Below are 115,343 nucleotides of genomic sequence, written 5' to 3'. Positions count from 1 at the left end.
AGCCAATGAGTATCGTAAGCAGAATGAAGATAGTCAAGTAGTTTAAAGGCTTATTCATACGGTGCTGGAGCAGCAGCAGAATAATCAGGTCAAAGCTGCCCCCCACAACAATCGTCCCGCCTCCAAGCTGGGCAGGCAGGCCTTCCGCCATCAATGGTTGCAAAATGCCGTAGTCTTTGCTGTTCATCGTCATCCAGGAGACTCCCATCCCAAGCAGCCATACAATAGGCAAAAGCAAGGCGGACAGGTAGATTAGGGTCCGTAAACCTGTTCGGGCAGCGCTAAAGGCAATGAACATAAAGCAGGCAATCACGACGATGCTAGGCGTACTGGGCAAAAAATAAATGCTGACGTTTTTGGTTGTGTCGTAAATAATCATCATGCCAGCAATGAGGAAATAAAGCAGCATGCTTCCGCCGATCAGCGCATATCCGAACTTGCCAATCTTCATTTTCAGCCAATCCGAGAACGAATCTTGCCGCATTGACTTCAATATACGGTACAGCATCACACTCCACACGATCAGCACCCCGTAGCCTATCGCAATGCTGACCCATGCGTCGCGCCCCGCCGTCTGAACCAGCTTCGGAATAATGAGAACATGGTTAGAAATGCCGACTGTCAATATCATCAAAAAAACAATCTGCGTTCTTGAGAAGGAAAAGTCCATTACACATACCTCCGGCCATCATGAGTCGCACCTGGTATATTTTCCTAATCAAGTCTTCCTTATGCAGATACTGGAATCAGTCTTCCTTCCTCACATCCCGCCAGCGCTCTGACCAGCGCTCCATCTCCTTCAACGCATTCTGAAAGTCCCGCCCCTTCCCGCGCGCGCTCGCGCTGCAAGCCGAGTTTCTCGGCTTGCAGCTCTACTTTCCGCTTGCGCACACTCTGCAAACCGAGTTTCTCGGCTTGCAGCCCCTCTTTCCGCACGCGCACACTCTCCAAGCCGAGTTTCTCGGCTTGCAGCTCCACTTCCCGCACGCGCACACTCTCCAAGCCGAGTTTCTCGGCTTGCAGCTCTACTTTCCGCTTGCGCACACTCTGCAAGCCGAGTTTCTCGGCTTGCAGCCCCTCTTTCCGCACGCGCACACTCTCCAAGCCGAGCTTCTCAGCTTGCAGCTCCACTTCCCGCGCGTGCTCGCTCTCCAAGCCGAGTTTCGCGGCTTAGAAATGTCGGCGCTATGGGCTGGTGCCCATTCCATCCCTGCACGATCCGCCTAACCCACTCTATAACCTATTAATTGTCATTTCATACATAATTAATAATTTAAGACAAATAAGTACCATTTATGTGTGAATATTTAGTTTTCGTGCACATTTGTGACGGTTCCTTGCATTTTGGGTTCAAGCTTTTGACTTATTTATTCAAATGGCCCTCATATTCTTTAAAATTCCTCAATAGAATGATTCAGACGAAAGGAGGCCCTATGATAAAGTAAGATGCCCACCCATCTAAAGGAGGTAGTTCGATTGGTCAAAACTTTAAGATTGAACAGCTTCACATTAAAAGCACTGATTTTGGCTGGCGGCATGATGCTGGCAGCGGTATTAAGCTTTCTCCTGTTCTCCCAGCAAGTATCCGCACACGGGTATATCGACGGACCCGCAAGCCGCGGATATCTTTGCAAAACCGGACAGAACACGGACTGCGGCGCAATTGTCTACGAGCCGCAAAGCCTTGAAGCGCCAAAGGGCTTCCCGGCAGCCGGACCTGCAGACGGCAAAATAGCCAGTGCAGGCGGAGCTTTCCCTAAGCTTGATGAGCAGTCTGCCACTCGCTGGTCGAAGGTCAACATGAACTCCGGCTCCGTCACCTTCCACTGGACGCTGACTGCGCCTCACTCCACTAGCAGCTGGAAATATTATATTACGAAAACAAACTGGAACCCGAACTCGCCCCTGACTCGCGCTCAGTTCGATCTCACTCCGTTCTGTTCCGTTCCGTACAGCGGCCAGCCTCCGTATTCGTACTCCAACACATGTAACGTACCGGCTCGCTCAGGCTACCATGTCATCCTGGCCGTATGGGAAGTTGCCGACACGGGCAATGCCTTCTACAACGTCATTGACGCCAACTTCGGCGGCAACCCAGGCGACACTCAAGCGCCTACTGCACCAGCCAACCTGGCTTCTCCATCGAAAACGGCAACAAGCGTATCCCTCTCATGGAGCGCATCCACCGATAATGTCGGCGTTACAGGCTACCGCATCTATCGCGGCTCCACGCTGGCCGGATCTGTCTCGGGCTCAACCTTAAGCTACACCGCCACCGGCTTGACGGCCAATACGGCGTATACCTTCACCGTTAAGGCAGTGGATGCCGCAGGCAATGAATCGGCTGCCAGCAATGTCGTCGCCGTGACGACCAACACGAATACGGGTCCCGATACGCAGGCGCCGACAGCGCCGTCCGGGCTGCATGTCATGGGCAGCGCGACTTCCACGACCGTGCCTCTGATGTGGAACGCCTCCAGCGATAATGTCGGCGTAACGGGCTATCAAATCTTCCGCGGCTCGACGCTGGTGACGACGGTGTCCGGCTCGACGTTAGCCTACACAGTAACAGGCCTAAACGCCAATACGGCGTATACCTTTACGGTCAAAGCCATCGATGCGGCGGGCAATGTCTCGGCTGCCAGCAATGCCGTATCCGTCACAACGCCAGCCGCTCCAACCACGTATCCGGCATGGAGCTCGACAACCGTCTACTGGGGCGGGGACAAAGTGACGCATAACGGCGTCAACTACGAAGCCAAGTGGTGGACACTAGGCCAAACGCCTAGCGCAACTTCGGATGTCTGGAAGATCATCCCTTAACAAGCGATCATCACCCTAGATCTTAAATCAAGTGAAGCCCACACGGGCAACCCAAACAAAGACCAGCAGGGTGCTGCTTGCCCCTGCTGGTCTTTTCGGCTTGCTATCAAGTCCCGTATCGATAAACGTCGCCCGGCCACCATGAATCTACTGCATAATCACCCTTGTCCGTGAATTTGCATTCTGGCTAGGTTAGCCCTCCCCTTCATACGCACGCTTCAGATCTTCAATTATTATCCGGTTCATGCCAAGCATGGCATTCATCACTCGCTGCGCTCTAGCCGCATCTCCGCCGCCATGCATCAGCTCGCCCAGCGCCTTCGGAATGATCTGCCACGATAATCCGAAACGGTCCTTCAGCCAGCCGCAGCGGGATTCCTCGCCGCCCTCAACCAGCTTCTCCCAGAGCTCGTCAACCTCCTCCTGAGATTCACAGCTGACGAATAACGAGATGGCCGGCGTGAAGGTATAATGCGGACCTCCGTTCAGTGCCATGAACGTTTGGCCTTCCAGCTGGAAAGTGCCGGAGACGACCCTGTCCCCATTGCGCACCAGAGACAGAATGCCAGAATTAGCGAATACCGACGTGTAGAAATTCATCGCTTCCTCCGCCTCTTGGTTGAACCATAGAAACGTCGTGATCTTTTGCATTTGAATCCCTCCCTATGAACAACTTTCATGCTTTACATCCAAGTCTAGCACATGGGATGTTCAATGATTTCTTCTGTATTGCGAATTTCGCGAATATGTTATGACATATTTACCCAGATGGTTGCGCACGGATCATATAGAGCATGCTTAGCCAATGCCTCTCGATATGTACGATCTGTAAACCCGCCCCCTCCACCAGTTCCTCCATATTGCGTGTAAAATGACAGCCGTTCATCCGGTACAACAGCGGATTCAACGTTTTCTGGAGCGCCGAGAGAATGACGTTGTTGCTGATGCCATGCTCCATGAGCAGAATTTGTCCGTCCGGCTTGCACCAGCGCATCATATTTTGAACGACTTGATGAGGCTTGTCGTAGCTGCACAACGAAAGCGTGGAAATAATCGTATCGAAGGCATGCTCTGGAAATTGAAGGCTCTCGATATCCGCTTGCAGGAAGGAAGCATCGACGCGGTAGCGTGCTGCCGCCACCTTGGCCTTCTCCAACATCTTGCCGCTGAAGTCGGCAGCCGTCACCCGCACTTGCGGAGGATAATAAGGAAAGTTCGCTCCCGCTCCGACCGCAAGCTCCAGCACGTCACCCTTCGCATGGCGGAGCAGCCCGCGCCTGAATTGCTCCTGGCTCGCGTCCCCTCTTCTTCTGTCATACATCTCCGCCTGCTTGTCGAATATCCGAACGCGACTCTCCTTGTCCATCCCTCGTCATCCCCGCCTTTTCGGTGCTCTTATAGCTCTTCCATACGTTCATAGCTCTTCTATACGTTCCGTCTCCAAGAAAGTGTCCGCCATCCACTCTGCAAAGCGCTCTTTCTCTTCGAATTGCGGATAATGGGCCGAATGTTCGAATACGATAAATTCTTTCTTCGGGGCATCAAGAAGCTCGAAGTACGACTGAGCCGCCTTCACGGAAGTCATATAATCATGCACTCCCATCACAAAGTAACAAGGGATGGCAAGCTCCCGCACGACATCCGGCAAAGGATGCGCCGACTCTTCCTCCAGCAAGCCGGACTGCGTCTCTGCAATGCCTCTTAGATAACGAAGCACATCAAGCCCGTTATACTCCGGGTTCAACAGAAAACCCTCGTAATAGTCCCTGTTGTCGTCGATTAGCCTTGCCGCTCCGCCGTACTTTCGGATCAGACTTCGCGGCGTCATTTTCTCTCCACCCTCAATTTGCGGCCGGAGCTGCTCCAGCTTGTCAATATCGGTCTCAGCATCAGCAGCCCTTGCCTGTTCAAGCACATAGGCGAAGCTGTCCAGCTCGCTGGCATGATGATCGCCGACCTGGCCGATCCCGATGTAGGCGGCGAAGGACTCCGGCGATTTTGCAGCCGCCTTCATCCCGATATAGGTGCCGAAGGAATGTCCCGCCAAAATAACCTTTTCTTGCTTCAGCCGCTCCTTCACCTGCTCCGTCAGCGCCAGCAAATCGTCCACGAGCAGATCAGTCGTCAGCTTGGTATAATCCTCAAAAAAACGATAGGACTTGCCGCTTCCCCGCTGATCGTAATGGACAATGGTAAACTGCTGCTCCAGCAGGTCCTGATATTTTCGGACATACGGAATCTCCGAGCTGCCCGGACCGCCATGCACAAACAGCAGTATGGGATTGTCTCTATTTTCTCCGCGGATCATAACCGTATGCTCAGCTCCATTGACGATCATGCTCTCCAATATGCTAATGCTGTTTTCACTTTTCAATGAAGGCGTCCATGTGGGATGGAACAGAACGGCCGCAACGATAAAGATGGAAATTGCCGCCCAAGCCCAGCGTTTCTTTAGTCTCTTTCTCTTTCCTGTCATCAACAATTGCTCTCCTGGTCCTTGGTTTCAAGTGATTATTGCTCTATAAGACTCACGATATACCAAGGAATACAGTGCGTCAATGCAGGTCATTCTAGCGGTTTATCGCTGCATTTACGATTTCGCTCCGTTGCCCGAACTTGTCGTTATCGCTTGAAGCTTGCGGTTTGAGCCAAATTGAGCCAAGTAGAAGACGAGTACACCGACATGAAGCAAGGCCAACACCAGGTAGAGGTTGCTGAATACCGCGCTTCCGCTATCCTGATGGATAGGGTTGACGGATGTCTCCGCCGTCCATTCCGCAATGATGCCGTACAGCCCGGAAGCCATGCCATGCGTAATGAAGCCGCACATGGAGAACAAGCCCATGCCAACCCCAGCCTGCTCCTTCGGCAGCGTTTGAGACACAGTGTTCGACATGGTAATCATCATAAAAGACTGTCCAACATTGCCTAGAATGAGAATAACGGCAATCCACCAGCCCGGAGCTGCTGCGAAGGACGACAACAAGACGAAGCCGATAATGATGGAAGCGGAAGCTATCGTATATAGAAACGCATTGCCCTTCCGGTCAGCCAGCTTTCCTGCCTTCCTGCCCAGAATAGCGGAGACGATAGCCGCAGGCACCATCACCATGCCGATCCAATAGGGAGGCAGCGCCTGAACACGGGATAGCAGCACCGGCGTCAGGAAGTAGAACGATACGCCAATACCATTCACCACCACGGCCACGAGAATCATGAATGAATATTTGCGATTGCGAAATAGTTCCGGTCGGACGAACGGCTCTGCCGCGCTGCGGATGCGCCAGACGAACAGCGCGAGGAAGATTAGCCCTAGCCCAAGAGAGAGCCAAGATACATTCGTGAAACCGAATAATACAAGTCCGGCAGCCGCGCCGAGCAGGATGCCGCCAAGCCAGTCGAATATGGACTTCGCGCCAGTATCATCCGGCAGATAGGAGCGATAGAACGGGATAAGGGCGAGCAGCGCGATCGGGAAGCTGAACAGCCATCTCCAATCGGCAAAGCTCGTCAGCAGCGCCGACAATACCGGGCCAAACGCGCTGCCCAGAGCCAGTCCGGCAGCTGCCATACCTAAAGCAGCGCCTCTTCTCTCCTGCGCGATATAGCGGATCGGAATCAGCATCGACACTGCCGGAATAGACGCCGCCCCGACGGATTGCAGGCATCTGGCCAGCAGGGCCATGCCGAAGCTTTGAGACAACAGACCGATTATGGAGCCAGCCGCAAACACGAGAAGACCGAATGTGACGATATTTTTCAGCTTGAACCGATCCGCAAGCTTGCCGTACGTGACAGTGCCCACCGCATAGATCAGCGAATAAGCGGCTGACATCCAGCTAACTTGCGCCAGACTCAGGTTGAACTCCAGACTTAATTCAGGCAGCACGATGTTGAACATCATCGCACTCATGGACGACAGCATAAGCGTAACGAGCATGACTCGAAGCAGCTTAGCCGTATGTGCGGGATTGATTGCAGAACTCATTGTATATCTCCCCTTAATCGAATTATGATTGTACAGCAAAGTCGATAATATGAATGCAAGTGCTTGCTTGCATAACTTTCATAAAAAAACTAGGGAGTTAACGCCCTAGTAAAGGTATTGACACTTTCATCGATAAATTCATCCACCGATGACAAGCCTAGCGAGGAGCTGTCCCCTTGCAGCAAACTCATAAAAGCTCCGTGATTCATCCACATGAACGCTTTGGCCTGCAGCTCGGAATTGCAATCGGCAAGCTTGCCTCGGCGCTTCATTTCATTGAAATAGTCAATTAGCAGCTCCTGCAGCTTCTGCGGGTGCTTATGCGTCGATTCCCGAAATTGCTGGATGATCGGCTTCTCTTTGAAGGCAATCTGCATCACCTTCCGGTTGCGGTTCATCAGCTCGTGATATCTGCTGCTGATCGTCAGCAAATCATCGCGCAGGCTGTACGCCAGCTTCTGCTGGAACAGCTTCTCCATCGCTTCCGCATAGTGATAATGATGGAACGCCTTCTCGAGCAAGTTCAGCTTGCTGCCGAAGTGGCGGAACAGCGTTACTTCGTTCACGCCGGCGCTTGCTGCGATTTCCTTGGTCGATACGCCGTTATAGCCTTGCTCCGCCACAAGATCGATAATCGCCTTCATCAGCTTCTCTGCGGTGCTTAATTTGCCGTTAGCGATAAGAACCCTCCTTCCTTCAGGAGTGAAATGTAAGTGATCACTTTCATTTATCGTTATTCTACTTCTATCTCCGTTCATTTGCAAGCCCAAAAAAATCATCTGTCCACAATCCCGACATAAAGCCGTCATAGCCTTTGCTACCTACTGTCTGTATGGCAGTACAGGTCATTCTCGGCTCTGCCGCCAGCTTGTCAAAAAACTGCCGTGTGCCGATAACCCGTGTATCCTCGTTATGTCCGTCAATCACATCGCCGTTACGAATCACATTGTCACCTAGGATGACCGTACCTGGACGGGAAAAACGAAGCGCCCAATCCAGATTTCGTATTCCAGCGTAACCAGCTTGCCTCCTGCCGGCAGCGCTCCGGCCAGCCAGATCGTGATGTACCCGCCAAGCGTTCCGATCTCCAGAATCCGGCTTGCTCTGTTCATTCTCGCCAGCACTTGCAGCAGCTTCCCCTGCGCCGGCGATGCATCGATTGCCGGCAATCCCGCTTCACGATTGGCGGCGGCTTTACGTCACTCCTCAGCCGCTATCGCAAGACTGCATGAAGCACATCCCTGCCATTCCGCCACATTTCCGCCTCCCGCCGCTCATAGAATGATAAAAACTGCGGGAGGTACGGACATTGAATGATCTGCGCAAAAAGGTCGATCAAGGCATCACCCAGCTTGTCGATTGGCTAGTCAAAGAACAGAAGGAGGATGGCTCCTGGCGCTTTTGCTTTGAGAACGGCATTATCATCGATGCTTATGCCCTGATCCTCTTTCGGCTGCTGGAGCATGAGAACGAGGAGCTGCTGCGCAAGCTGCATAACCGGATCGCCGCAAGCCAGCAGCCGGACGGCTGCTGGCGATTGTACCCTGATGAAGAAGAAGGCAGCTTGTCCGCTTCAATCGAAGCCTATTATGCCTTGCTCATATCCGGGTATAGCCAAGCCGATGACGAGCATATGCAGCGGGCCAAGGCCTATATCCTATCACGCGGCGGCATCGGCATGGTTCGCAGCACCTTGACCAAAACCATCCTTGCGGCAACGGGACAACGGGATTGGCCGCGATCGATCTCCACCATTCCGATGGAGATCCTTCTTGTGCCAAGCGAGCTGCCGCTCAGCCTGTTCTCCTTCTCCGGCTATGCCCGCGTCCATCTCGTGCCCATGCTCGTTATGGGCTCGCGCAAGTTCTCGCTTCGCACCGAACGGACGCCCGATCTGTCGTCGCTATACGCAAACCGCGACACCGGAGATGAAGCAAGCTTGCCTTCCCATATGGCTATGAGAGTACAAATCCAGACTGGCATGGAAAGGCTGATCGGATCGCCCCGTTCACTGCGCGATGCCGCCGCCGATAAGGCGGAGGCGTTCATGCTGGAGCGGATCGAAGGCGACGGCACCCTCTACAGCTACGCCACAAGCACAATCATGATGATCTTTGCCCTGCTGGCGCTTGATTACGGTAAGAATCATCCCGTTATTCAGAAGGCCTGCCAAGGACTGGCCGATATGCGCTTCGATACAGAGGGCATCACGACCATCCAGAACTCCCCCTCCGACATATGGGATACCGCTCTGATCAGCTACGCGCTTCAAGAAGCTGGCGTCTCACACCGTCACGAAGCCATCCTGAACGCCAGCGCTTTCCTGCTGTCGAGGCAGCATACGCGCAAAGGAGATTGGAGCAAAAATAATCCGAACACGCCTCCCGGCGGTTGGGGCTTCTCTGAGACGAATACGATGAATCCCGATGTGGACGACACGACGGCTGCGCTTCGAGCCATTCACCGGCTAGCGGTGGACGAACCCGTATATGCCGAAGCATGGCATCGCGGCTTGAATTGGGTCACCTCTATGCAGAACAGGGATGGAGGCTGGCCGGCCTTCGAGAAGGAAACCAACAACCAGATGCTGACCTGGCTTGCCATCGAAGGAGCCAAGTCGGCAGCCATTGATCCGTCCGAACCGGATTTGACCGGGCGCGCTTTGGAATATTTGGGGAAATTTGCACAGCTTCACACGAATGAACGGTTTGTCAAAAGAGGTGTTGACTGGCTCCTTCGGAACCAGGAGAGAAACGGCTCGTGGTACGGCAGATGGGGTGTTTGCTATCTATACGGCACTTGGGCAGCGCTAACGGGTCTGGCGGCTGCCGGTGTGCCATCCAGCCATGAGGCCATAAAAAAAGGAGCCGAATGGCTCCTCCGCATGCAGCAGTCCGATGGCGGCTGGGGCGAATCCTGCCGCAGTGACTCCAAGTCGCATTATGTCTCCATCGGCGCCAGTACGCCGTCCCAGACCGCCTGGGCCCTGGATGCGCTAATCGCCGTTTCGTCGGAAGCGACTCCCGCCATTAAGCGCGGCATCAAGCGGCTGATCGGCTTTTTGCATGAAAACAACTGGAAGACCGACTACCCGACCGGCGCCGCCCTGCCTGGCTACTTCTATGTCCGATACCACAGCTACCGGTATATCTGGCCGCTTGCCGCCCTGGCACATTACCGGGAAAAATTCGGCTAATGGCGATGCGCCAGCACATTGACAAGCTTTCCGAAGGGATCGCGCACATAGAATCTTCTGACGCCCCAAGGCTCGTCGGCCGGACCGTACTCAATCCCGTGTCCAGCCTGGACGCACCGGGCATAAGCTTCGTCTACATCGTCCACTTCGATGGACAGATCGGGAACCGGCGTACCGCTTCCACCTTCGGAGGCTGTGCTAATCTGAACCTGCATCATCTGACCTTCTGTTCCATAGGTGACGATCCACCCGTGGTCCATCAGCAGATCTAGACCTAACACTTCCCGATAGAAGCGCTGTCCGGCTACCATATCCGTCGTCGCTATATTCGCTACAATTCGTTTTACCTTCACCTTGATCACCCCATTATTAGCAGATTTCGCACGGCTCTCCGCTTAACCTTGCGGCTCCGCAGCCCCGGAAGAGAATTTCTCCCGGAACATTCGGGGCAAATGCTGGATTTTATAATCAAGCGTATTCAGACTGCGCTGCATCTCCTTCAGCTGGACTTCTACCTTGCGCCGATGCTGAACCAGGATGTCTACACCCTTCTCCAGCACAGCGTCGTTGTCCATGCAATGCTGGATGAGGGTGCGGATATCCTTGATCGGCATGCCTGTATTTTTCAGGCAGCAGAGCAGATCAAGCCAATCAATATCTTGTTCGTGGAATACTCGCGTGCCGTTCTGGCGATCCACGAAGGGCAGCAAGCCCTCCTTGTCATAGTATCGTATCGTGTGGATCGACAGACTCGTTTTCTGTGCGACTTGCGAGATGGTATAATTCATATCCATCTTCTCCGTTTCATTTTTTCTAATTGATGACATAATTGCTGCAGCCACACGGTTTCTCCTTCTCCCTTTGAGGCATCCTAATCGAAGACTGTTGACATAGAGTCCACTCTAGCGTTTATCGTAGTGATGTACCCTATTATACTCAACTTCGGGAGGAATCAAGGCATGAAATACATAGACATCGCCGGAACGGATCTTCGCGTATCCAACATTATTATGGGCAACATGCGTCTGAAGCAGCTTTCTGTAACAGAAGCGGAGAAGCTGATCCGCACAGCCATGGAGCAAGGCATCAACCTGTTCGACCATGCCGACATCTACGGTGCAGGCTCCTGCGAGGAGCACTTCTCCGAAGCGATCGGCATGAACGCATCCTTGCGCGAAGGAATGGTGCTGCAGAGCAAATGCGGCATCCGCAAAGGCTTCTTCGACTTCTCCAAGGAGCATATCATTGCTTCGACCGACGGCATCTTGAAACGGCTGAATACCGATTATCTGGACATTCTGCTGCTGCATCGCCCCGATACGCTGGTTGAGCCTGAGGAAGTGGCAGAGGCATTCAATGAGCTTCACGCCAGCGGCAAGGTGCGCTACTTCGGCGTCTCCAACCATACGCCAATGCAGATTGAGCTGTTGCAGAAGCATATGTCTCATAAGCTCATTGTGAACCAGATGCAGCTAAGCGCCACTCACACGCCGATGATCGACTCCGGCATCGCACTGAATATGAACATCGACCAATCGGTCAACCGCGACAGCGGCGTGCTCGATTATTGCCGCCTGAACGATATTACGATCCAGGCATGGTCCCCTTTCCAGAAAGCCTTCTTCGACGGCCCGTTCCTGGGCGACCTTGAGAACTATCCGGAACTGAACAAGTTGATTGACAGCCTGGCGGCCAAATACGGCGTATCCAGCACCGCGATCGCCGTTGCTTGGATCACCAGACATCCGGCCAATATCCAAGTTGTCTTAGGCACTACGAATGTTGGCCGCCTGAAGGACGGCTGCCAAGGCTCCGACATTAAGCTGACCCGCGAGGAATGGTACGGCATCTATACAGCAGCTGGTCATATCCTGCCTTAAACGATTGTCGAATTAAGGGCTATTCCCAGGCGGGATTCCATACCACTTCCCACAGATGGCCGTCCAGGTCCATGAAATGACCGGAGTAGCCGCCCCAGAAGGCATCATGAGCCGGGTCCGTAATAACGGCCCCGGCTTTCTCTGCTTGCTCCATAATACGATCAACCTCTTCTCTGCTGCCCACATTATGTCCGATCGTAAGCTCGGATGAGCTTGGCGGTTTCAACTCGACCTTTGCTTCATGGGCCAACGACTTCCTCTCCCATATCGCAAGCCTCAGCCCGCCCTCCAATTCGAAAAACGCAACAGCGCCATGCTCAAACTCTGTTCCTATTATGCCTTCTGTCGGAAAGCCGAGCCCGTCTCTGTAGAAGTGAAGCGCGCGCTCCAGGTCATCTACGCCTAATGTCAACACAGTAATCTTTGGCTTCATTCCTTACACCTCTCCTTCGGAACTTCTCTGCATGCTTAAGATTTAGCCTTCATAAATTCCATCATCATCTCTTTCACCAGCAGAAGCTGCTGCTCCGGCTCGACATCCGATGGCAGCATTAATACGTTCTTCTGATAAGCCAGCTTGCTCGCGAACAGACCGAACGCATTCACCAGCGTAATCAGCATCTCTTCAGGAGGCAGGTCGGTACGGAGCGATCCGTCCTTCTCCCCCTCCTCGATCATCGCGGTAAAAATCGCAAAAATTTTCCTGCCCGCAATTCCGTGCTCGCTGACATCGCCATACAAGCCTCTCGCATGCGCTACGTTCAGATGCAGATCCTCCAAAAACTTGATAAAGGAGCTCCTTCTCTCCTCCAATAGCGAGATAAAGTAGTCGAATAAGAGACCGATCTTCTCCAGGCACGTCACATCTTGCTCAGCTATGTCAGCAAAGGTAATCCGAATCTCTTCCATAATGCCGTCCGCCAGCACGGTCACCAGCTGCTCTTTCGCCGGGAAATACCGAAACACTGTAGCGACGCCGATACCCGCTTCCTTGGCGATATCGTTCATCGTAGCTCCTTCGATGCCTTTTCGAAAAAACACCGACTCCGCCGCTTGTACGATTTGCTGATAACGGGCTTTCTTGCTTTCGTCCCGTTCTTGTTTGTAACGATCCTGAGGCTTCATTGCTTGTATGATCCCTTCTAACCTTGTATGTCAAAATTATAACCTTTGCTAGCCCGCAATCACAAGGAATGCAACTAGCGCCATCGGGGAATTGTATAATGAAATAGAAGGTGATATAATCGATATGGTGGTGATAGTTCATACTATCATCATTAATCAAACCTTTCGAACCACCATAGAGGAGGCAAACATAAAATGACTCGAATGAATGGAAAAGTAGCCATTGTTACCGGAGCCGGAAGCGGAATGGGACTGGAAGAAGCGCGCTTGCTCGCTCAAGAAGGCGCAAAGGTGGTCTTGACAGACATTAACTTTGAAGCGGTACAAGCCGTAGCCAAAGGCATTCAAGAGGACGGCGGCGATGCGATCGCCATCAAGCATGACGTAGCGTCGGAAGACAACTGGGTCGAGGTCGTCGCTGAGGCAATCAGCAAATACGGCAAAATCGATGTACTGGTAAACAACGCCGGTATCTCCATGGCCATCGGCCTGCTGGATACCTCCATGGATCAATGGAACAGAGTCATGAATATTAATGTGACCAGCGTATTTCTCGGCATGAAGCATGTCATTCCTCATATGATTTCGGCCGGAGGCGGCTCCATTATCAACATTTCCTCCATCGCAGGCTTGACTGGCAGCAGCGGCGCAGGCGCCTATACGGCTTCCAAAGGCGCGGTGCGTATGCTGAGCAAAGCAGCGGCGGTCGATTACGGCAGCCAGAACATTCGCGTCAACTCGGTGCACCCTGGCTTTATTGCTACACCAATGAGCAACCAATTCGTCGAGGATCCGCAAATGCTGCAATTTTTCTTGTCGCAGACAGCCCTGCCTCGTGTCGGTGAAGCTTCGGAAGTGGCGCGCGCCGTTCTCTTCCTTGCATCAGACGACGCTTCCTATGTGACGGGCGTAGAATTGCCTGTAGACGGCGGCGTAACGGCAAAGTAATTTGAGCAGACTGCCAGGTTTTTGGCCCTTGTTCTTTCTAATCATTACAACTTGACGGCGATAGTCTGGCTCGCAACAACATAATCGCCCTCTTCTCGCATCATGCGAAAAGAGGGCAATTGTGCTGTCACGTTTATTATGCCTATGGGTGCCCAGAACGCTGGGCGCAAGCTGGGCATTTTTTTGACGCGATGTTCCTTTATAAAATGGTCATCGCGTTTAATGGGCAGGCCTCGCCTGATCGATCCGTCTGAGATGCTTCCGATTCAGCCTGATAAACAACACAGACAGCAGCACGAATCCGGCGCCAACGAAAAACGGAAGGTGGACGTTGAAATGCTCCGCCAGCTTATTAGCCATGAAGGGCGAAATCGCCGCCCCGATAAAACGCAGGAAGCTGTATGCAGCCGATGATGTCGAGCGGGCTACGGGAGCCGCATCCATTACCGCTGTTGTAATCAAGGTATTGCTATTGCCCAGTACGGCTCCCGCAAAGATGACAGCCGCAATGACGACTTCCTTCGTTGAAGTAAAGAGTCCCATGACGGTAAGATCCAGAACAAACAGCAGCAGCATCAGGCTCATTGCCTTTAACGTGCCTAGCCGCTTCTGCAGCTTGGGCGCCATGAATACGGATGTCAGGGCCAGCAGCACGCCCCAGCCCAAGAACACAAATCCCATCTCCTGCGGCTTCAACCCCATTACGAACGGCGCGTATGCCATAATCGTGAAAAAGCCAACATTATAAAGAGCCGCCACAATGCCGAGCACAAGCAGCGAACGATGCTTCATCGCACGGAACGGCTCTAGCAGTGAAGCAGGCGCTGTCGGCGCTCCCGACGCAAGCGGCTTCGGCTTTGGCATCGAAACCGTCAGCACAACAAAGCCAAGCACCATAAGGATGGAGACACCGAAGAACGGTCCTCTCCAGGAAATGGACCCCAGCGTCCCGCCCAGCAGCGGACCGACCGACATGCCTATACCCACTGCCGCCTCGTACAGGATGATCGCTTTGGCTGTTCCGTTGCTGGACAAGGACACCATTGCCGACAGCGCGGTAGCGACAAACAGCGCATTGCCAAGCCCCCAACCTGCGCGCAATCCGACCAGCGTCCAAATATCGCCAGCGAATCCGCCCAGCACCGAGACCAAAGCGATGATCCCAATTCCCGCCAGCAGCGTCCGCTTCATGCCGAATCGTGTGGAAACCACCCCGGTAATGAGCATGGCCAAAGCCATGACTGCATTGTAGCTGGTATACAGCAAGCTGACTTCGCTTGGAGAAGCCATCAGCTTCTCCGACAGCTCGCGCAGGATCGGATTAACAAGGCCCATACCCATAAACGCAATAATGCTCGTAAAAAAAACAGCCCATACCCCAATCGGCTGACCGAGAAAACCGCTCTTCTCCAGCGTCGCGTTCAGCTCTGCCGGGGCTGCGGATGACTTCGCTAATGATGACATATATCTATCTCCTTTTACCATGTGATTGCCATAAACTTGTATGATACAACTATTTGATTGTATAATACAATTATATAGCTGTCAATGAACGTATGTATCGATTGTCCCTGTTGACAATCCTCCCGTATCCATTATGATGTTCATGAACAGCAGGAAAAGAAGGAGGCGATTAATGGTGAGCAACCGCTCATTAGAGACGATTGAATTCGAGCTCGCGGTGCTGATCCGCCGGGTCATGTCGATTAACGCAAACAAAAAAGGAGCCAAGCTCGACAGGGCCGCCTACTTGCTTCTGCATCAAATCTCGGTGCAAGGCTCAGCCGGCGTAAAGGTTCTGGGCGAGGAGCTGCAGCTGGATATATCCACCGTCAGCCGACAAGCCGCCGTGCTTGAACAAAAGGGATATGTACGGAAAGTACCCGATGCACAGGACGGGCGAGCGTACTTCTATCAAATTACGGAGCTCGGCGAAGCGGATCTGCATGAATACAAGCAGTCACGACTGGCTAGCATTAATCGGCTGGTCGAGAGCTGGGACGAAGAAGAACGCGACCAATTCGGCCAGCTGCTCATGAAATTCAATCAGTCGCTTAAGCATCGTACGCGGCCCGACAACAAAGCATAATAGCGGCAAAGGCTTCCGAATCCGATTCGGAAGCCTTTTATTGAAGGATTAACGGAATAATGGCGTTGTTTCCCTTTCCCATTATTCGCGAATCGCAGCTCCATCCGGCACGGCAAGCTCGACAGCTTCCTCTGCTCCCTGGATGGCCGATACGACAGCCGCCGTATCGGATTGCTCTTGCTCCAAGTACTGTCCCAGCTGCTCCACATGGTTTTGCTTATCCGCAAGGTTGAGTTCAATGGGGAAATCGGAACGATTGTATTCAAGCAGCGGCTCATAGTCGGATGGAATAAGCTCATCCGGCGCTACCGTGCTGCGGTAAGCGAAAGTCAGACGGTCTACATTGCCGATCATCGCGAACAATACAATGGCATTGTTCCGGCTTTGCTCCACAAATTCCCCGTCACGCAATGAATCAGGGACCTCCCCATACCCAGCCGAGTCTAGCGGTTCATAGAACAGCGTTAATCCGTAAGGCTGCTCCGAGCTTGCGATTGCCATATATCGTTGCATGAAGCGGGGATCGGGAGACGGCAGCCCGCTTACAATTCGGGATACCTTGGAGTTGTCACCGACGAACGGCGTCATATCCTCGGCGATTCGCTCCAGGTCATACCCCGCATAGAGCACGGTAGACTCTTCAACCTGCACCGGCGATTTGCCCAGCGGCTCGGCAGCCCATACGAACAGCGCCCCCCATAGAAGCGCAGCCGCGCCTCCGAAGGCTGCGATCATTAAGATTTTTTTAAGCGCATTGTGTTTATTTGCCATCATAAGTCCTTGTCCTCCGCATTTGCTGCATGACCATTTTTCAATTCATGATCGTACATTCTATCCTATCCATGATATAGTAAAATCGCATCTACTTCAAAAGTCAGGTTATGACATAGGAGGAGTTCCATGGACTACATACGAGATTATGCCATGTACGCATCCATCTTCGGCATGTTCAGCTTTGTCTGGTTCGGCTGGGCGCAGGAGCGACCGCGCAGCAGCTGGCGTCCCTATCTCGGGATTGCGTCCGGCATTGCGCTGCTGGTCTGCTTGTTTGGCGTATATTTGAGCATCACCAACTGGGGCGAAGCATCCGCCCTGAATGACGACTCTACGTTCACGACGTACCTGATCACCGTCTACATCGAGTTTTTCCTCGCGGGGCTTGGAGCCTTTCTGCTCATCCGCAAAAAACAAAGCGACTTTGTCGCGCCATGGATCGCCTTTATCGTCGGCATTCATTTCATCGGCCTCGTCGGCGTATTCGATGACCCCGCCTTATATGGATTGGCAGCACTGCTCGTTGCCGTATCGATCATCGCGGTGTATCTTGCTCCGAAGCTGCAGGTAGCCAGAAGCGCCGTTACCGGCATCGGCTCCGGCACGGTTCTGTTCGGCTTTGCGATTCTTGGCCTTATTCGATTCTTCTCTGTTTCGTAAGCTTCAAGCAGCCTGCACCTCATGCGATTCACGTCACCAAAGGAGACCTGGTCTCCTTTTTTTGTTGGATATGCATTGACAAGAAATCGGAAATCATTTATTTTTTTGAGTAGACACTCAAAAAGGATGAAAGGGGACGGCTCATTGGCCAAACGAGAAAGCAAAGAGTCCAAAAAAGAACGAATCCTGCAAGCTGCACTCCATCTGTTCTCCAGCCAAGGCTTTCACGCGACAACTACCAAGGAGATTGCCGCTGCATGCCATGTAGCGGAAGGCTTGATCTTTTATTACTTCGGAGACAAACGGGCGCTGTTGCTTGCGATTGTAAGAAATTTTACGTTCCTGATGCGGCTTGAAGGCGACGGTCTGTCATTTGCCAAGCTGCCAATGGATGAGGCCCTCTATCGATACGGACTCTCCTACTTGTCCTTCCTGAAGGACAACATCGCGTATATCAGGCTTATTTGGTCTCCTGAGCTGCTGCAGGATGATGAAGTTTCCAAAGAAGTCATGACTTTGATCGGTCGAATCGGATCGGCGGGAGGGGACTTGCTGGATACTGGCACTGTTCATAGCGGCCAACCGGACAAGGACCTGCAAGAGATTGCCATGACCATGATGACCTCTACTCTTCTCGTCCACTTCCTGCTGCAATCCCGCTCCGGGCAAGACACAGCCCCCGGCGAAGAAGAGGCTTATATCCGCAAGGTCGTTCATTTGCTGCTTCACGGGTTGCTGAATGAACGTCTCACGTAACCTTAGCGGTAATTTCACCGAAAACCAGACTGAAGGATGACATGCATACGACATGTCGGATAACAGTCATTTTTTTACTCTAGTTTTGAGTGAATACTCAATAAATTTGCGAATCGATGAATTTGTTTATGATCCTATATTTTGAGAGGAGTTTTAGCTTATGTTGTCGGACACCATTATTCATCTTGAATTCCTGATGTGGCTTTTCCTTGTGGTCTTCTTCCTTCATGATGGAGAAGAGATCGTGACAATGGAGCGATGGGTGAGAAAACATCACAAACAAGCGAAGCTCGCATTGGATCTTCGCTTGATCGATCTGAACAAAAACCTGACTGTGCAATTCACAGCAGGCGTGCTGACAATCGGCGTCGCACTTGCACTTGTGACATACGTGGCGGTACCGCTTGCGGGCAGCAAGCATGCCCTCTACGCCCTGTTCACCGGACTTGTAGCTGTCTTCCTGCTGGACGGACTGAAGCATATCGGCATATCGCTCCTGCTGAAGACCTATACGCCCGGTGTAGTGACAGCCGCTGTTCTTGAAGTTCCGTACGGCGCTTATGCGTTATACCGTCTGTTTGATGAAGGCATGCTAAATGCTATTATCTTGCTAAAGGGCACCGTAATGGCATTGCCGCTAGTTCTGATGCTGGGAGCATCGGGTCTCCTGCTAGGAGGCCGGATTGCTCCCCGCCGATCTCGAAGCTGAAGGATACGCGCGTCCGCCATCCGCATTCGCTTGGTCGGGATTCGCCCGGTATTGACCGGGCGTCATTCCCGTCCACTTCTTGAATGCACTCTGGAACGCGCTTGGCTCGGAGAAGTGAAGGGCGTAGGCAATATCGCCGACGGAAGCGTTCCGATTGCGCAAATACCCCATGGCCAGCTCCTTGCGAACCTGCACGGATAAATCATTAAAGGTGGTGCTCTCAGACTTCAGCTTATGCTGGAGCGTCCTAACGCTCATGCCGAAATGCTCCGCCGCCTGCTGCAAGTTGGGATAGCGGGTTGGCAGCGTCTTTTTCATCCAACGCATCATTTGCTCCTGCAGCCCGGCGGATTCCGTCATGCCATCCTTTGTTTCCTGGGCGATGGTCTCGAAGAGAGACAGCAGCCTGGGATCAGAGTAAATGACGGGGTAATCCAGCGTCTCTTTATTCATCCGCAGGCTGTTGGTCTCGCAGCCAAAGGAAGGCGTCCGGCCGAATACAGACAGATACGGCTCCAGATCGGAAGGCGCCTCATGCGAAAAATGCAGATCATGCAGCGGAATGCTCCGGTTGCTCAGCTTGCCGATCATGCGGTAGAGCGAGCTGGCCATGTCCTCCATGCAGTGGCGGGAATCCCCGCTGCCCTCCTGCAGCCTCATCGTCAGCAGGAAATCGTCGCCTTCCGTCTCCCATGCCAGAGTAAATCCGCTGCACAGGATCACATTGTACCGCTCGTACGCGGCTAGGGCATCGCCAATGGTACGGGAATGCATCATGACATAGCCGAGCAAGCCCATATCGGCGAATTCCATAATCAATCCTTGATGCAGTCCAAAATGCTCATCGCCTGTATAAGCCGCCGCCTCTATCATAATCCGCTTAAGCTCCGAGCCCGGAATACGCGCCTCCACATCCTGCAGCAAAGCAGAATCGAAGGACGCATACCGGCAGAAGTCCTCCGCATCGTATCCTTTATGCACAATCGTCTTCATGACGGGAAATACCATCGAGATGGCTACGCTTGGGTCGCTCATATCCTTTACCTCCACCTGCGCAAATCAGCAATCCCGATTGCGCATTCGATCATAGTGTTGCACCTGGATTCCTTATATTCTTGTAATAGTCCTACACCACTATCATATAGGAGGAACATTCCCATGAAAACGAATATTCTGGTCATTAACGGCCATCCCGATCCAAAAAGCTTCTGCTCCGCGTTGTCTGAAGCTTATATAGCAGGCGCTGAAGGAAACGGGGCGCAGGTCCGTTATCTCGATTTGAGCAAGCTCAGCTTCAATCCGATACTCCAATACGGTTATCGCCAAAGAACGGAGCTGGAGCCGGAGCTCGTCGAAGCGCAAGAGCTGATCCGCTGGGCGCATCATCTTGTATACGTCTATCCGACTTGGTGGGGCGCCATGCCAGCCCTGCTCAAAGGATTTATCGACCGTGTCTTCCTGCCCGGGTTCGCCTTCAAATACCGCCAAAACTCCCAGCTATGGGATAAGCTGCTGTCCGGACGCACGGCGCATCTGATTGTCACGATGGACACTCCGTCCTGGTACAACCGGTGGATCTACCGTCATGCCGGCCATAACGTCATGAAGCGCAACATTTTGGAGTTTTGCGGCATTAAGCCTGTGCGCATCACCGAGATAACGCCAATCAAGCCGTCCACTCCCGAACAGCGGGTCAAATGGCTGGATCAGGCGCACCGGCTAGGAGCGAAGCGAGCATAATAGGCATGGGCAGCATCATCCGGTGCAAGACCGTTCAAATGCCTGGGCTTTACCTCCAGTGAATGATGCGCACTAGGCTGCACTCTGTTCTAAGAGAGCGCAGCGGCTTCCATCTCGCTGCCCAGCGTAATCAGCTTATTGATCGTGTTCCAGTTCCGCACGGTAGACGGCACGCCCAGCTTCTCCACATGGGCGGACAGCTTGGAGTTGCGGACGCTAAGGCTGTACAGCAGGTACAGGTTGTTCCCGTCCAGCACGTACCGGTCATCTCCGGTGTCGATGCTCGCAAGCTTCGCGAGCTTCTCCGGCTGCGGCTGCTCCAGCAGCATCGACACGTACAGCACTTCACCTTCCGAAGAAGCCTTGGCTTGTGCAACTTGCTCCTCGGTGAATGGCAAATTCCGATGAATGCTTCTCAGTTCGTCAAGCGTCCGCATGACGACTTTGATCGCCAGTCCAAAGTCGGCTTCAATCTGCCGCTCGATGCGCTCCCGAAGCGGCAGCTCCTCTTCCGCAGATTCGAACAGGATGTTGCCGCTCTGGATATAGGTTTGCACACGCTGCAAGCCGATTGAGCCAAGCGACTCCCGCAGCTCCGCCATCTTGATTTTATTTTTCCCGCCTACGTTAATGCCGCGAAGCAAAGCGATATAGATGGACATCTTGATCGATCACCGCTTTCAATAGAATAGTCTATTGCTATAGTAGCACATTCCGTTTAACTGGGAAGCTCCATCCACGCCTCCATCAGGTCTGACAGCTTCGCCTCCAGCCTTTCACGCTCTCTCCAGTCCTGCTCCAGCTGCTCCGTATCACCGCTTTCTGACCGTTCCATCAGCTTGCCGTCGATCGCCTTCAACTGCTGCTCCAGAACGGCAATCTCGCTCTCCAGCTGTATCCGCAGCTGCTCGAAGCTCTTGGTCGATCCATCTTGACCGGCTTGCTTCGGCTGACGACGTTCCGCTGTCTCCGGCTCTTGCGGACCGCCTTTCTTGCCGATTGAGTCCATCTCTCTTCCCTTGCTCCCAGACGACGGCTCCAGCACTGTCCGTTCGATCCGCTTCTCCTTATAGCGATTGTAATCGCCTAGATAAGAGACGACCCGGCCTTGGTCCATCTCCCAGATTCGCTTGGCGAGCCGGTTCATAAAGTAGCGGTCATGAGAGATAGCCAGAATGGTGCCGGGGAATTCCTCCAGCGCCTCCTCCAATGCTTCGCGTGAATCGATATCGAGATGATTGGTCGGTTCGTCCAGCAGAAGAAGATTGGGCTTGCGCCTTACGAGCAGTGCGAGTCTCAGCCGGGACCACTCCCCTCCCGACAGCGATCCCAGGGGCTTGAAGACATCATTCCCATAGAACAAGTAATGGGCCAGCACATTACGGGCCTCCCCTTCCTCCAACCCATCCTCAATGCGGAAGTAGTCCAGCACCGTCTGCTTCGGATTCTCAACCGCCTCCTGCTGGGCGAGATAGCCGATTTCCACACGGGAACCGATTGCCACTTCCCCCGCATCCAGATTCTCTGTGCCAAGCAGAAGCTTTAGAAGTGTCGTCTTCCCCGTTCCATTGTCGCCCAGCAGCGCCACCTTTTCTCCGTAGAGCAGATTGCCCTCGGCCTCTCTTAAAATGACCCGGTCGCCGTATTGCTTGCGCACACCGGAGAACTCCAGCACTCTTCGTGCGGAACGATCCAGCGGAGTGAGCTCGAACTCGGCCGCCTTCCGCTCCAGCGCCGGACGCTTGATCTTCTCCATGCGCTCCAGCGCCCTGCGCATCGAGGCGGCCCGCTTGAAGAACTTCTCATTATCTCCGTTTCTGCCCCACTCCTCGAGTTGGCGAATCGTTTCCTTCATCTTTTTGATGACCTTCTGCTGCTCCTGATACTGGGCGAACTGCTGAAGCAGCCGGGCCTCCTTCTCTTTCACGTACCCGCTGTAGGAGGCCCCATACAATTGGGCTTCGCCATCCTCCACCTCGATCGTTTCGGTCGTAACGGCATCCAGGAAGTACCGGTCATGCGAGACAATCACGTACGCCCCTTCATACCGATTAAGAAATTGCTCCAGCCACTCGATTCCTTTGAGGTCCAGATGATTCGTCGGCTCATCGAGCAGCAGCAGATCCGGTCGCACGACCAGCTGTGAGGCCAGCACAATCCGCGTCTTCTCTCCGCCTGACAAGCTGCAGAAGGAGCGGCCATCCTGGCTCCGGTCGATCTGCAACCCGGCCGCGACTTGATCGATGTTCGTCTCCATCTCATAGCCGCCGCCCTGCTCGAATTTCTCCTGAAGCTTCGCATAAGCCTCCAGCAGCCGCTCCAGCTTCCCGGGCTGCGCTGCCTCGGGCGAGGACATCGCGTTCTCCAGCTCCGCCATCTCTCCCCGGATGGCCTGCAGCTCCCTGTAGCCGAAAGCCAGCACTTCATAAACCGTCAACTGCTCGAACTCCGCCGGAATTTGCGGCAGATAGCCGATCCGCAGTCCCCTCTTAATCGTTAGTACGCCTTCATCAACCCGGTCATGTCCCGCGATGAGACGAAGCAGCGTCGATTTGCCGCTGCCGTTGCGGCCGATCAGAGCGGTTTTGCCGCCTTCTTTGAGTTGAAAGGTTATATTCTCCAGCACCAGATTGGCGGCATGGTATTTCTTCACGTTCTGTATTTGTACAATAATCATGTTAAGATCCTCCTATAGTTGAAGACCCTGACCCGCGCACACAAAAAAAAGAGGGCCGCGGCAAGAAGCCCGCGACCCTCCGGATGGTCTAGCTATCCGTAGCGGTTAAGGTAGGCGTCTTCTCGCGAATGGTATAATCGTATAGTTGAAATTGGACAGACTGCTCCCGTCAACGGTTACAGCATGAACAATGCCAGACATTGCCACAGGCAGCTGGCTAATACGATTGTTCACCATCTCGAGATTCACCTACCTCACCTCCTTCGTCATAATGAAATCAATATACCATAATCGCTCTTGCATTGGCAATTGCGATCCGCTAACTTCCCTGCTTCCGCATAACCGGAATCCATATCTCGCTCCTGTATGCGGGAGATGAGGTGTCCTTCGATTCGTTCCACAGCAGCTCTGGGCCTTCGGCAATCTCGTAGCCGGAAGACGGGAACCATTCGGCATATATTCTGCCCCATACCTCCTGCAGCGCCGTCGGAAAAACGCCAACCGCCTCGAATACCGCCCATGTCCCCGCCGGGACCTCCAGCTTCGCCAATTCCTCAGGTGCAGGCTCAGTTGTGGCAACGCCGATATAATGATCCAGCGTTCCCCGCTCCTCCATTCTGCCCTCCGAGAAATGCGTTGAAGCACTGATCATGCCTCTTGGCTCGATATTTGACAGGCTCTTAAGCAAAGCGATCTTGTCTCCATCGAGACTCTTCCACATGTCGGCGATCTCCGGGTTGACCCCTTCAAACTGAATGCTGACGGTTTTCATCAGCCCGACAATGCGGAACGCTTCTTTTTCAATGATTCGAAAGTTCATTTCCATGCCTCCTTGAATGGTTAGTCGGAAGGCCATGCGCGGATAGGCTTTCAACTGCTGGCCCGGAAGCCTCGCTTCCGAAGGCGTCACGCCATGAAGCTGCTGGAATGCTCTCGTGAAGGCATCCGGGGAGCCGTAGCCATATTTTAATGCGATATCGATCACGCGCTCATCCGTGCTCTGCAGCTCCATCGCTGCCAGCGTCAGCCGCCTGCGACGGACATACTCCGATAGGGACACCCCTGCAAGAAACGAAAACATGCGCTTGAAGTGATGCTCCGAGCATAAAGCAATCCGGGCAATCTCCTTCATGTCCAGCTCCTCGTCCAAATGCTCCTCCATATAAGCTATTGCGCGGTTCAGATGCTCCAGCATATCCGCTCACCGCCTCCTTTCATTCTCAGATTAGCATGCGCCGCTTCTGCCGGCCCGACGTTTCAGGGTCAGGTTCGGCAGGGTAGCTTCTCACCGTATTTGTCTTTCCTTTATATTGGCCGGCTATCCTTATAACTCCTGCCTATGTCAGCCAACTTTCGCTTACAGGCGCGAGCCTCCAGATGCTGGGCCAGCATAGGAGCTAATGTATTGACCGCCCCCTTGGACACGCTGTAGCCCGGCACATTTAACTATCTTTTGACAAGAAACGGATGCCCGGCTATGCTATTGATTAGCCGGCTAACTAATTGAACGGAGGCGCTGGATATGACCTCTCCCCATCGCAACAAACCGATTACACGGATGATGTCCCATATCGTCAGGAGACATCACCACCACGTTCACCTGGAGCTGAACGAGCATGAGGTATATCCCGGGCAGCCTCCGCTCATGCTGGCGCTGGCCCGGGAAGGCGGACAAAGCCAGAACGAGCTTGCGCGCAAGCTCGAGATCAAGCCCGCAACGCTAACCGTCATGCTGAACCGCATGGTGAAAAACGGCTTGGTCCGGCGTGAAGCAGACCCCTCCGACCTGCGGGTATCCCGTATTTATTTGACCGAAAAGGGCTTTGAGACGGTATCGCTCGTACGGGAGACGCTCGACAGGCTGGAGCATCAGGCGCTGCAGCAGTTTACCAATGAGGAAGAAGCGTTATTCCGCAGCTTTCTGATGCGGGTGAGGGACAATATTGCCTACTTGCCGCAGGGTGCTCCGTCGAAATTAACAGATAAAGAAGATTGACAGAGGTGTCACCATGATTAAGTTATTTTCTTATTTGCGCGCGCACTGGATCTACGTCCTGCTGGCGCCGCTGCTGATGCTGCTTGAGGTATGTATGGACCTTCTGCAGCCGTTCCTGATGGCAAGCATTGTCGATAAAGGCGTGATGCAAGGCGATCTGAACCATATTCGCGATACCGGCCTCATTATGCTTGGCGCCGCTTTGGTCGGCCTCATCGGAGGCTTTGGCTGCACCGTATTCTCCTCGATTGCCGCGCAACGATTTGGTGCGGATCTTCGGCAGGATGTGTTCCGCAAGGTACAGACCTACTCCTTCCGCAATCTGGACGAGATTGGAACCGGATCGCTCGTTACAAGGCTGACCGGGGATATCGTGCAGCTGCAGACGATGGTTCAGATGCTGCTGCGCATCTTCGTGCGCTCTCCGCTGCTGGCGATAGGCAGTATCGTAATGGCTGTCATGATCAGCCCTAAGCTGGCCATTATATTGGCGATTGCCGTACCGCTTCTGTTCATCGTCATGTTCCTGCTGATCCGCGCGACGCTGCCGCTCTTCTCTAAGGTCCAGCGGATGATGGACAAGCTCAATACGGTGCTGCAAGAGAACTTTGCCGGTATTCGGGTGTCGAAGGCTTTTGTCCGTAAGGATTACGAGAACAAGCGCTTTGACCGGGCGAATGAGGATTACACGCAAGTCGGCATGAAAGCGCAACGGCTCGTTGCAGTCAATATGCCGGTCCTGACTATGATTCTGAACGTATCTATCGTTGCCGTACTCATGCTTGGCGGGAAGGATGCGATCAACGGATCATTCGAGGTCGGCCAGCTTGTGGCGTTTATCAACTATGTCACCCAAGTGCTGTTCGCCGTCTCCTCCGTTGCAATGATGCTCGTCCGGTTCTCCAGCGCCAAAGTATCCGCCGATCGGATTCGAGAGGTTATGGCGACGGAATCGGATATCCGAAGCGCAGATCATCCCAAGGAAGTCCGCAGCTCGCGAGGCGAGGTCTCCTTCGATTGCGTCACTTTTGCTTATGGGCAGGTATCCGGACAAGAGGTCCTACGTGATATAAGCTTCACGGTCCAACCGGGACAGAAAATCGCCATCATTGGCGCGACCGGCGCGGGCAAGTCATCGCTCGTCAACCTGATCCCTCGCCTGTACGATGCGACGCAAGGACGCGTGCTGGTCGATGGCACCGATGTGAGGGATTACGAGCTTGGTTCGCTCCGCCAGCGCATCGGCATTGTTCTACAGGAATCTATTCTGTTCACAGGCACGATTCGGGACAATATCCGCTTCGGCAAGCCGGACGCCTCGGACGAAGAAGTAATAGCTGCGGCTAAGGCTGCCCAGGCGCATGAATTTATCGCCGCGATGAAGGGTGGCTACGATACGCCGCTGGGCCAGCGCGGCATTAATCTGTCCGGCGGCCAGAAGCAGCGGCTGTCCATCGCTCGTGCCCTCATCCAGCAGCCGGGCATCCTCATCCTCGATGACAGTACCAGCGCCATTGATATGGGAACGGAATCGCGCCTTCAAGCGGCTTTGTCACAGCTAATGCAAGGACGCACGACAATGATGATCGCTCAGCGGATCTCCTCCGTCATCGATGCCGACAACATCCTTGTGATGGATGAAGGAAGACTGATCGCCCAAGGCACCCACGAACAACTGTTGGCGAACTGCGAGCTCTATCAGGATATTTACCGGTCGCAGCATGGAAAGGAGGGGCATGTCTATGGCTAACCCCAATGGCAGCGGCAAATCCACGAACGTAGAAGCGCCCGATCTCTCCATGCGCAGCGGCGGCGCGCGCGGCGGCATGCCTGCTCCGAAAGCAAAGCCGAAGCATGCCAGGGAGACGATTCGCCGCATTTGGACTTATATCCGTGTCTATCGGCGCGGCCTTATCGCCGTACTGCTGCTCACATTCATCACAACACTATTATCGCTAATCGCGCCTTACATGCTAGGACATGCCGTCGACGCTTATATCATTCCCGGCCGCTATGACGGACTGCTCCGTCTTGGGGCTGTGCTGCTGGCCATCTATGCTGGAGCTGTATTATCCTCCTGGCTGCAGCAGCATGTGATGGTGAAAGTATCACAACAGTCGATCCAAGCGATGCGGCGTGATCTGTTCGCGAGACTCCAGCTTCTGCCGCTCCGATTCTTCGACGGGAAAACGCACGGCGAGCTGATGAGCCGGACGACCAATGATATCGAGAACGTATCCGGCACCTTGAACCAAAGCGTCACGCAGCTGATTGCAAGCGTCCTGTCCCTGGCCGGATCGCTTGCCATCATGCTATACCTGAATGTGTGGCTGACGCTGCTCAGTATGGTCACGATTCCGCTTGTGATTCTATTTACGAAAACAGTCGCTTCCCGCACAAGGAAGCACTTCAGCAAGCAGCAGGCCAGTTTGGGCGAGTTGAACGGCTTCATCGAAGAGACAGTCTCCGGTCAAAAAGTCATCCAGATCTATCGCCGGGAACCATATGCCGAATCGCAATTCGGAGCGATCAACCGCAAGCTGACAGCGGCCAGCATACGGGCTCAGATCTATTCCGGTACAGTAGGTCCGGTCATGAACATGCTGAATAATACCAGCTTTGCGCTAATTGCGGCGGTAGGCGGCTGGATGGCCTTCCGCGACTGGACGTCAGTCGGCGTCGTCGTGGCATTCTTGAACTATTCCAAGCAATTCCAGCGTCCGCTCAGCGATCTGGCCAACCAGTTCAATCTCGTCCAGTCGGCCGTAGCCGGTGCCGAACGCGTCTTCGAGACAATCGACACTGCCACCGAATATGAAGGAACGCCATCAACGAAGTTATTGGGCGAGCTGAAAGGCGAGGTCGAGTTCCATAACGTTGCGTTCAGCTACAAGGCAGACTCCCAGATATTGAACAATGTCTCTTTGACAGCAAAACCGGGCGAGATGATTGCGCTAGTCGGTCCTACGGGCGCCGGAAAAACAACCATCATCAACCTGTTGACCCGCTTCTATGACATCGATTCGGGCCGCATCACGATTGACGGTATAGCTATTAATGAGCTTGACAAGGACGATCTGCGCAGCAAGCTCGGCATTGTCCTGCAGGATGCCTATGTATTCTCCGATACGATTCGGGAGAATCTCCGCTACGGCAGGCTGGATGCGACCGATGCGGAGATTGAAGCGGCTGCCAGGCTGGCCAATGCCCATAGCTTCATCCGAAAGCTGCCGCAAGGCTATGATACGGTGCTGGCCTCCGGGGGGGGCAATCTCAGCCAGGGACAGCGCCAGCTGCTTACGATCGCCCGCGCCGTGCTTGCCGATCCCACCATCCTCATTCTGGATGAAGCGACGAGCAGCATCGATACGCGCACGGAGATGCATATTCAATCTGCAATGCGCAAGCTGATGGAGGGCCGAACCAGCTTTGTCATTGCGCACCGGCTCAGCACGATCCGTGAAGCCGACCGGATTCTCGTCATCCGTGACGGCGGCATTGCCGAGCAGGGCTCGCATGACGAGCTGCTGGAGCGCCAAGGCTATTACTATGAGCTATACAACAGCCAGTTCAAACGCTCCGGCTAACGGCTACATACAAAAAACACGCCCATCGGGCGTGTTTTTTGTATGTTCGGGAAGAACGCTGGCAGGCTATACTTAGAATGAAAGCGTATGATTCTATCGAAAGGAGCTATATGATCATGTCCGTCAATTCCAAACCTGAAAGCGAACTGCCTAATATCAGCAAGCCCGCTAATCAAGCCCTTGATCTGGCCGGGTATTATAAGCTGGAGCAATTTACCGAGGTGACCGAAGCAGAATTATTGAAGCTGCACGGCATGGGCCCTAAAGGCATTCGAATGCTGAGAGAAGCGCTCCAAGAAAGAGGACTGTCTTTTGCCAAAAAATCATAAGCAAGTATAAAAAAGGAGCACTCCATATGACAACGCCATCCAAGCTATTGTTAATCGGAGATAATGTCCACAGCACTTGGCATCCGCTGGAGCCTGCGCGCCAGCAGCTTCAAGCCATTGCATCAGACGGATTCGAGCTGGTCACAACGGAGGATTACGATAAGTTGAAGACTCTGGAGCAGGATGGATACGCGGCTGTTGTCTCCTATACGGATTGCTGGAAGAGGACGCTTGATGCCGGACAAGTTGCGGGGCTGCTCCGATTCGTTGCGGGCGGCGGCGGGCTGCTCGTCATCCATAACGGCATCTCGCTTCAGGCCAGCCATGAGCTCGCGGGGCTGATCGGAGCGCACTTCACAGGCCATCCTCCTTATCAGCCGCTAACCTACCTGCCCGTGCAAGAGGATCATCCTTTGCTTGATGGCGTCCGCTGCTTCACGGTGGATGAGGAACCCTATATGTTCGAGTTCGATGCGTCCTCTCCCCGAAATGTATTTCTGGAATATGAATTTGAAGGCAGCCGTTATCCCGCTGGCTGGGAGCATCGCTACGGCTTGGGCAAGCTGGTCTATTTGCAGCCGGGACATTGCGCGCCATCTTTCTTGCCAGACCCGTACCGGCAATTAATGCTGAACAGCATGCGCTGGGTGGCTGATGCGAGTCTGCTGTCATAAGAAAACGCGGCAGCTCTCCGGCTGCCGCGTAAGTCATCTATTTGGCGCATATACCACCATTTCCCCTAACATGGCGTCTTGCTGCTTTCCATCCATATCAGCTCTGCCTAAAAGCCTAATCCCGCAAGCCAGCTGGACAGCCTTTCTTCTCTCGCCTTTATATCATCTTGCTCCTTGCGGTATTTCCCTAGCTCTTTCTCCGCTACCAAGCTGCCGTCCATCATGAATAAGATGCGGTCCGTCTTGGCCGCGATCTTCACATCATGTGTCACCAGCAGAATCGTCGTGCCTGAGCGGTTAATATCCGCGAGCAGCTCCATAATTTCTCCTGCCGACTTCGAGTTAAGCGCACCCGTTGGCTCGTCGCCGAAAATCATGTCGGGCTGATTAATGAGCGCCCTGCAGATCGCGACGCGCTGCAGCTGTCCTCCCGACGCCTGGGTAATATCATGACCCGCCAGCTGGTCGATGCCGGACTTCTTCATTAACGACATCGCTCTGTCGTTCAGCTGCTTTCTGCCCTGTCTCTTTGCCATATAAGCGGTCAATATAATGTTGTCCAGTATGGTCAAATTTTTGAGCAAATGAATCTGTTGAAAGATAAACCCCATACGGGTGAGACGGAGATCGGACAGCTCTTGCTCAGACATGCCCGTTAATTCCTTGCCGCCGAACGTAACGCTCCCTCCGCTCGCTTGGTCCATCCCGCTAATATTGTACAGGAGTGTAGACTTGCCCGATCCCGACGGTCCCATTACCGCCACGAATTCGCCTTTCCGAATTTGCAGATCGATATCCTTGAGCACTTGATGCTCCTGCGCATTCCCCGATGTGAAGATTTTGCTAAGCGCTCTGGATTCCAATAAGACTTCCACGCAGATTCTCCCCTCTCTATCCCGCATTCCATTCCGTTATATTCGTCTTTTTAATAGAGGCGATGCTTAGCAGCGTCGTAATTGCTACAACCGCCATTAGAATCATCGGAAAGCCGGCATAGGCTTGCACTGGATTGATGACAAACTGAATACTCGAAGCTCCCATAAAGGACAGTATCAAGCTTGCCAGGCTTTGCCCCGCCGTATTGGAGACGATCGTGCCGAGTACAATACCGATACCGAGTACGAGCAGCGCTCTCGTCAAGTATTGGATGCGAATGGCTGGCAGCGAGAAGCCGATGCTCCGCATAATAGCGATCTGAGCGGCGTCCTTGGCGACCGCCATATGGAGGAACAGCGCTGTAATCAAGATAGCAATTAGCAGCGAGATGACGACGGCAACAGCCGTCAGCAGCCCCAGTTGATCAATGGTATTGCCCAGCGTCTGAGACAGGTAACCCGCCAGATCGGTTACTTTCGCCGGGTAGAAGGACTTGGCGTATTGCTCCTGCTTGTCGCGGACAGGGACGCCATCCTTCAGGTCTACGCTCACCTCGTAGCGGATCACATCCTTCGGCAAGAACGGTAGCGCTGCCTTCGCCGTACGTCCGCCGTTGGTTACATCCTGGTAGATGCCGCTGACGGTCATCTCTCTTTCTATTCCGTCCACGAATAAGTGAATGCGGTCCCCGACTTTTTTGCCTAGATCTTTGCCGTTCAAATAAGATAGCGCAATCTCGTTCTCTCTTACCGGTGCGGCACCTTGCGCATATTCCAGCGGGAAGATGGAGAAATCGCCGGTCTCGACCATCATTTCCTCCAGTACGCCATCGCTGTTGACATAGTGGAACGCGCTTACGAAGATCGGGGAGAATCGCGCCACATCAGCATCTTCTTTCAGAGCGTTCGATACCCGTCCGAACTCTTCAGCAATCCCGTCCGAATATTGCATGTCGATGCGCAGATCGCTGCGTTCGATGCCCATATACGTATTGAAGCTTGGCGACTTGAACGTATTAAGCAGATTGACCGGAATAATCATGATGCATGTGCTGATGATGAAGACGGCGAGCAGCAACCGATACATCTTGAAGCGCGACAGCACATCCCTCATACCGAGAAAGATCGGCACAGATAGCCATCTGTTGCGATGGAGCACCGGCGCCTTCCTGTGATGGCGCGTTTCTCCGAGTGTCCCTGCTCTGAGCGCCTCTACAGCGCTAATCCGGTCAAAGGATCTCAGCGTTAGCTTGCAGCAGCCGATGACGATGGCGCAGATCAGCGCAGATGAGGCGAGCGGAACGGCATACAGCAGCAGTGTCTTCGGCGCTGAACCAAGATATAGCGTAATATTAGAGGTAAAGACTGCATTTACTCCCCATGATGCAACATAGCCGACTATCGTTGCCAAGACAGCCATTACGGCATATTTCAGCATATACATCCTTTTAATGGTGCGAGTACGGATTCCGATTGCCTTCATAATGCCGATCTCCCGGTAGTCCTCCTCCATCGCCGCAAGAAGGGTATATCGGAGACATAAGATCGCGACCAAGCTGAGCAGCAGGCTTACTAAAATAATGACCGCCGCCAAGATGCCGTCCGTTAGCGCGTTCAGCGTCTTGAACAGCGAATCATCCACGCTTGGACCTTTGCTTGGCATCATAGCGGCTTGATAATCCTGGCGGAACTGCTGCAGCATCCCCTGGTCCTTCAGTCGGAACTCGATCAAATATTCCATCTCCCCCGTACGCTGTCTAAGCGCATCCCAATCCGACGGGTGGAGGACAAAACGTTTGGAATGGACGATCGATGCATTCATTTGCGCATCACGGACAAAACCGGCAACGGTCCATTCCGTCTCATATCCGCCATCGGACAGTTTGATTTTGTCGCCGATGTTGACGTCCTTAAGCTGCTTATAATACACGGGCACGGCAATTTCGCCTTTTGCCACCTGAATTGGCTCGTTGTTGACATTCAGCAGCAGGTCGAACGACTGGTTCTGCTTGACGAAATAATGGTCCATGACGCTATTTTCTTCCGAGCTCCCGCCATGATCGATGTAGAGATGGCTGCCGTCGACGTTCACCATTGCCGCAATCTGATGCTCCTCGACGAGGTCATGAGCCGATGCAAAGCGATGAACCTCGGCTTCATCCAGGCTGCCCGCATGCATCTGGACAAAATGCGGAGCCTTCGATTGCTTGAATAGAGCGTTCAGCGATTGTGTCAATTCCATGAGCATATTGGAGCCGCTGGCGACCAGCAATGCGGAGATGGAGATAAAAATAAATAGTGCGATGGAAATACTCTTTTTCCTGCGAAAATCTCTCCGCAGCATCTGGATCAGCATTGTATAGGTATAGCTCCTTTCGTTAGGACTGGCGCTCCGTTAACTTATTGCTGAAATACGTCCTTCTGCATGGCAGAACGGTTCATAGCAGAGAAGTCCACTCTGACAAATGCAGCGGCCGACAGCAGGACGCATACGATTCCGAAAGCGGCTAGAATGACAAGGCCGGTCACAGGCGTAATCAGCACATCATGAAATCGGAACGCAAGCTGTTCAGCGACCAGTTCATCGGCCGGCAGTGAAAGCTTCTCCAGGCTAAGCGCCCGGAAGAAGGCTGCGGCATACGTCATCGGATTAAGCAAGGCGGCGATCTGCAAGCCTTCCGGCAGCAGGCTAAGCGGTACATATACGCCGCACAGGAACGTAATCGGCGTCGTGACCGCTACCGATACGATCTGGAACGTTTGCGAGTTTTTCACCGAAGCCGCCAGCCATAATCCGAAGGAAGAGAAGACGAGGCCGACTAGCACAATAAACCCAATGATCGCAATCGGTGTCACAATGGTCGTATAAGTCAATCCAAGCGCATAACCGACAGCGAGAATCATACACGCCTGGAAGACGGCAACGGTCGTCGAGGACAAGATCTGTCCGATAACAATCGCTATGCGGCGTACAGGGCTTACGAGCACTTCCTTCATATAGCCGGATACGATATCCTCAATGGTCGACGTAGCGATATTCAGCGAGGTCTGGAAAACAACGATAATAACAATCCCTGCGAGCACATACGGAATCGGCTGGCTGACGGAGGTGCTTTCAAAAATCGCGCTTAACAGATAGAGATAAAAAAACGGCATAATGAATAACAACAAAAGCTGAACGCGGTTCCGGGCAAATAATCGTACATTGCGTAGCCATAGCGCTCCAATTACGCGCATCGCCTTACCCCCTTATGTCCTTGCCGGTTATTTCGAGGTACACGTCGTTCAGTGTCCCCCTGCTCACTTCCATCCGTTGGATCGAGGTCCGATGCTCGCTAATCAGCTCCATGAGGCTGGAGGCATCCGCTACTTGAATGAGGTAATCCTCCCCTGCTGGCGTATAATTCATCCCATGCCGCTCCAGCAGCTTCTCCAGCGCATCAGGATTACGGCTGGCAATTCTAGCTTTGTCCGTCACGTAACGTTTTTTGAGCGAAGCCGGGCTGTCTATCGCAACAATCTTGCCCTTATCGATGATGGCAACCCGGTTGCATATCTCAGCCTCATCCATATAGTGGGTAGTTAGAAATACGGTAATCCCCCGCTCCCGCCGCAGCTTGTCGATGTATGCCCACATGCCCGCCCTGGTTCGCGGGTCAAGGCCGGTAGTCGGCTCATCCAGAAAGAGGACCTGCGGCATATGCAGCAAGCTTCTGGCAATCTCCACCCGCCGCTTCATTCCGCCAGACAGGCCGCCGGCCATCGCCTTCCTCCAATCGCTCATATCCACAAGCTCCAGAACAAACCGAGTCCGCTCGCGAATCAGGTGCTTGGGCATGCCGTAAAAGCAGCCGTGCATATACAAGTTTTCCTCTACCGTCATCTTGGGATCGAGTGTGCATTCCTGGAACACGACGCCAATACGGCTACGGGCTCCATTCTGATCCCTGCCCACGTCTATGCCGTCGATAGACAATGCGCCTGACGTAAAGCCGCTTATCGTGCAAAGCGCATGAATAGTCGAGCTTTTGCCCGCTCCGTTCGGTCCCAGAAAGCCGAAGATGCTGCCGCGCTCCACTTCGAACGAGACATGGTCCACCGCTGTAAAGGTTCCGTACCGCTTCACCAAATCTTTGACGACAATAATGGGATCATTGACCCCGGCCTCCCCGTTCCATTCACTCTTCATGCAGATTCCTCCGCTTCTTCATCGGTTCAAGATCCTTGACCAATCACGCCAAGAATGTAGCTGAAGCTTCCTTCCTCAGCTCCCAGCGTCTTCTCCATAATGGAGGTGAACGCAGCCGCCTTCCGCATCAGTTCATGAGGCTCCCATTCAAAGATGCCCTCGTCGAACAGAAATTGGGAGGAAACAAGCAGAAACTCGATCGTCTCTCTTGGGTATGCCGTATGGAATACCCCCTCCTCGATCCCCTGCTCGATCACTTCCGTCAGCACGGGCGTGAGCTGAAGGATCGTCTCAACCAGGCTCTTCTGGTGCATCTCGGCATTGTTGATCTGGTGCAGCTGGTCGATCATCTGCTCCTTGCGGTCTGTATCGGGCTTCTGCGACATCAGAATGCCGAGCAGCTTCTCATGCGCCGTAAGCCCCAGAGCGGATACAACAGCCTTGGCGGCTTCCACTCCAGCCTCGATATAGCGGCCGACAATCGCGTCCATCACTTCCTCTTTCGATTGAAAGTAGTAATAGAACGTTCCCTTGGCAATGCCTACTTCATTCAAAATGTCATTAATCGTCGTCTTGGCATACCCCTTGGTGCCAAAGAACATCTCGGCTGCGTCCAATATTTCATTTTTTCGTTCATCCGGTTTTTTTGAGATTCTCATTTCGGTTACCCTCCACTTTATTCGACCGACGGTCGGTCGATGTATGCATTGTAGCATCTTACCAATTGCACCGTCAACAGCCAAACGTTTGGACACAACAAAAAAAACGCTTGGATATCCAAGCGTTGAATTCGGCGGCTTTTGCCGCTCCCAGGAATGAAGCTTCCGCAGGCTATTGGCAAATCATCAGCACATTGCCGTCCGGGTCTTTAATATTGAACCAATGCCCGTTTTCGATATTCGTCAGGAGCTCCACATTGTGCTCTTTCATATAGGCATAAGAGGCTACAATATCCGCTGTCACAAGCTGAATGAACGGTATCTGAATCACTTTTTCCGGTGAATAAATCTTGCTGTCCAGTACGATATTGGAAGGGCCTTGCATCGGTAAAATATACAAATGTCCATAAAAGATATCGCCGTCAGTCGGCAAATCCAACAACTTGCAATACCAATCCCTTGCCTTCTCCAAGTCGCTCACCGGAATAAAAACACAACCTAGTTTGTTCTGAACCGGATTTGTCATATTTGCACGCTCCTATTTCTAAAAAGGGTTCTCAATCACAATGCTGATCACGCTTTGAACGACTGCACTACTCACGACAATCAAAGTCGTTTTGGATACAAAGCTTTCATCATCTTCCCGACTTGAATTTTCCGTGATTAATTTCTTGTAGTTCACCACATTGGCTATGGGAAAGAGAATCAGATTAATAAGTATCATAACTCCGCACATAAACATGTGACCTATTCCAGCCAATAATCCTTTAGATTCTTGGTAGTAATCGAAGAAGATGAATTGAAATATATAATAAACGGCTATAGGTACCGCTACAGCGCCCAATAGAGAGAACAGAATGACTAATTTCACTTTCCCGCTTCTCAATTCCATACGATCACTCTCTTCATTAACATCAACCCTATGATAGATAGTGAAGCTTCTCTTCATTCCGCTTCCATCTGCTCATGGCAAACGTCAGGCCTAATAATAGATAACCTGCGAACCAAATGATACATCTCATCCAAAAGTCGGACCCACGCCCGGCATAGAAGGCTTGTTGATAATCAGACATGCTATATTCAATCCATGTTATGAAGAGCCAATACCAAATAGAAGAACGGTATATCCAAGCCCTCTAGTCGCAATGTATTTGGTTTCCCCATTTGCCGGGTAACCGTCCACTTGTTTAGGAATGCTTCTTCCTTTGCCGACCTTCTCCCTTGTTGATCGAACGTCATCACTCCTTTCTGGTAATTTTATTAATTAGGAATAGACGACTGCTGTGATGCCTCAACCTGATTCCTATCTTTCTTACGAAGAATATCGTCCAGAAAGCATCCCCACAATAACAAACATGCACCAGCTGCCATCATAATGACCGCATATATTAATGGCATCGTTCCGCCTGTTTCGCTTAAAGCGGTTCCTAGACGTCCTGGAGGTGTTGACCACCCGCCTAAGGTGGAAGATATTTTGGATGCCGGAATATAGATACCCAAATAGAGAATAACTCCACAAAACAAAAAAATACCTCCGGCTATTACTTTTTTCATCTGCCCAACCCTTTCTATGAGAAATATTCGCCTATTCATTGATAGATTGGCGCAGCTTATTCATTTCGTAGCGCAAATAAGAGACCTCATCAATAAGCAGCCCCATCAGTTTGACCAGCTCCTTAGCGTTTCGAACATGTCGTCACTCCCTAAATGCGACCAATCCTTGTATCCGTTTCTATTTTACCCCAACTCGCTTATTCATTGAAGGCCTGAAATGCCATTCTGAATTAAAAAAGGCGGCAATCAGGACTGCTTCGTCCTGCATTGCCTCCAACCTTGGAATCTAGTAAATCCTTTTGGATAATGATGCCCACATTCAATCTAGCACGATTTCAAATACAGAATCGATAATAACCGGCAAATGATCGCGAAGCGATGAGGCTCCCAACACCGATCGCGCATGCAAGCCATGCTCCCCGAATACATCCAGCATCAGATCGGAGCAACCGTTCAATACTTTATGATGCTCTTCGAAATCCGGGCTGGCATTGACGAAGCCTTGAATCTTTACAACTCTCCTTACCCGGTTCAGCGAGCCCAGCGCTTCTGCCAACACAGCCAGCACTTCCAACCCGGCCAGACGAGCATACCGGTACCCCTCCTCCGTCGTATAATCGATGCCCAGCTTGCCTTTGGGCTTACCGGATGGACCTTTCCCCGAGATGAACAACAGATCGCCAGCGAGGGCATAGTTGGTATATCGGGCTGCCGGCTCGCTCGCTGCCGGCAACACGATGCCAAGTGACTGCAATCGATCCATAATATTGGACATGAACATGAGCTCCTTTCGTCGCAACGGAGGTTTGGTACTATCCTAATTTCATTAGCTGCTCGCGCCTCGGACCTGTGGACAAATAAGAGATTTTCACACCAATCTCCTCTTCGATCAACTGCACATACTGCTGTGCCTCAACCGGTAGCTCATGGAATGCTTGTGCCCCAGATATGTCGCATCTCCAGCCCGGAAGCTCCTTAAGGACTGGCTTCGCTCCTTCCAGCTTCGCATTAACGGGAAACTGTTTCGTCATTGTTCCATCATTCAACTGGTAGCCGATGCATACGGGAATCGAATCCAAGTAACCGAGCACATCCAAATTGGTCAAAGCCACCTCCGTCGCCCCTTGTACCATACAGCCGTACCTTGTGGCGACAGCGTCAAACCAGCCTACGCGTCTCGGCCTGCCTGTGACCACTCCGAACTCGCCCGCATCGCCGCCCCGAAGCCGCAATTGCTCTGCTTCCGCGCCTTCGATCTCCGAGACGAACGGTCCCGCACCTACACAGCTGGAATAAGCCTTCACGACAGCGAGCACATTCGTCAGAGCATAAGCGGGAAGTCCTGCTCCGACGGGAGCATATCCCGCCAAGGTGGAAGAGGACGTCGAATACGGATAGATGCCGTGATCGGGATCGCGAAGCGCCCCTAGCTGGCCCTCCAGCAAGATCGATTGTTGCTCCTTATATGCTTGCTGGAGCATCGCAGTCGTATCGCATACAAACGGGAGCAGCCTCTCTCCCAGCTCCAGCAGCTCCTCCACAATCGGATTTGCTTCCAGCGGCTGATGTCCATATAGATGGTTCAGCAGCACATTTTTAACTTCCAGCAGCTGCCCTACCCGTTCTAACAATCGGCTCCGATCGTATAAATCCGCTACTTGCACACCAAGCTTGGCATACTTATCCGCATAAAAAGGGGCGATTCCACGTTTGGTCGAGCCATAGCTGCGATTGCCCAGCCGCTCCTCCTCCAGTCTGTCCAGTAAACGATGGACAGGCAGCACCACCTGGGCCCGTTCCGACACTTTCAAGATCGGCTCAGGTACGCCTCTCGCCAGCAGCTGCTCCCGCTCGCGCATGAATGAATCGCCGTCCAACGCTGCGCCGGAGCCAATGATATTGGTGACCTCCGGATAAAACACCCCCGACGGAAGCATATTCAGGCCAAACTTCCCGTATTCGTTAATAATCGTATGCCCTGCGTTGCTTCCTCCTTGAAACCGAACGACATATGACGATTTGGCAGCTAGCACATCCGTCATCTTTCCTTTGCCTTCATCGCCCCAATTCGCTCCCACTATCGCTGTTACCGTCACTTGCAGATCGCCTCCTGTACTTGTCATCTCTTACAGGAATGATTATAATGTGCAAGCACCCATTAGTATAATTGATATTAATAATACGAGGTATAAACAGGAGTAATGATAATGGAATTTAATATGGAATGGTATCGCGTCTTCTTCTGGACAGCCAAGCTGGGGAGTCTGACCAAAGCGGCAGAGAAGCTGCATATTACACAGCCCGCCATCAGCCATACGCTGAAGCAATTGGAGAGCGGACTCGGAGGACAGCTGTTCTTCCGAACAGCTCGAGGCGTGACGCTTACAGACGAAGGAGAAGTGCTGCTTCAACACGTCGAGCAAGCCTTTCGGGCGATTGACAGCGGCGAGAAGATGATAGCGGAGATGCATAATTTGGAGTACGGGGAAATCAATATCGGAGCAAGCGATTCGTTATGCAAGCATTATCTGCTGCCTTTTCTCGAATCCTTCCACAAGCAATACCCGGGCATTCGCGTGCGCGTCACGAACCGGACTACGCCGGAGACAATCGCCCTGCTGAAGGAAGGGCGAATCGACTTCGGCATTATCAATCTGCCTGCTGCGGTCAATAGTATAGAAGTCAGGAAGAGCTCTCCCCTGCAGGAATGTCTCGTAGGCGGCCCGGCTTACGCATCGCTGGCTCAATCGCCCTTCGATCTGGCCAGTCTGCATCAACACCCATTACTTCTGCTGGAGCCGGGCGGCAGCACGAGAGCTTATCTGGACCAGTATGCAGCTGCGCATCAAATTCGCTTAACGCCAGAGTTCGAGCTGGGGAGTCTCGACCTGCTTGTGCAATTCGCCCAGCGAGGGTTTGGACTGACATTTATCGTGCGGGAATACGTCAAGGAGGAACTGGCAAATGGGCGATTAATCGAAATCCCGCTCACTCCGCCTATTCCCGAGCGTTCGATCGGGATTGCGACACTGAAAGGCGTCCCCCTCTCCGCTGCGTCGAAGAGCTTTCTTCAAAGCTTGCCATAAAGTCGGCTCACGACTTATTGTGGATCACTCAGCTGAGTCATAAGCGTCGCCAGAAGACTTTTTCAGAGAAGGCCAGGTTGGCGATTCGGATCGGTTTTCCGTCAGCGGGAAAGGCGATCTGTACTGGGCTCTGCAATTTCACCGGGACAAAGACGGTGTTATTACCGGCAGGATCATTGAGCTCGATCCCCAGAAGCATTAATGGAGGCAGACTATTGTATTGAACAAGGCCCGCCCTATACTGATGGTTCCTTGTGAACCTTGTTTTTACACCATGGTGTATCTTCTACTAATGAAAGAAGGCCGTCCTGTTGTCAATTAAGACTTCCAGGACGGCCTCTTACTATATGAGCTTATGTTTGTACCACTTGTCGCCTCTGAACCGCCAAGCAAATATAATGCCGCGGACGCCCCACTCGGCGACCATCGCCACCCATACGCCCATCAGGCCAAAGCCCAGCGTAATGCCGAGAATATACCCCAGGATGATGCGGAACAGCCACATCGACAGCAGCGATGCAATCGATGTGAATTTCGAATCGCCCGCCGCGCGCAGGGCTGACGGCATAATGAAGCTGAACGACCACACAATCGGCTGTACAATCGCAATCAGCAGAATCAGCGCAAAGATAGACGGTATAATCTCCTTCGGCGGAGCATACAGATTCACCAGCATCGGGAACATAAGCAGCAGGATGACCGTAATGACGACAAAGAATATCGTCGATAGTCCGATAAAGGATTTGATAAATTTCCTCGCATCCTCGATATCTCTCCGCCCAATACATTGACCCACTACTGTAACGATTGCTACGCTTAGCGCCGTCCCGCCGATCTGGAACAGCATCGTCAGCGAGTTGCTGATCGCGTTGACTGTAATAGCCATCGTACCCAGATGGACAATAAACGTCTGGGTCAACAATTTGCCCCCGTTGAAGAACATTTGCTCCATGGCGAAGGGAATGCCGATATACAATATTTTTTTCAAGATCGACCAGTGGATAAGAAATGTATCTCTTAATTTAATTCGAATCGTTTGATTATATTTAAACAAATAGATCATCGACACAACCATACCAAGTACACGTGCCAGTATTAACGAGATCGATAGCCCGATTACGCCCATGTCGAACACTTTGATCAAAACAACATTTAGCAGAAAATAAGATACATTCAGTATCAGTGACAGCACCAGACACGCTTTCGTCTCCGCTACGCCTCTGAGCACGCCGGTGACGGCCTGATAGATCGCAATGAATGGATATGAGATGCAACTGCCGATCAAAAATATCTTTGCATGATGCAGAACATCCGCATCTGCATTCCCGAATAGCGCATTTAAGGTGGATGCATGGAACACGATGATCAACGCCGCGATGACCACCGATACGATCGCAACGGATGATATCGCTTGTGAAGCTGATTTCGCTACCATCTCCCCGTTGCCGCTGCCTTTATATTGGGCCACAATTACCGTACCGCCCGTTGCAATCGCGACAAACAGATTCACGAGAAACATATTGATCGAATCAACCATACTAACTGCGCTGACAGCCGCTACCCCTGAGGAGCTGACCATTGCCGTATTCATAATGGCCATTAATACAATGAAAGCCGAATCTACGAAAATGGGAATAATAATTGCAAAAATTTGCTTGTAATCCATCGAGCTGCCCGTAAAATACTTCGTTAATAACGAATCGCTCTTCCGTTGAATGATGGATCGTATGCCACCGTCCACAGCCACATCACTTCTTTTCCTGTTGTTCTGACTTCTATCTCTGTCCATAAAGAAAGCCCGATCTATTCATGTTGAATAGAATCGGACGCAACCTGTCATATAGCTTCTTCCCCAGTATAACAAAAAAACGGCGAATGTGCCGTTTTTCCGAAATTTTATTTTAACTATTGTTAAGGGAATCGGCATAAGCGTTCGAATATTCTACGTCAGCTGCTGATGGATCAAATGGCAGTAAAGTCCCTTTGCCGCCATCAGCTCATTATGCGTTCCGCTCTCGACCACACAACCTATCTTCGTCTTTTCAAAGAAGTGATGGACGTGTTGATTCGCATGTACCCGGAGCAGCTCCTGGAGCGTAATCTCTTGACCTTTCACGGTCATTAAAACGGTATGATCTAAGGACATGCCCATCCCTCATCCATGTTTATTTATAGCCTGAAAAGAAAGAATCACCTTAATGAAGAGGTGATTGATCGTCATAAACAAAGCTGCTGCCTGACTCAGCGGGTAAAAATCGTTTTTCCTGGCAATGCAACCGCGTTGCCCTGCAATTGAGGCTTCTGAAGAACGAAGCCGCCGTGAGTTCGACTAGGGCCGCCTCCGCCCGCTACTTGATTCATCTCTTGTTCGGACAATGCTTTTCCTTCTTCCTTCAATTCCTCAAGACGAAGCCTTGCTTCGGAATCAGTCGGTGCTTGTTGATTGTTTTCTGACATGATCTAGTCACCTCTCCTTCTTAGTTTGGTCTAGTCTACAGGAAACGACATGGTTCATAAAGCAACCAAAGTTGTCATTTTCATAGGGGAATGATAGGATCGTATAATCCGATTTTCTGTACAACGGATACATGCATAGGGATTGGAGTGAGCATGATGATAGTGGAACAGCAGCACTTTGAGGTACGAGACATGAGGTATACGATTAGATCTGCCAATGAAGAAGACGCAGCGGCATTATCGCAGCTGCGGGTGAAGATTGATGGGGAGACCGAACATATGGATCGGGAGGCAGGAGAGGCTTTTATCTCTGTTGAAAACTTCAGGATTCTTATTCAGAGGGATAGCGAGCAGGAGCGCAATCTATTCTTGGTCGCAGTTGCAGACAATCGTTTGATCGGCTTTTCAAGATGCGAAGGCATCTATTTGAAGCGGTTTGCTCATAAGGCTGAATTTGGCGTGTGCATTCTTAAGGAGTATTGGGGATATGGAATCGGGAAAGAGCTGCTAAGAACCTCCTTGGCATGGGCTGACTCTGCCGGCATAACCAAAATGACTTTGAATGTGCTGGAGACAAATAAAAGCGCTATCCGGCTGTACGAACGATTCGGATTTCAGATTGAAGGCGTCTTGCAGAATGACAAAGTATTGTCCGACGGCCGGTATTACAACACGGTTGTCATGGGACGCTTCCGCGGCTAAGCACCTCCGTGGCAGCGTCATTCCTAGTAGGTTCAAAGTAGCCTTTTCTTATCCCTCTTACCTAGATGGGTATACGGAATCTCCTCCACCAGAATAATCTCCTTCGGCATCTGATAACGAGCCGCTCGCACCCGCAACCAATCCATAAGCTGTCCAGCGTTCACTTCCGAATGCAGGACTGGCTGAACATAAGCCTTGAGCCGCTGTCCGAATGTCTCATCCGGGATGCCAATTACGGCAACATCCTCGACCTGCGGATGATGAATCAGAATATGCTCCAGCTCAATGGGATACACATTTTCGCCAGCTGATACTATCCGATCATCCGCTCTTCCACACAAGTAATAGAGACCGTCGCTGTCCCGATAGCCCATATCACCCGTCTCAATCCACCTCTTGCTTCGTTCTGCCCATGATAAATAATGTTGAACACAAAATTGCCCGACCGCTCCCGGTTCAGCTTCATTCATATCCTCATCCAACACAAAGAGCGGCATACCGTCAATCTTCCGTCCCAGCGTATGAGCCGACTGCCTTAAATCCTCCGGCGTTGCGACAATGTTCAGTCCCGATTCTGACGTTCCATACAAATTGCACAGCACATCGCCCAGCCTTGCGAACACATCAGCCACCAGCTTCGGATTAAGCTCGGCTCCTCCTGAAGCGATGCAAGCCAGCGAACGCATATCCTCGGCATTATGCTTCAGCATCTTGTCCAGCATAAGCGGGACAACGGTCGCCACTTGCACCTGATGCTCCCGGATAAGCGCGCATGCTCTGGGCGCAGCGAAGCTCGATGTCAGAACAATCTTTTTGCCGAGAGCAACGAATAACAACAGGATCGCAATGCCATAACCGTGGTAGATCGGCGTCGCGATGTAGCCCGTATGGTAGCGTGTGAGATGAAGCCGCTTAAGTAATGTGTAGAACGGGTTCAAGTAGTGGAACAAGGAAGGCTTGTGCGGCACTTTCTTCGCCTTGCCTGTCGTACCGCCCGTCAGTAGCATGATGGTGCCTGATGACGTTCGATGCCAGCTGCGCCTGGCAGCGGCGGAACCGCCTAGCTGCTGGTTGTTGACAGCTGGCTTCTCCTCGTGATCACTAAGCAGCTTTCCCTTATTGTATGCGGATTGCTCGATTAAGGACGCAAGCTCCTCATCATAGATCAGTAAGTCAAAGTCATAAGCAGTTATCAAGTCTTGCAGCTGATCCTGGCTCATCTCGGCGTTCAACAGATAGATATCGGCACCAGCCCAGGACAAGGCAAATATTGATTTTACCAACGAAGCATGGTTTCGGCACAGAAGCGCAACCTTACTGCCCGGCTTGATCTCATGCTTCGCCCGGAGCATTAGCGACAGCTCCTCGCATTGCGCCAACAGTTGGCGATAAGTTATCATCTCTTGGTCATCCGCAATCGCAGCCGCTTCCCCATAGGTCCGCTCGGCTATTCGGAGTAGCGCCATAACGTTAATCCCGTAACGGCAGATGGCCGCAAGCAGTCGATAGAGACCAAGTGGACTAAGCATCCCTATTTTCTGCATCACTTGCGCCAGTCTAAGAATTCCCATGCTTGCCCCTCCTCTTCCGAAGCTTACGAGACATCCCGTTCTCCCATAACCCTCTAAATAATAAAGAAGCAGTCTGACCAATAAACAGCCACCAAGGCTGCCAAGTTGTTCGCTTCGTATACATCGACTTCGCGATAATGCGCGCCACATGCTCTGGGCTCATGGCAGGCATGGACCGATAGGCAGCTGTTGGCTCGATCATCGGCGTACGGACCAATGGAAGATAAATAGACGACATGGCGATCCCCAAAGCATTCAGCTCAGATGCCGCTGAGCGGAACCAGACATCAAATGCGGCCTTGGACGCCTGATAAGCCGTAAAGTGCGGAATCGGAATCAGCGATGTGTTGATCGTCGAAATATTAATAACTTGCCCTTGATTGCGCTCTAGTATGGGTATGACAGAAAGCAGTAGCTTAACAGGCGCCAGATAGTTGATAGTTATTGTTCTCGTATAATCGTGATACCGATCCAAAGATTCGCGAACAGATCGCTTAATCGATATACCTGCGTTATTGACCACGAAATCTAGTCCAGTTGACTCCTTATGAAGGAATTTCAGCAACGCTTCCATGTCTTCATCAAGCCTCAGGTTCGCACGAACGATACTGACCTTGGCCTTGCCGCTCTCCTCAATCGATTCTTTGACATTCAGGAGCCTGTCCACTCTTCTGGCCACTATTACGAGATGCACTTGATAGAGTCCGAGCAAGCGGGCAACATGCTCGCCAATTCCGGAGCTCGCTCCTGTAATAAGCACGGTTTTACCCTGGAGCGCATAGGCCAATTTGTCCGAATTCAATCGGGAGGATGGAAATAAGATATGTTCTAACAGGTTATAGCTTCGCATCGTCACTATCCTTTTTTGGAAAGCAATATACAACAACTCTATTGTCCACTACTCACGGGTCCGAGACAAGAGCCAACCGTTTTAATCTGCCGATAGAAAGCCTGATCATGTACACCGCCTCATCGCCACTTAACCTCTGGACCCTCTGAAGGGCCCGTTTTGCCTTCTTTGGTGGGACCACCTTACGCATGTCAAGCACAAAAAACTCCCCCAATCTCTTGGAGGAGGCAAATACCTGCTATCGGTTCGCTGAGCATCCTGCACTAGCTCCTGCAGAATAAACCTAGTAAGGTTGAAAAATCCATATCCAACATGGAGTCCAACCTCAAGTCATAATGTTCAAAATGAAGGTTTTTCGTAAGTTCATTAGGGACAATTACACAAAACATGCCCGCTGCCTTTGCTGCTTTAGCTCCATTGGGTGAATCCTCAAACCCAATCGCATGTTGAGCCTCGACATTGAAAGCAGTTAACACTTGCTGATATAACGCTGGATCAGGTTTTACATGCTTAACATCTTCATGAGTGCGAATACAGGAAAAATACTCCGTAAGCTCCAACTCTTCTAAATTTGGAAGTATCCATTCTCGCGGAGCACTGGAGGCTAAACCAATTTTCAAACCTAATTTCTTGGCTTCTTTCAAATAATTAAGTACGCCAGGCCGAGTTTTTTGATGAAAGATTAACTCTCTATACCTCTCTCTCCTTCGTTCTCTCAATAATTCACGATTTAAGGTCTTACCAAGTTTAGTTTGCAAATACTCATAGGGGTCAAATAGAGTAGAATGGCCGCCAATTCTAGCGCTATACAATTCCAAAGGAAGCTCGACATCATACTCTTTAAGCAGTTCTTGGAATGAATAAAACTCAAATGTTTCAGTATCCCTAATGAGTCCATCGAAATCAAAAATTACGGATTCAATCATTGCTTCACCTCTAAGAATAGAGCATTTGGTTGGTTTCAAGCAGGTTAAGCACTTCTCTGTAAGAAAGCTTGCCACCATAAATATCTAATGCGCTTCCAATCGTAATATTGATGTTTTCACTAGATATTTCATGAAACAAACTCAAATCTGAAAGGCTCCCTACACCTCCCGCATATGTAGTAGGAATCGAAGCCCATTTTGATAATAATTTGACCAGTTGGATATCGATACCTTCCTGCTTGCCTTCTACATCAACTGCATGTATTAAAAACTCATCACAATAGTTTTCTAAGAATCGTATATTCTCTAAGTTAAGTTCAAATTTTATTGAATCTCTCCAGTTCTTTGATGCTACATACCATCTGTCTTCCTGCTTTTTGCAGCTTAAATCAATTACTATTTTCTCTTTTCCAACTTCTTTAACCAAGCGATTTAAATTCTCCATATTTAAAGTTTCGTTACTAAAAATATAGGATGTCACTATAATGTGAGATGCACCTTTTTCCAGAAAAAAGGGGGCGTTGTCACGAGTTATGCCTCCGCCAATCTGCATTCCCCCAGGGAAAACTTCCAGCGCCTTTAATGCCTCGTCAACATTCCCATCTCCTATCATGATAACATGGCCACCAGACAACTTATCTTCTTGAAAGATTTTCGCAAAATAGTCGGCGCCCAACTTAGAAACAAAAAGCTCTTTCGTCTTCATTTCTCCAAAAACGGAATCTCCTATCAGTTGTTTCACCTTTCCTTGATGCAGGTCAATACAAGGCCTGAATCTCACCTTTAATAATCTCCCCTTTCGTCTTTAACATCTAATAACAAGATGGAAAGTTCAATTACAATGAAAAATACTGTTTAAAATAGTTTAAGTCAGACTCAAAATCAAACGTTCTTTTAAATAAGTATCCCGGCGCATGATTAAAATTCCGCTCTCCTTGCATAACATTTCCCTCCAACTTTAACCAGTCAGGAAATGATGATAGCTTATCAAGATTTTCTATTAAATGTTGTTTTGTCATTGATTGATTCAAAGTAATGATTTCGCATTCTTCGTACTTGCCAGGTGATAAAAAAATGGTGTGATCTAAACGTGAGACAGGCTTAATTGCACGATTCAATAGGAGTGAAAATTCCTTATTGGTAAAAAACGCCTTCTTATGCTTGTTTGAATCAAGTGAGATTTGATATTGATCAGGAAGTGTAGGATGGTCTATAAAGATTTCGCTCGGATTAAACGCTTTAGGGGAAGAACTATAATGTTCTATTCGATCTATTAGTTCAGGGAATAAAGCAATCGTGTTATAGGTTATGGCAGGACATTCTGGCCATTGTATAATAGTAGAATCATCCTGAATAAAATAACGATCATTGCAAATATACTTTGAGTTTATTTCTTTATGCAGTAACCCCGTAATGAATGTAGACTTCCCCCTCCCTTTGCTACCAATGAATGAAAAGGTCTCGCCATTAACTTCAACCGCACTTCCATGTATCATTAATGATGTTTTTAATAATTCTCTTGCAAGAATCTGTCGTACTACCCGATAGGTTTCAATATATAGCATCCTGAAATCAGGATTATAAATATGCACTTGTTTCAGCTTTTTATTAATTATAATGATTCCCTTAGTTTCTTTTGGTCGAACGGCTGTATTATTTTCAATTATTAATTCTTGGCACTCCTCTTTAAGTTCCATTTCGTACGTTATTCCCACTGGCAAATGCTGATGATAACGTTCATTCATACAATTAATGATCCAAGTATCGTTTAAAACCTCGTCTACTTGCTCAAAATGGAAAAACTGATTTAAATATTCCTTCATTTTAGACTCGTTATACAAAATGGAAATACCGAGCATTCGATTTACTCTGAAGGTCGTACAATATTTTAAGTCGGTTTTGTTCAGCTCCGTATTGGTCATAGTCATCCCCCTCAACACACATGGAATCAGGTAAGTTTATTAACAATAAATCTCACATCAAATTCAAGATTGTTAGATCTAACAAAGGAATAAATTGTGGGAAACTGTTTGAAATCAGATAAGCTTTTTTTATTGTTTCTAATATTTATCCAGTCTGGAAATGAATGGACCGTTCTTGTGTTTTCTGCAAGAAGTTCTTGATAGTCCGATTCTGGCACTTGAATCAGTTGCGGCTCAGCGCCAATGTCCATTTCCAACCATACAATGACATCCAAGTCCGATTCATGCAATATTTCTCTGCTCATCAACCTTGCATACTGAGCATTTGTAAAAATGACTTTCTCGGTTGATTTCTTATTCATAATCTCGTTGTAAGTTGGTAATGGAGGATGGTCGAGAAAAATATGGGATGGGTCAAACTCACTCTTCATTGCATGCAAAGCATCCATTCTCTTCGGAAGATTGCTAAATAAATTCAACGTATTATAGCTTATGGCCGGACATTCAGCCCATTGAGCAATTTTCGGATAATCAGCATCGGATAAATAAAATTTATCATTAGCAATATAACTTGTATCAGGATTGTAATAGAGCATCCCTGTAACATAGGTGCTTTTGCCACGCCCTGAATCGCCTAAAAAAGCGATCGTTTTGTCTTTGATTCTTAATGCACTACCATGAATCGGAATGGAGTGACTAAGAAGCTGTTGATTAAGGATCTGTCTTACCACACGGTAAGTATCATTGAATAGCATTCTAGGAACAGGATTACACACATGTATATCTTTTAACTCATGATGTACATAAATGATTCCATTTGTAGACTTTGGCTTAATTATCGTAATCGCATTGTCTTCGAAAATGTCCCCGGTATCTCCGAGCTCTAATTCAATTGGTTTAAATGACTGATTGTGATCTATTTCAGCAAGCTGGCTGGCACCGTGAAGATATATATTCCAAACCGTTTTGGAATAGTTTTTTGATGATTTGTAATGGAAAAAATGATTCAAGTCATTAATTATGGTTTCATTATCCGTGTGTATTCCAATATTATTATTTAGAATCTCATAGGACAGAAAATAATCAAATTTCTTATTTAAATTTACTGAGAATTGCTTTTGCATACTGGTCTCCTTTGGCAGTGAAATTCGAAAAACTAAAAAGATTATTCAAGTCCTTTAATCGTAAATACTTTGTTTTCAACTCGAAAATTTGATCGCATGCAATAAGAGGAACGATAAGTTGTTCTGATATTGCTTTATACACAATTCGTGCGTCTTTCTTCAATAGCGGTTGTTTGTAATGCTGATTAACTTCTATGTCAATTGTTAAATAATTAGGACCATAAAACCCCATGTACCCTTTAGTCTTAATGACAGGCGTTAATTGCAGTTTGTTCTGTAAATGAAGGTATACCTCTTGTTCGATGCTATCAGATTGCTGTTCTGTAAATAATACAAGATCAATATCGTACGATGCTTCAAACCCCTCTTGAATAAATAAAGAAATACTTCCGCCATATGCATAAGAAACGTTTAATCGCTCCAGAACATATGAAATTTCTTGAATAAAATGAATGATGGAACGCAATAAATCACGATAATCGTCCAAGCTATCGACAATCCCTTTTCTCTCAAGAGACTTCTTCATATCGGCAGCTGTAATCAATAAGTCAATCTGGAACTCTTCATAGAGTAATTCCAGTTTGGGTAGTACGGATTTATAATGAGCTTGAGAGGCAACGACGTCTCGGATGCCATACCTATCAATGTATTCAGGATACGATCTTGGTTCTCCCGCGGAAACTAGCTTCTTAAGGCGATTTAACTTGCTGCCATTAAACTCTACTAGTGATAGGTAAGATAACAACACTCTTTGTTCCATGTTCGTTATGGCATTTATGATAACCCCATAGTTAATCTCGTCCTTCCAACGATGTAAAAAAGGAAATAGCAAATGAGAGTGATAATTGGACTCCTTTAACAAATGGATGAGCGTATGCTCTAAAGAAACAATTTTAAGATTATTGTATGGATTAAAACCGTACGTGCTCTTGGCATCGAAGACAGCGATATCACTAGCAATATAAGAATGAATATAGATGCACGTGGAAACTGGGTGACCTATTACGCTATCATGTGACATCACCTTTACATCGATTGGATGGTTGTCCCGCATACGATTTCACCATTAAGTAAGAGTTGTTTCACAACGTCACCCTTTAATCCATTTATTATAATAATAGGCGTTTTCCCAACTCTCTCGCATAGCAATGGAAATACTTCATCAACACAATTCTGATCGAGCTCCTTTAATTGAGCGGGTGAAAGCAGTGGAATAAGTTTATTCTCATCAGTCATAATACCGTCGATACTTTTCATAATAACAACATTTTCCACTTCTAATATTTTCGCAAAGTATAGCGTCATACTGTCGGACGTGCATCTAGATGTATACCTGAAGGGATCCAATCCAAAAACTAACCGTGAAGGCATTAGAATGGGAACTTGACCCTTATCAAGAACTTCCTTGCAGTGGATTAAGTTATCGACCGGTACAATCGCAACTTGATAATTGGAAAATAATAGAGCCGTCTGATCCATTGCTAGCATCGTTGTCTGATGAAATATGCTTCTGCTTAATTGGAATTTATCGTTGTAGGATTCGATATAGTTATCTATAGCCCCACCCCCTGGAAACAAAACAATTCTTTTATGAGCACCGGCAAGGGCCAAGGTTGCACTCAATTCCTTACAGCCTTCAATGTTGCTTAACAAACTTCCTCCGATTTTGATAAAATAATCGATCTCCAAATGATTCATTCCGAGCTTAATATCTAACATATTTCTCTCTCCCCACTGCTTCAGCAATATATTGTCCATACGCTCTTGCCAGTTCATCGCCATCAGGATGATCAAAACAAGGAACACCGATAAGATTATCAATATAGGTTTCTGTAATCGGAAAATCCCCTTTGGAGTATGTTCTCCATCTAGTTAGATCGTCCTGGAAAAAATCTTGATTGTTGCTTGTAAATAAATCGATAACATGCAATGGCTTTATGCTCGCTTTACGAATATCAAGCTGTTTATCATGACTTATTAATGAATTTAGAAATTCTTTTAACGGCTGTCCGTTATTGGCAGCAGGATCATAAAGGATTCGATTCATAAAATAGGAATACCGTTCATTTTCGGTTTCCTCTATTTTATGATGTAAAAAGGGGATATCCTTAATATAAGAATGAAATAGTTTGATTCTCCGTTGTCTGGTTTCCAAAAATGACTCAAATGACTTAAATGCCGTAATTGCACAAACTGCAGCTAGTGGATGCATTCTGTACTTAAGACCATATCCTGTCTCCCAAAATATTTTTTCCTGCACATGCTGAACCTGTTTATAAGCTCTTTCACCAAACTGTCCCAAGAGAACTGCTTTCTCATAGATATCCCTATGATTCGTGATGAGTACTCCACCTTCGCCAGCAGGCACTAATTTGGAGCCCTGCAAGCTAAAAACAGCGACATCTCCCCAGGTCCCTACTTTTTTACCTTTATAGATCGTTCCATGTGCATGCGAGCAGTCCTCAATCAATATCATTCCATATTTATCCGTTATTTCCTTCACTTTATCCATTTCCGCTGGATATCCCCACATATGTGTAACGACAACAGCCTTTGTTTTGGGAGTGAGTTTGCGCATTAAATCATCCACACATATATTTCCGGTCTTACCATCTGTATCGCATAATACAGGTATGCCACCGCAGTGGAGCAGCGGGGTTACAGACGCATGAAAATTGGTAGTTTGCGTGATCACTTCATCCCCTGGCTTTATTCCAATTCCAGTAAACATGGAATGTACTGCTGATGTTCCAGAATTGACAGCAAGCGCAAAGTCGACGTTATAATATTCCTTGAACAACTGTTCAAGCTCTGCTATTACCCCGGACCCGTCACGAATAGAAATAGGAAGATGTTGATCGAAATAATGAATCATTTCTTCTTTCATAAGATGTAACATCTCTTTTGGTGGCCATATGTCATGTGGTTGCTTAGGAATAAGGTTCATTATATTATCCCCCTTTCATACTCAATAAATTGCCGTAAACTTCAGTAGACTTCATTTGCTGATGTATGTTTTCTATTTGAAGGATCTTCGATTGAAGTTCCTCTCTAGCCTCAGGTGTTACAGGCAAATCCATCAACTCGTAATATTTTAAATATTCTGGGAAATAAGGATAAACAAGCTTGCTCCAATCACCCATTAGGAGCGACTGAATATAATCATTAAGCTTTATATAATGCCGATATTTTAAAGGTGATAAGTACTTTAGCTCTTCTATTGCAAACGTATCCTCTAAATTCACTCCTGGGCGAACTTTCTTCTCCCAATGATATTCAATCGCTTTTAGAGATACATCTTTAAAATGATTGTTTAATATTTGTTTTGCAGCGAGCAATGTTTTAGCTGAGCCCACACAATCGTCGGTAAGCAATACATGTACATTAGGGGAATATGCCTTGAAATATTCCATCTGAGATTCATACGATTCGTAATCATCATCCAAATCATATTTTGATATTTTAATTAATTGGTAAGGAATATCCTCCAACATTCTATTAGGCTGTTCATAAAGCAGCGAACTTAGCGACTTATACATCGGAGGTATTAGAATTCCACCAAATACAATTGAAACGATTAAATCATAGTCTTGAATGACGTCATAATAAGCGAAAAAGTCCAATAACAGAACAAGCTTATTATCCATTTCAATATTCGTTCTTAAAGTGTTGATTCCAGTATTCAATATATCTATTTTCAGCTGATGAATAAAATCAATTGATTCTATTTTTTTTGTGATTTCACTTTTGAAGATTAGCATGTTTAGGACTTCAATTGATTGAAATAATCGGTTATGAAGTTCAAAGTAATAGTTATTCTTTATATCATCTGAATAAAAGCAAGTATCAAGCAATTTGCATAATGCCGAAATATAATACTCTACTAATGTAAACAATATATGCCTTTTTGTGATGGGATCGAGGTTAATGGAGGCAATGAACTCATAATCATGTGGAATTCTTTCAACTAAATGGACAACCTCATGAATATTACTGCTGTAATAGAAAGCAGACCGATTATAGACCAATGAATGATTCGAAAATTTAAAATAAAGCTCTAGCATAGGTAAAGGTATTTGTGATGAGCTTATTAAATCGTTTTTATTTAAATATAATTCTCCGGCGAATCCCATAGCATTAATATCAATCTGTATATTATTGATCCATTCATTAATACTCAAAGAAATTTCCTCCACATAACTTTGTCATAGCATTGATCTATTGGACTTCTTTAACCAAGTGTGTGAGCTTCTATTGACGAGGCGTTTTGTTTGAGACTACCTCTTAAATCAATCGTATCTTCAATTCCTTCGCCAGTTCCAATAAGAGTGACAGGGACATTAAATTTTCTTTCTAATTCTTCAATAAATTTTTTTGTCTTATAGGACAAATCCGAATAGTTCCTAACTTTATAATCATGAGCATCAAGATAATCTACAAAGTTCAACGCTAGCTGAGTAGGTCTGTTGATTCTAATCGCTTTCTCCAACATTTCCTCATCAAACTGCCCAACTCTACGCACTTTTTTAGTAACTGAAGCGTATTCAATAATATTTTTGGTTGATTGTGAAATATTCGTAACATCCTCCCATGTCAACTCATTAATCGGTCCCTTACATGAACGGATCGGGAACGTTCGCAGAACTAGAATAATGTCCTCGACCACTTTGGGACTTAGTCCAATTTCCCCGCAAAAGGTGGCTGCCGTAGTGTCTCGACTCGTTACGTAAGGGTAACTTCCGTGATGGATACTTAAATCAAATCCTTGGGTTCCCTCCACCATTACTTTTTTTCCGCTATCAATATATTCATTCGCCATCTTCTCAACATTATTAAGATATGGTGCTAGCGCCTCGATGTCCTTTGCCAGTTTAAAATCTTCTTTTCTTAAAATTTTGTCTGATGTTGCGTACCCTACTCCGCATCCACTGGACATATTATCTGATTTCATGCTGGATTCAAGGTCTTTATGTTTTTGTTCAATTATTCCGGCTTGAGGATCAATAATTAATGAGGCTGGATCAATCTTTAAGGTTTCCATTTCTTGTAGTAAAATATCCACATCAATAAGTGAGCCAGCTGACATAGCTAGAAGGCATTTTTTATTTATAAAAGCACAGGGTATCAATCTCATTGTCATTTTTTCGCCATTGCTAATAACGGTATGTCCAGCATTAGGACCACCCGACCTTATGCTTAAATCGAACTCATTCGCTAAATAAGCAGCTATTTTACCTTTGCCCTCGCTACCTATTTGTCCTCCCAATAGTACCGTTACCATAATTGTTCCTCCTTAATTCATAACCCTACTGCAAATTTGCTTAATTGAATCGAACGTATTGCTGGATAAAATCTCTTCCTTTAAGAACCATTTTCCTTTTTCAACTTCATCATTAATCGTTATGGCATTATCCTCTGAGGCTTGCAGCAAATAGATAAAGTCAATATGCATATGCTCAGCTTCCTTAGAAGTTGACGCGATTACTTCATGCAAAATAACATACGGATTGGGCAAAACGATCTCATAGGCATTGTTGGTAGCTATCTGATTGGGCTGTTCCCAAATTACAGCATCAACATTCGTTTCTTCGAGTACTTCTCGAATCGCTCCAAGATGTGGAAGTTCATTCATCTCTAAATGTCCGCCCGGCGGAAGCCATCTATTTAGTTTCCTATGCCAAACTAGCAATACTTTCGTAATATCTTGATTAAATACTATACCTGTCGCTACAAAATCGTTTTTCATAAACTCCACCTCATTGTACTGATCTCATTAATTCTTCTCTCTTATTTCCTTTGGTTATGTGTACTGTTTGATGACCAAGCAAATTAAATAGCCAATTCTCTGCAATAGTTGACCATTTCGCGTGAGATAATTCATGTAACCCTGGATCACGCTGTTGTTTAAGCAGCGTTAAGATACATACGACAATTTCTGAATATACAAGATCAATGACTTCGGAGGGGACGCTTTTTTCTCTAAAGTTAAGAGCAGTGCCATCTCTCAAAACGATTATTTCTTTTACTTCCGATTCACAGAAAATTTTATACACTTTAACCTCAGAATTTATAACTTCAACGGACTGAGCTTTTGATTTTAACGTTTTCATGTCAAACTCTGTATCTTTTGATCCACCGCTTACTAAAATAACCCCTTGTTTTAATCTGGATAGGGTCTCGAAATCAACAGCTTTCTGGCCAGTTGCTGATATGATAAGATCGTATTTGCTCAATTCCTCTTCATCTAATGAGCTTAATATTTTATGACCGTTTATATAGGCATCCAGCATTTTCAATCTATCCGTATCATAGACGGTTGTATAAATGTTGTTTAATTCCAGACTTTTCGAAATATTCCTGCCAATCATCCCGTAACCAATGACTAGCGCCTCACGTCCAGGAAGCGACACCCCGAATGACCTCATTAAATTATTAAAGGCAAGGACAATGGCTTCGCCAACGAAATAAGCCTCAATTTCTTTGAGTGGGCTCCTTGCAACATGATAGACCGGGCATAATAATTCGTTTTCGATCTGCTTATATTTGTTATAGCCGAACGTAGTATCTTCTACTACACCTGCGAAGAAGGGTTGTAGATCCGTAGGAATATTTTGAATCGCTTTATTAAAATATCCTCCCACTTCATGAATGATCACTTTCTGATTATTTAGTTTGGCAATTCTCAAAGATCTTATTAATACATCCGTTAATACGGAGCTTTTTTCAAGCTCAGAATACTTTAAGTTAACCACCTTGAGGCCTCGTTCTTCCAAGTAAGAACGCACACTTTCATCTATGGAATATTCCTTACCAAATACGCAATCTATTTCTGCACCTGATTCTAGGATGTGATCAATAAACTCTTTAGTATCTTCTAATAGATGCTGAAAAATGATAAGTCTACTATTTGATAACAGTTTTTTATTTTCCTCTTTGCTTACCAGCTCTCTTACTGTCCGTAATTTCCAACCGCCAATTCTGTACATAATTCACCCCTCATCAGTCTAATCAACTAGTGGTTCCAGTTAGTGTATGAACCCATATAATTTTGTTATATCACCCCCTTAACGTTTAAAGAACAACTTTTAAGCATTTCTCCCAAGGGCACGATGTTAAAGTTCAAATCCATCAACTTGGGGATTACTTGTTCGACAGCATCCATCGTTTCTTTTCTATCTCCACCTGCATCATGTAATAATAGAATATCCCCCATTTTGACGTTTAACATCATTTCTACCATCCGCTCTACCCCCGGCAAGGTCCAATCCTCAAGGCCTAAATACTCGGACCAATGACAAAACGTATAGTTGTGTTTTGTTGCTATATCCAATACAGCGTCATTGTATAATCCATATGGCGATCTTAACAATGTAGGGGTTACGCCTAATATGCTATTGATCAAGACTTCGCTACTAATAATTTCATTTTCAATGACCGAACTAGATTGCTGCGTGAGATCGAGATGATAGTAAGTATGATTACCTATTTCATGCCCATGTTCATGTATGCTTTTCAATAAATGCGGAAACCTCTCCACACATTCACCTAATACAAAGAAAGTACATTTAACATTAAACTTTTGAAGGATCTTAAGTAGTTCCGGAGTATATTCAGGATGCGGACCATCATCAAATGTAAATGAAATCATTCTTTGTTCGTTAGGTACACTTTGAATTACCTTTTCATCTTCTTCATTCCCCATCCGTTTTATCCTTTCTACTTCTTATCCGCCTGCACCCTGATACTTATTTACACCACGCATCCATGCTTTTTGAGATAGATAAAAACTAAGAGGTCCAATAATTAACGCTACAATGCCAAATAGCTGATTTTCAAGGATTTCATTATTAAATAAGTACAGGCTTGGATAGTAATTAATCATTGCAATAGGAATAATCCAAGTTAATATAATTTGAAGGAATATACTATATATGGATATCGGATATGCAATAAATTCTTTGATTTTAAAAAAAATAGAAAACAGATATTGGACTCTTAAAAATTTGAAGGATAACGAGCCGATTATGATTAATGCGGATGCTTGTAAGAAGGAACCGCTAATGATGACCAAAATCAGATAAATAACCTTCAGAATAGTCCAGCTTATATCAGCGTGCGAGATTGACCATAATAGAACAGATAATGAAATCAAAATATGTGCTACGTATCCAATATTAAACAAGTTAGCAATAAAGTACATGAAGGGCGATAACGGTTTAGTGAGATATTTATCAAAGTCGCCGTTAATAATAATCTGATCTAAGCTCACCATCGGAGTGTAAGTAAAAGAGGCTCCAATTGCATATGTCAGAAGATTCAAACTATATAAGAAGGCAATCTCCGTCCAACCCCATCCATTAATCGTAGTAAAGCTTTGCAATAGAAGCCAGATGACCAGGTAGTTTGCTCCATACCCTAAAACCTGTCCTACTGCCCCGATCATAAAAGCACCTCGATACTCCATTCGTGACTTTATAACTAGCTTTACAAAGTATAAAAACAACTTTATGTTCATCATTTCTCACCCTTACCTCGTTAACCGCCTTGTATAACTAATCTCTTAACTGCTTTCAACCATAAAAACTGCCCAATCATCCAAAGAATGAATACCCAAAAGATACCTTTGCCAAGAATCCATGCCATATCACTCTGATCGATCTTTTCCATATATATGGCTGCAGGCACAAATCCCAAATATTGAAACGGAAGCAAGTCCGCCACAAATCGCCACCCATCCGAAAAAAACCAGAGGGGAAGAAAAGACCCAGAAAAAACGGTTATCAATGCAGATATCATCCAGTCTAAAGCAAAAGTAGTTAGAAACCAGAAGGACACCAGAGCAATGATATAGCCGACCAAGAATGAAATGAGCAGTGCCAATAAAACACTCACTGCAAAGGCAATATTGGTGTACGTATTTGTTGGGAAGCTTAGTCCAAATAATAACCAAGAAATAATAAGTGTTGGGATCATCGTAAATATAACTTGAAACAAAACATTTCCTAATTGATCAAAAAATAGAAGTAATGGATAACTAAGCGGTTTCAATAAGTCAGATGTTATATTTCCTGATTTTAATTTATCATCCAAGGTATAAATGATTTTACTCATCAAGATCATCGAGATGAATGTACTAATTAGTGAGTACGTAATCATCGCCTCTAAATCGATGCCGTTCAATGTACCCTTTCCGAGTAAAGCCTTCCAAATCGATATCTGAATGAATATGATGGAGATATTGCCGAATACTCTCAACCACACTTCGGAACGGTAAACTTTATTACGCAAGTATGCTTTATATGCAATCATGCTATATGCTCTAATCATAGTTAAACCACACTCATTTGCTTCTGCTGATTACTTCCGTTGGCACTGACATCTTCAAGACTTCGGTAGTAAACTCGAATGATATCTTCTATATCAGAATCCTGAAGAGTAAAATCCTTAATTGGATATCGCTTGGATACACTCTGAATAAAATCAATTGCTGAATTTAAACCTTTGTTAATTTTAAAGGTTTTTCTAATGCCATAATCGTCCATTATTACTGCATTTTCAATTTCAAAATCATGCCCCGGATCAATTACAAATTCTATCGTGATGATTTTCTCCATTGATAAATTCGACTTCAAATGATCGACTGTTCCGTCAAAAATAAGTTCCCCTTTGTTCACAATGAGCATTCTGGGGCAGATCTCCTCAATATCCTTGAGATCATGAGACGTTAGTAGGATGGATACCTTGCGATCCAAGTTCATTTGTTTAATAAAGGCTCGAATATTATCCTTAGCGGTTACGTCCAAGCCAATTGTAGGTTCATCCAAAAAAACAATTTCCGGGTTGTGAAGAAGAGCCAGACCAATCTCAGCTCTCATACGTTGTCCTAAACTTAATTGCCTTACCGGTTGATTTATAAAGTCTTTTAAACTTAGGAGTTCCAAAAAAACATTCATGTTTTTCCGATATTCAGCATCATTGAGTTTATAAATACGCTTGTGCAACTCAAACGAATCCTCCACGGGAAGATCCCACCAAAGTTGACTCCTTTGGCCAAATACAATTCCTATTTTTTTGGCAATTTCATGACGATGTTTGTGCGGCACAAGACCATTAACAGTCACCTTTCCAGAGGTTGGCACCAGTATTCCTGTAAGCATTTTTATCATCGTTGACTTACCTGCGCCATTTGGCCCCAAATATCCAACTGCCTCTCCCCTCTTTATTGTAAAAGATATTTGATTTACTGCATTGATCAGCGTATGTTCTCTCGACACCAAATTTTTGATTGCACCCAAAACTCCGGATGACCTTTTAAATTGCGTGTACACCTTTGAAATTTCTTCGACTTCTATCATCGATTTAACTCCCTAACTAGTGGTATATATATTAAGGTTGGGGACTTCCAGTAACTCTGGTCCGTGTAACCATCCGAATTAAGAGAATGATAAATCTCCCCATATACTCGTTCTCTAATTATAATTTTATAAGCTAAATAGTGTTGGAAATCAGTTGCAGGAATATAAACCCTAATCATCGAATAAGAGATTCGCTCGATACTTCCGTCGCTTTGCAAACCGAATTGTATGTTCCCCTCACGTTTAGCAATAGAATAGGTATGCAGATCAAGGTTTTCGCTATCCAGCTTTGGATCAATCGTGTTGAGAATGATTTCCCAATCATGGTTAGAGTGTAAGAGCTCATCCGGAAGCCAAAATGTAAATGATACTTGTTCTGAATCAATCGAAGGAATATATTTAACTCTGAAATTATATTTGTCATTATCAAGATATAAATAAAGGTTTTCAGTCTGTTCGTGTTCATTGACCATTGATTCTTCTCTTATCCCATATGCCTGTGTCAAAGCTTCCGTACTGTAACTTAGCCTTTTCAAGTTTTTGAATATTTCCAGTTTTCGTTCATTATCACTTTGAAATATTCGTTCAACTATTGGACAATCCCAAATCATTGCAAGAGACTTGTGTCTACAATCATATGTATATGTTTCTACTATATGGTGAGAAATGGTCTCTTTAAAAATCTCATTAATTTCTTTGAAAACATTATGCACGATATCGATCATCTGAAACTCTTGTGCATTTTGAAACAATTGTTCCCAGTTAATTTCAGACTCATATTTTGTAATGAACATGGCTAATTCCATATACTTGTTTAATTTAGGACCTCGCTGATACCAATTTGAGTCCGTATGAATACTTTCAATCAGATATAATAATGTATAGTCAATATTTAAAGTTCTTACACTGATATCATTAATAGTTAGTAGTCTGCTAGAATTAAAAAAACGATTTAAATAAGATTCTGAAGTAATCGTGTTATGAATGTACCGTTGAATTTCCAGGATGATAAATTGCTCACCCTTTTGTTTGTAATATTCAAAATACTCATGATGTTTGAAATCCTTCAGAATAGGATATGGCAGGATTTCGAGATTATCGAAGTCAGAATTGTACACGTCACCTTTTCCACAAGCATGAACATAACCTTCATTTATTAAAAGTTGATTTATTTCACTCAAATCTTTTTCACGTATCAAAGTATCTATATCGCCTGATGATCGCAAGAAAGGATCATTATAGAGTAATTGCGAAAGAACAATCCCCTTAATAAACAACAAACTTGCGCTATCCCCTTTTTCTGTAAGAAGCTTAACTTCCTCAAAATTTAAAGCATTGTTTTTTCTAATTGTATTACACTTATTCTGAAAAAGCTCAAGATAGTCAGAGGGTATATTATCCTTTAGAGCTTGATACACGATAGGTACTATTTTTTGATTGACAGACAAATCATAAAGTAGTTTCCAATCCAACTCTAAACTAGAGAACATTTCATGCGTTCGGCCGTTTTTACCCTTCACATAATCTTGTGCTATTTGCAACAACACATTCTCTTCATGCTTCAATTCTCTCAATACTTCCCCTCCGATCAATAATTATACACCAAATATTGTACTAAATTGAAGTATTTGTTATCAACTGGACTTTTCAACACTTTTTGATACTTAGCAATGGAATTGTGATTCTTTTAACCAGACTAACCAACCATGTTAAAGGGTTACGCAACTTGATAAACAGATAAGTAAAGTGTATCGAGCAGCCATTAATACGCCCGATACACTTATTCAATTTTTTAATGATAATTCAATTAATAACATGTTGTTTTACGGGCTCCAAATTCTCTGTAGTTCGAGCTGAAACCGTTTTGCGCACGTCAAGCACCAGAAATTCCCCAGTCCTGGATGAAGTCTTATACTCCAGCTGCTTCTGGCTCAGAATCTGCTGCAGCTCGTCAAGACTATGCCATGTCCATCCGGCAACGGTAGCCAGATAGGACACGTAAGTTTCATTATGGATGAATACGAGCTTTTTCGAGATCCGTTGAAGCTCCTTCAGCCATATGCCGGCGATCGGCTCGCTGATCATGCGGTAGAAGTCGGTCACGACAAGAACATCAAAGTAACCTGACGCATAAGGCGTATCCGCTCCCAGCATATAAACGACCTCTTTATCAATCAGTTTGCTTTTGAAATCCTGATACATATGCTTGTTCTGCAAAAAAATGTGCGAGACGTCAAGCTCCTTCAGCAAAGCCAAGCTGTCGGCTCCTACGATAGCGGAGCGTTCCGCACCCGCCAAATAATCGTCATGCAGCCTTCCAATCAACTCAGCAGGATAAAGCGGCGTAAAATACTTGATGACCAGGCGATTGAACTTCGACATCATCCCGTCATAATGCATATCGGCCGAGTATGGATACAGCTCTGTATCAAACGTATAGTGCTTAAAATGCATTTTTTTGCGATTCATGAAGCTTGTCTTGATTTTCATATCGATTTTATCATCTGCCGCATGCGGGAGATGCAGAACGCAAATCTCCTCTGTCGCGTACATGGCCGCGCCATGCAGATGCAAGTGGTACGAGAAGTCGGTGTCCTCCGCGCCCCAGCCCTTGAACGACTCGTCGAAACCGCCGGATTGCAGCACAATATCCCTCGAAGCGCTGACCGCGCCGCTCCAGCCCATCGTCCACGGCACATCCATCCGGTTCAAATCGCCGCCAACCAGCTCGAAGTGTGCCGTACGCATATCCTCCCATCCGGGATCGAACTTCAGATTCTCGCATGTTTCCGCCAGGTTCTGTGGCGTGATGCCTTCGATAACCGACATGTCCTCTTTGTCCGGGTCCGTGAAGGCTCCTAATATATAATGGTACAGCACCATATTCGTGCTGTTCCCGATTCGTCCGACCGATTGATGGATCATCGTATCCGGGATAACAATTCCGCTGTCCAAGAAGACCAGTATACGCCCTTTACTCTCTGCAATACCGGTATTGCGCGCTCTGGAACGACAGGAATGCTTGTCCCTCGGGATAAAGATATAGTTAAGCGAAGGCAGCTTGTCCCGATAAGAATCCACGACATCGCGAACGGGCTCGGTAGAACCGTCATCTACAATGACCACTTCCATCCCAATACCGCCGAGGTCCTTCTGCTCGCTGATGAAGTACAGCGTCTTCTCCAATTGATCGGGCTTGTTATGCACCGGAATTATTATTGAAATATCCATAAGTTCATTCCCTCCATCCACTGCCGATCTTAGAGAGGACTTCCAGGTAGAAGTCCTCCCTCAATGATTAAACCTCCAGCTTCACTGCTTCTTCGAATTGATAAGGGACGAGATGATTGTGCCCGCCCAGCTCCTCCACCAGTGCAGACAGCACCTGCTTCTCCGCGGCCTGCATTGGGCCTAACCGATTCGCGATATCTCCCAGGGTCCCGTTATTGCGCGAATAGAAATACTTCAGCAGCATATTGCGAAGCACCATCGCCTCGCCTTCCAAGCGCGTATAGCCTTCCAGAGCGGCGCTTTCTTCTCCTAGCGCCCCTTGCTCCTGCAAATATCGAATACGGGCTGTCATCATTTTTTTGTGCTCCCATAAAATATGAAGCGGTCTGACGTCGAGATTGAGGCTGCCCTCAGCCAGCAGCCGAAAGTATTCCTGAAGCCCTGTATATATATCGAGACCGTAATAACCTTCTATGCTTTGATAATGGAATCTTAACCGCTTGGATGTATTGACGCTATGCAAATAATCACTCATGCTGTCCAGCATCGTCTGCAGCTCCAAATCGTATCTCCCCAGCTGCGCTCCGAACCGCGAACCGCCGTATTCTCGCAGCTCCACCTTACGGCATAAGCTGATTCCCTTCTGTCCCTCATCGTTATAGTAAGCCAGATCAAAGTTCTCGAAGCTGACCTCCTGGAACGAAAACTGCCGGTTTTTATCAAAAATCGCAATATTGTAAATCTTACGGTTCAGGTCGTAGCCGAACACCATCAGGTCATGGCTGAAGTGATGTACACCGTTGCTGATCGAATTCGGGATATAATATTCATCCACATACGTTGAGCAATAATAACCCTCATCGAGATGACACTGCAAAAACGCATGGATATCGATGTTAAGGTTGGCAAGCGTCCCTTTATTCGTCTGCCGATACTGCAGCCATGGCACATTGCCGAACAGAACCATGAGATTGGGGAAAAAGTCGAGACGATACTCCCCGAACTCCATATAATCCTTGGAGATATAGAGCTGATTGTAATGGGTGTATATCCATGGCTTGCACTCCTCATAATTTTGAAGAATGCCCAGCACGTAAGCATGTCCGAGAAAGCCATATACGTCAGGTGTTGTAAAAGGCAGCTTCCTCACTCCGTCGAATTCGCTGGTTTCTGTACGCACAGCATCGTTGCTCATCGATTGTCTCCTTCCTCCGTTAGAACGATTCTTTGTCGGCGAACATCCTCGTGCAGCGGTTGCACATCATCAGATTGGTCGTTTTCAGATACTCCCGGAAGCTGGTCGCACGCTCGCCTTCCCACATCTCCTGGAATGAATTCTCATAGATATTGCCGTACTTGTAGTCTGGCAGATCGACGCATGGATAGACCTCGCCCGTTCTGCGGATGACCATCTCATGCCACGGCGCAACGCATTTCGTACGCCCGAACACATTATCGATGTCGGTGAAATATTCATGGATATCCACGAAGCTGGACGTATCGACGCCTTCGGATTCCCAGATCTCCTCCAGGTCCTTTTTGAGCGCCAATGTATCAATGCCGATGTCCTCTTCTACGAAGCCTTGCCAGCCTGCGGATACATCGCAGTTCAGATGCTCTTTCATCTGCGCGGCATACGCCAATCCCCGCTCCTGCGTCGTGAACAGGAGAGGCGCGAAGTTGACAGACAAGTCGCGGCGCTTCAGCCAAGGGTTTTTGGAATCATGAAGCACGACGTTCGCATCCTTGAATCGCTCGCGCAGCGCGCCGAGGAAATCCTTGATGCTGTGATAGTTGTACTTGGAGAGAACCATCGTAATATTAATGAATGGGAACATCTTTTTGCGTCTGCGTTTTTCTTCAATAAGAGCGTCGATATTTTCGCAGATCGTCTTGAAGCTGCCCTTCCCGCGAATGGAATCGTGGAATTCCTCCGGTCCGTCGATGGAGATGTTCATCGCAACGATATTTTCCATAATGAATTGCACTTGCTTCTTAATCAGCGAGCCATTCGTAAGCAAATAAATATTCGCTTTCCGGCTGCGCAGATACTCAACCAGCTCTGTGAAATGCTTGTACAGCATCGGCTCTCCGCCGGTGACGATTACACTCAGGTTTTTATTCACCTCAGTTACGTCATGAAGGAATCTCTTTAAGACTTCAATATCCAGCTGCTCGCGAATGGCGCGTTGTGGCTCCTTGAGCGCCCAGCCTGTCTCGCCCCAGATATGGCAGAAACTGCATCGGTAGTTGCACATTTCCGAAGGAAACAGCGTAAGCTGCTTAATTTCCGGCTTCAAATTTTGGACATGCTCGACTAACGCCGTTCCACCAAGACTGCCTGCTTTCGTCAACATAAAAGAAATCCCTCCTTGTATTGGCTATTCTTCACTCGACGTAGAGATATACTGCATAATGGCATTAATGCTTCTGAAGTTGCGGAAATCCAGATCCTCGTCCTTCCAGGCGACGCCGAACTCCATCTCGGTGGCGATGACCAGCTTAATGAACGTAAGCGAATTTATGCCAAGCGCCGACAGCTCATCATCCGGGCCCAGCTGGTCTAGTGCAGACGGATCATCCACGTTGTCTCTTAACAGATTGATTACCTTTTCTCTCAATTCTTCCTCTGTATTGATCACCATATCTGTTCCTCCTATAAGTTGACTTTATCGAGCACCGTACTAAGCCTAGCAAACAATCGTAACTGGAAATCCCCTTCACTGCCGGCAAGTTCCATCCACTTAACCGCGATGGACTCTGCAGCCGCAGTCTCATACTTGCGCATGTACATATACCGGGCGGCGCTTTTGCGCACCGTCTCCCAGCTGCTCACCATACTCGAGAAAGCCAGCGCCAGCTCATCGCTTTCGCCGAACACCTCATTTAACCGGTATCGTTCGACTTGCTTTGCATTAATAATGTCATTCAACAAATCTACCAGGCCCTCTGCTTCCCTGTGAAACGACTCCTCAGTCGATACGATATGCCGTACCCACTCGGCCATCTCCATTAATACATGCCGGCTTTCCTCCAGCCGCTCGCGTCCCTTAAGCTGAGTCTTTGCAAAAAAAATCTCGGGATCAGCGTCAATAAAGTCCGTTGAGCCAGTCGGCTGTGCCCGGCCCAGCAAGTAATGGCTAGGCCGATTCTGATGGTCCTTGAAGTTTTCGGCAAAGCCCAGCGCGGATCGGACCAGATCCTCGTATTCGATAGTACGGGCCGCATACGACAGATTTTCTTGCCGGTCATGCTCCATAATATGGAACTGGCGAAGCTCCTCATCGAAGCCGAATATGAGCAGCGTATGATCGACATGACGCTTCCCGTACGTATCCTTGCGAATCGGCTCGTAATAGCTGTCCACCCATACGATAACCGGCTTGCCGGAACGGAGGCTCTCTATCGTCTCGGATAGAATGTGCTCATGGTCATGCCGCGTTATGATGTTCAAGCCTTGAAGCTGGAACAACTCATCAAGCGGCAAGACGGAGACATAGTCAATCCCGAACGGCCTTCCGCTGCTGCCGGGGCGATCGAATACGATCAGATCATTAAGCAGGAACGGCATGATGCTCCCGCCGAAATGGCGGACAGCCGGAAACAGCGAATTATAGAAGCAATTCCGGTAATACAGATCGTTGAACGGCTCCATGTGCGGCAAGATGACGCGATCCCCAGGTGCTGTCCATTCATCTGTGTTCACCTGCTCCGCTGCGCTCGCTACCGCTGACATCGCCTCTTCCTGTTGGAGCTGCTCTGGACTTAACGGCTGGGCGGCTCCCTGCCCCAGCCATTGTGCGGCCTGCCGAATCGTAGGGTAGCGGTAGAGATCGTCCGATTGAAGCAGAATTCCTTCTTTCTCCAGCTCCACTTCAAGCTGAATGGCCAGGATGGAGTTGCCGCCAAGAGCGAAAAACGTATCGTCTACGTCTATCTCCTCGACTCCAAGCAAGCAGCTCCAGGCATTAGCGAGCTTGTGCTCCAGATCGGTATATCCGCCGGCAGGCTTGCCTGTCAGTTTGGCCAGAGCCCGCAGCTTCTGCAGCGGTTCAGACAGCGGATGCTCCGGTAAGATCGCCAGCGGATTCTCCGTTGCATCCTCACCAAGCGGCTTAACCCAGCATCTGACTTCCTGGAACGGATAGGTTGGCAGCCTGGCCTTCATCCGAATGTCTCCGCTATATACCCGATTCCAATCCACATCGGCACCTAGACAATAGCGCTCGCCGAGCTGCTGTAGCTCTTCGATCCCGGACGATCGGCGTTCAATTAGCCGGTTGACGCATTCCATGGCTTCGGCAGTCAATCGCTGCAGCCCCTCAGTCGTCAATTCACCCTGAGTGCGCGCTTCCCGGTGAGCGCTGGCAAGCCTGTGTTCGCCATAATAAACGCCGCTACGCTCATCGTTTGCCAAGCCTTGATCGGCTAACCCAGCAAGCTTCTCCCTCAGCTCAGGCAGATCTCGCGCGATAATCGCCAGCCGGCTGCTGTAATGTCCTCTGCCTGTCGCGGCCGTATAGCAAACATCGCCAAGGCTTGGATGCTGCTTCTGCAGCGACTCCGCATATGCGGCAGTCAATTGCTCCAGCGCAGTCTTGTTTTTGGCTGACAGCACCAGCAGATAGGGCAAATCGTTCTCGTACCCGGCGATGTCCTCCGCTGCCGCAACCGGAGCCTCCTCCAGCACGATATGGCAGTTCGTGCCGCTGAAGCCGAATGAGCTGACGCCGCATCTTCTCGGATAAGACTCCGACTCCGTATCCCACCCCAGCGCCCGATCGTTCACATAGAGAGGCGATTGCTGGAACGGGATATTACGATTCGGCTTTGCGAAGTGCAGCGTAGGCGGAAGCGTCTTGTATTTCAAAGCCGCTACCGCTTTCGCCAGCCCGGCTACCCCGGCAGCCGCGTCCAGATGGCCGACGTTCGTCTTCACGGAGCCGATTGCACAGAATTGTCTCTTGCCGGTGAAGGCGCGGAAGGCGCGGCGAATGCCGTCAGCTTCTATTGGATCGCCTAACCTGGTTCCCGTTCCATGCGCTTCAATGTACGCGATCGTCTCCGGATCAATATCCGCATCCCGCCAAGCCTGGAGGAGCAGCTTCTCCTGCGCTGCGGCATTCGGAGCTGTAAGCCCTACCGACGCGCCGTCCTGATTCATCGCGCTGCCCTTAATGACGGCATGGACGGGATCGCCGTCCTTAAGTGCCTTGGCGAGCGGCTTCAACAGGAAGGCGACGGTTCCCTCTCCCCATACTGTGCCGTCGGAATCATCGTCGAACGCGCTCGTCCGTCCTGCAGAAGATTCGATCCCGATCTCGTAAAGCCCCTCCACCGGCAGCAGACATACCTTGACGCCGCCTGCGATCGCCATCTCGCATTCCTCGTTACGGAGCGCCGTACAAGCAAGATGAACCGCAACCAATGATGACGAGCAGGCAGTATCAACCAAGAGAGCGGGGCCCTTCAAATCCAGCATATGCGCGATTCGCCCAGCCATTATGGAAGGGGTGTTGCCCGCGCTTGCGGTCCCGATCTGCGACGGAAAGTTTTTGGAGACATACTGCCCGTAGACTGGCCAATCCGCAAATCCGAGATAGATGCCTGTACGGCTGCCCATAATCCTCTTTCCCCCGTAGCCCGCATCCTCGATGGCTTCCCAGGCTGCCTGCAGAAACAAGCGCTGATTGGGGTCCATTAGCGACGCTTCCTTCGGCGACAGATTGAAGAAGCTGTAGTCGAAGCCGTCGACCCGATTCAGATATCCGCCATAGCTGTACCGGATATTGTCTCTCTTCAAATGAGTAAATGTACGAATGAAGCCTTCCGAATCGAATTGTCTGGCTGCGGGATAGGGCTGGATCAAGTCTCTGCCATTCACAATATGGCTCCAGAATTGCTCCAGATTGTCCGCGCCAGGCATCTTGAGCGCCAGCCCAATGACCGCAATGTCCTTGGAAGGCTTCGGATGTTGTTTCTTCACGGACTTCAGCAGTTCGAGGCCGGTTGAGGCGTCGAGCTTGCCTGCCCCGACACTTTCGAATATCGTGCGTATGACGTTATCCATTGGCCACCTCCAGCGTATGATACATGCTTACCGCGTCATCAATGGACAGCTCGCCTCTACCAATCCGCTCAAACATATGCATAACTTCCCGGTCGAACTCAAGCTCCCCGCCGCTTGGATCGGTCACCCTCTGCTCTTCGCTAGCCGTCAAACCGCCCAGGTATTCGGAAATCCGGGCAATTGTGGGATAAGAAAACATGTCGGCGACCGTGGTACGGTTCGGATAGTTCGCCTCGATCAAGGCATGAATCTTCGTAATTAGAATGGAATCTCCGCCGATCTCGAAGAAGTTGGCATGGACATCCAGCTCGTCATAACCCAGCACTTGCTTCCATGCCCCGGCCACATGCTGTTCGATCTGGCTGTATTCGCCCTCCCTCTTGCCCTTCAGCCGGATGGGAACTCCGCTAGCCGCTTGCCTTCTATTCCTCGATGCTTCGGGCTGGACGTTTCGGACAACAGAACCGGCAGCAGCCGACCGGCGGAACGGCAGCAAGTCACCCAAGGCGAACATGCCGGATTGTTCATTCCATTCGCCTATATAGATCCCTCTGCAATCGCGGGCCAACAGCTGTCCGAATGCCTTAACGCCTTCATGCGGGGCAAGCGGGCGGAACATCTCTTTGTCCTCTTCCGTATCGGAGCCTGCCGCCATCCCTATTCCGTCCCAAGTCGGCCAGTTCAATACAAGCGTTCTTCCGAACCGGCTTCGATAAGCCGCATACGCATCCAGATAAGCATTGCCCGCCGTATAAGGTCCCGACCCGACACCGCCTACCAGCGTAATGGCAGAGGAGAAAAGAACGAAGAAATCCGGGGCATCTTGTCTAGTCAGCCTGTCCAGCAGCCATGTGCCCTGTATCTTCGAGGCTGTAATATGCTTGAACTCATCCAGCGTAAGCTTCCCGAGTAAATTCCCTTCTGAAATGCCTGCTGCATGAACAACCCCAGCTATACGTCCATACTGCCTGCGCATGCTATCGATAGCTGCATCTAATTGGCCATAGTCTGCAACATCAGCCTGTATCGGAATCACTTGCGAGCCCGTCAGCTCGATATCCCGGATTGTCTGGAGACATGCCGCTAGCTTGGCATCCGCTCTCTTCCGAATTATCGCATCCCATGTCTCGCGCGGCGGCAAGATGCTACGCCCGATGAGTCCGAGCCGAACCGTTCCTTCGGCAGCGAGCTGACTTGCAATTCGAAGACCGATACCGCCCATGCCTCCGGTGATCAGATAAATGCCATCCTCTGAAAGCTTGATATCCGATGCCGGCAGCTCTCCCGGCTCAAGCGGCACAATACGGTCCGTGTACCTTATGCCGTTCCGATAAGCCGTCACATAGCTGTCGTTCCTTCCAAAGGCTGACTCGTTCCATATCGTCTTGGCTGCATCCGCCACTTCATCCAGATCCATGCACCGCAGTCGCACCTGCCGGTTTTCCCAGCCGACTGTCTTCCCAAGTCCGATCATCGCCTGGGAGTGGGGAAGTACTCGTCCCTCCTCCGAGCGATAAACAGCGTCCGCTAGCAGGGTGGCCGCGATGACTTCAACAGGAGCGGCAAGCGTCTCATTGGCTAGCGCCTTCGCCAAGAAGAATAAGCCGTATACGCTCCGGTTCAGCTGGTTATCCAGCTCGGCAAGCGATTCCGCTTCCGTCCGGTCTCCGAGCGAGCGGAGATAGAGAATCCGGTCGACCCGCTCTTCCTTCAGGTCTTGGAACAGCCGTGCGTAGTCGGCATAGTCGTCATGGATTAGGAAGGACTCTCCGCTGATCTTCCGATAGCTCTCCCCTATGCCGACTTCAATGACGCGACATCCCCCGGCTCTGCCAAGATCAACGATCTCCTCACCAGTAAGGCCCTCATCCTTGAACACAAGCAGCGTCTGCGGAATGTCTGCGGCATGGACTGCCTTAATCGGCTGCTCCACCCACACGCGGCGGTGGAACAGCTGACGCTTGCCCGGATCGGCTGCATTCCGCCTCGGCCCCGCTTCCGGAATCTCAAGCCAGCAGCGCTCCCGGTCAAAGGCATAAGCCGGCAAATGGACGCGCCTTCGCTTCTTGCCAGCGTACAGCGACTCCCATGGAATGAACCCTCCACCGACATAAGCCGCTCCCAGCTCCCGGAGCAGGCTCTCGTCCGGCTTGCCGGCTTCCGAACGATGCCGTTGCAGCAGCTGTTCGACATAACCGTCGGTTCTGTTTCCCTCCCGCTCTGCAACATCCTCGGCCTTCGCAGCCGCTGTCGATAGCAGTCTAGAGGTTGAGCCATCACGTCCCGAACCGCCGTTCAATCCAGCCTCGCGCAGAAGCTCGGCGGCTTCTTCCATGCTGAAAGCAAGGATGGCTAACCGGTACTTGTAATGCGTTCTCCCGACGCTCAGCGTATAACCGACATCCTGCAAGTCCAGCTTGCGGTTGCGGTCAAAGTAATCCAGGCAGCTTCTTGCAAGTCCGTTCAGTGCGGTTTCCGTCTGGGCTGACCAGACGAGCAAGCTCGGCTGACGGCTTTCTGCTATTGCCGATGAAGAATTGCCGTCTTCCGGCGCTTCCTCCAGTACGATATGGCAATTGGTGCCGCTCATGCCGAAGGAACTGACCCCGCATCTTCGCGGAGCGTCCTTACGCTCCCAATCGATTAAGCGGTCATTGACATATACGGGCGATTGCGCAAAGTCGATCTCGCGGTTCGGCCTCTCGAAATGCAGAGAGGGATAAATCCGCTTCTCTTGAAGCGCCAGCGCCGCTTTGACCAAGCCAGCGATTCCTGCCGTGTTGTCGAGATGACCGACATTGCTCTTGAGCGATGCAACGGCGCAAAATTGGCGATTGTCCGTATATCTCCGGAACGCCCGCTGGATGGCTTCGATCTCGATGGGATCGCCCAGCTTCGTCCCGGTTCCATGCGTCTCGATGTACGCAATTGTCGCGGGATCAACGTCCGCCTTCTTCCAGGCCTCTACGATAACAGCCTCTTGCGCTTGAACATTCGGCGCAGTAATGCCTACCGAGCTGCCGTCCTGATTCATGGCGCTGGATTTGATGACGGCATAAATTGAATCCCGATCCTCCTTCGCCTTCTCCAGCGATTTCAATACAATCGCCACAACGCCTTCGCCCGTTCCCGTTCCATCCGAGCTGTTGTCGAATGTTCTGGCACGCGAGGTCGTCGATTCGATGCCGACCTCCGCCTCCCGCAGCGGGACCAGATGAAGCTGAATGCCACCGGCAATCACCATGTCGCATTCACCGTTGCGTATAGCCTGACAAGCCAGATGTACCGCGACCAGCGACGACGAGCATGTTGTATCGACGAGCAGGCTCGGCCCTCTTAAATCAAGCAAATAAGACAAGCGGCTCGCAATAATGGAGCGAACGTTGCCGGTCATCGCAAGCGACATATTGTCCGGTTCAACATCTTGAATCATTTTTTTGTATTCCGAATCCGAGCCATAGCCGATATAAACGCCGGTACGGCTTTCCTTCAGCTTCTCGCCGCTGTAGCCCGCATCCTCTATCGCACTCCAGGCTGTCTGCAGAAACAATCGCTGGTTAGGATCAAGCAAGCTTGCTTCCTTGGGCGACAGCTTGAAGAATCGGTAGTCGAACTTGTCCACCTCGTCCAAAAAGGCCGCTTCGCCGTACGGAATTTCATTCTCCGCCTTTCCGATCCAGCGAAAGTAACGGTCCATGTCGTTCCGGCGCGAGGAGGGGATCGGCCTGACACAGTCCAGCCCTGCCCGAAGATTGTCCGCGAACTGCCAGACCGTGTCTGCCAGAGGAAGCTTTAGAGAGATGCCGATAATCGCAATGTCCGACTGCGACACGTCTTCGAAGGTGACATCGCCGGATGATTGCAATGGAGCATCGTTAAGCTTGATCGAACCGAAATCCATATCCCTTCACCTCCGCATGTTTGGGCTTTCCTGCGCATCAAACGGATGCATATTGGGAATAAAGCTGCTCCGTCCCCGACTTCATCAGAATGGTTCGGAATCTCTCCCGCCGCTCTGCCTCCGGCACCTTCTTCGTCTCCAGCATTCCTTTCAGCAGGGTTAAGGCTTCCTCGGATTGCTGCGGTGAAGGCATCGAGCCTTCACCCGCTTCATCCAGCTGCTCCTGAAGCTGCTGCAGACGGCGATACGGCTCGATAAAGCCTTGCTCATATTCAGCCAAGCTGTCATTGCGATTGCGCGTGCATACTGCCGCAGCTACGCACAGGGTCACCACATTATGTCTGGCGTTCGTACGATGCTGCTGCGCGATCTCCGCTGACAGCTGCTCCCGCACCGTTCCGATATCGCCGTCATTTTCCAACGTGTAGCACGTGATCGTCGGCACGTTAGGCTTCATCAATCTGGTCAGTACGTTCTTCGCACCGAGCTCCACAGCCGCCGAGATGCCCATCCGGGACAACAATTGCATGGACTCTGCCCATCTGACCGGCGCTGTTAATTGAGCAGATAAATGGCTGGCAATCTCTACAGGAGACTCATAAGGCTTAGCCGTCACATTGGAGATTACCGGCCACTTGAAGCTTCCGAAGCGATAGGCGCGCAGCTCCTCCTCGAACTGGATGGAAGCCGGCTTCATCAGAGCGCTGTGGAACGGTGCGCTTACATTCAAATATGCGATGCGGCCGCCCTCCTGCTCTAATTGATTCGCAACACGCTCGACTGCGGCACCGTGGCCGGATATGACGATTTGGTCCGGTGAATTCAGATTGGAGATTGCCACGCTTTCATTCGTCCCTGCCGATTCCTTCAAGCATGCGGCTTTCACCGTCGTGACGCTTAGGCCGATAATCGCACACATCGTGCCAGTGCCCTCGGCTGCCGCCTCCTTCATAAGCTGACCCCGCCGTCTGACCAGGCGCAGGGCATCCGCATAGTTTAACGCTCCTGCGCATGTCAGTGCCGAGAACTCTCCCAGGCTATGGCCTGCCGCATAGAGGGGCGCAACGCCGATTTCTTCCATATAGACCCGGAATGCCGCGACGCTTGCAGCAAGCAGCGCGGGCTGCGCATTCTCCGTGCGGGTAAGCTCCTCGGGATCGCCTTCATGCATCAGCTTGCGCAAATCGAATCCTAGCACGTCGCTGCCTTCCTCGATGGCTGCTCTGGCGGACGGATAGCGGTCGAACAGCGATTTTCCCATCCCGACATATTGGGAGCCCTGTCCCGGAAAAACCAATAAAAGCTTTCTCATCCTCCATCCCTCCCTTTATGATAAAATGCGGCTTTCCGTCAATTGGCGGAGCACGTCGACACTTTGGCTTGCCATCTCTTGGACAGCTTCTTTCCTTATACGCCTATCATTAAATTTCATATGAACAGTTAGCTGATTGGCAGACGCCTCTTCTTCCATAGCAATGACAATCTCGTACTTATCCAGCAGGGCTGCATTCGCATGAATCTCGCCTCTGCCGATTAGCGGCAGGATCTCCAGCTCGTCCTTCATCACAGCAACCTCACCCGCCCTGCTAATCGGATAGCGGGCCGAATCGCCAGCATCTCTCAGCTTGCCGATAGCCGCAAACAGATCCGGGAAGCCGGATATGGCATCCAGCTCCACTTGCCACGGCGACACCTGTTCCGCGTCAACCATCAGTACTTGTAGAACGGCAGCGTTCCTTCCGCTTCCGACAGCGAATAGATAAGCGAAGACAGACGCGATAACATCGACCGCCGTAACGTTGTCTTCCTCCGCAATAGACCGGACATGCCTGCAGAGCTCACCCTGCACATGGTAGCGAATGGAGCCATGGCCGCTTGCCTGCGGATTGCGGATAAAAAAACGATCCGGCAGCGTCTGATAGCCTCCAAACATCGATTCGTCATAGATGGCATTCCGGCTCTCAATCCATTGAGCAAGCTTATAAATGGTAGAGTAGGTAAACAAGTCAACGATGCCGAGTCCCCACCCAAACTCCTTCTCCAGCTTGCTGTGCAGCTGCATAAGCAGAATGGAATTGCCGCCAAGGTCGAAGAAGTGATCATGCAATCCCACGTCCTCCAGCTTCAGCACCTCTTGCCAAACCCGGCGGATGTTCTCCTCTGCCTCGCTCAGCGGCAGATTATCCTGAGGGCGGCGATCCAGCGGCCGCGCAATGCCGGTCAGCGCCTTCTTATCCGTCTTGCCGTTGACAGTCCGAGGTACTTCGGGAATGACATAAAAGTACGACGGCACCATGTAGGCGGGCAATCTGGCCTCCAAATAGTCGCGCAGCTCCTCGATGAACGGCACCGTTTCGCCAGTCGTCTCGATATAAGCCGCTAATGCCTTTTGACCATATGCATCATCTACCGTCAGTACAATGGCGTCTTCCACTGATGGATGAGCCAGCAGATGGTGCTCGACATCGCCGGGCTCTACGCGGTAGCCGCGTATCTTGATCTGCTCGTCTGCTCTCCCGAGAAACTGGATGCTGCCGTCCGGGAGCCACTTGCCGATGTCGCCAGTCTTGTACAAGCGCCCGCCCGCAAGGAAGGGATCCTCCACGAAGCTTCCTGCGGTCAACTCCGGCCGGTTCAAGTAACCTCGGGCAACGCCTTCGCCGCCAATACAGATCTCCCCCGAGAGGCCGATCGGCTGCAGATGACCGGCTGCATTCAGCACATATACCCTGTAATTCCATATGGGCTTGCCAATCGGAACGAAGCTCCGCGTCTCGCACGAGCAGCGGTGGTACGTTGCGCATACGGTCGCCTCAGTCGGCCCATAGGTGTTATACACCGCTGCGTTTTTAATCAGATTGGCGTAATATTCCTGCTTAAGCACATCGCCGCCGCTTATAAAGATACGGACACCTTCCCAACCGTCCTGCTTGTTCAATTCATTCAGCAGCAGCGGCGAGCAGGATACGACCGTTACCCCGCCATCTCCAATGATTTTCTCCAGTCTCAACGGGTCCAGCACATCCAGCTTGTCGGCCATGACCAGCCTGCCCCCCGCCAGCAAGACAGGATACATCTCTTCGACGAATTGATCGAAGGAGCAGGACGCTTGCTGGAGGAAGCCATCTTCTTCCGTCAGCTTGAATTCATGCTGGAAGGCCTGCACATACGCCAGCAGATTGCCATGCTCGACCACTACGCCTTTCGGCCGGCCAGTGGAACCGGACGTATATAGAATATAGGCTGGGTCGCTGGAAGCTGGCGACTCGTCGTCCTTCGAACGGCTTTCGTCTCCCTGGAAGGAGATCTCCATCGGATTCAGGCACCTATCGCGATAACCGTACCGCTCCGCAACATCCGGCGCAGTGAGCAGCAGCCTTGCGCCGCTGTCCTGCAAGATTTGCCCGATACGCTCTGGCGCATAGGCGTTATCAATGGGAACGTAGGCCGCGCCAGACTTCAAGACGCCCAGCATCGCTGCTATCAGTTGATCGTCGCGCTCCATAAGAATCGCCACACGCTCCCCCGCCGCAGCCCCTCTTCGCCTCAACTCCGCGGCCATCCGATTAGCTTTATCATTCAGCTCCCCGTATGTCAGCTTGCTTCCACTGCTGAGAACCGCTACTCGGCCCGGAGTTTTGCACGCTTGCCGTTCGAACAGGAGATGAACCGGTTCTGTGAAGGCAGGCGCAATCTCTCGATTGAATTGATGCAGGATTTCGTTCCGTTCTTCCTCCGTGATCATATCGATCATGCCGATCGAGCGTTCCGTCCCTCCCGTCATTCCACGGATGAGCTGCATATAATGACCGGCCATCCGATCGATGAATGCCTCGGAATATCGGCTGGCATCGTAGGCAATTTCCAGCTCTATGCCTTCGAAGGCTTGTATGCCAACCGTGATGCCATAGTGGGTCTTCTCAGTCATTTCATATCGTTCGATTTTCAGCAGGTCGTCCTGCATGAGCTTCATGTCCAGCGGATAATTCTCCAGTACGACAATGGTGTCGAACAGCGGTTCCCTCTGGTTAAATCCGCTATACGTCGCGATATCGACCAAAGCAGTAGTCTCGTAGTCCTCTCTGCGCTTCAGCCCATCATTGATGGACCGAATATAGCGATCCACCGACAAGTCAGAACCGCACTGTATGCGAAGCGGAATCGTATTGATGAACAAGCCTACCATCTCTTCTATTCCGCGAATCTGCGGCACTCGCCCAGAGACTGTCGTGCCGAATACGACATCATCCGTCCGGCTGTAGCGAGAGAGCAGCAATCCCCATGCGCCATACAGCAGTGCCGCAAGCGTAACCTCCCGGCTTTGGGCAAACTGCATGATCGCTTCCGCTTCTGCTTGCGGCAGCTTCCTCCTGTATGGCCCCTCTCCTGCGCGATCCGCAGCATCGGCAACCGGCTCTGGAACGGCGGTTCGCTCCGTCCAATCCGCCAGCTCGCGCTGCCAATAGATCCGCTGCGCGTCGCGATCGCGGCTCTGATGCCATTTCACAAATTCCTTGAACCTCGTTTTTCCTGCCAGTTCCTGCGAGCTTTCCCCCCGGGACAACACCCGATAGGCTTGAAGCAGCTCCTTTAGCAGAATGCCGTTGCTCCAGCCGTCGAACAGGATATGATGCCAAGTGACGATCATTACGCCTTCACTGTCTGCAAGCTTGCATAATGTCACTCGCAGCGGCGCCGTCTCCAGATCCGGCATATTCCTTCGTTCGCACTCCCGTTCTTCCTGAACCCTCAACTCCCGCTCCGCAGACGGCCAAGCAGACAAATCCACTACCTTGATTGGGGTTTGCGCCTGCTTCAATACAATTTGCACCGGCCTCTCCAGCTTCTCGTATCGAAACACGGTGCGCAGCATCTCATTGCGCCGAATAACTTCTTTCCAAGCGGCCTGCAGCCGGTCCATCCGGCATTCGCCGGTGAACCTGACTGTAAGCTGCTGGACATAGTCCTCCTGATGGGCGCCGCTCGCGTAATGAAACAGCAGCCCTTCCTGTGTAGGCGTCAGCCCCAGCATATCCTCAACATTTGCTCGATCCAGCCGTTTCTCCGTCATGCTTCCCCACCCTCCTTGCTAAAGCTAAGAAACCTTCGTCTAGGATAAGACCGCATTGCTTGCAAGCTGCCGGGACTTCACCTCAACGACCTGTCCCATCTCCATCTTGATAGTCTGGTCAGCCAAGTCGAAGTAACGGTCGTCATGCGTAATCGCAATGACGCACTTGCCTCGATTTTTCAAATCAGGCAACAATTGATGGTAGAAATAGGCACGGTACTCCGGATCCTGATCAGCAGCCCATTCGTCGAACAGGCAGAACGGACGGTCATCCAAATAGCTGATCAGCAGCGCAAGCCGTTTCCGTTGTCCAGTGGATAGCTTGGTCGTATTGAAGGAACCATTTTCGATCTGTACCTTGTCGATCAACTGCAGCTCCCGTAGATGCCGCTCGATTTCCAGCCCTTTGATCGAATAATCGATTCCGTACATCTTCTGGAACAAATAGAAGTCGCTGAATATAGCTGAGAATTGCTCCCCAAGCCTTTTGGAGTCCACCAGCTCGTCATCCAGCCGCACTTCTCCCTCCGCAGGAACGTATAAGCCGGTAATCAGCTTCGCCAAAGTCGATTTCCCGCTTCCGTTCCCGCCGGTAATGAACGTAATTTCGCCCGGACGGAAGGTGCAATTGATTGGACCAACCGAAAACGTCTCTCCCTCTTTGTTGCTGTAATGGAACGCTACCGATTGAAGCTCCAGCTGTGCGGGGGCCGGCAGTTCCTCTGTCTTCTTCTTCTCATTCTCCGCGTGTACGGTATCCAGCTCGGCTGACAGCTGCTTGATGCGATTCCAGCTGATGCGAATTTGGATGGCGTTCGGAATTGTATTCAAGATGCCATGAATCGGCCCCGTCATATACAGCAGAACGAATACATAATTGCGAAGCGTATGCTCTTTCAGCTCGCTGAACAGCAGCGGGAACAAGAACACGACCGAACCGATGACAAAAGTGAACAGCAGCTCGCCAATTACGTTGACATTGGCATACTGGAGATCGCCCTTGATCCGTTTGTCCCGGTACGTATTGCAGCTATCCTCCATATCGCTCTGGAAGCCCGCGCGCTTGCGTCCATTCAGGCTGAGCTCCTTGAAGCCGTGCATCAAATCATTAATAAAGCGGAAGAAGACATTTTGAATATCGCGGGTCTCTCCCCAAATCTTGTTCGCCTTAATGCCCGTTACATAGTGCAGTCCCGCCGCCAATACGATAAAGACCATGGCGATGAGCAATCCCTGCAGGCTGATAATGCCCATATAGACAAAGCAGCAGATGAGCGTGACCAGAGCAGTAGCTCCCGTAATAACAACATTGGAGAAGCCGCTGATTCGTTCGGTATCGTTGTTGAGAGAGGCCTGAATCTTCCCGTCCTCTACATTTTCGATACGCTGGTAGGAGGTTTTGAGGATTTTCCCCAGCAGCTCCATGCGCGTCTCGTAAACCATATCGTTGGCAATTTTCACGAGTCTCGTCCGCACCAGCTTCTGCCCTACCACGTAGACGGCAATACCAAATGCAAAGTAAAGGAACAAGCCGCCCTGAAAGTCTTCTACGCCACGGTTCAGCGTCTCATTGACAATAAAGATAATCATGGCGTTGCCAAAGCCGCTTGCGATGCTTAACAGCACCAAGGCGAACATGGAACGGTCCCCCGGCTTCGGGAACATACTCGAGAACATCATATATAAGCCGAACAGGACAACCGTCGCCAGCAGCATAATCACGGCATACAGGAGAGTGTCGGGCGCCCATACGAGCACGAAATCCCAATTCAATCCCCAAAAAAGAATGTCTGGAATCCGGTACAGGCAATAAGCCATTACACCGATAAAGACCGCCAGCATGACAAGCTGAACGACAGTCGACATCGGCTTGCCCTGGAATCGGCGTATGCCGCGCGCCGCCTGCGCGACGACCGTACCTGTCTTCCACAACACGAGAAGCGCGACCGGAATGAGAACAAATAGGATAAAGGTCGCCATATTGTCAATTCCCTTGTACTGATCGCTTACAGGGTCGGGCGTTTCTTTGCCGACAATAATATTCATAATGCCTTGGGCAATCGTTCCCGAATACGGCGAGTTCAGGTTCGCGAGCACCGCTACGCCTACGCCATCGTCCGGGCGAAATACGAAGTAAGACGAAAAGTTCGGGTTGCCGCCGGCATGCGAGATTTCACCCGTTCCATCCTGATAGACGCTCCAGCCTGCAGCGTAGGAGGAGCCGTCACCCCCAGGCGGCACTGTCCGATCCGGGAGATGCGACTTCGCCAGCAGACCGGCGAAAGACGCTGGCGCCGCCTCGACGCCTAGCTGGATTTTCAGCCATTTGGCCATATCTGTCGCATTCGAAATGATATACCCTGCCGGCGTATTGCCCCGGTACATGGGCGCATCATATTCTGCCGTACGCAGCATTTTGACCTTATATCCTTTGGAGAATTGATGCTGCTCTGCTTCCTGCCGGAACATGAACGTCGACGCCAAGCCCATCGGCAGCAATATCCGTTCCTGCACATATTGCTCATAGGTCTGGCCGGACACATTCTGAATAATGAGTCCAAGCACGTCATAATTGATCGTTGCGTATTCATATTTTTCGCCGGGCTGACGATCAAGCTCTAGCCCAACCAGCGTTCGAACCGTTTGCTCAAGCGCCCCTTCATCATCCGCTACCGGGATATCGCCAATCGTCTCGAACGGCACACCGCTTGTATGATGCAGGAATTGCCTTAGCGTAGCATCGGCAGGCTGTCCTTTGTAGGTCAGCTCAAGCCACGGAAGATACGAGGTAACCTTCTCGTCCAGGTTCAGCTTTCCTTCTTCTTCAAGCTGCAGCACCGCAAGTGCCGTAAAAGCTTTGCTCGTCGAACCAAGTTCAAAGAGCGTCTCAGGCGTAACGGGAACTTCACGGCTCATATCCGCATAGCCGAATCCCTTCTGGTAAACCGTATGCTCACCGTTGACAATGACAACGGACATGCCCGGAATATTAGATTTCTTCCAGCTCTTTTCGATATACTGCTCAATCTCCGCTTCCTTGCCGGATAAATCAGCAGCGGCAGCATAACCCGGCTGACTGACGGATAAGAGAATGACAATACTGGCAATCAGCAACAACCAACGTCTAATCGGCATCATCGTACACCTTCTGCTTCACAAATTTGAGAATTTCATCTACGGCATGATCCAGGCCGCCCGTCTTCTCGAACGAATGGCGGATTTTTGCACAGTTCTCCTTGTATTCCGGAAGAGCGGCAATTCGGTCAACCGCCTCCCTCAAGCCTTCTGCCCCGACTCTCTCGTCGCGCATATAGATTCCTGTTCCCGCCCGCTCAACCATCAGCGCCCCCATGTACTCGTCAAAGACCTGCGGCAGTACAACCATGGGCACGCCGCTGCATAAGGATTCATAGATGCTGTTGGCGCCTCCATGAGTAACAAAGACGTCCGCACGGCTCAATATGTCGAGCTGGGGCACATAAGAACGTACGATAAAGTTAGTCGGGATCAAAGCCCGCATAGGGGCAAGATCGGTCTTGCCGACCGACATAACCACCTGATAGCGGCTGTCATCCAGCGCGGAAAAACAGGTCTCATAAGCATCGTTTAGTTCATTCAAAATCGTGCCGAACGCGATGTAGATCAGCGGCCTGCCGTCCAGGAGCTCGTACGGGAAGTCCACCGGCTCCCAGCGCGGATACAACGAGTACCCCGCGAATAAATGCGTATCGTCGAAGGCATCTTCATGAATCTGAAATGATCTGGATGAGAACACCAAATTAAGCGGCTGCTTGCTGCAAAACACATCGTTAATGACATTCATAGGCGGCAGATTGTATCTGAGCGCGATCATGCGTGAGAGACGGTCCAGAAGCCTCCGGTATATATCATGCTTGCCCCTGTTCCGCTCATAGAGTGGATCGCCTTGCGCCCGCAGAACATATTCCATAAAAAACTCTGGATCGCGATCCGCCATTTCATCAATAAACGGGAAGTTGGCGAAATAAGCGATGCCCGGCACATCCAGCTTCTCCGCAATTTCCTTCCCCCATAAACTGAAGGCGTCATGGATGATATAATCGGGACTTAGCTGCGCTGCTTCATCGTATAGGGCGGAGGAAAGAATACGGCTTCGGTCCATCAGAAAATCGGCGAATACAAGGAAGGTGTCAATCCCGCTTCCTTGATGCGTGCTGAAGCCGAGCAAGCCACGATAGCTGCGGAACGATGCGCCCGCCCGCTCGATTTTTTCGCGGAAGGCGTCGCTGCAATAATAGACAACCTCCTCCCCGCGCTCGATCAGCTTGGAGACCAGGCCCAGCGTCGGGTTGACGTGTCCGTGCAAATCCACACCGAATAACACGACTTTAGACATCAAATGCCTCCTTCACTTATTCACTCTTTACATCAGAAGGCTGTCCAGCTCATCCTGCGACAGCTTGATCGTATCGAAGTCCGACGGCGTGTATTCTGCGGCATCCTTCTCGCAGCAGTGGGCAATAATAGCTGCCAGCCTGTTCTTGAAGACTTGCATCCACGACTCCACCGTCGAACTCAGGAACCGGCTCGCGCTATAGGTTGCGGAAACCCTCAGCTTCCTGCGGACAACGATAGCATGGATGTCGAGCAGGGCTGTAAGCGCATTGCGTCTTCCCGACTCTGCTCCACTAGCCTCATCGGCCAGGTCGAACCACTCATTACGGAACTCGCTGTCAAAATCGCCCATGAAATTGAACCGGACCAGCTTATCGGCAGCGTATTCCACCGGTATGTCGCCCCGCTGATGCAGCAAGCCGAAACCGATGCCATTGCCGGGCACTTGTCTTAACTGCTCCTTCACGGCCTTCATCCATGACGGGAGACCATTCTTTGTCTCCATAAGCCTTAACGGGTACAACGAAGTGAACCACCCTGCCGTTCGGGTAAGATCGATGGAATCACCAAGCGGCTCTCTCCCATGTCCCTCCATCTCAATCCCCACTTGATCGAGCGAAAATTGGTCGAACAGGGATTGTCCGAGCGCTGCGATGAGCACATCCAACGGTTTCGTACCGTATGCGGCATGGGCATCTCGCAACAATCGCCCGGTCTCTTCCTCCGATAATTCGAACACAACTGTTCTTGCGCTCTCCATATCGTCGCGGCCGTCCTCGATATCGGCGGGGATTGTCCGCAGTCCGCTTGCAACAGACCGCCAATAGGAACGCTCTTCATCCGGAAGCCTGTACTGATGCACCTGCTCGCCCCATGCTTGCACGGATGCGGTCTTATCTTGAAACGTTACGGGCTTTCCTGTCCGGAGCTGCTGCAAGCCTGCTGCCAGATCCTCCAGAAGAATACGCCACGAAACGCCATCTACGGCTAGGTGATGCGCGGCAAGCAGCAGTCTCTTGCCGTTGCGGCCAAGATCGAACAGGGAGGCCTGCAGCAGCCGACCTTCCCGCAAGTCGAAGGCGCCCTTCAGGGCTTCGCCGATACGTGACATGCAATCAGCTTGTTCTTCATCCGAGCAGTCCGTTAAAGAATGAGAGTGGACCTGTACCCTATAGGCTGGATCATTCACATAAACGAATGTATCTCGATCAGATTCAAGACCGATTCTGAGGGAGTCATGATGCTCGATCAGCTTCTGAAGCACTTGTTCCAGCTCGGGTATCGTTGCATCCTGCTTGAACGCAAGCAAGACAGATTGATGATAATGATCCCGCTCCTGAAAGTTCTGGCGGAGAAACCAGGAAGCAATCGGCCAATGGCGAATCGAGCCCTCTGCAGGAGTCTGCGGATAACGCATGCCCTCGCTTAGAGGCCGCAATAACGAGGCCATATCCTCAATTACAGGAGAACCCAAAATCTCCTTTACTTGAATCCCGTAACCAAGCCCGTTCAATCTTGAGGAAGCTTGAATAGCCTTGATGGAATCGCCTCCGAGATGGTAGAAGTTGTCCCGAATCCCGATAGGACTTATGCCAAGCAGCTCGCTAAGCACAAGTAGCAGAATATGTTCCGCGTCGTTCCGTCCCTCCTGGAACGGAGTATAGCTATTCGAAGACGCTTCGGGCTCCGGCAGCAGCTTGCGATCTACTTTCCCATTCACACTAAGCGGTATCTCGTCCATCGCTACGAAGTAAGACGGTACCATATAAGACGGCAACTGCGCTGACAAGCTCTGCCGAAGCTCTGCTCGATCCAGATGTCCGGCGCTGACGATATACGCGCACAGATACTTGCTCTGATCGGCATGCTCGCGGTCGATAACCACCGCATCGCGTACTCGTGCGTCTTGCAGCAGCGTCTTCTCGATCTCTGCCAATTCTATTCGATGCCCGCGAATCTTGACTTGATGATCCGTGCGGCCAGCATATTCAATCTTGCCATTCCGTAGTCTCTTCGCAAGATCGCCTGTTCGGTACATGCGCTTGCCGGGAAGGAATGGATTGTCTACAAACCGTTCATTCGTCAGGTCGATCCGGTTTCGGTAGCCTCTCGCTACCCCGTCCCCTGATATATACATCTCGCCAAGCGTGCCCTCCGGCACAGGATTCAAATACGGATCAAGCAAATAAATCATTACATTATGCGCAGGTATGCCGATCGGCACAGATGCCCGCGTATCTTCATTCGGATCAAACCGATGGATCATGCATCCGACGACCGTCTCCGTCGGACCGTATTCATTCAAGATATCAATATGGCCTCCCCAATGGTCATAAATATTGCGAGCCAGGCTCGTTTTAAGATCTTCACCTCCAACGATAAACCGCCTTACGGATGAGTGGCGGTAATCTATATGTTGCAGCAGGGACAGATGTGCCGGCGTCAGCTTGACCACCGTGGACCGATTGTCTCTTAATATGCGGTATAGAATAAATTCATCGCCTGTATCCCGGTACACCCGAATCTGGCCTCCGCAGATTAGCGGCGTAAAGATAGAGGTTACGGTCAAATCGAACGCTAGTGAGGAATAAAGCGGGAATACCGCCGGATCTTCCTTCGCGTACATCAGCTTCGCCCACCAAATGTAGTTGGTCAGCCCGCGATGCTCGATCATCGCTCCCTTCGGCTGGCCCGTCGAGCCGGAAGTGTAGATGATATAAGCCAGATCGCTCGGCTCGGAGCGAATCTCCGGGTTATCGCCGTTCTCATCAAAGCTGGCTGCCGATCTTAAATCCAATAAAGGTACCGGATAATGTCCCTCTGTCCCGTCTATATTCGTCAGAACAAGCTTCGCTCCGGAATCCTCCAGCATGTAACGGATACGTTCCTCCGGATAAGCGGGATCGATTGGCACATAAGCGGCGCCGGTCTTCAGCACGCCCCAAATCGCGATGACCGTCTCTGCGGAATGATGGGTCCAGATGGCGACTGTCGTTTCTTTCCCGATGCCGTCGCGGATTAGGCGATGGGCCAGCCGATTAGCTGCTTCGTTCAGCTCGCGGTAGGTCAAAGCCCCGCCGTCATGCCAAGTGGCAATCCGATCCGGCGTTAATCGGACCTGCTCCTCGAACAACTGCCTTACCGACTTGTCGCTCGGATATTCGGCCGCCGTATCGTTCAGCTCCGTAATTTGCCGCTGCCGTTCCTGTCCGGACAGCAGCGAGAGACTGCCGATGCTTGCCCTCGGTGAGGCCAGCATCCCGTCAATTAAAGCAAGAAGGCTCTCTGCCATGTCATGAATCTGCTGTTCCGAATACACATCCGTCCGGTAATCCAGATCGAGCGTCAATGCGCCGGTATCGGACCAATCCTTAATGACCCATTGAAGCTCATAAGCCTGCTGGCCATTGTAAAACTCTACATTGTCGACAGGCGAACCGTTCATGCTGGTGATAAGCCTGGTATTGTAATAGTTGACGCAAGCGTGAAATAACTGGTCGTACCCTTTCTTCTTGAGCTCCAGGTCCCTGACGAGCAAATCATAGGGATATCGCTGATGGAAGTAGTTCTCCATAAGCTCCCTCTGCAGCAGCACAAGCGACTCCTCTACTGAAGCATCCGGGTTCAGGATGAATCGGAATGGCATCGTGCTGGTGAACATGCCGAACATCGCTTTTTCCCGCTTGCCGGACCGGTTCAATACCGGGGTGCCTACAACCAGATCGTTCTGATGTGTCCGCTTGTACCTGTAAGTAAAGTAGACCAGTATAAAAAAGGTATTGAGCGACACGCCCGCCTGATTCGCCGCTTCGCGTATACGCGAGGACAGTTGCTGGTCCAGCTCGATTGTCGTCCGTCTGCCATCTGTCAGGAAGGAGTCGGTTACGGCCAGTCCATCCGGCAGCTTGCTGAATTTCTCGGACCAGTAATGCTTGTTTTTCCCAAATCGCTTCGACGCCAGATAGGACTGCTCATCGTTCAAATATAGGAGATAGGACGGCGGCTGTTCGGCATCCTCAGCCCTTCGGCCTTCTGCTAGAAGGGTATAGTGATGCGAAATTTGCGAGGTCATAATCTGAGTGGACCAACCGTCGCAAATGATATGGTGGCACTTGAACAGGTAACCGCAATCGTCCCCGTTAATCCGGAACAAGGCAAAATAATAGAGCGGTGAATGCTCCAGCTTGAACGGTGTTCCGGCTTCCTTATTGACCCAATCCCAGAATGAAGCTTCAGGATCCGGCTCCAGCGAAAAGTCAAAGCACTCCAATGGCCGATAAATATAATCCGCTACGTACTGCCTTGCCTCGCCATTGTTCTCGTCAAGCTGCAGGCGAATGCCTTCATGGCTTGCAATAAATTGTCCGATTGCCTTCTCTAGCAATCGGAAGTCTACTTCACCCTTAATTCTTACGGGTCCTCCGATATTGGATAGGGACGTGTCAGGAAAAATCTTCTCTAAATACCAGATTCGCTTCTGCGGATGAGAAAGCGGCAGAGAATCATAGACGTTAGGAGTAACGTCTGGCGGCAAAGACATCCGAATCACCTCCGGGATAATGTGTAACGGAACGTGACAGCGGGCTGATTCATGCTGTTCGGGTATTAGCTAGCCATCGCCAATCGCAGGCGAATTGGATAGATTGTCATAAGTGCGGATTACCTATTCATTGCATGCGGGTGTCTGCTTAGTTGGGTTTGCGGAACAACTTCATGGTGTGTGCGGGTCGACTCCAGGTGGGTACAGCTTGCGGTCGTGATGAAGAGCGGGCTTCATTCTTGGTGTTGCGGGTAGTTGACGTGGTGGAGTGCGGGCAAGGAGATATGGCAACATGAACAGCGCTTGCCGCATAACGTGCTAGCCGTCATATTGCGTGTCTATTCGACTCCTCATCCTATCAGTCAGATTCCGTTAAAAGTAAATTTAGTAGATTCATGCGAATTTAGAAATAATATAGCAGAGTTCTTCTCAATGCGTCAACAAATGCGATACTTATATCGACAAGTTTACAATATTGCCATGAACCTTTTGAAAAATCTATAAACAAACATAACACCGGAAAAGCCCGGTGTTATGCGAAATTATATAAGCGACAGAAGATCCCCTTCCATCCTGCAAATCACCGGTCTCGATCCGGCATCCAGCGCATAGGTGAAGCCCGGTCTGGGGCTCGCTTCCATCCATCTGTCCACGAGCCCGTTCTCATGCAGCTCATCGATCCTCGTGGACAAAATACGCGGCGTAGCGTCAGGCAGCAGCTTGCGAATCATCTGAAAGCGAGTGTATTCATGGTGCAGAGCCAGCAGCACAGGCCAATTCCATAACTTTTCAGACAAAAATCCCCGGTCAAGCTCCTGTTCGGCCACATGTATGGCTTTGGAGGCTTCCTGCAAAAACAATCCTTTCTCCGATAGCTGATATTCTGGCAGCAAGGGATGGCGGCGCTCATAAGGCGACAGATGCTTCACAATCCCCTTCGCCTCCAGCTTCTTCAGGTTCTCGCTCAGGCGGGAGGGCGAGATGTCCAGACGATGCTGCAAGGGAGAGAACCGCCCCCCTGTTTCTTTCAGCGACAACAAAATGGGTATGGTCCATCTCCCGGATAAATCATGAGCCACCTCAATAATCCGGACGATTGTCATAGATAATCAGGCCAGCGTCTGGGACAGCTCGAAGGCATGTCCGTCCGGGTCGTTGAAGGTAGCGAGCTTTACAAAATCAGGAATCGTCTCGATTTCTCCGGTAAATGTAACGCCGCGCGTTTTCAATTCCGAGACAGCTTGTTCGATGTCATGAACCTCGAATACGGTCGATGACGTCATAGGCACAACCGTCTCTGCTTCGGCAAACCCGATACAGCAATCCTTCGTATTGGTTGTAATAATGGCGATTCTGCTCGCTTCATCCTGATAATCCAATGCAAAACCAAGGCCTTCCGTGTAAAAAGAAATCGTGCGCTCCAAGTTGGAGACATTGTACCAAATGGTAAGTCCAGGCTTATACATGAAACCACTCGCTTTCATTTGAGATACCGATAGTATACTAAGTATATTTTCGGTAGTCAAGGAAAATTGCACCTTCCTCCAGATCGGTGAATATCAGCCCATAATCGAGCAGCCCTATGGGGACATTACATACGGAACATCCTCTTGGTCAAAAGGTTGCTTAGATGCAAATATGCTATACCGTATCTGACCTTCAAGCGCGGCGGCAAGGTTAGCAAACCAGAGGCTCCATACGGTGCTGCTCCATGCTGCCTGCTGCCTGCTGCCTATATTTCAGTTTGACCCGTAGATGGCAGGTATCGGAACGTCCAGCAGCCTTATTTCCTATCGGGTTTGTCCTACCTCCATCCTGCCATCGGCTCGCAAGCCGTATTTCTTCTCCATTGCTATAATAGAGTAACCATAAAGACAAAAAAGAAAAGGAGCTGTTGCGATGAAGATCGTCGTCTTAGCCGATACCCATATGCCCAGAATGGCCAAGAAGCTGCCTGACCGCTTGCTCATTGAGCTTGCAGATGCCGGAGCGATTATTCATGCGGGTGATTGGTCCAGCATGGCTGTGTATGAATAATTAGCAGCATTCGCTCCAACCTATGGCGTGGCAGGCAATAATGACGGAGAAGAGCTTCAAGCGAAATTCGGATCAAGCCGGCTGCTTCAATTCGGTCCATTGCGAATCGGACTTGTTCACGGACACGGAGCTGCCAAACGAGCTTCGACGGAGTCCCATGCGATTGCAGTCTTTGAAGATACACCTGTGGATATGGTTATCTACGGTCACTCTCACATTCCTGTACTCAAACAGGTAGACAACCTCATTGTGTTCAACCCCGGCTCGCCGACAGATAAGCGTAGACAGCCTCACTTCTCGTTTGGTATCATCGACCTTCAACACATGGCGCAACCGATCAGACATGTGTTCTATGCTGACAAATCATAAGAATGCTCACCAAACACCCCGGGCCGATAGCCCGGGGTGTTTGGTCAAGTCTATGCGCCTTGAACCAATAAATAGCGACTGCTGGTTAGCTCTCGTAATTAAACTGCCAGCCTACGCCGTATTTATCCGTCAGGTAACCGTAATAAGGACTCCACGACGTCTCCTGCAGCTCCAATTCCACCTTGCCGCATTGCTTCAGCTTATCAAATGCGTCTTTGATGGCATCCTTGTCTGAGCTTACATAAGCAAGCGAGAAATTATTGCCTTGCCGGAACGGCCGTCCAGGGAAGTTGTCCGAAAACATAAGCGTGCTGCCCGCAATCTTCAGTTGAGTATGCATCACCAGATTCTCCGTCCCTGGTGGAATCTCGGATTGCGGGTTCGAGCCGAATGTGAGGATTGCAGGCTCCTCCAGACCGAATATGCTGGCGTAATACAGCACAACTTCTCTCGTATTTCCGTCAAAATTCAAATAAGGATTTAATGACACCTTCTTCACCTCCTAACTGGTAATTTGATCAATTTAATCAATAAACATACACATTCATTATCTCCCATTCATTTGTCCAGAGCCTGCTTCGTTACAAGATTCAGCAAATAGGCTTTCATATCGACGATACGCAGCTTCCGGGGCTTTCGGTCGGTTCCGCTAATGATGAGGGGAACCAGCGATTCCATCTGGCGCATCGCCCCGTGTCCTCCCCCGCCCTTATGCGTAGGCGAGCTTCGATCGGCCAGCTCATAGCCCGGCTTCGCCGTGACAACGATATAGCTGCCGGAATGGGAGTTCAATGCGCTGGATAGCCGCCTTAATCCGTCAGGGTACTGTCCGTATGCCACAGTATGTTTGCGCTTATTTAATTGAAGATCAAGCACCGATCCGTCGTTTTGGATCGACCAGCTCTGCTTGTAGGGGTCGGTCAAGCCGCCATCAGCCCGATAATCAAGCTGCTTGCCAGTTTCCCCTTGGACGACATGAATCCATTCCTTTTCCTTCCAGGCTGCAAAGTCGATACGCGAATCGGCCGCAATGCGACGGGCCAGCCCTTCTGCCGATTGTTTCGAGTTCACGGGATACACATAGGCCATCGTTTCATTCACCGCTAGAATGACCTCCGTGTCTTCATCGACGCTTCCCCCCGGCTTCAAGACGTTCATATCCCCAAGAAGCGCCGGCAATTCGATCACTGGATGATTCTCGGCAGTCCGTATAGGAGTCATGCCGCTATCCCCGATGATCATAATAACCGCCTCTTCCAACGCTTTCTCCGGAGAACCAAAGGCTTGAAGCAGCTCTAATAACTGCTGGTCCGTTTTGATTACCCCTTTTAGCTCAGAAGGGCCTTTCTGATGCAGCTTCTGATCCAGATCGGGCAAATACACGTACAAAAAATCAGGCAGTGCCTTAGTGCGGACCAAATATTTGACTGTTTCGATGGCATATTCATTGTTCAGACCCAATCGACCGGCGATGCCCTCTGGCAAATCCGCAACATCCTTAAGCGGATTGGACAACACGCCTAGCGACATAAACGAAGGCCCCTTCACAGCAATTTCCGGGGGCAGTGAGGAAGCCGCTTGCACCCAATCCGGAATGGACAACACATGATTGTTTTTTCCTCGATAAATCAATCCGTTAACGGAACCCGCTTTGTACCCGAGCCGTTCCAGATCTTCATACAGAGTCGTCATTTTGCTGCTCAAATGGTCGGTGTTCAAATGAATCAACGCATCTGCCAGTACAGGGCTAATGCCATGTCGCAGCACCTCCATCGGCCCTGTCCCGTAATTGATCAGCTTCCGCTGTTCGGAAGAATACCACACCAGTCCAGGCACTTGATGCTGATCGGGATAGGCTCCTGTCAGCAGCGAACTGTCAATCGTAACCGACATCGTAGGAAAGGAGCTGATCAGATCCGGATAATATTGACCATGTTCTATAAGATATTGAAAGGCGGGAAGCTGGTTCGAACGAATGCCGCGCTCGATGCTTTGAGACATGAGCGAATCAACAACCAGCATAATGACCTTTTTCGTTTTCGTCCCGGAAGCCGACTTCACATGCAGCAAATCCTGCTCCTTCGGCGCCGGACTTTGGCAGCCCAATAGGAGCATAATCATTGCAATGACCGATAATGCTTTCATAACCGTCACCCGCTTATCCTTCATTTGTTGTTGTCATTTTGCCACGGATTCCCAATCTGCATTCCTTGCATAAAATCCCAGCTCCAACCCTGTACCCCGACCTAAGCAGGGGGAAAACCTAATCAAAGGTCTATTACGCAAGAGGACTACATCCGGTATAGTGAACTACTGAAGAACAATATTAGGGGGTTTACACGTATGTCTGAAGCCGTACTGCAGCTTCGCAATCTTACCAAAACGATCGGCATGCGAAAAATAGTCGATAATCTCTCATTCGATGTTCCCGCTGGGGAAATATTCGGATTTCTAGGGCCTAACGGCGCCGGAAAAACAACAACTATCCGTATGATCGTCGGGTTAATCTCGATGTCCAAGGGTGAAGCCATGATCAAGGGCGTATCGGTACGCTCGCACTTCGAACTCGCGATGACGCATGTGGGTGCAATTGTCGAGAACCCGGAAATGTATAAGTTTCTGACGGGCTATCAAAATCTGATTCACTATGCACGCCGCCATAACGGCATTACCAAAGAAAGAATCAATGAAGTCGTAACGCTGCTGGGACTGCAGAACCGGATTCATGAGAAAGTGAAACGCTACTCCCTTGGCATGCGCCAGCGGCTCGGCGTCGCACAGGCGATCTTGCATCGCCCGTCGCTGCTTATTCTCGACGAGCCGACGAATGGACTGGATCCCGCCGGCATCCGCGAGCTTCGCGATTACTTGCGCAAGCTGACGAGAGAAGAAGGCATCTCCGTCATCGTCTCCTCCCATCTCCTGTCCGAGATGGAGCTGATGTGCGATCGGGTTGCCATTATTCAAGCGGGCAAGCTGATCGACATTCGCTCGCTTCAGGAAGCCCGGAACCAAGCGCAAACCAAAATCGTCATCGAGGTTGGCGATGCAGCAGCCGCTGAGCAGCTGCTCACAGCAGCCCTGGACGGTTCTCGCTTGATCGTCTCCGGCAATCAATTGGAGCTTATTGCGGACAAATCAGCTATTCCGCATATTACGAAGCTGCTCGTAGCGTCGGAGATCGAGGTGTTCGGCATTCATGCCGTGCAGAAGTCGCTTGAAGATCAGTTCCTTGAAATTACGGGAGGTGAGATGATTGTCTAGCCTATCCAAGCTCACTCGCAACGAAAATATGAAAATATATCGCCGTTCCCGCACATGGATCATGATCGGATTTCTTATTCTTGCCATCGCGCTGCTCAGCGGCATTATGAGATGGGACGAGTCCAGAATCGACCATTCCAACTGGGAGCAGCAGCTGGAACAGCATACTATTAGCTTGCAGCAGCAACTGGCCGAAACCGGGGAGATGGACAAGGATTATAAAGCCTATCTGACCGAACAGATCAAGCTGAATGAATATTATTTGGAGCATGACATCAATCCGCATCAGCTCTCGTTATGGAGCTATGTCAGCAGCGCCTCCAATCTGATTATGCTCGTCACCATATTAACGGTCGTGATAGCGGCGGATATGATTGCCGCTGAATTCTCTTGGGGCACCATCAAGCTGCTGCTCGTTGGTCCAGCTTCCCGATCGAAAATCATGCTGAGCAAATATATTGCCACGCTTGGATTTGCGCTCCTGCTGCTCATCCTTTGCTTCGCCGCTTCGTTCGCGGCAGGCGGAATACTGGCAGGTTTTGATGGTGTCAATCTGCCGCTGCTGACGGTTCAAAACGGCGTTGTACAAGAAGGCTCCATGATTTTGGACACGCTGCAAACCTACGGATTTTCCGTGGTGTCGCTGATCATGTATGTGACGATGGCCTTTATGATCTCGTCCGCATTCCGCAGCTCGTCCATGGCTATTGCATTCTCGCTGCTGTTCATGCTGCTTGGCAATACGCTGTCGGGTCTCTTGAGCGGCTACAGTTGGTCGAAGTACCTGCTCTTCTCCAACATCGATCTGACGCAATATCTTGAAGGCGGAACCCCGCTTCGTCCAGAGATGACGATGGGCTTCTCCATCATGATGCTTGCCGCTTATTATGTGGTGTTCCAGATCATCGCCTGGCTTCTGTTCACCAAGCGCGATGTGGCGGCCTAACCTTCACAACCTCATCAATGAAAAAGGACCTCATTCCCGCTTGGCGGATTATGAGGTCCTTTCGCTTTATCAACAGAAAACCCTGCTGGCAGCTAGTTGCATTCATAGTAGAGCAACTGCTTTTTTGATATAGGCATACAGCTCTCCATCCATCCCGTATTGCGCAGCTTCAAGCGGATTCTCGCTATAATAACTCTCCGCCGATCGGACAAACTCATCATCCACAGGCGCAAATCGTTCAATCTCCTGCTTCCAGCGCTTGGCCAACCCTTGAACGGCGGGATCATCAGGCTCTTTCCCTATCCGCAGCATCTCCCGGAATTCCGTTATCAGTTGATTGCCCTCCAAATTGACTTGAGCCAGCTCATCCATACGGTTTAACTGGAATTGCCCCTTCAATCTCTCTGCCTGTTCAGAGTCAAAATGCGGGCTGTTCAGCAGTCTGGTCATCTGCATTACACTCAAGAGCCGCTGGCTCGATACGGGTTGGCCAGTACCGGCTATCGCTATAATTTTTCTTGGACATGATCGCGCAATTGAGTATCAAGGTGAAAGGCATTAGACCATCGCTTGCTATATTCGCGGATGCGGACTGGACTGGGAATGTGCGCGGTTATGTAAGTGAGGAGTTGCTTGATAGAGCCTTGGGGATGCCGGATATTACCACAATGGAGCAGCTGATTGGCGAGCGCGCCTGCATACAAATGGTGAAGGACATCGGAATGGATCTCGCTTTTACAGGTATTACCGATATGCCTTACAGCAAGCTCAGCGATAACTTCGGCCACTACTTTCATCAAAGCGAACAAATCCCTTCGTACTTCTGGAGCTTGCTTCTAATTAATGAAGAAAACGAAGTGGTGAGAAGCATCGGCATCGCAGCTCAGCTACTGCCGGGCGCACCGCCATCCATATTGCGCCAGATCAAAGAAGCGGTAATTGAAAGGGAGCGACAAGCACCTTTCTGCTTGAACGATGATACCATTGAAGTCCTTCCAAATTTGTTATTTGAAGATATTGAAGTGATGAGCACGAACACGCTGCAATTGTTTTGCGAGTGTTCAAAGCCTGTCTTTTATCCTATGCTTTATTCACTGGGCATCACAGAGTTGAAGGTAGCTTGCGCGAACCGCCAATCAATCGAATTCGTATGCCATGCATGCGGTCAAGCGTATTCATTCAGCCCCGAAGAAATAGCCGGCCTGGTCTAATTGACCATGGCCGGCTCATCCGCGTAAACCCTATTCAATATAAATCCATCTAAGAAGTACTTCCTTATCGCTCTTTCACAACCAGTGCAACTTCGGAGTCATCAACCCAGATCGTGCTATTAACCGGAATATCAACTTGCTGCCCTAATGATATAGCAACATGATAGGGATAGGTCTTCTCTGGCACCGAACCTGCCGGACCGCCCGACGTTCCTCCCCCCTCGGAGGAAACGGGTGAATCCGGATTGGAAGTTGAAGCCGCTTCATCCAATTCATCCGTAGTCGGAATATCATTGTTCGCTCCCGCAGTCGATCCAGCCGGAGAGTTTGTCGAGTCCGGTGAAGGTGATGGGATGCTGGTACAAGACGGGACTCGCTCCAGTTCGGAATAGGTAACGGCATCCGAGAGTGGCGCCTGTATCTTCAATGACTTCGGCGCAAACCCGGAGCAGGCTGCCTCATCCTTGAACAGGAATTTAACCGCAGTGGATGCCGGCTGCCCCTCTGCTGCTTCCAGCTGCTCAATGGTTACGATCATTTCCGGCTCTTCGACAACACCTGGCTCAATCGTAGGATCGGGAGTCGGGGTCGACGATGTCTCAGGCACTTCCGCCTTTTCTGGGTCCGCGCTTCCCTTGCCGCCCGACGATAGCAGAATGCCTGATACGACCAGAACAATCCCCAGCCCAACGATTGACATGATCAGCGTTCCCTTCCGATTGCGGCGAAACAATCGCGCAAGCGGCGAAGACAGCTCGGACTGCGCTTGCTTCAGAACGGCTTGCAGCTTGTCCCCGCTTTGGTCGAAGAAATGCTTCCAATTCTCTCTCGACTTGAGCGCAGCGGGATCGTATTCCTTGAAGTAGCGTATAATGGCAGATCGATAGGCAGCTGTAAGGCCTCTTCCCCCATGAAAATACGGATTTGTCTCCGACCACAGGAAAAAACGGTAGATCGTCTCCTTCAGTGGACATTGATGATGCAAGAAATCAATCAATCCGTCATAGTCGACCATATCAAATTGGGAGCCGCGCAGAAAAGCTGTCACAAGCTCTGGGAAATCCGTTTCCTTCAGTCCTTCTGCCAAAAGGCCGCGCCCGATCCCTTGCACCCGAATCAGCTCCTGGGCGGACAAGCTGTCCCATAAGTCCTCATTCGCATTCCTCATAATCAGCCATTGAAAGAGAACATGCAACATGCGGGCCGTTGCGGACTGATTGGCATCGCTAAGCTCATGATTCCAACGCTGCATCCTACGGGAATCGCTTAGAAACTTGGCCTGCAGAAGCTCCTCCCGGGTCATTCGCTCAGGCTCCATTCTCTTCAGCAGCGTCTGGTAGACATCCCGCTCCAGCTCTCTGCCGAGGTTCTGTGCGCCATGTCCTGCCTGTTCATGCCCCGCTGCTGCCGCCAGTTGATTCGTCTGCTCGAATAGAGCGTTAACAGCTCCCAGGGAATAGCGCTCTCTGGACAGCTTCTCATGAATAAGGACAGCTGCAAGGGTATAGAGCTGGTCATAGTCGTATACCTTCGGATAAGCGTCGCCCCATACGACTATCGTAGGAATGATATTCCGAAGCGGAACTGATTTTAAGGTAGCTTGCAAGTATGGAAAAAACAGACCTTCCGCAAAACGCGGCCCCGCAATAATTTTATGAAAAAAGGCTTTGCCAAGAGCAGCCTCGCGCTCAACTCTTCTATACAAGGAAGCTGCCGCTTCCTGATCTCCGTTTTTGTTGGCGTTGGAGATGGCATAGATCAGATAGCCGACCAGCTTATTTTCGATGAGCTTGCCAACCAGTCTGTAATAATCCATGAAAATCGACAGAATCGCCTCATCAGGGACCCCGCCTTGACTCACCTTATCGTATTCAAGATCGAATCTTGCCATTAGCAAATCGCTGAGCTCCATCTTTGTATCCAGTGCGTCCGGCGCAGCCAAATACTGAAGTGCGCTGCTCAATACCGGAATTTGATGCTGTTCCAGCAAAGCCTCATTGCCTTCAATTGCTTCATGCATCACCCATAATTCATGATAGCTTGCGACAGCTAGCGCTTTGTCGGTATCCATGCCCTTAAGCGTAACGTCCGCAAACCGAAAAAACCGCTCCAGCGCCTCGCGATTGTCCAGATTAGCCCATGCCATATTCAAATACGGCTGATCTAGCCCTTCCAAATCTACGTTCATAATCCGCCCGTTTGGCAGATCGAATACAAACTCCTTTTCTATCTCCCGGTCACCCGCTCGCAGACTGCCAGACTCTACAAAAGTGAGATGAATGCCTTTGCGGCTTGCAGGCTCCTTGGAATAAGTCAGAAAACCGAGTCTCTTGCGATATGCGTACGGCAAGCAACTGTAGAGCACCCCAAGGAGTCCCTTGGCCCGCTCGGGAAGCTGGGCGATCGGTACGGGTAGCGCAATATACACTTTCTTCTTGCTGCTCAGGGAAATCATAACCGCATGCAGCAGCGCCTTGAATTCCCGCTCTTGCATCCCCAGCTCCGTCAGGAGCCCGCTTGCGGATAAATTCCGTGCTGCAGGGGCGGCTAAAGGAAGCCGGGATAGCTCGTTCAGTTCAGCCGCATTATCAAGCGGATAGCTGTCCTCGAATAAAGCGGACAGCCAGCTCTTGTATTCCTGCTCGGGATCTTCCTTATAACCGGCGGGAATCACATAATGATGAGTGAAAAAGGTGCTCCTCAGTCCTGTGAAGTCGGCTTCGCGAAACACGCTTCGCCCAATGACGGTCTCACCTTGCTCCAGATGCAGAAGGTGCATGGCTTCGGGATAAGCGTCGCTGTTCTTTTCGCCGCTTGCGGTCAGCTCTGCGGGAGAGTCGTAAACGCATAATGGATGCAGCGTTTTTTTCACAAAAGAAGGGTCCAGGCCACCGGACTTCGCGATCGTGTCATACCCCTCTGTCGTACGGAATATGCCGCGCCGCTCCCGGGTGTACATTTGCTGCTGAATCGATAAGCGGGGCGTATGTTCTGTCACTATTCTCTTCTCCCCTCAATATAATTCAGCTTGTACAACAGCCAAATAAACGGCTCATCGACCCGAATCGGGCTCACGACCGTCTGCAGCTTCTGATCAACCGGATTGCTGCCAAGCGCAGATACGGCGTAATAGGCTGTTTCCTTGAAATATACATCCATCGTGCCCTTGAACGGCCGGTCTACCTTCTCGATAAAGCGGCGAATTTCACCATCTATATTTTCGAATTCGGTCAGGTTGAAATAATTGCGGTGCACCATGTTGTTGAAGATGTTGCTGTTGGTCTTGATATATTCGCCGTCCTCATCCTTGAGGGAATGAAGCATGTCGCTTTTGGTCAATACAACAGCTGTCGGAATATCTGTCTTGCCATTATCCTGGTACGCAATAAAGTCGCCAAACATCGTAAGCACTACATCGCGCGGCTCATCGTACTGGGAAACCCACTCGCCCGGCTTGTCGCCGTGCTTGATGCGGATTTTCTCCCGAATGGAACGGATTTGCAGCGGATCGACCATAAACAGAATACCGGCCGAATTTTTAATATGCTGGCCGTGCAACCCCAGATAATCCTGCTCAACCATGCCTTCGCCAGCCACATCGAAGAACACAAGCGTGAGCGGCGGCTTCTCTTCGTCTTTGAATACAAATTGGAAAATAAACGGCTCCTGCATCTTCTCCTTCTGGGTCGAAGCAAGCAGATCTCCGCGCTCGAACAGAGGTTCTTCGTAATTCGTGCGGAACTTGCGGCTAATCTCCGCATTCAGCGGCATGCACGCCGCATTGAAATGATCGGCCGTCGTATGCTGCAGCGTATGAATAAGCGCCGTCATATAGACCGACTTCCCTACTTGCGAGGCGCCAATAATCGATATAATGTTGCTCGGCACCTTGCCTGCCGTTACTGGCAGCTCGTTATGGCACTTCGGACATAGCCTTCTGCGCGTCAGCTCGCCGTATCGGTCATGCAGACCGATCAAGACATGATCGGAATAGACATGGGATTCGGCAGGCACATCCACAGGGTGAATGACCGCCTCGATATCGTAGACGGAATCCAGGCCGAAGCGCTCCCGGTACTTGTTCAGCTCCTCGTCCTCACCCAGCGCGTAATCCTCGTCATCCTCACGGGAATGGGTCGCGCGGAACACAACCTCATCCGGCGAAAACTTGCTGAAGCAATAAGGACATACAATGTCATAGAATAACGGCTTCGGCTTGCTCTCTGCTTTCTTCTTAAATAAATCCAATAGGCCCATGACGCTTCCCTCCTAAAAGGTTTGCGGAGCAAACCTGCATCGTAAGCATAAGCTAAGGTTTGCAGAGCAAACCTGCATCGTAAGCATAAGCTAAGGTTTGCAGAGCAAACCTTCCTTATGTTGTGGCTATCAGTTCGTATAAGTGTCCGTGCTTCCTCACATCGGCCAGAAACAGCCGAATATGATCCTGCTTGTCGACTTCGATGGGAGGCAGTACGTTCCTTCCCGCGGAGAACGGAGCAACGAACGGATACATAAGTCCATCCTCGCGATTAGCGGGGAATCCGCCTTGTTTTTTCACGTAGCACAGGACATCGCTGCCCAGCGCTACCTCCGTCCTCACTTCGATCTGGATGCTCTTATGCTTGCGGAACAGACCGGATCTCTCCGATACGGAATAGTAGATCTTCGCCCTGTGGGCGCTCACTTCCATCCGGTTCTCCCCATCCCGCTGTTTCAGCAGAATAGCTCCCTCTTCCCGTTCCATCAGAATATATATCGTAAACCGGTACATTCGGGCACGATCGAGCCTGCATACATAGCCGTTGTTAGCCTTATATTCTGCTTTCGTATACAACCGGAGGCTTCCAATCTCGTCTTCCTCCGATACATCCTCATCATCTATCAGCCGCTGGCCGATATAGACCGCCTCAACTCCCGCCGGCCATATCCAGCGCAGCGTACAGCGGTCTTCCTCGATCATTCTCGCAAGTCCCGTAATGAGGGGCGAGCCTTCTTCTGCGACTTTATACTGCAAGGTTCTCATCCCCTCGTTTCATTTAAAATCCGCTGCTGCGGCTATTCCGGCTTCTGCCGCTACCCTCTCTTGGGCTTGCCGCCGCATTCTCCCGGCCTCGGCGGGCGTTCGTCTTCTCGCCGATAGGAATGACGAGCGTGAACACGGCAATGACCGCAGCAAGCACGAGCAGCGCGATAAATCGGAATAAGCCGTCTGTAAAGGCATCTCCGGACAGCCCCGCATTCAGAATCAGGCCTGATGTCAATCCGCCGACGACACCGCCCGCTCCGAAACTAAGCGCAAGAAAGCGGTTGTCGAACATGATGCCTAGCCCGATGCCCAGCGCCAAGCCGATGAGCACAAACGACAACAAGCGAATGCCCTTGTAGATCGTTGGCTCCTCCAGCGCATTCGGATTAATGGAGAGCAGCGAACGATTATCGATCGTCAAGTAGATCGAACGGAACGCCGTCGACAAGCCGTCGGACTGCTCTACGTCATAATAAGTGCCCCCGGTGGATTCCGCCATGTCTCTGAGCAACAGCGTTCCCTGATCGTAACCAATCTTGAGCCCAATGGTATGAAGCGCAATGCCTTTGCTTCTGAATTGATCCATTTGTTCCGTTATGTTGGAATCGCTGAAGCCATCGGACATGAAGATTACCATCGTTCCCCGATCAGCCTGAATGACCCGCAGTGCCTCCGTCAGCGCGCTGTAGAAATTCGTCCCTTCTTCCGTCGGTTCGATTGCATCGATAACGTCATAGACAGCCGACTTCTGCGAGCTGGCTCCGACATTCACCATCGGCTGAATCAATTGAGCCGAATTGGCAAAGGAGACGATTGCCACCCGCTTGTCCTTATCCATCTCGGCAATCAGGCTTTTGGCAGCTTTATAACGGTCATTATTGGGATCGGTCTCTGTCATGCTGCCCGAATTATCGATAACCAGCACGATATCCCGAATCTTCTTCGTCCCGCCAAATTCAAGTCCATATACAAACTGCAGCGCGCCGCCAACCACGAATAACAGCACAAGCGTAGCCGGAACAAGCAGCTTCCAGGATAAATCGGTATAACGCTGCCTCCAGGAATGTCCATTCAAGCTCGGCGACATCAGCTCCGCAATTAGGCAAAATAGGCCAACGCTTAAAGCCAGTATACCGAAGTAAACGCCAATAATAACATAACTGGGCCATGTCTCCGGCAATGCACGCAGCACAACCTCGCCTATCGCAAAGCCGACAGCTGCGCCTATCAAACTGAACAGCAGAAGCAGCATATTTATTTTCCGTTGCATACGGACAGCACCCTCTCACCTTAGCAATACATCTACATTTCTTACCCGGTTAACGAAGCGTGGGCAGCTCTGATTCCTGGGCAGCATGGAATTTGTATCCATCCTGTACATAAGCGTCATAATATGACTTTGCATTACGGTAATACATCATATCCTCCATATGGAAGCCGCCCATCAAATGAAGCTTCTCTACGCCGCTGCTTCGATTCTCATGCAAACATCCAAGCTTATGAATCCGTGACGATTCATCCATGCTGAAGGCATACCGGATGAACTCGCTGCTCCGGTCGCCGATGAAGTATTTCTCTTCATAACGATGCTTGTGCGTGTAATCGAATAGCCGAATATGGATCGATGCATGCTCCTCCAGCATACGGTACAACTGCTCGAACAGCTCCTCCTTCGGCAAAGCTTGCCGGTTCGTATAGGAGACCGATACGTTCGCGCGTTGCAGCAATTCTTCCTCGAAAGACAGAGCAAACCGGCTGGTCGTTAGAATATCCCTCCGGCAGACAACAATAAGCCGCTCGATGAAAACCGACTCTTCCTGCTCCAGCAGCTCCGCGACATTGCCGATGTACCGTTCTTCGAACAAAACGGATTCGCCGCGTTTCTCCTCCAGCTCACGAAGGGCATCGGCGGTAACCCGCTCATAATAATCAAATACATTTTGCCCGATATAATCGTCGCCGAGGGAGATGCTTTGCTTCGCCTTCGTCTTCAGCTGTGCCCGAAGATCATGCAGCCGCTCGATCCGGACCCGGTACCATTGGTTCAATTGCTCCAGCTCTGCCGCATAACGCCGATATATCACGAGCTCCGTCTCCAGCTTCAGCCTCTCATACCGCAAGCCGTATACCTGCCCCAGAAAAGCATGAGTGAAAGCGCGGATATTGCGCTTGTCCATGAATGGCACCCGCTGAAATTTCAGGTCATCCACCCGGCTGTCATAGAGCTGCACAAGCTCCTCCTGAAGATCGTCTATCGAGCGGGTAAGCTCGCGGATCTTCTCTTGCACTGCGCCTATGACTTCGCCTTTGCCTTGGCTGTCGTCTGTCCACTTATATAAATGATAGAACGAGATTCGAGGCTCCTCAGCCATGCTGCGGGACAGTGTACGCTTCAACGCTCCGGCTACATCGAGACCTTCAAGCTGAAGCTTGGCATTCTGTACAAAATGCTGGTTGAAGAAGCTTTCACAGCTGCTTCCGTATAATGCATGCTCGGCTTGGGACAAGGACATGCCGCGAAGCTCGTCGTAGCGCACGCCACTTGTAATGAGCCCTCTCATATCCGCCAAGCGGTCGGGAAGCGGCATCCTCTCCTTGCTCCGAGCCGACAGCGATGGGGCATCTACTCCGAAAAACCGCAGTTTATCCGCCGCGCTCAGCTCCGGCCCGGACTGCAAGCGCACAATCACTTGGTCGAACAGATGGTACAGCACCGTCAGCGCGATCGCATAAGACGGTCGCTGCACCTTCGCTAGTCCGGCCGAGACCAGCCCCAGCCTGCCGGATTCCGAGATCAGACTGTGCTTGAAGGACATATTATTGTAGCTTTCGCCATTATAATGCAAATCCGCTTCACGCTGACCCCGGTTTTTGAGCAGCATGATCCGGCAAATAATCTCGTAGTTTTGCTCCATCCCGTTATAGGGAGTCATGCCTTTCTCGTTCCGGTCCGACAGCAGATAAACCAGGTCGAAAAGCGGCGCCGACTGATGTTCGACCGGAATCGTCAGTCCGTCGCCTGCCAGCAGAAGCGGCGCACGGTAGCAAAAGTCCGGACTTTGGAACCGCTCAATCTCACGGAGAAAGCTGATGCCCGTTGCAGCGGCATAGCCGTACGAATCGGACTGCTCCCGTTCCTGGAGAAGAACGAACAAATCCATCTGGACCGACTTGAACAACGTTCCGAAGATTGATTGCGCGAGCAGCGCAATATCCGGCACCAGTATGTTCATCGGATCGTCAGCCCGTGTAATGACCGCCAGATGAAGACGGTCGAACGACGCATACATGCGACCGTAATCGCCAATCGTGTCATTCATTTGGCGCAGGGCGCGGTTCAGCAGCCCCAGTCCTTCTGGAGATTGGTGGAAGCCGCTTCCGATTCGAGTCCGAATCTGCCGCTTCTCCTCTCCTTGCGGCGCAAGCCCCTCCAGCGGGATGGTAAAGAGATTCGCAGCCGTTCCGTCGCGGGCGCTTGAGCCGCTGGATACATGGCCGTACACCACTCCAGCATGGTTCGCCCATCTCAGCGCATTGGACTTCATCATCGGTTCTATCGCTTGCTCTGTCTCATCCCCAATATACAAAAACACAGTCGGGTAATGAATGCTGCTCTGATCGTCTTCCGTCCCCTTCAAGCTCTGCTCGGCTGCCGAATAGTCGGCTGCGAATTGCTCTACCATTTCCCTCATCCTTACTTCAGCTTTCTGCGAATATCATGTAGTTTGGAAGCCATTCCCTTATAAAACTGATGAAGCTCTTCGCCGTTCGCCAGTTCGATCTTCTCGTATTCCAGACGCTCGCGCGCATCCAGGAACACATTGAACAGCTCATCCAGCTTGGCGACAAGCGCGGATGTATCTTCATTGGATGTTAGTTCATTCACCCGGCGTCCCGCTTTGCGCAGCAAAGTGGCGAGGCTCTTCTCATCCAGACTGCGGAAATGCTCGAATACCTCATATTCAATATAGTTGCTGCCCTTCATCAGATTGGCGAACGGCGCCCATGCTTCTTCCTCGGCATCGCAGTCATAGACATACAAAGCCCCCCGCTTGCAGATCGTATCGGTGTACAGCGCATCAATAAATTGCTGCAACCACTTATCCTCGCTCTCCTGCTGGAGCAGCACCTCATCCAGCTTCTGAATGGCGGACGCAATCGACTCCATCTTCGCCAGCTCTTCACGCACACGGCGCAGCTGCAGCGGCGACCGGATCAAATTCTCCTGGGCAAGCTCATCCGAATAGCTTCCGAATATATCCTTGGCGAGCTCCAGCTCCAATCCGCCGGACAGCAGTCGCTTCAGCTCCTGAGACGCCCGCTTCACTTCGCCCATATTCGGCTTTGCGCTATCCAGTTGCATTGCATAGGCGTTCAGGACGTCAGACACTTGGAATGGCTGTGTATACCGTACGCTGTACCGGTTGCTGAGCGGATTGTCGATGCCCTTCTCCACGATGATGCCGAAACCGACAGCCTTGGCAAATTCCTCGCGAATTCTGGCGTTGTAGTCTTGTACACGACGATTGATATAAGTCTCGCCCCATGACTTCTCCGGTATAGGCGAAGGCAAGTAGGTCCAGTTCTCCTTGTCGCTTTGCACAAGATGGCGTCCGATTCCCTCTTTGTCCAGAATCGTACGCTCATAGCTCTCCTCGTAAACCTTCAGCGGGGTATAGACGAACAGCGGCACACCGTTGCGCGTATTCAGCCAGAAGATCCGGTTGCGCACTTCGCTTTCCTTGATCGTGAAGTGAGACTTGCCGATCGAGCTGTTCTGATAGTTGCGGATGCCGCGCAGAATGCTTGGCGCTTGAACAGGCACGGAGACAAAGCCCCATGAAGGAACATGCAGATTGCCCGAGCTGTTGCTTAAATGGAAGACCGGAATCGCTTCTTCGTCCAGCTTACTGGCAATATGACGCTCCACAAACTTCTCGATCGATTCATCGTCGCCATACTTCATGACCAGGAATTCTTCCATCGACTTCGTAATCAGATCACCGAATTTGTCAGTCAAAAACTCCGAAATGGAGCCAACGATATCAATATCCTGCTCCTTCACCCACAAATTCGAATGCTCTAGAAGCTCGCGGGTAAAGTCACGGATCAGATCATCTCCGTCCTTGCTGTCCATTACACGGCCAATGACATGGGAGATATCCGGTACGCTGACGATGTTCCAGTAGTAGGTTTTGTTGCCTTTATGATCGCCCTGCTCATCTCCGCTGGTCAGAATCTCGCCGTTTTTGGCAAAGATGGTATTGAGCACATTCAAAATTTCGGTATAGACGTTATAAATCCGGTTGTTCTCGGCATTCAACAGCTCATGCAGGTCCTCATAGAACTCGATTAGCTGCTCCATCCGCTCGATATCCGCGCGGAGCCAGTACTCATTGATTTTTGCTTCAATATAATTGTTTTTCTTCTTATCCTTCGATACGAAGGCGCTCTTCGCATCGCCCATCCGCTCTTCGGCCTGCTCGCGAGCTGACTCAATCTCACGCGGCAGTCGTTGCAGATTCTCGCGCAGCGATTCAATATAGGACAGCAGCATCTTCAGCAGGCAGAAGCCTTTGTCTGTATAGAGCAGGCGCGACACATAGAACGGCCCTTGCTCCGGATGAAGGAAGATACGGCGAATCTGCTCATTGAAGTTGCTCACGACCTCACCGGGCAGCTGCTTCTTCGCTTTAATATATTCCTCCCGCGCTCTCGCCAGGAAGTTTTGCTCAAGCTCGGTATCCATATTGACAGCTTGCATCTTGATCACGTTGTTGTAGTTCAGCCGTTCGCTATGCTCGAAGCCCGGAAGCGGCTCTGGCACGCGGGAGTCGAAGTTTCTCATCATAGAATCCAGGTCAATGCCGAGCTTATGTACGAACTTCTCGACATCCTCCTGGGACGGCGCCTTGCGGAACATGCCCTCCATCTTTTGGAACAGGCGGTACGCCAGGTAAGTCGTCATCTCCTCGATCGGCAGCACCGCTGAGGAAGCGCCGATAATGTTGTAATCGTAATTCGCCGGATAAATCTTGTTCATCTGCGCAATATTCGTCCGGATGTTGCTGATATAGTCATGGATCGCGAATTCCTCGCCGGATTGCTTCTCTTCGCTTGAGATAAAGTTGGTGATGTTCTCCGCTGTCACGTTCATGCAATAGTCGTAGGCATTGTCGAGCAGCTTGCCTTCCGTATTCGTCGCCGAGATCAGATGGCATAGATTAAACGGAGGCAGCGGCGAGTTGACCGATAAAATGTTGCCGTACTGCTGCTTGAAGCGCTCGCCTCTCGCATCGACATTCATCCAGTAATCCAGTTCCTTCAATGCGGCATAGCCGTTCTTCTTAATATATTCCCGCGTATGGTCGCTTAGGCTCTTGTTCGCCAGATTGATGTCCGGCGTGAACAAATAACCGAGCGTATTGACGCGATCGATACCTGCCGCGCCATGATCGCGCTCAATAATCCCCCTTACGATATAGGAAATATCGAGGAAGGTTCCGCTGCCGGTACCGCCGGACAAACCCGTCAGCAGGAACACCATCAGCTTCTTATTGGTGCCGACAGAGAGCGTCTTGATCTTCTTGTCGATGCTTTGCACCACTTGATTAATCTTGGTGAACAGCAGCAGTCGGCCCGCCTGGCGCACGCCTGCCGCACCGTTCATGCCGTCTGTAATGCTGAGCTCCGGCGAGAGCCAATCCGTAATGTACGGCTCCAGAATACTGCGGTTCTGCAGCAGTCCGCCTACCTCCGCATTAGACAGCAGCACAAATTCGTTGATTGGATCAAGACCAATGCCTTTATACTTTTTGTTGCGATCCTGCTCGTTCGTCTCGAATGCGAGAAACTCCACATTATCCGGCTTGTCGCGCTTTCGCTTGGAAATCGGGTCTTCAGGCAGCTTGAAGCGGCGGTTAATCTGATACTTCAGGCGAAGCAGCGCATCAATGCCGGTACCGCCCAGACCGATAATGAGAATCGGATTGTCGATCGTATCGACTCTTATCTTCTCGCTGACGATCCCTCCTCCGAGGGAAACGTCGAGTTGCTGAATATGTTCTCTTACGATTGGTTTCATAGTGATCCTCCCCGATTGGTTATACGAGATATTCGATATAGATCGTTTTATCTACTTGCGTCAACGATACCGTAATGCGGTCGCCGCTCTGCAGCTCCAGCTGGCGCCCGTCGCCAACCGCACGGCCGGACTTCTCCACCTTGCACAAAGAACCATTGATCAATGCGATTCGGTCCTTGTTCGCCGGCTTGAACACGATTTTCTCCGTTTCCTTCAGCTCCGGTGCCAGCTGAAGCAGCTGATGCAGCTGAAACTTGCCTTTGAAGTGGCTTAGCCGCTTGTATTGAGGTGAGGATTTGTCCCCTGTATTCTCATCCCGGATTTCAATAATCATCTGTCCTACGAAGCCGCGGCTGCGCTCCTTCATCATCCCCCAGACCCAGTATCCCGCACCAAGCAGCGCCAGGACAACGACGGCTGCGATGACAACTGTCCAGATCGGGAACGGCTTATCATCAGCCTCTTCCGCCGGAGTTGCCGTTCCGCCTGTACCGCCGGATGATGCCGAGATGGTCATCGGTTCACTCTCCCGGAAAAAACTTTGCTCCTCGGCTCTTACGATAATCTCATAGTCCCGGGACTCCGGTATCTTGTATTCACCGGCAAAATGGTCGCCATCCAGCTTCATAGCTACCTCTTCGGAATTGCCGGTCGTTAAGTCTTTGACGAACATAACCGCGTTCATGTTGCGGTATTGCTCCGCATCGCTCAATCGCTGGCCCTTACTGGCCAAAAATGCGTTTAGCTTAACCTTATCGCCCTTGGAATAATTCGTCGTGGCAAGCGGCTCCAGCTCTAGCGTCAAGTCATAATTAAAAATCAGATTAATATCAATTTTATCCTGATCCACGCCTTTGATCTTCAACGTCCAATCGCCTTGAACCGGCTTGATCAGCTTAAGTAAAGTGTAGCTCTTGGACGTAGCCAGTACAACCTCGTCTGACGGAATCGCTACGGCATTGCCCGATGGATCGACAAGCTTCGCCTCGACCGGCTTGGAAGACATAATGGAGATATTCGCTTCAAGCACATTGCTGTTCGGAACGGTGATCTTCACATCCTGGAAGTCTCCATTCGCGGTGAACGAGTTGACCGGTACAATATTCAGCTCTAGATGGCTGGCGAAGATTTCGCTAAGAATTTGAGGCAGGTCATCCGCTGAATCGGTAACAAACGACTTGCCGCCCGTCTCCTTCGACAATTCCTCAAGCGCTGCCTTGTTCAGCTTCCCGTCCGCATTCAGGCCGATCGTATAAATCGGGATTCCGTTGTCATTCGCGCTGCGTACCGCCTGCTCCCTCTCTTCGTTCGACTGCGCTTCGGTGCGGCCGGACTTCGGATCAAGCTCGTCGTTCCCGTCCGCCAGCAGAATGATGATCGGCTCGCGATTGGCGTTGGCAGCCGCCCCGTCCTTCAAGATCTGGACCGCTTCCTTAAGACCTACGGATACATCCGTATAGGAGCCGCGATTCAACTGGTCGATAAATGATTTTAAGTTTTGTTTGTCCTCCGGAGAGCGGATTTCAAGCAGCGCCTTCTCGCGCTGAATTTTATCCGTATACGCCACGACTCCGACGCGGTCCCCTTTCTCGGACAGCATATCGATAAACATCTTCATCGCTTCATTGCCGATCTTCTCCCGGTCGCTGCTGTCCATCGAATAGCTCACATCAAGGACCAGTACGGCATCGATCGGTGCAGCGCCGCCGGCGGCAGCTGTCGCGCTTGGCAGACGTAAGCCCAGCAAGAGCGAGAGAAACAAAGTAAACAAAACCGTATATTGAAAGCTTTTTTTTAGTAGATTCATGATAGTCCTCCTTGACCATATTGCCGAATAGGTTGTCTCTATTAGTCCAAAAGTCATCGTTAGTCACGAGCCCCGCTATGATGCTATACTAAAACCAAGTATAACTGAAGGACACCCATAAATCACTTTTTTTGTCATATACGGGAGGCGCTCTACATGGTTACATACGTTGTTATCGGACTGTTGGTTGTATTTGCTAGTATAAAAGCATTGCACTATCGTTATCAAATGAAACAAGCCCCTTCGCCGAAGCAGCTAAGCAGGCTTGTGTTATCTACACTAAGACGCGGGCAGAGTGATCAGGAATGATGAAAAGAATAGCCGTAACTCTGAAGCCCTATCACCGTGAGCCGTTTGCCTATCAAAAGCTCAAAATATGTCGCAATTGCCGCCATTTCACCGTGCTGGGCGAGCAGAACTGCATGTCTTGCGGGAAAACCGGTGCTTTGCAGAATGTCGAGAAAAAAGCGGCCGGAATTGTGCGGAGTGACCAATGGCTCACCGGACTGATCTGGCTGCTGCTCATCCTGGTTGGACTTATATTCAGCTCGTCTGCTTTGCAAACGGTGCTGCTGATTGCTGCAGCAGCGGCGGCAGCCGCTTTATTATGGACGTTGCAGAAACGGTTCACCCCTGCACTTAGACGCATCCAACTGCAAAAAATGTTTCAGCAGTACGGCTATGAGCTTGCTTCCGGGCTCGCGATTGACCATCAGGCGGCTATTCGCGTATTCCAGGAAGGCGACAAACCGCGTACCTATGAGATGCTGCGGGAGATCGGCTCGCTGGTGCATAACGATCAGCTGAAGCTGGAGCAAATCATGCTGCTGCAAACCTTCCAGCTTCGCAAAGACATGGATTTGATGATAGAGCCCCTGCTGATGGACAGCTTCAATCCCGATTTGGTCTCCTATATTGGAGAGATTGCCAAAATCAGACGCGATTTAATTAAGAAAAATACGTTTCGTTATGTGCTGCAGCATGAGATGCACATTCTGAACATGCCGAGCGGTGAAGCGATTCTGGCCTCCGTAGCCGGTGCAGCCGTGCGCAAAAGCCGGTATATGACGATGTATCCTTATTTGCTCATCCGGTATGCGCGTCTGCTCCCGAAGGATCGGTTCCTGCGACTATACAAGTTCGCCAAGTCTGTCCGATCGGGACCGCTCTACGATGAGGTTATGCGTTTATACGAAGAAAAGTATAAATGGGACCCGGAATTTCAAAATATCTAAGGAATCGCATCCGTCTGCTATTCATACAGCATAGCGCAATGGGGTTTGATCGAAACCTAGCTGCGGTCGCAATCCGGGCTCGACTTTAGTCTAGCTTCATGAATACATCGGCACAAAAAATAATGGCGGTATCAGGGAGGTCATCCCTGTACCGCCATTTCTGGCTTTGGTGCGATTAGTGTTGCGTGGCAATCCTGTTTCGCCTTCGAGGGCGATTCCGAGCGTTTAGCGGTTCTCAGCAACACTATTTTCGAATTACTACATCCTATAGATCGCCCCAGCGCGCTACAGTGACTTGCGTCAGCTGTGTGCCGCTTGTCACACTATGTGCACGCGGCCCCACATATCCGCCGCCGCTTAATGTTTCCATCGAGCCCCATGTGCCTCTGGAGAAATTGTAGTGGAACGTCGTTCCAATCGGGACATTAAGCGTAATGCTGTAAGTCCCATTCGAGTTTCTCGTCAATTGATACGCTGGATCATTAACCGACCAGCTGTTGTTTAGACCATGGACATACATATAGATATCCGCATTAACGGGCGTGTTGGCCGGAACGGTCAGCTCGAAGGTCTGCCCTTGCAGAGGCGGCGCGCTCGTCGTCACGGCAAGGGCTGCGCTTGCCGCGGAGACATGGCCTGCCGCATCCTTTGCTTTTACCGAAAAGGAATAAGATGTGGAAGCCGATAAACCGTTGACCGTATATGACGTGCCGGCAGATACGCCGACCTTTACGCCATCCTGATAGATGTCATAGCCAATGACACCGACATTATCCGTCGATGCCGACCAAGACAGCTCTGCGCTGGATGACGTGACATTTGCCGCTGCGAGCTGGACGGGAACGCTTGGCGCTTCTGTATCCGATACTGCCGACGGCGCCGTCATATGATCGATCATATATTTGAGATTAGGCAAATGCCCGATCTGGTCCACCGCAGGGTTCGCCGAAGCCGTATTGTAAGCCGGATTTCTAAGCAGCTCCCGTACCTCATGAGGCGAGAACGTACTGCCGTACTTCGCCTTCGCAATGCCTTGCAAGGAAATAACAGCAGCGGTAACGATAGGCGACGCGGAGGATGTGCCGCTGAAGGATGTCGTATAACCTGTAGTGGAATTCAGGTCAATTGCGCTTAGCGTATGCACGTTATGCCCGAACCCAAAGCTGTCAATGCGGCTGCCGTAGCTGGAGAAGTACATGCGGTCATGAGGGACTGACGACGAAGCTGCACCGACTAGAATAGCGCCTGAATCCTTGAAGTCCGGACTGGTTGTGTTCAATATATATTTGCCGTTCCAATCCTGGTAGGTGTCCAGATTGACTGAGCCGTTGGCACCGGCCTCCACAACGACGATGCCTTGATCCGTCGCGTAGCGAATGGCATCGAATTCAGCTGGAAAGACCTCCATGGGCACATATTGTCCATTCGATGTACTGGAAGTAGATTGTACCTCTATTAAGATCACATCTCCCCGGTTCAGCGCAGGAACCGAGGTGACAATCGCCTCGGCAATATTGCTGGAGCCGTCGATTCGTCTCCATGAATTGACCAGCGGTTTCGCTTTGTTAGCCAATCCGACATGCCCGATCGTATTATCTACTGCAGAGATGACGCCAAGAACCGCTGTTCCGTGAGCGGCGGATGTCGGCATCAATATGCTTGGCAAAGCTTCAACTCCGTGCGCCGTCAGGTCTTCATGATTCAGCGCCCAGCCCTGCTCGATATCGACATACGAGATGCCTTTTCCGTCACCGCCCTCATATTGCCATGCATACGGCGCATCAATGCCTAGAGGCGCAGCCTGTCCATATGCCTGGTTCGGGTAAAGCGGATCGTCGCCCGGCTGTACGGGCGTTGAATTCGGCGCGTAAGGGGGCGACGGGTCCGAAATGTTCGTCGGCGCTTCATAAGCCGCTTCTACTAGCGGGGATTTGTTCAGCTTCGCCAGTAAAGCTTTGACATCCGTTCCTTTTGGGATGGCTGCGGTAAAATACTGATGAAAGACCGAGGTCTGGCTGCTGCTCGAAAGCTGCGTCTTTGCGTTAAGCGAAGAGAACAATCGGTTAAGCTCCAAACCGTTTAGGTCAGCCGAAATGCCGGCATGCGCGGCATTTTTCGTTGCCTTAAGCGCCTTCTCGGCTCCGTCCTGATAAGGCAGCTTCGCCTCTTCCTTAAACTTGATTACGATTTCCCCTGGCGGCTGCTGCACCGCCTTCCCCATACTTGCCGATTGCCCATCCGCTGCATGGGCAGGAGTGAAGCCTACTGCTAGAGATAAAACTAAAATTGCGGATAAAACCAAACTTACTATTTTTCTGCTTAACATGTTCATCTCTCCTACTCTCTATTGGTCTGCTTGCTAGTAAAACTAAAAATCGATGTCACGCCTCCCTTCGTGGGAATCCTATCATTCTCAAAACTGGAAATATCCCGCCAATAAAATATACAGCCTGTCTACTGTGAAGACTGTCGAAAAAAGATGGAATTTTCGTAAAAGTTATCCGATGCGTTTAATCGTCATAAAGTTGTCAAAACTAACCATCCTTTTATGCATAAAAAAAAGAAGATCCTCACGTTGTCTCCATGACAAACGGATCTTCTTCTTCTGAAAGGACCAGTGTTCTAATTGCCCGGGACTTGCTATAAATCAGAAAACCCTCAGTCGGAAAGGTCCGACTCTTACACGACATCGGCTTCAATAATGCCACTATAGAGGCTCGGCCATTGAAGGGTCTTCCTCCATGGAAGGAAAGTTCCGACTATGTTGCAGCACCTTCCTGTTTGCCTAAAAAGGCAAACAGCTCTTCATACATAGCGGTTGCATCCTGTCCCAGCCAAATTAGATGTCCCCAAGCATCCAGCTCACAAACCGATGCATGCGGAACATGCCGTGCGATATGCCGTGCATGCTCTATGGACACGGTGGCATCATGCCGGCTGTGCATGACCAAAACCGGGCAGCGGATTTGTGCAAGCTCCGTATCCCGGTCATTCATCGCCTCTCTCAAATCCAACATAAAGCCTTGCCCGGACCGCTGAAGATTGATCATTTGGAGAAAGAGAGAAACGTCATCATCTCCCAAGCGCCTCCGTACCTCATTCGACGGAAGGAGACTGAAGGATGAAATCATGCTTTTGAACAGAACGCGGGGAAAATAAGCGCCGAAGCCTCTTACAAGCGCCCAGGTATATTTCTCTGAACCCGGTCTGAACATCCGCTTAGAGAATTTGTACGCCCTATCTTCTGTTCCCAGCCAGTGCCGGGTAACGGCTGACTGCAGAATGAGGCTCTTGGTCCGCTCCGGATAGCGTGCCGCAAACCGTATGCCGCTTGGCCCGCCAGCGGATACAGCCAATAGATGTGCCGATGCCAAGCCCAATTCGTCCATCAGTTTCACATACGCGTCGCATGCATCATCAAGCTCCTCCCCCAATTCTATCGAGGTTGCCCCGTAGCCTGGTCTGGACGGCGTTATCAAGCGATATCCTTTTTCCGTCATTTCGCTATAACCCAGCGTTTCCTTGCAGTTCGAATGTCCTCCATGAAACACCAGGACAGGCTCTCCCGACCCGACGATGGAATATTCCAACGTATAGCCTCCGGTTACTGTCATTTGCTGCATCATTCTATCCATATTCTTCTCCCCCTCAAAAATGAATCTATATTCATTATTAATTCATAAAAAAGAAAGCCGCCTAAATAAAGCTTTTAAAACCGGAATACCAGAACAACACATATTGCCGAACAAGGGAGCTTCTCGCCTCAGTTCCGCTATCTTGGCGCAAAATCTCCAAATAACCTTCCAGAAATGCGGCGGCAATCGGTCCGGCGGCGTCATTGGAGAAAACCGTTTGCTGCTTTGTATCGTTGTAAGCCCGAAGATGCCCCACAACATTTTCCTTCATCCATTCTCTCCAGATGCGAATCGCGTGTCCGTGCTTCGTCCCCGCGCTTCCGTCCATTAGGATCAGCAGCGGAATGCGTACAGGACCGGCAGCCAGCTCATCTAACGCCAGAACGATAGCTCCAAGCTTGACCTCCCCATCAACCGCGGGCTCCTCCATGCTGCTATTTGTCAGCTTCTCCAAATAAGGATATACGCCGCTTACGATGTGGTCGAACAAGACCTCCTTACCGTCGAAATAACGGTACAGGTTGCCTGCCGATATGCCAGTTTGGCCCGCAATCCGCTTCAAGGACGCTCCAGCAAATCCATGCGCCAGAAATTCGTCTTGCGCGTGCCGGAGAATAGCCTGTCGAATGTCTTCCTTCAACACCTGAACCATAAATGAACCACCTTTCACTTTTGTGAGTATACATGATCGGTTGTTCCGTTGTAAAGCCTCGCTCGATACCCGCTATTCGATCATGCCGAAGAGCCGTGCCTCCCGAAGAAGACACGGCTTTGGTACGCTGCTGCTTTTAGCTTGGTCTTTGATTATGCAGAGGTTTCCGCCGATTCGGATGCGGCGCTGCCGTCTTTCCGTTCTCCCTTGCCTGCATGAAAGCCGCCTCTGCCGCCTTCCATTCCTTTATGGCCAAGGCCTTGTCCGTTTACCAGACGTTCCGCCTGCTCTTGCGCTTTTTCTTTCGCCTCGGCAGCCTTCTCAGAAGTAAGTTTGCCGTCAGCGGCAGCTTGATCGATTTGTACCGTAATCGCTTCTTTCACCTTGGCGATAATGGAATCGGTGGAGACTCCATTCTCCTTTGCGACTGATGCAATCGTTGCGCCTTCGGCTTGCAGGGCGGTCCTCAGCTCATCCTTAGTTATGCCCAGCGCCTGAGCGACGGCTTCAAGACCGAACCCGAAACCGCCTCCTGGCCGGAAATCTCCAAACTCATGCTTCGTGCTTATCATCGTATCCAGATTCGACTCGAATTGCTGCTTCATCTCGGATTGCTGCTTCTCGAAGGCGGCGGTCATTGCTGCTTTCAGCTCATTCTTCGAGACATCT

96 protein-coding genes and 2 pseudogenes (2 of these 98 cut by a window edge) are annotated in these 115,343 nt (G+C 50.2%); 21 read left to right on the top strand and 77 right to left on the bottom strand.

Going from position 1 to position 115,343, the window contains the following annotated elements:
• A protein-coding gene (locus D3P07_RS05645; RefSeq protein WP_119799131.1) for an endospore germination permease crosses the window boundary here: on the bottom strand, positions 1-670 show its 5' portion. The gene continues 416 nt to the left of window position 1, outside the view; 670 of the gene's 1,086 nt are visible here — the first part of the coding sequence; it begins with the start codon at positions 668-670; the stop codon falls past the left edge of the window.
• A gap of 59 nt (positions 671-729) precedes the next feature.
• Positions 730-1,155 carry a hypothetical protein gene (locus tag D3P07_RS05640; protein ID WP_147384488.1) on the bottom strand — a complete coding sequence of 142 codons (426 nt, stop codon included), beginning with the start codon at positions 1,153-1,155 and terminating at the stop codon, positions 730-732.
• 381 nt (positions 1,156-1,536) lie between these two features.
• Between D3P07_RS05640 and D3P07_RS05635 the strand changes: the two genes are divergently transcribed.
• Positions 1,537-2,823 (top strand): lytic polysaccharide monooxygenase, encoded by a 1,287-nt coding sequence (locus D3P07_RS05635; RefSeq protein WP_119799974.1) that lies wholly within the window; start codon positions 1,537-1,539, stop codon positions 2,821-2,823.
• Between the two features lie 192 nt (positions 2,824-3,015).
• Here the strand turns inward: D3P07_RS05635 and D3P07_RS05630 are convergent, their stop codons facing one another.
• The 6 genes and pseudogenes from D3P07_RS05630 to D3P07_RS05605 all read right to left on the bottom strand — a co-directional run.
• The gene (locus tag D3P07_RS05630) at positions 3,016-3,474 is read right to left on the bottom strand and encodes a VOC family protein (protein WP_119799129.1); all 459 of its coding nucleotides are present in this window, start codon (positions 3,472-3,474) and stop codon (positions 3,016-3,018) included.
• A gap of 109 nt (positions 3,475-3,583) precedes the next feature.
• Positions 3,584-4,189: a class I SAM-dependent methyltransferase gene (locus D3P07_RS05625; protein ID WP_119799128.1), complete on the bottom strand. Its 606-nt coding sequence runs from the start codon at positions 4,187-4,189 to the stop codon at positions 3,584-3,586.
• 48 nt (positions 4,190-4,237) lie between these two features.
• Positions 4,238-5,299, bottom strand: a complete 1,062-nt coding sequence (locus tag D3P07_RS05620; RefSeq protein WP_119799127.1) for an alpha/beta fold hydrolase — start codon at positions 5,297-5,299, stop codon at positions 4,238-4,240.
• Between the two features lie 114 nt (positions 5,300-5,413).
• Positions 5,414-6,811 (bottom strand): MFS transporter, encoded by a 1,398-nt coding sequence (locus tag D3P07_RS05615; protein ID WP_119799126.1) that lies wholly within the window; start codon positions 6,809-6,811, stop codon positions 5,414-5,416.
• Positions 6,812-6,900: 89 nt separating this feature from the next.
• On the bottom strand, positions 6,901-7,455 hold the full coding sequence (locus D3P07_RS05610; RefSeq protein ID WP_259391373.1) for a TetR/AcrR family transcriptional regulator: 555 nt from the start codon (positions 7,453-7,455) through the stop codon (positions 6,901-6,903).
• A gap of 100 nt (positions 7,456-7,555) precedes the next feature.
• Positions 7,556-7,998 (bottom strand): annotated as a pseudogene (locus D3P07_RS05605) (O-methyltransferase); the annotation flags it as partial.
• Positions 7,999-8,120: 122 nt separating this feature from the next.
• Between D3P07_RS05605 and shc the strand changes: the two are divergent.
• The gene (shc, locus tag D3P07_RS05600) at positions 8,121-10,007 is read left to right on the top strand and encodes a squalene--hopene cyclase (RefSeq protein WP_182914194.1); all 1,887 of its coding nucleotides are present in this window, start codon (positions 8,121-8,123) and stop codon (positions 10,005-10,007) included.
• On the opposite strand, the gene D3P07_RS05595 is transcribed toward shc, so the two are convergent.
• Entirely contained in the window at positions 10,004-10,360 is a 357-nt protein-coding gene (locus D3P07_RS05595; RefSeq protein ID WP_119799971.1) for a VOC family protein, read from the bottom strand. The two genes, shc and D3P07_RS05595, sit on opposite strands and share 4 nt — an antisense overlap.
• A gap of 42 nt (positions 10,361-10,402) precedes the next feature.
• Complete coding sequence (locus tag D3P07_RS05590; RefSeq protein WP_259391372.1) at positions 10,403-10,849, bottom strand: MerR family transcriptional regulator; 447 nt, start codon at positions 10,847-10,849, stop codon at positions 10,403-10,405.
• 117 nt (positions 10,850-10,966) lie between these two features.
• On the opposite strand from D3P07_RS05590, the gene D3P07_RS05585 reads away from it, so the two are divergent.
• Positions 10,967-11,887, top strand: a complete 921-nt coding sequence (locus D3P07_RS05585) for an aldo/keto reductase (protein WP_119799125.1) — start codon at positions 10,967-10,969, stop codon at positions 11,885-11,887.
• A 19-nt stretch (positions 11,888-11,906) separates the two neighbouring features.
• Here the strand turns inward: D3P07_RS05585 and D3P07_RS05580 are convergent, their stop codons facing one another.
• Entirely contained in the window at positions 11,907-12,320 is a 414-nt protein-coding gene (locus D3P07_RS05580; RefSeq protein ID WP_119799124.1) for a VOC family protein, read from the bottom strand.
• A gap of 35 nt (positions 12,321-12,355) precedes the next feature.
• Complete coding sequence (locus D3P07_RS05575; protein ID WP_119799123.1) at positions 12,356-13,012, bottom strand: TetR/AcrR family transcriptional regulator; 657 nt, start codon at positions 13,010-13,012, stop codon at positions 12,356-12,358.
• A gap of 195 nt (positions 13,013-13,207) precedes the next feature.
• On the opposite strand from D3P07_RS05575, the gene D3P07_RS05570 reads away from it, so the two are divergent.
• Complete coding sequence (locus D3P07_RS05570) at positions 13,208-13,960, top strand: SDR family NAD(P)-dependent oxidoreductase (RefSeq protein ID WP_119799122.1); 753 nt, start codon at positions 13,208-13,210, stop codon at positions 13,958-13,960.
• A 219-nt stretch (positions 13,961-14,179) separates the two neighbouring features.
• On the opposite strand, the gene D3P07_RS05565 is transcribed toward D3P07_RS05570, so the two are convergent.
• The gene (locus tag D3P07_RS05565; protein WP_119799121.1) at positions 14,180-15,424 is read right to left on the bottom strand and encodes an MFS transporter; all 1,245 of its coding nucleotides are present in this window, start codon (positions 15,422-15,424) and stop codon (positions 14,180-14,182) included.
• Between the two features lie 172 nt (positions 15,425-15,596).
• On the opposite strand from D3P07_RS05565, the gene D3P07_RS05560 reads away from it, so the two are divergent.
• The gene (locus tag D3P07_RS05560) at positions 15,597-16,049 is read left to right on the top strand and encodes a MarR family winged helix-turn-helix transcriptional regulator (RefSeq protein ID WP_310732528.1); all 453 of its coding nucleotides are present in this window, start codon (positions 15,597-15,599) and stop codon (positions 16,047-16,049) included.
• An 81-nt stretch (positions 16,050-16,130) separates the two neighbouring features.
• On the opposite strand, the gene D3P07_RS05555 is transcribed toward D3P07_RS05560, so the two are convergent.
• Positions 16,131-16,823, bottom strand: coding sequence for a DUF4825 domain-containing protein (locus D3P07_RS05555; RefSeq protein WP_119799120.1), 693 nt, complete (start codon positions 16,821-16,823; stop codon positions 16,131-16,133).
• 126 nt (positions 16,824-16,949) lie between these two features.
• Between D3P07_RS05555 and D3P07_RS05550 the strand changes: the two genes are divergently transcribed.
• The 3 genes from D3P07_RS05550 (at position 16,950) to D3P07_RS05540 (ending at position 18,948) form a co-directional block, all read left to right on the top strand.
• A complete protein-coding gene (locus D3P07_RS05550; RefSeq protein ID WP_119799119.1) occupies positions 16,950-17,483 on the top strand; it encodes a hypothetical protein in 534 nt (177 codons plus the stop codon).
• A gap of 144 nt (positions 17,484-17,627) precedes the next feature.
• The gene (locus tag D3P07_RS05545) at positions 17,628-18,239 is read left to right on the top strand and encodes a TetR/AcrR family transcriptional regulator (protein ID WP_259391371.1); all 612 of its coding nucleotides are present in this window, start codon (positions 17,628-17,630) and stop codon (positions 18,237-18,239) included.
• 160 nt (positions 18,240-18,399) lie between these two features.
• Positions 18,400-18,948: an HXXEE domain-containing protein gene (locus D3P07_RS05540; protein WP_119799117.1), complete on the top strand. Its 549-nt coding sequence runs from the start codon at positions 18,400-18,402 to the stop codon at positions 18,946-18,948.
• On the opposite strand, the gene D3P07_RS05535 is transcribed toward D3P07_RS05540, so the two are convergent.
• Positions 18,910-19,983 (bottom strand): AraC family transcriptional regulator, encoded by a 1,074-nt coding sequence (locus tag D3P07_RS05535; protein ID WP_119799116.1) that lies wholly within the window; start codon positions 19,981-19,983, stop codon positions 18,910-18,912. The two genes, D3P07_RS05540 and D3P07_RS05535, sit on opposite strands and share 39 nt — an antisense overlap.
• A 123-nt stretch (positions 19,984-20,106) precedes the next feature.
• On the opposite strand from D3P07_RS05535, the gene D3P07_RS05530 reads away from it, so the two are divergent.
• The gene (locus D3P07_RS05530) at positions 20,107-20,688 is read left to right on the top strand and encodes an NAD(P)H-dependent oxidoreductase (protein ID WP_119799115.1); all 582 of its coding nucleotides are present in this window, start codon (positions 20,107-20,109) and stop codon (positions 20,686-20,688) included.
• Positions 20,689-20,777: 89 nt separating this feature from the next.
• Here the strand turns inward: D3P07_RS05530 and D3P07_RS05525 are convergent, their stop codons facing one another.
• The 4 genes from D3P07_RS05525 to D3P07_RS05515 form a co-directional block, all read right to left on the bottom strand.
• Positions 20,778-21,350, bottom strand: a complete 573-nt coding sequence (locus D3P07_RS05525) for a DUF1697 domain-containing protein (RefSeq protein WP_119799114.1) — start codon at positions 21,348-21,350, stop codon at positions 20,778-20,780.
• A gap of 56 nt (positions 21,351-21,406) precedes the next feature.
• Positions 21,407-23,365, bottom strand: a complete 1,959-nt coding sequence (gene abc-f, locus D3P07_RS05520) for a ribosomal protection-like ABC-F family protein (protein WP_119799113.1) — start codon at positions 23,363-23,365, stop codon at positions 21,407-21,409.
• A gap of 105 nt (positions 23,366-23,470) precedes the next feature.
• Entirely contained in the window at positions 23,471-23,614 is a 144-nt protein-coding gene (locus tag D3P07_RS26865) for a hypothetical protein (protein WP_182914193.1), read from the bottom strand.
• A 70-nt stretch (positions 23,615-23,684) separates the two neighbouring features.
• Complete coding sequence (locus D3P07_RS05515) at positions 23,685-24,560, bottom strand: AraC family transcriptional regulator (protein WP_119799112.1); 876 nt, start codon at positions 24,558-24,560, stop codon at positions 23,685-23,687.
• Between the two features lie 327 nt (positions 24,561-24,887).
• Here D3P07_RS05515 and D3P07_RS05510 point away from each other — a divergent pair, with 327 nt between their 5' ends.
• The 5 genes from D3P07_RS05510 to D3P07_RS05490 all read left to right on the top strand — a co-directional run bounded on the left by D3P07_RS05510 (position 24,888) and on the right by D3P07_RS05490 (position 29,951).
• Entirely contained in the window at positions 24,888-25,361 is a 474-nt protein-coding gene (locus D3P07_RS05510; RefSeq protein WP_119799111.1) for a MarR family winged helix-turn-helix transcriptional regulator, read from the top strand.
• 13 nt (positions 25,362-25,374) lie between these two features.
• Positions 25,375-27,111, top strand: a complete 1,737-nt coding sequence (locus D3P07_RS05505) for an ABC transporter ATP-binding protein (RefSeq protein ID WP_119799110.1) — start codon at positions 25,375-25,377, stop codon at positions 27,109-27,111.
• Complete coding sequence (locus D3P07_RS05500) at positions 27,104-28,948, top strand: ABC transporter ATP-binding protein (RefSeq protein ID WP_119799109.1); 1,845 nt, start codon at positions 27,104-27,106, stop codon at positions 28,946-28,948. The genes D3P07_RS05505 and D3P07_RS05500 overlap by 8 nt, the downstream gene beginning before the upstream one ends.
• A gap of 116 nt (positions 28,949-29,064) precedes the next feature.
• Complete coding sequence (locus D3P07_RS05495) at positions 29,065-29,277, top strand: helix-hairpin-helix domain-containing protein (protein ID WP_182914192.1); 213 nt, start codon at positions 29,065-29,067, stop codon at positions 29,275-29,277.
• Positions 29,278-29,303: 26 nt separating this feature from the next.
• Positions 29,304-29,951, top strand: coding sequence for a ThuA domain-containing protein (locus tag D3P07_RS05490; protein ID WP_119799108.1), 648 nt, complete (start codon positions 29,304-29,306; stop codon positions 29,949-29,951).
• 107 nt (positions 29,952-30,058) lie between these two features.
• Here D3P07_RS05490 and D3P07_RS05485 read toward each other — a convergent pair whose 3' ends face one another.
• The 10 genes from D3P07_RS05485 to D3P07_RS05445 all read right to left on the bottom strand — a co-directional run bounded on the left by D3P07_RS05485 (position 30,059) and on the right by D3P07_RS05445 (position 39,324).
• Positions 30,059-30,826, bottom strand: coding sequence for an ABC transporter ATP-binding protein (locus D3P07_RS05485; RefSeq protein ID WP_119799107.1), 768 nt, complete (start codon positions 30,824-30,826; stop codon positions 30,059-30,061).
• 16 nt (positions 30,827-30,842) lie between these two features.
• Entirely contained in the window at positions 30,843-33,182 is a 2,340-nt protein-coding gene (locus tag D3P07_RS05480) for an ABC transporter permease (RefSeq protein WP_119799106.1), read from the bottom strand.
• Positions 33,183-33,226: 44 nt separating this feature from the next.
• Complete coding sequence (locus D3P07_RS05475) at positions 33,227-34,063, bottom strand: ABC transporter permease (RefSeq protein WP_119799105.1); 837 nt, start codon at positions 34,061-34,063, stop codon at positions 33,227-33,229.
• Positions 34,064-34,067: 4 nt separating this feature from the next.
• A complete protein-coding gene (locus D3P07_RS05470) occupies positions 34,068-35,015 on the bottom strand; it encodes an ABC transporter ATP-binding protein (protein WP_119799104.1) in 948 nt (315 codons plus the stop codon).
• 26 nt (positions 35,016-35,041) lie between these two features.
• Positions 35,042-35,674 (bottom strand): TetR/AcrR family transcriptional regulator, encoded by a 633-nt coding sequence (locus D3P07_RS05465; RefSeq protein WP_119799103.1) that lies wholly within the window; start codon positions 35,672-35,674, stop codon positions 35,042-35,044.
• Positions 35,675-35,846: 172 nt separating this feature from the next.
• Entirely contained in the window at positions 35,847-36,200 is a 354-nt protein-coding gene (locus D3P07_RS05460) for a VOC family protein (RefSeq protein ID WP_119799102.1), read from the bottom strand.
• Between the two features lie 18 nt (positions 36,201-36,218).
• Positions 36,219-36,623 carry a hypothetical protein gene (locus D3P07_RS05455; RefSeq protein WP_147384487.1) on the bottom strand — a complete coding sequence of 135 codons (405 nt, stop codon included), beginning with the start codon at positions 36,621-36,623 and terminating at the stop codon, positions 36,219-36,221.
• Positions 36,624-36,934: 311 nt separating this feature from the next.
• Entirely contained in the window at positions 36,935-37,228 is a 294-nt protein-coding gene (locus tag D3P07_RS26720) for a hypothetical protein (protein WP_147384486.1), read from the bottom strand.
• A gap of 319 nt (positions 37,229-37,547) precedes the next feature.
• Complete coding sequence (locus D3P07_RS05450) at positions 37,548-38,003, bottom strand: RidA family protein (protein WP_119799100.1); 456 nt, start codon at positions 38,001-38,003, stop codon at positions 37,548-37,550.
• 37 nt (positions 38,004-38,040) lie between these two features.
• Positions 38,041-39,324, bottom strand: a complete 1,284-nt coding sequence (locus tag D3P07_RS05445; protein ID WP_119799099.1) for an adenylosuccinate synthase — start codon at positions 39,322-39,324, stop codon at positions 38,041-38,043.
• 111 nt (positions 39,325-39,435) lie between these two features.
• On the opposite strand from D3P07_RS05445, the gene D3P07_RS05440 reads away from it, so the two are divergent.
• Positions 39,436-40,314 carry a LysR family transcriptional regulator gene (locus D3P07_RS05440; protein WP_119799098.1) on the top strand — a complete coding sequence of 293 codons (879 nt, stop codon included), beginning with the start codon at positions 39,436-39,438 and terminating at the stop codon, positions 40,312-40,314.
• Between the two features lie 343 nt (positions 40,315-40,657).
• Here the strand turns inward: D3P07_RS05440 and D3P07_RS05435 are convergent, their stop codons facing one another.
• The 3 genes from D3P07_RS05435 to D3P07_RS05425 all read right to left on the bottom strand — a co-directional run bounded on the left by D3P07_RS05435 (position 40,658) and on the right by D3P07_RS05425 (position 42,771).
• Positions 40,658-41,980, bottom strand: a complete 1,323-nt coding sequence (locus D3P07_RS05435) for an MATE family efflux transporter (protein WP_397334564.1) — start codon at positions 41,978-41,980, stop codon at positions 40,658-40,660.
• A gap of 276 nt (positions 41,981-42,256) precedes the next feature.
• A complete protein-coding gene (locus tag D3P07_RS05430; protein ID WP_119799096.1) occupies positions 42,257-42,460 on the bottom strand; it encodes a hypothetical protein in 204 nt (67 codons plus the stop codon).
• Between the two features lie 95 nt (positions 42,461-42,555).
• The gene (locus D3P07_RS05425; protein WP_119799095.1) at positions 42,556-42,771 is read right to left on the bottom strand and encodes a hypothetical protein; all 216 of its coding nucleotides are present in this window, start codon (positions 42,769-42,771) and stop codon (positions 42,556-42,558) included.
• A gap of 156 nt (positions 42,772-42,927) precedes the next feature.
• Here D3P07_RS05425 and D3P07_RS05420 point away from each other — a divergent pair, with 156 nt between their 5' ends.
• On the top strand, positions 42,928-43,473 hold the full coding sequence (locus D3P07_RS05420; protein ID WP_119799094.1) for a GNAT family N-acetyltransferase: 546 nt from the start codon (positions 42,928-42,930) through the stop codon (positions 43,471-43,473).
• Positions 43,474-43,505: 32 nt separating this feature from the next.
• Here the strand turns inward: D3P07_RS05420 and D3P07_RS05415 are convergent, their stop codons facing one another.
• From D3P07_RS05415 to D3P07_RS05265, 31 genes are all read right to left on the bottom strand, one after another.
• Positions 43,506-45,044, bottom strand: a complete 1,539-nt coding sequence (locus tag D3P07_RS05415) for an AMP-binding protein (protein WP_220482015.1) — start codon at positions 45,042-45,044, stop codon at positions 43,506-43,508.
• Entirely contained in the window at positions 45,031-45,894 is an 864-nt protein-coding gene (locus D3P07_RS05410) for an SDR family NAD(P)-dependent oxidoreductase (protein WP_119799093.1), read from the bottom strand. Before D3P07_RS05410 ends, D3P07_RS05415 begins: the two co-directional genes overlap by 14 nt.
• A gap of 263 nt (positions 45,895-46,157) precedes the next feature.
• Positions 46,158-46,820, bottom strand: coding sequence for an HAD-IA family hydrolase (locus D3P07_RS05405; protein ID WP_119799092.1), 663 nt, complete (start codon positions 46,818-46,820; stop codon positions 46,158-46,160).
• Between the two features lie 10 nt (positions 46,821-46,830).
• The gene (gene hisA / locus D3P07_RS05400; protein ID WP_119799091.1) at positions 46,831-47,601 is read right to left on the bottom strand and encodes a phosphoribosylformimino-5-aminoimidazole carboxamide ribotide isomerase; all 771 of its coding nucleotides are present in this window, start codon (positions 47,599-47,601) and stop codon (positions 46,831-46,833) included.
• 55 nt (positions 47,602-47,656) lie between these two features.
• A complete protein-coding gene (locus D3P07_RS05395) occupies positions 47,657-48,742 on the bottom strand; it encodes a hypothetical protein (protein WP_119799090.1) in 1,086 nt (361 codons plus the stop codon).
• Positions 48,743-48,768: 26 nt separating this feature from the next.
• Positions 48,769-49,866, bottom strand: a complete 1,098-nt coding sequence (locus D3P07_RS05390; protein WP_119799089.1) for a hypothetical protein — start codon at positions 49,864-49,866, stop codon at positions 48,769-48,771.
• On the bottom strand, positions 49,835-50,920 hold the full coding sequence (locus D3P07_RS05385; protein ID WP_119799088.1) for a hypothetical protein: 1,086 nt from the start codon (positions 50,918-50,920) through the stop codon (positions 49,835-49,837). Before D3P07_RS05385 ends, D3P07_RS05390 begins: the two co-directional genes overlap by 32 nt.
• Positions 50,893-51,585 (bottom strand): amino acid kinase family protein, encoded by a 693-nt coding sequence (locus D3P07_RS05380; protein ID WP_182914191.1) that lies wholly within the window; start codon positions 51,583-51,585, stop codon positions 50,893-50,895. Before D3P07_RS05380 ends, D3P07_RS05385 begins: the two co-directional genes overlap by 28 nt.
• Positions 51,572-52,813 carry a DegT/DnrJ/EryC1/StrS family aminotransferase gene (locus D3P07_RS05375; protein WP_119799086.1) on the bottom strand — a complete coding sequence of 414 codons (1,242 nt, stop codon included), beginning with the start codon at positions 52,811-52,813 and terminating at the stop codon, positions 51,572-51,574. Before D3P07_RS05375 ends, D3P07_RS05380 begins: the two co-directional genes overlap by 14 nt.
• Before the next feature lie 4 nt (positions 52,814-52,817).
• Positions 52,818-54,047: a phosphoribosyltransferase gene (locus D3P07_RS05370; protein WP_119799085.1), complete on the bottom strand. Its 1,230-nt coding sequence runs from the start codon at positions 54,045-54,047 to the stop codon at positions 52,818-52,820.
• A 50-nt stretch (positions 54,048-54,097) separates the two neighbouring features.
• Positions 54,098-55,147 (bottom strand): adenylosuccinate synthetase, encoded by a 1,050-nt coding sequence (locus tag D3P07_RS05365; RefSeq protein ID WP_119799084.1) that lies wholly within the window; start codon positions 55,145-55,147, stop codon positions 54,098-54,100.
• A 12-nt stretch (positions 55,148-55,159) separates the two neighbouring features.
• The gene (locus tag D3P07_RS05360) at positions 55,160-55,612 is read right to left on the bottom strand and encodes an NUDIX hydrolase (RefSeq protein WP_119799083.1); all 453 of its coding nucleotides are present in this window, start codon (positions 55,610-55,612) and stop codon (positions 55,160-55,162) included.
• A gap of 10 nt (positions 55,613-55,622) precedes the next feature.
• Positions 55,623-56,852 carry a Rossmann-fold NAD(P)-binding domain-containing protein gene (locus D3P07_RS05355; protein WP_119799082.1) on the bottom strand — a complete coding sequence of 410 codons (1,230 nt, stop codon included), beginning with the start codon at positions 56,850-56,852 and terminating at the stop codon, positions 55,623-55,625.
• Between the two features lie 65 nt (positions 56,853-56,917).
• Positions 56,918-57,568 carry a polysaccharide deacetylase family protein gene (locus tag D3P07_RS05350; protein WP_119799081.1) on the bottom strand — a complete coding sequence of 217 codons (651 nt, stop codon included), beginning with the start codon at positions 57,566-57,568 and terminating at the stop codon, positions 56,918-56,920.
• Positions 57,569-57,589: 21 nt separating this feature from the next.
• Positions 57,590-58,309, bottom strand: coding sequence for an ABC transporter permease (locus tag D3P07_RS05345; RefSeq protein WP_182914190.1), 720 nt, complete (start codon positions 58,307-58,309; stop codon positions 57,590-57,592).
• A gap of 92 nt (positions 58,310-58,401) precedes the next feature.
• On the bottom strand, positions 58,402-59,175 hold the full coding sequence (locus tag D3P07_RS05340; RefSeq protein WP_182914189.1) for an ABC transporter permease: 774 nt from the start codon (positions 59,173-59,175) through the stop codon (positions 58,402-58,404).
• Positions 59,176-59,195: 20 nt separating this feature from the next.
• Positions 59,196-60,221: an ABC transporter ATP-binding protein gene (locus D3P07_RS05335; RefSeq protein WP_119799078.1), complete on the bottom strand. Its 1,026-nt coding sequence runs from the start codon at positions 60,219-60,221 to the stop codon at positions 59,196-59,198.
• The gene (locus tag D3P07_RS05330; RefSeq protein ID WP_119799077.1) at positions 60,218-61,795 is read right to left on the bottom strand and encodes a nucleotidyltransferase family protein; all 1,578 of its coding nucleotides are present in this window, start codon (positions 61,793-61,795) and stop codon (positions 60,218-60,220) included. Before D3P07_RS05330 ends, D3P07_RS05335 begins: the two co-directional genes overlap by 4 nt.
• Before the next feature lie 229 nt (positions 61,796-62,024).
• Positions 62,025-63,452, bottom strand: coding sequence for a glycosyltransferase family 2 protein (locus tag D3P07_RS05325; RefSeq protein WP_119799076.1), 1,428 nt, complete (start codon positions 63,450-63,452; stop codon positions 62,025-62,027).
• 67 nt (positions 63,453-63,519) lie between these two features.
• A complete protein-coding gene (locus D3P07_RS05320) occupies positions 63,520-64,647 on the bottom strand; it encodes a hypothetical protein (RefSeq protein WP_119799075.1) in 1,128 nt (375 codons plus the stop codon).
• Positions 64,648-64,666: 19 nt separating this feature from the next.
• Positions 64,667-65,809, bottom strand: coding sequence for a radical SAM/SPASM domain-containing protein (locus tag D3P07_RS05315; RefSeq protein ID WP_119799074.1), 1,143 nt, complete (start codon positions 65,807-65,809; stop codon positions 64,667-64,669).
• Between the two features lie 24 nt (positions 65,810-65,833).
• Entirely contained in the window at positions 65,834-66,097 is a 264-nt protein-coding gene (locus D3P07_RS05310; protein WP_119799073.1) for an acyl carrier protein, read from the bottom strand.
• A gap of 11 nt (positions 66,098-66,108) precedes the next feature.
• Positions 66,109-69,522, bottom strand: coding sequence for a beta-ketoacyl synthase N-terminal-like domain-containing protein (locus D3P07_RS05305; RefSeq protein ID WP_119799072.1), 3,414 nt, complete (start codon positions 69,520-69,522; stop codon positions 66,109-66,111).
• Positions 69,515-73,423 (bottom strand): type I polyketide synthase, encoded by a 3,909-nt coding sequence (locus tag D3P07_RS05300; RefSeq protein WP_119799071.1) that lies wholly within the window; start codon positions 73,421-73,423, stop codon positions 69,515-69,517. The genes D3P07_RS05305 and D3P07_RS05300 overlap by 8 nt, the downstream gene beginning before the upstream one ends.
• A 37-nt stretch (positions 73,424-73,460) precedes the next feature.
• Complete coding sequence (gene fabD / locus D3P07_RS05295; RefSeq protein ID WP_119799070.1) at positions 73,461-74,735, bottom strand: ACP S-malonyltransferase; 1,275 nt, start codon at positions 74,733-74,735, stop codon at positions 73,461-73,463.
• A 15-nt stretch (positions 74,736-74,750) separates the two neighbouring features.
• Entirely contained in the window at positions 74,751-78,494 is a 3,744-nt protein-coding gene (locus D3P07_RS05290; RefSeq protein WP_119799069.1) for a non-ribosomal peptide synthetase, read from the bottom strand.
• A gap of 39 nt (positions 78,495-78,533) precedes the next feature.
• Positions 78,534-81,632: a cyclic peptide export ABC transporter gene (locus tag D3P07_RS05285; protein WP_119799068.1), complete on the bottom strand. Its 3,099-nt coding sequence runs from the start codon at positions 81,630-81,632 to the stop codon at positions 78,534-78,536.
• Positions 81,619-82,869 carry a macrolide family glycosyltransferase gene (locus tag D3P07_RS05280; RefSeq protein WP_119799067.1) on the bottom strand — a complete coding sequence of 417 codons (1,251 nt, stop codon included), beginning with the start codon at positions 82,867-82,869 and terminating at the stop codon, positions 81,619-81,621. Before D3P07_RS05280 ends, D3P07_RS05285 begins: the two co-directional genes overlap by 14 nt.
• Before the next feature lie 27 nt (positions 82,870-82,896).
• Positions 82,897-87,408 carry a non-ribosomal peptide synthetase gene (locus D3P07_RS05275; RefSeq protein WP_119799066.1) on the bottom strand — a complete coding sequence of 1,504 codons (4,512 nt, stop codon included), beginning with the start codon at positions 87,406-87,408 and terminating at the stop codon, positions 82,897-82,899.
• Between the two features lie 542 nt (positions 87,409-87,950).
• Positions 87,951-88,511 (bottom strand): winged helix-turn-helix transcriptional regulator, encoded by a 561-nt coding sequence (locus D3P07_RS05270; RefSeq protein ID WP_119799065.1) that lies wholly within the window; start codon positions 88,509-88,511, stop codon positions 87,951-87,953.
• A 6-nt stretch (positions 88,512-88,517) separates the two neighbouring features.
• Positions 88,518-88,874 (bottom strand): VOC family protein, encoded by a 357-nt coding sequence (locus D3P07_RS05265; protein WP_119799064.1) that lies wholly within the window; start codon positions 88,872-88,874, stop codon positions 88,518-88,520.
• Positions 88,875-89,307: 433 nt separating this feature from the next.
• Between D3P07_RS05265 and D3P07_RS05260 the strand changes: the two are divergent.
• A pseudogene (locus tag D3P07_RS05260) lies at positions 89,308-89,814 on the top strand (metallophosphoesterase family protein).
• Between the two features lie 85 nt (positions 89,815-89,899).
• On the opposite strand, the gene D3P07_RS05255 reads toward D3P07_RS05260, so the two are convergent.
• Both D3P07_RS05255 and D3P07_RS05250 read right to left on the bottom strand, forming a co-directional pair.
• Complete coding sequence (locus D3P07_RS05255; protein WP_119799063.1) at positions 89,900-90,304, bottom strand: VOC family protein; 405 nt, start codon at positions 90,302-90,304, stop codon at positions 89,900-89,902.
• Positions 90,305-90,372: 68 nt separating this feature from the next.
• The gene (locus D3P07_RS05250) at positions 90,373-91,959 is read right to left on the bottom strand and encodes an alkaline phosphatase family protein (protein ID WP_119799966.1); all 1,587 of its coding nucleotides are present in this window, start codon (positions 91,957-91,959) and stop codon (positions 90,373-90,375) included.
• 198 nt (positions 91,960-92,157) lie between these two features.
• Here D3P07_RS05250 and D3P07_RS05245 point away from each other — a divergent pair, with 198 nt between their 5' ends.
• On the top strand, positions 92,158-93,078 hold the full coding sequence (locus tag D3P07_RS05245) for an ABC transporter ATP-binding protein (protein WP_119799062.1): 921 nt from the start codon (positions 92,158-92,160) through the stop codon (positions 93,076-93,078).
• Positions 93,071-94,024, top strand: coding sequence for an ABC transporter permease (locus D3P07_RS05240; RefSeq protein ID WP_119799061.1), 954 nt, complete (start codon positions 93,071-93,073; stop codon positions 94,022-94,024). Before D3P07_RS05245 ends, D3P07_RS05240 begins: the two co-directional genes overlap by 8 nt.
• Positions 94,025-94,126: 102 nt before the next feature.
• On the opposite strand, the gene D3P07_RS05235 is transcribed toward D3P07_RS05240, so the two are convergent.
• Entirely contained in the window at positions 94,127-94,474 is a 348-nt protein-coding gene (locus D3P07_RS05235; RefSeq protein WP_182914188.1) for a TipAS antibiotic-recognition domain-containing protein, read from the bottom strand.
• Positions 94,475-94,548: 74 nt separating this feature from the next.
• Between D3P07_RS05235 and D3P07_RS05230 the strand changes: the two genes are divergently transcribed.
• Positions 94,549-95,235, top strand: coding sequence for an Hsp33 family molecular chaperone HslO (locus D3P07_RS05230; RefSeq protein ID WP_147384483.1), 687 nt, complete (start codon positions 94,549-94,551; stop codon positions 95,233-95,235).
• Between the two features lie 64 nt (positions 95,236-95,299).
• On the opposite strand, the gene D3P07_RS05225 is transcribed toward D3P07_RS05230, so the two are convergent.
• From D3P07_RS05225 to D3P07_RS05195, 7 genes are all read right to left on the bottom strand, one after another.
• Positions 95,300-98,233: a GAP1-N2 domain-containing protein gene (locus D3P07_RS05225; RefSeq protein WP_119799058.1), complete on the bottom strand. Its 2,934-nt coding sequence runs from the start codon at positions 98,231-98,233 to the stop codon at positions 95,300-95,302.
• A complete protein-coding gene (locus D3P07_RS05220; RefSeq protein ID WP_119799057.1) occupies positions 98,233-99,492 on the bottom strand; it encodes a TRAFAC clade GTPase domain-containing protein in 1,260 nt (419 codons plus the stop codon). Before D3P07_RS05220 ends, D3P07_RS05225 begins: the two co-directional genes overlap by 1 nt.
• Positions 99,493-99,607: 115 nt before the next feature.
• Positions 99,608-100,249: a beta-mannanase gene (locus tag D3P07_RS05215; RefSeq protein ID WP_119799056.1), complete on the bottom strand. Its 642-nt coding sequence runs from the start codon at positions 100,247-100,249 to the stop codon at positions 99,608-99,610.
• Positions 100,250-100,271: 22 nt separating this feature from the next.
• A complete protein-coding gene (locus D3P07_RS05210) occupies positions 100,272-101,531 on the bottom strand; it encodes a vWA domain-containing protein (RefSeq protein ID WP_119799055.1) in 1,260 nt (419 codons plus the stop codon).
• Positions 101,532-101,580: 49 nt separating this feature from the next.
• Positions 101,581-103,944 (bottom strand): transcription initiation factor TFIID, encoded by a 2,364-nt coding sequence (locus D3P07_RS05205; RefSeq protein WP_259391369.1) that lies wholly within the window; start codon positions 103,942-103,944, stop codon positions 101,581-101,583.
• A gap of 11 nt (positions 103,945-103,955) precedes the next feature.
• The gene (locus D3P07_RS05200) at positions 103,956-107,345 is read right to left on the bottom strand and encodes a tubulin-like doman-containing protein (protein WP_119799053.1); all 3,390 of its coding nucleotides are present in this window, start codon (positions 107,343-107,345) and stop codon (positions 103,956-103,958) included.
• A 19-nt stretch (positions 107,346-107,364) separates the two neighbouring features.
• Complete coding sequence (locus tag D3P07_RS05195) at positions 107,365-109,152, bottom strand: vWA domain-containing protein (RefSeq protein WP_119799052.1); 1,788 nt, start codon at positions 109,150-109,152, stop codon at positions 107,365-107,367.
• 305 nt (positions 109,153-109,457) lie between these two features.
• Here D3P07_RS05195 and D3P07_RS05190 point away from each other — a divergent pair, with 305 nt between their 5' ends.
• Positions 109,458-110,387, top strand: coding sequence for a hypothetical protein (locus tag D3P07_RS05190; RefSeq protein ID WP_119799051.1), 930 nt, complete (start codon positions 109,458-109,460; stop codon positions 110,385-110,387).
• A gap of 265 nt (positions 110,388-110,652) precedes the next feature.
• Here D3P07_RS05190 and D3P07_RS05185 read toward each other — a convergent pair whose 3' ends face one another.
• The 4 genes from D3P07_RS05185 to D3P07_RS05170 form a co-directional block, all read right to left on the bottom strand.
• A complete protein-coding gene (locus D3P07_RS05185; protein ID WP_182914186.1) occupies positions 110,653-112,713 on the bottom strand; it encodes a S8 family serine peptidase in 2,061 nt (686 codons plus the stop codon).
• Positions 112,714-113,146: 433 nt separating this feature from the next.
• A complete protein-coding gene (locus tag D3P07_RS05180; protein ID WP_119799049.1) occupies positions 113,147-114,022 on the bottom strand; it encodes an alpha/beta fold hydrolase in 876 nt (291 codons plus the stop codon).
• A gap of 61 nt (positions 114,023-114,083) precedes the next feature.
• Entirely contained in the window at positions 114,084-114,674 is a 591-nt protein-coding gene (locus D3P07_RS05175) for a TetR/AcrR family transcriptional regulator (RefSeq protein ID WP_119799048.1), read from the bottom strand.
• A 152-nt stretch (positions 114,675-114,826) separates the two neighbouring features.
• Positions 114,827-115,343, bottom strand: partial view of a hypothetical protein gene (locus tag D3P07_RS05170; RefSeq protein WP_119799047.1) — the 3' portion only. It continues 308 nt past the right edge of the window; 517 of the gene's 825 nt are visible here — the last part of the coding sequence; its start codon lies beyond the right edge, outside the window; it ends in the stop codon at positions 114,827-114,829.

Source organism: Paenibacillus sp. 1011MAR3C5, from assembly GCF_003591485.1.
Lineage (GTDB): Bacteria > Bacillota > Bacilli > Paenibacillales > Paenibacillaceae > Pristimantibacillus.
Note: the sequence above shows the minus strand (reverse complement) of the source record. Positions and strands in the feature narration are given on the sequence as shown.

What these genes read in the sequence shown, in the direction of transcription:
- D3P07_RS05635 (WP_119799974.1), top strand. Translation starts at nt 1,537, where the DNA reads ATGATGCTGGCAGCGGTATTAAGCTTTCTCCTGTTCTCCCAGCAAGTA.
- D3P07_RS05630 (WP_119799129.1), bottom strand. Translation starts at nt 3,474, where the DNA reads ATGCAAAAGATCACGACGTTTCTATGGTTCAACCAAGAGGCGGAGGAA.
- D3P07_RS05625 (WP_119799128.1), bottom strand. Translation starts at nt 4,189, where the DNA reads ATGGACAAGGAGAGTCGCGTTCGGATATTCGACAAGCAGGCGGAGATG.
- D3P07_RS05620 (WP_119799127.1), bottom strand. Translation starts at nt 5,299, where the DNA reads ATGACAGGAAAGAGAAAGAGACTAAAGAAACGCTGGGCTTGGGCGGCA.
- D3P07_RS05615 (WP_119799126.1), bottom strand. Translation starts at nt 6,811, where the DNA reads ATGAGTTCTGCAATCAATCCCGCACATACGGCTAAGCTGCTTCGAGTC.
- D3P07_RS05610 (WP_259391373.1), bottom strand. Translation starts at nt 7,455, where the DNA reads ATGAAGGCGATTATCGATCTTGTGGCGGAGCAAGGCTATAACGGCGTA.
- D3P07_RS05585 (WP_119799125.1), top strand. Translation starts at nt 10,967, where the DNA reads ATGAAATACATAGACATCGCCGGAACGGATCTTCGCGTATCCAACATT.
- D3P07_RS05580 (WP_119799124.1), bottom strand. Translation starts at nt 12,320, where the DNA reads ATGAAGCCAAAGATTACTGTGTTGACATTAGGCGTAGATGACCTGGAG.
- D3P07_RS05575 (WP_119799123.1), bottom strand. Translation starts at nt 13,012, where the DNA reads ATGAAGCCTCAGGATCGTTACAAACAAGAACGGGACGAAAGCAAGAAA.
- D3P07_RS05570 (WP_119799122.1), top strand. Translation starts at nt 13,208, where the DNA reads ATGACTCGAATGAATGGAAAAGTAGCCATTGTTACCGGAGCCGGAAGC.
- D3P07_RS05565 (WP_119799121.1), bottom strand. Translation starts at nt 15,424, where the DNA reads ATGTCATCATTAGCGAAGTCATCCGCAGCCCCGGCAGAGCTGAACGCG.
- D3P07_RS05560 (WP_310732528.1), top strand. Translation starts at nt 15,597, where the DNA reads ATGGTGAGCAACCGCTCATTAGAGACGATTGAATTCGAGCTCGCGGTG.
- D3P07_RS05555 (WP_119799120.1), bottom strand. Translation starts at nt 16,823, where the DNA reads ATGATGGCAAATAAACACAATGCGCTTAAAAAAATCTTAATGATCGCA.
- D3P07_RS05550 (WP_119799119.1), top strand. Translation starts at nt 16,950, where the DNA reads ATGGACTACATACGAGATTATGCCATGTACGCATCCATCTTCGGCATG.
- D3P07_RS05540 (WP_119799117.1), top strand. Translation starts at nt 18,400, where the DNA reads ATGTTGTCGGACACCATTATTCATCTTGAATTCCTGATGTGGCTTTTC.
- D3P07_RS05535 (WP_119799116.1), bottom strand. Translation starts at nt 19,983, where the DNA reads ATGAGCGACCCAAGCGTAGCCATCTCGATGGTATTTCCCGTCATGAAG.
- D3P07_RS05530 (WP_119799115.1), top strand. Translation starts at nt 20,107, where the DNA reads ATGAAAACGAATATTCTGGTCATTAACGGCCATCCCGATCCAAAAAGC.
- D3P07_RS05525 (WP_119799114.1), bottom strand. Translation starts at nt 21,350, where the DNA reads ATGTCCATCTATATCGCTTTGCTTCGCGGCATTAACGTAGGCGGGAAA.
- abc-f (WP_119799113.1), bottom strand. Translation starts at nt 23,365, where the DNA reads ATGATTATTGTACAAATACAGAACGTGAAGAAATACCATGCCGCCAAT.
- D3P07_RS05515 (WP_119799112.1), bottom strand. Translation starts at nt 24,560, where the DNA reads ATGCTGGAGCATCTGAACCGCGCAATAGCTTATATGGAGGAGCATTTG.
- D3P07_RS05510 (WP_119799111.1), top strand. Translation starts at nt 24,888, where the DNA reads ATGACCTCTCCCCATCGCAACAAACCGATTACACGGATGATGTCCCAT.
- D3P07_RS05505 (WP_119799110.1), top strand. Translation starts at nt 25,375, where the DNA reads ATGATTAAGTTATTTTCTTATTTGCGCGCGCACTGGATCTACGTCCTG.
- D3P07_RS05500 (WP_119799109.1), top strand. Translation starts at nt 27,104, where the DNA reads ATGGCTAACCCCAATGGCAGCGGCAAATCCACGAACGTAGAAGCGCCC.
- D3P07_RS05495 (WP_182914192.1), top strand. Translation starts at nt 29,065, where the DNA reads ATGTCCGTCAATTCCAAACCTGAAAGCGAACTGCCTAATATCAGCAAG.
- D3P07_RS05490 (WP_119799108.1), top strand. Translation starts at nt 29,304, where the DNA reads ATGACAACGCCATCCAAGCTATTGTTAATCGGAGATAATGTCCACAGC.
- D3P07_RS05480 (WP_119799106.1), bottom strand. Translation starts at nt 33,182, where the DNA reads ATGCTGATCCAGATGCTGCGGAGAGATTTTCGCAGGAAAAAGAGTATT.
- D3P07_RS05475 (WP_119799105.1), bottom strand. Translation starts at nt 34,063, where the DNA reads ATGCGCGTAATTGGAGCGCTATGGCTACGCAATGTACGATTATTTGCC.
- D3P07_RS05470 (WP_119799104.1), bottom strand. Translation starts at nt 35,015, where the DNA reads ATGAAGAGTGAATGGAACGGGGAGGCCGGGGTCAATGATCCCATTATT.
- D3P07_RS05465 (WP_119799103.1), bottom strand. Translation starts at nt 35,674, where the DNA reads ATGAGAATCTCAAAAAAACCGGATGAACGAAAAAATGAAATATTGGAC.
- D3P07_RS05460 (WP_119799102.1), bottom strand. Translation starts at nt 36,200, where the DNA reads ATGACAAATCCGGTTCAGAACAAACTAGGTTGTGTTTTTATTCCGGTG.
- D3P07_RS05455 (WP_147384487.1), bottom strand. Translation starts at nt 36,623, where the DNA reads ATGAAGAGAAGCTTCACTATCTATCATAGGGTTGATGTTAATGAAGAG.
- D3P07_RS26720 (WP_147384486.1), bottom strand. Translation starts at nt 37,228, where the DNA reads ATGAAAAAAGTAATAGCCGGAGGTATTTTTTTGTTTTGTGGAGTTATT.
- D3P07_RS05450 (WP_119799100.1), bottom strand. Translation starts at nt 38,003, where the DNA reads ATGTCCAATATTATGGATCGATTGCAGTCACTTGGCATCGTGTTGCCG.
- D3P07_RS05440 (WP_119799098.1), top strand. Translation starts at nt 39,436, where the DNA reads ATGGAATTTAATATGGAATGGTATCGCGTCTTCTTCTGGACAGCCAAG.
- D3P07_RS05435 (WP_397334564.1), bottom strand. Translation starts at nt 41,980, where the DNA reads ATGGATTACAAGCAAATTTTTGCAATTATTATTCCCATTTTCGTAGAT.
- D3P07_RS05430 (WP_119799096.1), bottom strand. Translation starts at nt 42,460, where the DNA reads ATGTCCTTAGATCATACCGTTTTAATGACCGTGAAAGGTCAAGAGATT.
- D3P07_RS05425 (WP_119799095.1), bottom strand. Translation starts at nt 42,771, where the DNA reads ATGTCAGAAAACAATCAACAAGCACCGACTGATTCCGAAGCAAGGCTT.
- D3P07_RS05420 (WP_119799094.1), top strand. Translation starts at nt 42,928, where the DNA reads ATGATAGTGGAACAGCAGCACTTTGAGGTACGAGACATGAGGTATACG.
- D3P07_RS05415 (WP_220482015.1), bottom strand. Translation starts at nt 45,044, where the DNA reads ATGGGAATTCTTAGACTGGCGCAAGTGATGCAGAAAATAGGGATGCTT.
- D3P07_RS05410 (WP_119799093.1), bottom strand. Translation starts at nt 45,894, where the DNA reads ATGCGAAGCTATAACCTGTTAGAACATATCTTATTTCCATCCTCCCGA.
- D3P07_RS05405 (WP_119799092.1), bottom strand. Translation starts at nt 46,820, where the DNA reads ATGATTGAATCCGTAATTTTTGATTTCGATGGACTCATTAGGGATACT.
- D3P07_RS05395 (WP_119799090.1), bottom strand. Translation starts at nt 48,742, where the DNA reads ATGACCAATACGGAGCTGAACAAAACCGACTTAAAATATTGTACGACC.
- D3P07_RS05390 (WP_119799089.1), bottom strand. Translation starts at nt 49,866, where the DNA reads ATGCAAAAGCAATTCTCAGTAAATTTAAATAAGAAATTTGATTATTTT.
- D3P07_RS05385 (WP_119799088.1), bottom strand. Translation starts at nt 50,920, where the DNA reads ATGCGGGACAACCATCCAATCGATGTAAAGGTGATGTCACATGATAGC.
- D3P07_RS05380 (WP_182914191.1), bottom strand. Translation starts at nt 51,585, where the DNA reads ATGTTAGATATTAAGCTCGGAATGAATCATTTGGAGATCGATTATTTT.
- D3P07_RS05375 (WP_119799086.1), bottom strand. Translation starts at nt 52,813, where the DNA reads ATGAACCTTATTCCTAAGCAACCACATGACATATGGCCACCAAAAGAG.
- D3P07_RS05365 (WP_119799084.1), bottom strand. Translation starts at nt 55,147, where the DNA reads ATGGTAACGGTACTATTGGGAGGACAAATAGGTAGCGAGGGCAAAGGT.
- D3P07_RS05360 (WP_119799083.1), bottom strand. Translation starts at nt 55,612, where the DNA reads ATGAAAAACGATTTTGTAGCGACAGGTATAGTATTTAATCAAGATATT.
- D3P07_RS05355 (WP_119799082.1), bottom strand. Translation starts at nt 56,852, where the DNA reads ATGTACAGAATTGGCGGTTGGAAATTACGGACAGTAAGAGAGCTGGTA.
- D3P07_RS05350 (WP_119799081.1), bottom strand. Translation starts at nt 57,568, where the DNA reads ATGGGGAATGAAGAAGATGAAAAGGTAATTCAAAGTGTACCTAACGAA.
- D3P07_RS05345 (WP_182914190.1), bottom strand. Translation starts at nt 58,309, where the DNA reads ATGATCGGGGCAGTAGGACAGGTTTTAGGGTATGGAGCAAACTACCTG.
- D3P07_RS05340 (WP_182914189.1), bottom strand. Translation starts at nt 59,175, where the DNA reads ATGATTGCATATAAAGCATACTTGCGTAATAAAGTTTACCGTTCCGAA.
- D3P07_RS05335 (WP_119799078.1), bottom strand. Translation starts at nt 60,221, where the DNA reads ATGATAGAAGTCGAAGAAATTTCAAAGGTGTACACGCAATTTAAAAGG.
- D3P07_RS05325 (WP_119799076.1), bottom strand. Translation starts at nt 63,452, where the DNA reads ATGGATATTTCAATAATAATTCCGGTGCATAACAAGCCCGATCAATTG.
- D3P07_RS05320 (WP_119799075.1), bottom strand. Translation starts at nt 64,647, where the DNA reads ATGAGCAACGATGCTGTGCGTACAGAAACCAGCGAATTCGACGGAGTG.
- D3P07_RS05315 (WP_119799074.1), bottom strand. Translation starts at nt 65,809, where the DNA reads ATGTTGACGAAAGCAGGCAGTCTTGGTGGAACGGCGTTAGTCGAGCAT.
- D3P07_RS05310 (WP_119799073.1), bottom strand. Translation starts at nt 66,097, where the DNA reads ATGGTGATCAATACAGAGGAAGAATTGAGAGAAAAGGTAATCAATCTG.
- D3P07_RS05305 (WP_119799072.1), bottom strand. Translation starts at nt 69,522, where the DNA reads ATGGATAACGTCATACGCACGATATTCGAAAGTGTCGGGGCAGGCAAG.
- D3P07_RS05300 (WP_119799071.1), bottom strand. Translation starts at nt 73,423, where the DNA reads ATGGATTTCGGTTCGATCAAGCTTAACGATGCTCCATTGCAATCATCC.
- fabD (WP_119799070.1), bottom strand. Translation starts at nt 74,735, where the DNA reads ATGAGAAAGCTTTTATTGGTTTTTCCGGGACAGGGCTCCCAATATGTC.
- D3P07_RS05290 (WP_119799069.1), bottom strand. Translation starts at nt 78,494, where the DNA reads ATGACGGAGAAACGGCTGGATCGAGCAAATGTTGAGGATATGCTGGGG.
- D3P07_RS05285 (WP_119799068.1), bottom strand. Translation starts at nt 81,632, where the DNA reads ATGATGCCGATTAGACGTTGGTTGTTGCTGATTGCCAGTATTGTCATT.
- D3P07_RS05280 (WP_119799067.1), bottom strand. Translation starts at nt 82,869, where the DNA reads ATGTCTAAAGTCGTGTTATTCGGTGTGGATTTGCACGGACACGTCAAC.
- D3P07_RS05275 (WP_119799066.1), bottom strand. Translation starts at nt 87,408, where the DNA reads ATGTCTTTGCCGCCAGACGTTACTCCTAACGTCTATGATTCTCTGCCG.
- D3P07_RS05270 (WP_119799065.1), bottom strand. Translation starts at nt 88,511, where the DNA reads ATGACAATCGTCCGGATTATTGAGGTGGCTCATGATTTATCCGGGAGA.
- D3P07_RS05265 (WP_119799064.1), bottom strand. Translation starts at nt 88,874, where the DNA reads ATGTATAAGCCTGGACTTACCATTTGGTACAATGTCTCCAACTTGGAG.
- D3P07_RS05250 (WP_119799966.1), bottom strand. Translation starts at nt 91,959, where the DNA reads ATGAAAGCATTATCGGTCATTGCAATGATTATGCTCCTATTGGGCTGC.
- D3P07_RS05245 (WP_119799062.1), top strand. Translation starts at nt 92,158, where the DNA reads ATGTCTGAAGCCGTACTGCAGCTTCGCAATCTTACCAAAACGATCGGC.
- D3P07_RS05235 (WP_182914188.1), bottom strand. Translation starts at nt 94,474, where the DNA reads ATGACCAGACTGCTGAACAGCCCGCATTTTGACTCTGAACAGGCAGAG.
- D3P07_RS05230 (WP_147384483.1), top strand. Translation starts at nt 94,549, where the DNA reads ATGATCGCGCAATTGAGTATCAAGGTGAAAGGCATTAGACCATCGCTT.
- D3P07_RS05220 (WP_119799057.1), bottom strand. Translation starts at nt 99,492, where the DNA reads ATGGGCCTATTGGATTTATTTAAGAAGAAAGCAGAGAGCAAGCCGAAG.
- D3P07_RS05210 (WP_119799055.1), bottom strand. Translation starts at nt 101,531, where the DNA reads ATGCAACGGAAAATAAATATGCTGCTTCTGCTGTTCAGTTTGATAGGC.
- D3P07_RS05205 (WP_259391369.1), bottom strand. Translation starts at nt 103,944, where the DNA reads ATGGTAGAGCAATTCGCAGCCGACTATTCGGCAGCCGAGCAGAGCTTG.
- D3P07_RS05200 (WP_119799053.1), bottom strand. Translation starts at nt 107,345, where the DNA reads ATGAAACCAATCGTAAGAGAACATATTCAGCAACTCGACGTTTCCCTC.
- D3P07_RS05195 (WP_119799052.1), bottom strand. Translation starts at nt 109,152, where the DNA reads ATGAATCTACTAAAAAAAAGCTTTCAATATACGGTTTTGTTTACTTTG.
- D3P07_RS05190 (WP_119799051.1), top strand. Translation starts at nt 109,458, where the DNA reads ATGATGAAAAGAATAGCCGTAACTCTGAAGCCCTATCACCGTGAGCCG.
- D3P07_RS05185 (WP_182914186.1), bottom strand. Translation starts at nt 112,713, where the DNA reads ATGTTAAGCAGAAAAATAGTAAGTTTGGTTTTATCCGCAATTTTAGTT.
- D3P07_RS05180 (WP_119799049.1), bottom strand. Translation starts at nt 114,022, where the DNA reads ATGGATAGAATGATGCAGCAAATGACAGTAACCGGAGGCTATACGTTG.
- D3P07_RS05175 (WP_119799048.1), bottom strand. Translation starts at nt 114,674, where the DNA reads ATGGTTCAGGTGTTGAAGGAAGACATTCGACAGGCTATTCTCCGGCAC.